Annotated in this window: 88 protein-coding genes, 11 tRNA genes, 6 rRNA genes, 1 other RNA gene and 1 riboswitch (2 of these 107 running past the window's edge); of the genes, 83 read left to right on the top strand and 23 right to left on the bottom strand. The window is 55.3% G+C overall.

Translation table 11 applies throughout. The features are described 5' to 3' along the window. The 12 genes from rfbA to AC6I8B_RS00790 all read left to right on the top strand — a co-directional run. Positions 1 to 705, top strand: partial view of a glucose-1-phosphate thymidylyltransferase RfbA gene (rfbA, locus tag AC6I8B_RS00735; RefSeq protein ID WP_010257356.1) — the 3' portion only. Its footprint begins 177 nt before the window's first position; the window shows 705 of its 882 coding nt (coding positions 178-882); its start codon lies off the left edge, out of view; the stop codon is at positions 703 to 705. Further along, entirely contained in the window at positions 683 to 1,390 is a 708-nt protein-coding gene (gene rffC, locus AC6I8B_RS00740; protein WP_157354043.1) for a dTDP-4-amino-4,6-dideoxy-D-galactose acyltransferase, read from the top strand. The genes rfbA and rffC overlap by 23 nt, the downstream gene beginning before the upstream one ends. Beyond that, entirely contained in the window at positions 1,377 to 2,507 is a 1,131-nt protein-coding gene (rffA, locus tag AC6I8B_RS00745) for a dTDP-4-amino-4,6-dideoxygalactose transaminase (protein ID WP_010671668.1), read from the top strand. The genes rffC and rffA overlap by 14 nt, the downstream gene beginning before the upstream one ends. Continuing rightward, positions 2,507 to 3,757 (top strand): lipid III flippase WzxE, encoded by a 1,251-nt coding sequence (gene wzxE / locus AC6I8B_RS00750; protein ID WP_050680434.1) that lies wholly within the window; start codon positions 2,507 to 2,509, stop codon positions 3,755 to 3,757. The genes rffA and wzxE overlap by 1 nt, the downstream gene beginning before the upstream one ends. Next, the gene (gene wecF / locus AC6I8B_RS00755; RefSeq protein ID WP_157354040.1) at positions 3,754 to 4,821 is read left to right on the top strand and encodes a TDP-N-acetylfucosamine:lipid II N-acetylfucosaminyltransferase; all 1,068 of its coding nucleotides are present in this window, start codon (positions 3,754 to 3,756) and stop codon (positions 4,819 to 4,821) included. The genes wzxE and wecF overlap by 4 nt, the downstream gene beginning before the upstream one ends. Then, positions 4,818 to 6,161: an ECA oligosaccharide polymerase gene (gene wzyE / locus AC6I8B_RS00760; RefSeq protein ID WP_010671670.1), complete on the top strand. Its 1,344-nt coding sequence runs from the start codon at positions 4,818 to 4,820 to the stop codon at positions 6,159 to 6,161. Before wecF ends, wzyE begins: the two co-directional genes overlap by 4 nt. Before the next feature lie 25 nt (positions 6,162 to 6,186). Then, positions 6,187 to 6,927: a lipopolysaccharide N-acetylmannosaminouronosyltransferase gene (wecG, locus tag AC6I8B_RS00765; protein WP_031292610.1), complete on the top strand. Its 741-nt coding sequence runs from the start codon at positions 6,187 to 6,189 to the stop codon at positions 6,925 to 6,927. Positions 6,928 to 7,085: 158 nt separating this feature from the next. Further along, positions 7,086 to 7,162 (top strand) — tRNA-Arg (locus AC6I8B_RS00770). 98 nt (positions 7,163 to 7,260) lie between these two features. Beyond that, positions 7,261 to 7,336 (top strand) — tRNA-His (locus AC6I8B_RS00775). A 16-nt stretch (positions 7,337 to 7,352) separates the two neighbouring features. Beyond that, positions 7,353 to 7,439: transfer RNA gene (locus AC6I8B_RS00780), tRNA-Leu, on the top strand. A 20-nt stretch (positions 7,440 to 7,459) separates the two neighbouring features. Then, positions 7,460 to 7,536: transfer RNA gene (locus tag AC6I8B_RS00785), tRNA-Pro, on the top strand. Positions 7,537 to 7,566: 30 nt separating this feature from the next. Further along, a non-coding RNA gene (locus tag AC6I8B_RS00790) (RtT sRNA) lies at positions 7,567 to 7,696 on the top strand. A gap of 1,118 nt (positions 7,697 to 8,814) precedes the next feature. Here the strand turns inward: AC6I8B_RS00790 and hemY are convergent. From hemY to hemC, 4 genes are read right to left on the bottom strand one after another with little or no spacing between them, the layout of a single operon-like run. Then, positions 8,815 to 10,011 carry a protoheme IX biogenesis protein HemY gene (gene hemY, locus AC6I8B_RS00795; protein ID WP_157354038.1) on the bottom strand — a complete coding sequence of 399 codons (1,197 nt, stop codon included), beginning with the start codon at positions 10,009 to 10,011 and terminating at the stop codon, positions 8,815 to 8,817. Positions 10,012 to 10,013: 2 nt separating this feature from the next. Continuing rightward, entirely contained in the window at positions 10,014 to 11,147 is a 1,134-nt protein-coding gene (gene hemX, locus AC6I8B_RS00800) for a uroporphyrinogen-III C-methyltransferase (RefSeq protein ID WP_010257336.1), read from the bottom strand. Positions 11,148 to 11,172: 25 nt separating this feature from the next. Beyond that, the gene (hemD, locus tag AC6I8B_RS00805) at positions 11,173 to 11,901 is read right to left on the bottom strand and encodes a uroporphyrinogen-III synthase (RefSeq protein WP_033767572.1); all 729 of its coding nucleotides are present in this window, start codon (positions 11,899 to 11,901) and stop codon (positions 11,173 to 11,175) included. Next, positions 11,898 to 12,839, bottom strand: coding sequence for a hydroxymethylbilane synthase (hemC, locus tag AC6I8B_RS00810; RefSeq protein ID WP_031292611.1), 942 nt, complete (start codon positions 12,837 to 12,839; stop codon positions 11,898 to 11,900). Before hemC ends, hemD begins: the two co-directional genes overlap by 4 nt. A gap of 315 nt (positions 12,840 to 13,154) precedes the next feature. Between hemC and AC6I8B_RS00815 the strand changes: the two genes are divergently transcribed. The 10 genes from AC6I8B_RS00815 to AC6I8B_RS00860 all read left to right on the top strand — a co-directional run bounded on the left by AC6I8B_RS00815 (position 13,155) and on the right by AC6I8B_RS00860 (position 23,951). Next, positions 13,155 to 15,713, top strand: a complete 2,559-nt coding sequence (locus AC6I8B_RS00815) for a class I adenylate cyclase (RefSeq protein WP_010257330.1) — start codon at positions 13,155 to 13,157, stop codon at positions 15,711 to 15,713. A 147-nt stretch (positions 15,714 to 15,860) separates the two neighbouring features. After that, complete coding sequence (gene lptM / locus AC6I8B_RS00820; protein ID WP_010257328.1) at positions 15,861 to 16,061, top strand: LPS translocon maturation chaperone LptM; 201 nt, start codon at positions 15,861 to 15,863, stop codon at positions 16,059 to 16,061. 28 nt (positions 16,062 to 16,089) lie between these two features. Beyond that, positions 16,090 to 16,914, top strand: coding sequence for a diaminopimelate epimerase (gene dapF, locus AC6I8B_RS00825; protein WP_010257326.1), 825 nt, complete (start codon positions 16,090 to 16,092; stop codon positions 16,912 to 16,914). Continuing rightward, positions 16,911 to 17,615, top strand: a complete 705-nt coding sequence (locus AC6I8B_RS00830) for a DUF484 domain-containing protein (protein ID WP_010257324.1) — start codon at positions 16,911 to 16,913, stop codon at positions 17,613 to 17,615. Before dapF ends, AC6I8B_RS00830 begins: the two co-directional genes overlap by 4 nt. Further along, positions 17,612 to 18,517 (top strand): tyrosine recombinase XerC, encoded by a 906-nt coding sequence (gene xerC, locus AC6I8B_RS00835; protein WP_157354035.1) that lies wholly within the window; start codon positions 17,612 to 17,614, stop codon positions 18,515 to 18,517. Before AC6I8B_RS00830 ends, xerC begins: the two co-directional genes overlap by 4 nt. Beyond that, entirely contained in the window at positions 18,514 to 19,230 is a 717-nt protein-coding gene (yigB, locus tag AC6I8B_RS00840; RefSeq protein ID WP_157354033.1) for a 5-amino-6-(5-phospho-D-ribitylamino)uracil phosphatase YigB, read from the top strand. Before xerC ends, yigB begins: the two co-directional genes overlap by 4 nt. 154 nt (positions 19,231 to 19,384) lie before the next feature. Beyond that, on the top strand, positions 19,385 to 21,547 hold the full coding sequence (gene uvrD / locus AC6I8B_RS00845; protein WP_010257313.1) for a DNA helicase II: 2,163 nt from the start codon (positions 19,385 to 19,387) through the stop codon (positions 21,545 to 21,547). Between the two features lie 67 nt (positions 21,548 to 21,614). Next, positions 21,615 to 21,671, top strand: a complete 57-nt coding sequence (gene ysgD / locus AC6I8B_RS00850) for a YsgD/CorL family protein (RefSeq protein ID WP_353748370.1) — start codon at positions 21,615 to 21,617, stop codon at positions 21,669 to 21,671. Positions 21,672 to 21,847: 176 nt separating this feature from the next. Next, positions 21,848 to 22,801, top strand: coding sequence for a magnesium/cobalt transporter CorA (corA, locus tag AC6I8B_RS00855; RefSeq protein ID WP_003854370.1), 954 nt, complete (start codon positions 21,848 to 21,850; stop codon positions 22,799 to 22,801). A 97-nt stretch (positions 22,802 to 22,898) separates the two neighbouring features. Then, complete coding sequence (locus tag AC6I8B_RS00860) at positions 22,899 to 23,951, top strand: AbrB family transcriptional regulator (protein WP_157354029.1); 1,053 nt, start codon at positions 22,899 to 22,901, stop codon at positions 23,949 to 23,951. Here the strand turns inward: AC6I8B_RS00860 and rarD are convergent. Then, positions 23,922 to 24,821 (bottom strand): EamA family transporter RarD, encoded by a 900-nt coding sequence (gene rarD / locus AC6I8B_RS00865; protein WP_010257306.1) that lies wholly within the window; start codon positions 24,819 to 24,821, stop codon positions 23,922 to 23,924. The two genes, AC6I8B_RS00860 and rarD, sit on opposite strands and share 30 nt — an antisense overlap. A gap of 23 nt (positions 24,822 to 24,844) precedes the next feature. After that, positions 24,845 to 25,315, bottom strand: coding sequence for a thioesterase family protein (locus tag AC6I8B_RS00870; RefSeq protein WP_010257304.1), 471 nt, complete (start codon positions 25,313 to 25,315; stop codon positions 24,845 to 24,847). Positions 25,316 to 25,509: 194 nt separating this feature from the next. On the opposite strand from AC6I8B_RS00870, the gene pldA reads away from it, so the two are divergent. The 4 genes from pldA (at position 25,510) to AC6I8B_RS00890 (ending at position 29,911) form a co-directional block, all read left to right on the top strand. Further along, on the top strand, positions 25,510 to 26,388 hold the full coding sequence (gene pldA, locus AC6I8B_RS00875; RefSeq protein WP_010257301.1) for a phospholipase A: 879 nt from the start codon (positions 25,510 to 25,512) through the stop codon (positions 26,386 to 26,388). Positions 26,389 to 26,412: 24 nt separating this feature from the next. Then, positions 26,413 to 28,242 carry an ATP-dependent DNA helicase RecQ gene (recQ, locus tag AC6I8B_RS00880; RefSeq protein ID WP_010257299.1) on the top strand — a complete coding sequence of 610 codons (1,830 nt, stop codon included), beginning with the start codon at positions 26,413 to 26,415 and terminating at the stop codon, positions 28,240 to 28,242. Between the two features lie 12 nt (positions 28,243 to 28,254). Next, positions 28,255 to 28,878 (top strand): threonine export protein RhtC, encoded by a 624-nt coding sequence (gene rhtC, locus AC6I8B_RS00885; protein WP_010257296.1) that lies wholly within the window; start codon positions 28,255 to 28,257, stop codon positions 28,876 to 28,878. Positions 28,879 to 29,101: 223 nt separating this feature from the next. After that, complete coding sequence (locus AC6I8B_RS00890; RefSeq protein ID WP_157354147.1) at positions 29,102 to 29,911, top strand: DUF1460 domain-containing protein; 810 nt, start codon at positions 29,102 to 29,104, stop codon at positions 29,909 to 29,911. Positions 29,912 to 29,964: 53 nt separating this feature from the next. Here AC6I8B_RS00890 and rhtB read toward each other — a convergent pair whose 3' ends face one another. Next, positions 29,965 to 30,588, bottom strand: coding sequence for a homoserine/homoserine lactone efflux protein (rhtB, locus tag AC6I8B_RS00895; protein ID WP_010257290.1), 624 nt, complete (start codon positions 30,586 to 30,588; stop codon positions 29,965 to 29,967). A 112-nt stretch (positions 30,589 to 30,700) separates the two neighbouring features. Here rhtB and pldB point away from each other — a divergent pair, with 112 nt between their 5' ends. Together pldB and yigL are read left to right on the top strand one after the other, a co-directional pair. Beyond that, positions 30,701 to 31,693 (top strand): lysophospholipase L2, encoded by a 993-nt coding sequence (gene pldB, locus AC6I8B_RS00900; RefSeq protein ID WP_497817556.1) that lies wholly within the window; start codon positions 30,701 to 30,703, stop codon positions 31,691 to 31,693. Between the two features lie 52 nt (positions 31,694 to 31,745). Then, positions 31,746 to 32,546 carry a sugar/pyridoxal phosphate phosphatase YigL gene (gene yigL, locus AC6I8B_RS00905; RefSeq protein WP_497817557.1) on the top strand — a complete coding sequence of 267 codons (801 nt, stop codon included), beginning with the start codon at positions 31,746 to 31,748 and terminating at the stop codon, positions 32,544 to 32,546. 50 nt (positions 32,547 to 32,596) lie between these two features. Here the strand turns inward: yigL and glpT are convergent, their stop codons facing one another. After that, positions 32,597 to 33,937, bottom strand: a complete 1,341-nt coding sequence (gene glpT / locus AC6I8B_RS00910; protein WP_010257284.1) for a glycerol-3-phosphate transporter — start codon at positions 33,935 to 33,937, stop codon at positions 32,597 to 32,599. Between the two features lie 374 nt (positions 33,938 to 34,311). Here glpT and AC6I8B_RS00915 point away from each other — a divergent pair, with 374 nt between their 5' ends. Then, a complete protein-coding gene (locus AC6I8B_RS00915; protein ID WP_010257282.1) occupies positions 34,312 to 35,175 on the top strand; it encodes a carboxylate/amino acid/amine transporter in 864 nt (287 codons plus the stop codon). 301 nt (positions 35,176 to 35,476) lie between these two features. On the opposite strand, the gene AC6I8B_RS00920 is transcribed toward AC6I8B_RS00915, so the two are convergent. Then, complete coding sequence (locus tag AC6I8B_RS00920) at positions 35,477 to 35,956, bottom strand: YehS family protein (RefSeq protein ID WP_010257278.1); 480 nt, start codon at positions 35,954 to 35,956, stop codon at positions 35,477 to 35,479. An 83-nt stretch (positions 35,957 to 36,039) separates the two neighbouring features. Then, on the bottom strand, positions 36,040 to 36,966 hold the full coding sequence (metR, locus tag AC6I8B_RS00925; RefSeq protein WP_003854400.1) for an HTH-type transcriptional regulator MetR: 927 nt from the start codon (positions 36,964 to 36,966) through the stop codon (positions 36,040 to 36,042). A gap of 144 nt (positions 36,967 to 37,110) precedes the next feature. Between metR and metE the strand changes: the two genes are divergently transcribed. After that, on the top strand, positions 37,111 to 39,381 hold the full coding sequence (gene metE / locus AC6I8B_RS00930) for a 5-methyltetrahydropteroyltriglutamate--homocysteine S-methyltransferase (RefSeq protein ID WP_157354028.1): 2,271 nt from the start codon (positions 37,111 to 37,113) through the stop codon (positions 39,379 to 39,381). A gap of 55 nt (positions 39,382 to 39,436) precedes the next feature. On the opposite strand, the gene AC6I8B_RS00935 is transcribed toward metE, so the two are convergent. Further along, positions 39,437 to 40,270: a dienelactone hydrolase family protein gene (locus AC6I8B_RS00935; protein ID WP_010671680.1), complete on the bottom strand. Its 834-nt coding sequence runs from the start codon at positions 40,268 to 40,270 to the stop codon at positions 39,437 to 39,439. Positions 40,271 to 40,573: 303 nt separating this feature from the next. On the opposite strand from AC6I8B_RS00935, the gene udp reads away from it, so the two are divergent. The 10 genes from udp (at position 40,574) to tatD (ending at position 50,028) form a co-directional block, all read left to right on the top strand. Then, a complete protein-coding gene (gene udp / locus AC6I8B_RS00940; protein ID WP_010257266.1) occupies positions 40,574 to 41,335 on the top strand; it encodes a uridine phosphorylase in 762 nt (253 codons plus the stop codon). 92 nt (positions 41,336 to 41,427) lie between these two features. Next, a complete protein-coding gene (locus AC6I8B_RS00945) occupies positions 41,428 to 42,696 on the top strand; it encodes a tetratricopeptide repeat protein (RefSeq protein ID WP_157354025.1) in 1,269 nt (422 codons plus the stop codon). An 85-nt stretch (positions 42,697 to 42,781) separates the two neighbouring features. After that, positions 42,782 to 44,281, top strand: coding sequence for a DNA recombination protein RmuC (rmuC, locus tag AC6I8B_RS00950; RefSeq protein WP_010257260.1), 1,500 nt, complete (start codon positions 42,782 to 42,784; stop codon positions 44,279 to 44,281). A 75-nt stretch (positions 44,282 to 44,356) separates the two neighbouring features. Next, on the top strand, positions 44,357 to 45,115 hold the full coding sequence (ubiE, locus tag AC6I8B_RS00955) for a bifunctional demethylmenaquinone methyltransferase/2-methoxy-6-polyprenyl-1,4-benzoquinol methylase UbiE (RefSeq protein ID WP_008926452.1): 759 nt from the start codon (positions 44,357 to 44,359) through the stop codon (positions 45,113 to 45,115). Between the two features lie 11 nt (positions 45,116 to 45,126). Beyond that, positions 45,127 to 45,732 (top strand): ubiquinone biosynthesis protein UbiJ, encoded by a 606-nt coding sequence (gene ubiJ / locus AC6I8B_RS00960; protein ID WP_010257253.1) that lies wholly within the window; start codon positions 45,127 to 45,129, stop codon positions 45,730 to 45,732. Then, entirely contained in the window at positions 45,729 to 47,366 is a 1,638-nt protein-coding gene (gene ubiB, locus AC6I8B_RS00965) for a ubiquinone biosynthesis regulatory protein kinase UbiB (RefSeq protein ID WP_010257248.1), read from the top strand. The genes ubiJ and ubiB overlap by 4 nt, the downstream gene beginning before the upstream one ends. A 109-nt stretch (positions 47,367 to 47,475) precedes the next feature. Continuing rightward, positions 47,476 to 47,730: a Sec-independent protein translocase subunit TatA gene (gene tatA / locus AC6I8B_RS00970; protein WP_010257244.1), complete on the top strand. Its 255-nt coding sequence runs from the start codon at positions 47,476 to 47,478 to the stop codon at positions 47,728 to 47,730. A 3-nt stretch (positions 47,731 to 47,733) separates the two neighbouring features. Continuing rightward, the gene (gene tatB / locus AC6I8B_RS00975; protein ID WP_033759483.1) at positions 47,734 to 48,399 is read left to right on the top strand and encodes a Sec-independent protein translocase protein TatB; all 666 of its coding nucleotides are present in this window, start codon (positions 47,734 to 47,736) and stop codon (positions 48,397 to 48,399) included. Then, the gene (tatC, locus tag AC6I8B_RS00980) at positions 48,399 to 49,157 is read left to right on the top strand and encodes a Sec-independent protein translocase subunit TatC (RefSeq protein WP_033785766.1); all 759 of its coding nucleotides are present in this window, start codon (positions 48,399 to 48,401) and stop codon (positions 49,155 to 49,157) included. Before tatB ends, tatC begins: the two co-directional genes overlap by 1 nt. Before the next feature lie 88 nt (positions 49,158 to 49,245). Continuing rightward, positions 49,246 to 50,028 (top strand): 3'-5' ssDNA/RNA exonuclease TatD, encoded by a 783-nt coding sequence (gene tatD / locus AC6I8B_RS00985; protein ID WP_157354022.1) that lies wholly within the window; start codon positions 49,246 to 49,248, stop codon positions 50,026 to 50,028. Here tatD and rfaH read toward each other — a convergent pair. Continuing rightward, positions 50,025 to 50,513: a transcription/translation regulatory transformer protein RfaH gene (rfaH, locus tag AC6I8B_RS00990; protein WP_010257230.1), complete on the bottom strand. Its 489-nt coding sequence runs from the start codon at positions 50,511 to 50,513 to the stop codon at positions 50,025 to 50,027. The two genes, tatD and rfaH, sit on opposite strands and share 4 nt — an antisense overlap. Before the next feature lie 206 nt (positions 50,514 to 50,719). On the opposite strand from rfaH, the gene pepE reads away from it, so the two are divergent. From pepE to fre, 3 genes are all read left to right on the top strand, one after another. Then, positions 50,720 to 51,445, top strand: coding sequence for a dipeptidase PepE (gene pepE, locus AC6I8B_RS00995; RefSeq protein ID WP_010257226.1), 726 nt, complete (start codon positions 50,720 to 50,722; stop codon positions 51,443 to 51,445). An 80-nt stretch (positions 51,446 to 51,525) separates the two neighbouring features. Beyond that, positions 51,526 to 53,010, top strand: coding sequence for a 4-hydroxy-3-polyprenylbenzoate decarboxylase (gene ubiD, locus AC6I8B_RS01000; RefSeq protein WP_010257222.1), 1,485 nt, complete (start codon positions 51,526 to 51,528; stop codon positions 53,008 to 53,010). A gap of 41 nt (positions 53,011 to 53,051) precedes the next feature. After that, the gene (gene fre, locus AC6I8B_RS01005) at positions 53,052 to 53,753 is read left to right on the top strand and encodes an NAD(P)H-flavin reductase (RefSeq protein WP_010257219.1); all 702 of its coding nucleotides are present in this window, start codon (positions 53,052 to 53,054) and stop codon (positions 53,751 to 53,753) included. An 80-nt stretch (positions 53,754 to 53,833) separates the two neighbouring features. Here the strand turns inward: fre and fadA are convergent, their stop codons facing one another. Next, positions 53,834 to 54,997 (bottom strand): acetyl-CoA C-acyltransferase FadA, encoded by a 1,164-nt coding sequence (fadA, locus tag AC6I8B_RS01010; RefSeq protein ID WP_010257216.1) that lies wholly within the window; start codon positions 54,995 to 54,997, stop codon positions 53,834 to 53,836. A gap of 10 nt (positions 54,998 to 55,007) precedes the next feature. Beyond that, the gene (gene fadB / locus AC6I8B_RS01015) at positions 55,008 to 57,191 is read right to left on the bottom strand and encodes a fatty acid oxidation complex subunit alpha FadB (RefSeq protein ID WP_033767553.1); all 2,184 of its coding nucleotides are present in this window, start codon (positions 57,189 to 57,191) and stop codon (positions 55,008 to 55,010) included. Between the two features lie 186 nt (positions 57,192 to 57,377). Here fadB and pepQ point away from each other — a divergent pair, with 186 nt between their 5' ends. The 11 genes from pepQ to birA all read left to right on the top strand — a co-directional run bounded on the left by pepQ (position 57,378) and on the right by birA (position 69,270). Next, positions 57,378 to 58,709, top strand: coding sequence for a Xaa-Pro dipeptidase (pepQ, locus tag AC6I8B_RS01020; RefSeq protein ID WP_157354020.1), 1,332 nt, complete (start codon positions 57,378 to 57,380; stop codon positions 58,707 to 58,709). Then, positions 58,709 to 59,326, top strand: a complete 618-nt coding sequence (locus AC6I8B_RS01025) for an IMPACT family protein (protein WP_010257205.1) — start codon at positions 58,709 to 58,711, stop codon at positions 59,324 to 59,326. Before pepQ ends, AC6I8B_RS01025 begins: the two co-directional genes overlap by 1 nt. Positions 59,327 to 59,358: 32 nt before the next feature. Beyond that, a complete protein-coding gene (gene trkH, locus AC6I8B_RS01030) occupies positions 59,359 to 60,810 on the top strand; it encodes a Trk system potassium transporter TrkH (protein ID WP_157354017.1) in 1,452 nt (483 codons plus the stop codon). 17 nt (positions 60,811 to 60,827) lie between these two features. Then, positions 60,828 to 61,361, top strand: coding sequence for a menaquinone-dependent protoporphyrinogen IX dehydrogenase (hemG, locus tag AC6I8B_RS01035; protein WP_033773286.1), 534 nt, complete (start codon positions 60,828 to 60,830; stop codon positions 61,359 to 61,361). Between the two features lie 408 nt (positions 61,362 to 61,769). After that, a 16S ribosomal RNA gene (locus tag AC6I8B_RS01040) occupies positions 61,770 to 63,309 on the top strand. 74 nt (positions 63,310 to 63,383) lie between these two features. Further along, a tRNA-Ile gene (locus AC6I8B_RS01045) sits at positions 63,384 to 63,460 on the top strand. 146 nt (positions 63,461 to 63,606) lie between these two features. Continuing rightward, positions 63,607 to 63,682: transfer RNA gene (locus tag AC6I8B_RS01050), tRNA-Ala, on the top strand. A gap of 209 nt (positions 63,683 to 63,891) precedes the next feature. Next, a 23S ribosomal RNA gene (locus tag AC6I8B_RS01055) occupies positions 63,892 to 66,799 on the top strand. Positions 66,800 to 67,010: 211 nt separating this feature from the next. Continuing rightward, positions 67,011 to 67,126 (top strand): 5S ribosomal RNA (gene rrf / locus AC6I8B_RS01060). The 16S, 23S and 5S rRNA genes sit together here with 2 tRNA genes alongside, the layout of an rRNA operon. Before the next feature lie 150 nt (positions 67,127 to 67,276). Next, the gene (murB, locus tag AC6I8B_RS01065) at positions 67,277 to 68,314 is read left to right on the top strand and encodes a UDP-N-acetylmuramate dehydrogenase (protein ID WP_157354364.1); all 1,038 of its coding nucleotides are present in this window, start codon (positions 67,277 to 67,279) and stop codon (positions 68,312 to 68,314) included. Beyond that, positions 68,311 to 69,270 carry a bifunctional biotin--[acetyl-CoA-carboxylase] ligase/biotin operon repressor BirA gene (birA, locus tag AC6I8B_RS01070; protein WP_022625149.1) on the top strand — a complete coding sequence of 320 codons (960 nt, stop codon included), beginning with the start codon at positions 68,311 to 68,313 and terminating at the stop codon, positions 69,268 to 69,270. Before murB ends, birA begins: the two co-directional genes overlap by 4 nt. 43 nt (positions 69,271 to 69,313) lie before the next feature. Here the strand turns inward: birA and coaA are convergent, their stop codons facing one another. Next, positions 69,314 to 70,261, bottom strand: coding sequence for a type I pantothenate kinase (coaA, locus tag AC6I8B_RS01075; RefSeq protein ID WP_010672227.1), 948 nt, complete (start codon positions 70,259 to 70,261; stop codon positions 69,314 to 69,316). A gap of 776 nt (positions 70,262 to 71,037) precedes the next feature. Here coaA and AC6I8B_RS01080 point away from each other — a divergent pair. The 13 genes from AC6I8B_RS01080 to rpoC all read left to right on the top strand — a co-directional run bounded on the left by AC6I8B_RS01080 (position 71,038) and on the right by rpoC (position 85,294). Then, positions 71,038 to 71,113 (top strand) — tRNA-Thr (locus AC6I8B_RS01080). A gap of 7 nt (positions 71,114 to 71,120) precedes the next feature. Further along, positions 71,121 to 71,205 (top strand) — tRNA-Tyr (locus AC6I8B_RS01085). A gap of 191 nt (positions 71,206 to 71,396) precedes the next feature. Next, positions 71,397 to 71,471, top strand: a tRNA-Gly gene (locus tag AC6I8B_RS01090). A gap of 5 nt (positions 71,472 to 71,476) precedes the next feature. Further along, positions 71,477 to 71,552, top strand: a tRNA-Thr gene (locus AC6I8B_RS01095). 108 nt (positions 71,553 to 71,660) lie between these two features. Beyond that, positions 71,661 to 72,845: an elongation factor Tu gene (gene tuf / locus AC6I8B_RS01100; RefSeq protein WP_010261012.1), complete on the top strand. Its 1,185-nt coding sequence runs from the start codon at positions 71,661 to 71,663 to the stop codon at positions 72,843 to 72,845. A 231-nt stretch (positions 72,846 to 73,076) separates the two neighbouring features. Continuing rightward, the gene (gene secE / locus AC6I8B_RS01105; RefSeq protein ID WP_008927141.1) at positions 73,077 to 73,460 is read left to right on the top strand and encodes a preprotein translocase subunit SecE; all 384 of its coding nucleotides are present in this window, start codon (positions 73,077 to 73,079) and stop codon (positions 73,458 to 73,460) included. 1 nt (position 73,461) lies between these two features. Continuing rightward, complete coding sequence (gene nusG / locus AC6I8B_RS01110) at positions 73,462 to 74,007, top strand: transcription termination/antitermination protein NusG (RefSeq protein WP_003848088.1); 546 nt, start codon at positions 73,462 to 73,464, stop codon at positions 74,005 to 74,007. Between the two features lie 147 nt (positions 74,008 to 74,154). Next, a complete protein-coding gene (rplK, locus tag AC6I8B_RS01115) occupies positions 74,155 to 74,583 on the top strand; it encodes a 50S ribosomal protein L11 (RefSeq protein ID WP_006121495.1) in 429 nt (142 codons plus the stop codon). Positions 74,584 to 74,586: 3 nt separating this feature from the next. After that, positions 74,587 to 75,291 (top strand): 50S ribosomal protein L1, encoded by a 705-nt coding sequence (gene rplA / locus AC6I8B_RS01120; RefSeq protein ID WP_010261038.1) that lies wholly within the window; start codon positions 74,587 to 74,589, stop codon positions 75,289 to 75,291. A gap of 365 nt (positions 75,292 to 75,656) precedes the next feature. After that, positions 75,657 to 76,154: a 50S ribosomal protein L10 gene (rplJ, locus tag AC6I8B_RS01125; protein ID WP_003848098.1), complete on the top strand. Its 498-nt coding sequence runs from the start codon at positions 75,657 to 75,659 to the stop codon at positions 76,152 to 76,154. Positions 76,155 to 76,219: 65 nt separating this feature from the next. Further along, positions 76,220 to 76,582, top strand: coding sequence for a 50S ribosomal protein L7/L12 (gene rplL, locus AC6I8B_RS01130; RefSeq protein WP_008927142.1), 363 nt, complete (start codon positions 76,220 to 76,222; stop codon positions 76,580 to 76,582). 330 nt (positions 76,583 to 76,912) lie between these two features. Continuing rightward, the gene (gene rpoB / locus AC6I8B_RS01135; RefSeq protein WP_010261046.1) at positions 76,913 to 80,941 is read left to right on the top strand and encodes a DNA-directed RNA polymerase subunit beta; all 4,029 of its coding nucleotides are present in this window, start codon (positions 76,913 to 76,915) and stop codon (positions 80,939 to 80,941) included. A gap of 129 nt (positions 80,942 to 81,070) precedes the next feature. Further along, entirely contained in the window at positions 81,071 to 85,294 is a 4,224-nt protein-coding gene (rpoC, locus tag AC6I8B_RS01140) for a DNA-directed RNA polymerase subunit beta' (RefSeq protein WP_010261049.1), read from the top strand. Between the two features lie 54 nt (positions 85,295 to 85,348). Here the strand turns inward: rpoC and AC6I8B_RS01145 are convergent, their stop codons facing one another. Beyond that, positions 85,349 to 85,531, bottom strand: a complete 183-nt coding sequence (locus AC6I8B_RS01145; RefSeq protein ID WP_010261051.1) for a DUF1127 domain-containing protein — start codon at positions 85,529 to 85,531, stop codon at positions 85,349 to 85,351. Positions 85,532 to 85,705: 174 nt separating this feature from the next. Between AC6I8B_RS01145 and AC6I8B_RS01150 the strand changes: the two genes are divergently transcribed. After that, entirely contained in the window at positions 85,706 to 87,160 is a 1,455-nt protein-coding gene (locus tag AC6I8B_RS01150; protein WP_157354363.1) for an aminotransferase-like domain-containing protein, read from the top strand. 194 nt (positions 87,161 to 87,354) lie between these two features. Here the strand turns inward: AC6I8B_RS01150 and thiE are convergent, their stop codons facing one another. The 3 genes from thiE to AC6I8B_RS01165 all read right to left on the bottom strand — a co-directional run bounded on the left by thiE (position 87,355) and on the right by AC6I8B_RS01165 (position 90,754). Continuing rightward, positions 87,355 to 87,981, bottom strand: coding sequence for a thiamine phosphate synthase (thiE, locus tag AC6I8B_RS01155; RefSeq protein ID WP_033780880.1), 627 nt, complete (start codon positions 87,979 to 87,981; stop codon positions 87,355 to 87,357). Positions 87,982 to 87,983: 2 nt separating this feature from the next. Further along, the gene (gene thiC, locus AC6I8B_RS01160) at positions 87,984 to 89,906 is read right to left on the bottom strand and encodes a phosphomethylpyrimidine synthase ThiC (protein ID WP_033780882.1); all 1,923 of its coding nucleotides are present in this window, start codon (positions 89,904 to 89,906) and stop codon (positions 87,984 to 87,986) included. A gap of 87 nt (positions 89,907 to 89,993) precedes the next feature. Then, a riboswitch (TPP riboswitch) is annotated at positions 89,994 to 90,095 on the bottom strand. A 152-nt stretch (positions 90,096 to 90,247) separates the two neighbouring features. Then, entirely contained in the window at positions 90,248 to 90,754 is a 507-nt protein-coding gene (locus AC6I8B_RS01165; protein ID WP_010261059.1) for an Rsd/AlgQ family anti-sigma factor, read from the bottom strand. 89 nt (positions 90,755 to 90,843) lie between these two features. Between AC6I8B_RS01165 and nudC the strand changes: the two genes are divergently transcribed. From nudC to AC6I8B_RS01195, 6 genes are all read left to right on the top strand, one after another. Continuing rightward, positions 90,844 to 91,614 carry an NAD(+) diphosphatase gene (nudC, locus tag AC6I8B_RS01170; protein WP_010672223.1) on the top strand — a complete coding sequence of 257 codons (771 nt, stop codon included), beginning with the start codon at positions 90,844 to 90,846 and terminating at the stop codon, positions 91,612 to 91,614. A gap of 40 nt (positions 91,615 to 91,654) precedes the next feature. Then, positions 91,655 to 92,722 (top strand): uroporphyrinogen decarboxylase, encoded by a 1,068-nt coding sequence (gene hemE / locus AC6I8B_RS01175; protein ID WP_010672222.1) that lies wholly within the window; start codon positions 91,655 to 91,657, stop codon positions 92,720 to 92,722. A gap of 2 nt (positions 92,723 to 92,724) precedes the next feature. After that, entirely contained in the window at positions 92,725 to 93,393 is a 669-nt protein-coding gene (gene nfi / locus AC6I8B_RS01180; protein WP_157354362.1) for a deoxyribonuclease V, read from the top strand. Between the two features lie 63 nt (positions 93,394 to 93,456). Then, positions 93,457 to 94,047, top strand: coding sequence for a YjaG family protein (locus AC6I8B_RS01185; protein WP_010261070.1), 591 nt, complete (start codon positions 93,457 to 93,459; stop codon positions 94,045 to 94,047). 188 nt (positions 94,048 to 94,235) lie between these two features. Continuing rightward, entirely contained in the window at positions 94,236 to 94,508 is a 273-nt protein-coding gene (gene hupA / locus AC6I8B_RS01190; protein WP_003850136.1) for a nucleoid-associated protein HU-alpha, read from the top strand. A gap of 69 nt (positions 94,509 to 94,577) precedes the next feature. After that, on the top strand, positions 94,578 to 95,240 hold the full coding sequence (locus tag AC6I8B_RS01195; RefSeq protein WP_010261073.1) for a DUF1481 domain-containing protein: 663 nt from the start codon (positions 94,578 to 94,580) through the stop codon (positions 95,238 to 95,240). A gap of 32 nt (positions 95,241 to 95,272) precedes the next feature. On the opposite strand, the gene purD is transcribed toward AC6I8B_RS01195, so the two are convergent. Together purD and purH are read right to left on the bottom strand one after the other, a co-directional pair. After that, complete coding sequence (purD, locus tag AC6I8B_RS01200) at positions 95,273 to 96,553, bottom strand: phosphoribosylamine--glycine ligase (RefSeq protein WP_033768366.1); 1,281 nt, start codon at positions 96,551 to 96,553, stop codon at positions 95,273 to 95,275. A gap of 19 nt (positions 96,554 to 96,572) precedes the next feature. After that, positions 96,573 to 98,162: a bifunctional phosphoribosylaminoimidazolecarboxamide formyltransferase/IMP cyclohydrolase gene (purH, locus tag AC6I8B_RS01205; RefSeq protein WP_050680585.1), complete on the bottom strand. Its 1,590-nt coding sequence runs from the start codon at positions 98,160 to 98,162 to the stop codon at positions 96,573 to 96,575. Positions 98,163 to 98,794: 632 nt separating this feature from the next. Between purH and AC6I8B_RS01210 the strand changes: the two genes are divergently transcribed. The 8 genes from AC6I8B_RS01210 (at position 98,795) to aceK (ending at position 109,924) form a co-directional block, all read left to right on the top strand. Continuing rightward, positions 98,795 to 100,334: ribosomal RNA gene (locus tag AC6I8B_RS01210) — 16S ribosomal RNA — on the top strand. 86 nt (positions 100,335 to 100,420) lie between these two features. Further along, positions 100,421 to 100,496 (top strand) — tRNA-Glu (locus tag AC6I8B_RS01215). Between the two features lie 212 nt (positions 100,497 to 100,708). Then, positions 100,709 to 103,616: ribosomal RNA gene (locus AC6I8B_RS01220) — 23S ribosomal RNA — on the top strand. A gap of 91 nt (positions 103,617 to 103,707) precedes the next feature. After that, positions 103,708 to 103,823, top strand: a 5S ribosomal RNA gene (gene rrf, locus AC6I8B_RS01225). A gap of 179 nt (positions 103,824 to 104,002) precedes the next feature. Continuing rightward, a complete protein-coding gene (metA, locus tag AC6I8B_RS01230; RefSeq protein ID WP_010252696.1) occupies positions 104,003 to 104,932 on the top strand; it encodes a homoserine O-acetyltransferase MetA in 930 nt (309 codons plus the stop codon). A gap of 263 nt (positions 104,933 to 105,195) precedes the next feature. Beyond that, positions 105,196 to 106,794: a malate synthase A gene (aceB, locus tag AC6I8B_RS01235; RefSeq protein WP_157353540.1), complete on the top strand. Its 1,599-nt coding sequence runs from the start codon at positions 105,196 to 105,198 to the stop codon at positions 106,792 to 106,794. A gap of 17 nt (positions 106,795 to 106,811) precedes the next feature. Further along, a complete protein-coding gene (aceA, locus tag AC6I8B_RS01240; protein ID WP_010672196.1) occupies positions 106,812 to 108,113 on the top strand; it encodes an isocitrate lyase in 1,302 nt (433 codons plus the stop codon). A 62-nt stretch (positions 108,114 to 108,175) separates the two neighbouring features. Continuing rightward, positions 108,176 to 109,924 carry a bifunctional isocitrate dehydrogenase kinase/phosphatase gene (gene aceK, locus AC6I8B_RS01245; protein ID WP_010252686.1) on the top strand — a complete coding sequence of 583 codons (1,749 nt, stop codon included), beginning with the start codon at positions 108,176 to 108,178 and terminating at the stop codon, positions 109,922 to 109,924. Here the strand turns inward: aceK and iclR are convergent. Then, positions 109,899 to 110,726, bottom strand: a complete 828-nt coding sequence (gene iclR, locus AC6I8B_RS01250) for a glyoxylate bypass operon transcriptional repressor IclR (RefSeq protein WP_157353598.1) — start codon at positions 110,724 to 110,726, stop codon at positions 109,899 to 109,901. The two genes, aceK and iclR, sit on opposite strands and share 26 nt — an antisense overlap. A gap of 242 nt (positions 110,727 to 110,968) precedes the next feature. On the opposite strand from iclR, the gene metH reads away from it, so the two are divergent. Then, on the top strand, positions 110,969 to 114,604 hold the full coding sequence (gene metH / locus AC6I8B_RS01255; protein ID WP_497817730.1) for a methionine synthase: 3,636 nt from the start codon (positions 110,969 to 110,971) through the stop codon (positions 114,602 to 114,604). A 286-nt stretch (positions 114,605 to 114,890) separates the two neighbouring features. On the opposite strand, the gene AC6I8B_RS01260 is transcribed toward metH, so the two are convergent. Beyond that, positions 114,891 to 115,343, bottom strand: the final stretch of a protein-coding gene (locus AC6I8B_RS01260; RefSeq protein ID WP_033770826.1) for a YjbH domain-containing protein. 1,638 nt of this gene lie beyond the right edge of the window; only the last 453 of its 2,091 coding nucleotides appear in the window; its start codon lies off the right edge, out of view; the stop codon is at positions 114,891 to 114,893.

Below are 115,343 nucleotides of genomic sequence, written 5' to 3' on the forward strand. Positions count from 1 at the left end.
CAGTTTGAACGGCTGCTGGGCGATGGCAGTGAATTTGGGATACGCCTCAGCTATGCGGTGCAGCCAAGTCCCGATGGGCTGGCGCAGGCCTTTATCATCGGCGAATCCTTTATCGGCGAGGATAATTGCTGCCTGGTTCTGGGTGATAACCTCTATTTTGGCCAGGGCTTCAGCCCCAAGCTCCGCAAAGTTGTTGAACAGAATCGTGGCGCAACGGTGTTCGGCTATCAGGTCATGGACCCGGAACGTTTCGGCGTGGTGGAGTTTGACGATAACTTCAAGGCGATCTCGATTGAAGAGAAACCACAGCAGCCGAAATCGCGCTGGGCAGTAACCGGGCTCTATTTTTATGACAATCAGGTTATTGAATTCGCGAAACAGGTGAAACCCTCAGCGCGGGGCGAGCTGGAAATCACGGCCATTAACCAGATGTATCTGGAGCGTGGTGAGCTGACGGTCGAACTGCTGGGACGAGGTTTTGCCTGGCTGGATACCGGCACGCACGACAGCCTGGTGGAAGCCAGCATGTTTGTGCAGACGGTGGAAAAACGTCAGGGCTTTAAAATTGCCTGCCTGGAAGAGATTGCCTGGCGTAACAGCTGGCTGAGTGATGACCAGCTGCGGGCCGCGGGTGAAGCGCTGACAAAAACCGGCTACGGCCAATACCTGCTGGATTTATTACATGCCCGTCCACGTCAATATTAATCCCCTTAGCTGGGAGAGCGCATTCTTCGGTGTTGATACCGTGCGGCTGGAGCCGCAAGGTGACATTCCGCTGGAACAGGCGCTGCGTCATCCCTGTGCGCTGATGCAGATAAAAGTCGCTGCCAGCGAGACGGCACTGATTGATACGCTGCAGCAGCATCAGTTCCGGCTGGCAGAAGGCGAAGCAGATCTGACGCTGGCGCTGAAACAGACTGAACGGCAGGCGGGAATTCGCATTGCGCGCGAAGCCCAGATCCCGCTACTGCGCGATGCTGCCTCACAGCTCTTCAGCCTGAGTCGTTTTCGCGCGCCCTGGTATGCGCCGGACGCCAGCGGACGCTTCTATGCGCAGTGGATTGAAAATGCGGTACGCGGGGCGTTTGACGATCAGTGTCTGGTGGCAAGCGATGCCGCGGGTCAGCTGCAGGGATTTGTTTCGCTGCGCGCGGTGGATGGCGATGCCCGCATTGGCCTGCTGGGCGTACTGCCCGACGCGCAGGGCCAGGGGCTGGGTCAGCGACTGATGCTGGCGGCGGCAGACTGGGCGCGGGTACGACAGCTGGCTCAGCTTCGGGTTGCTACCCAGCTCAGCAATCTCACGGCGATGCGCCTCTATTTACGCAGCGGTGCCCGGCTCGACAGCACCGCGTACTGGTTTTACAGGAAAGGTCATGATTCCATTTAATGCGCCCCCGATTGTGGGCACAGAAATTGAGTATATGCAGTCGGCGATGAACAGCGGCAAGCTGTGCGGCGACGGTGGATTTACCCGTCGCTGTCAGCAGTGGATGGAGCAGCGGTTTGGCAGCAAAAAAGTGCTGCTGACCCCCTCCTGTACCGCTTCGCTGGAGATGGCGGCGCTGTTAATCGATCTGCAGCCCGGCGATGAAGTGATTATGCCGAGCTACACCTTTGTCTCTACCGCCAACGCCTTTGTGCTGCGCGGCGCCCGCATTGTGTTTGTCGATGTGCGCCCGGACACCATGAACATTGATGAAACGCTGATCGAAGCGGCCATCACTGAAAAAACCCGCGCCATTGTGCCGGTGCATTACGCAGGCGTGGCCTGTGAAATGGACACCATTATGGCGCTGGCGGCAAAGCATAAGCTGTTTGTGATTGAAGATGCGGCGCAGGGCGTGATGTCACGCTACAAAGGTCGTGCGCTCGGCACCATCGGTCATATTGGCTGCTTCAGTTTCCACGAAACCAAGAACTACACCGCCGGCGGCGAAGGTGGCGCGACGCTCATTAACGACGCCAGCCTGGTCGAGCGCGCCGAGATCGTGCGGGAAAAAGGCACCAACCGCAGCCAGTTCTTCCGGGGTCAGGTCGATAAATACACCTGGCGCGATATGGGATCGAGCTATCTGATGGCCGATCTGCAGGCAGCCTATCTCTGGGCGCAGCTGGAAGCCGCTGAACGTATTAATCAGCAGCGGTTACGCATCTGGCAGCGTTACTACGATGCGCTGCAGCCGCTGGCGGCTCAGGGACGCATCAGCCTGCCGGTGATCCCCGCCAGCTGTGAACACAATGCGCACATGTTCTACATCAAACTGCGCGATCAGGACGATCGTCAGGCGCTGATAAACTGGATGAAAGAAGCCGAGATACTGACGGTGTTTCACTATATTCCGCTGCACAGTTCGCCCGCCGGTGAGCGGTTCTCGCAGTTTGTCGGCGACGATCGCTTTACCACCCGGGAAAGTGAACGCCTGCTGCGTCTGCCGCTGTTTTATAACCTGTCGGATAACAATCAGAGCACGGTTATCAGCTCACTGCTGAGCTTCTTTTCCTGATGTCATTAGCCAGAGCCTCAGTGTGGACCGCATCGTCCACGCTGGTAAAAATTGTGGCCGGCCTGCTGGTCGTCAAACTGCTGGCGGTCAGCTTCGGACCCGAGGGTGTCGGCCAGGCGGGGAACTTCCGTCAGTTGATCACCGTGCTGGGCGTGCTGGCGGGCGCAGGCATCTTTAATGGCGTCACCACCTATGTGGCGCAGTATCAGCAGCAGCCCGAGCAATTGCGGGCGATGGTGGGCACGGCATCAACCATGGTACTGGGCTTTTCCGGTGTGCTGGCGCTGCTGTTTCTGCTGGCGGCGGCACCCATCAGTATCGCGCTGTTTGGTCACGAACGCTATCAGGCCGTCATCCGCGTGGTGGCCTTTCTTCAGCTCGGCATCGCCTGGGCCAACTTTACCCTGGCGCTGCTGAAGGGCTATCGCGACGCGCGCGGTAATGCGCTGGCGCTGATTCTCGGCAGCCTGATTGGTGTGGCAGGCTATCTGCTCTGCTGGTGGCTGGGTGGCTATCAGGGTGCGCTGACCGGGCTGGCGCTGGTACCGGCTTTGCTGCTGCTGCCTGCACTCCTGATGCTGAAACGCCGTGCGCCGCTGCCGCTTAGCTGGCTGCGACCGCAATGGCATCCTGAGCTGGCCCGTAATCTGGCAAAATATACGCTGATGGCGCTGATCACGGCCGTGACCCTGCCGGTCGCCTGGGTGCTGATGCGTAATCTGCTGGCGGAGCAGCAGGGCTGGGCACAGGTCGGATTGTGGCAGGGCGTTACCAGCATTTCCGATGCCTATCTGCAATTTATTACCGCGACGTTTAGCGTCTGGCTGCTGCCGACGCTGGCGCGGCTGGATAACAAACGCGACATCGCGCGCGAGATTGGCCGTGCACTGCGCTTTGTCCTGCCCGCCGTGGCGGTTGCCAGCCTGGGTGTCTGGGTACTGCGCGATTTCGCCATCAGCCTGCTGTTCTCTGAAGCGTTTCGCGGGATGCGCGATCTCTTTGTCTGGCAGCTGTGCGGCGATGTTTTTAAGGTCGGCGCCTATGTTTTCGGATATCTGGTTATCGCCAAAGCCTCGCTGCGCTTTTATGTTCTGACTGAGATCAGCCAGTTCCTGTTGCTGACCTTGTTTTCACGCTGGTTGATCCCGTTACATGGCGCGACGGGTGCGGCGCAGGCCTATATGTTTACCTATATGGCTTACTTTGCCCTGTGTTGTGGCGCTTTTATTGTTTACTGCCGGAAAAAATGACTTTAATTCACGTTTTGGGATCGGACATTCCCCACCACAATCTTACGGTGCTGCGCTTTTTCAACGACGTACTCAGCGTTGAGCAGCCTGCGGCTGCGCCACGCCATTTTATGGTGGTGACGCAGCAGCCCGAGAGCCTGGCGCCGTTCAGTGCGTTGCAGATCGAGTGCTTTACCAGCAAGAAAGCGCTGGCGCAGGGGGTACTGCAGCGGGCCAGAAATCGTCAGCAGCGTTTTTTCTGCCACGGACAGTTTAACCCGTGGATCTGGCTGGCGTTACTCAGCGGTAAGCTGCGTCGTTCACAGCTCTTCTGGCACGTCTGGGGCGCCGATCTTTATGAAGATTCGCGCAGCCTGAAGTTCCGTCTGTTCTATCTGGTCCGCCGGATAGCGCAGGGGCGGGTTGCACAGGTTTTTGCGACCCGGGGCGACCTGCATCACTATCAGCAGCGCCATCGGCGCGTACCCGGTTCACTGCTCTATTTTCCCACCAGAATGCCCGCCGCAGCCGTTGAATCTGTCCCGTCGGAGCCTTTTACGCTGTTGCTGGGCAACTCGGGCGATCCGAGTAACCGGCATATCGAAGGTTTAAAAGCGATTCACGCGCAGTTTGGCGAGCAGGTGCGTATCGAGGTCCCTTTGGGCTATCCGCCAGGTAATGAGGCTTATATCAGCCAGATTCAGGCCGCTGCCGATGCGCTGTTCCCAAACGGTCAGGTGAATCTGATGCGTGAAAACCTGGCGTTTGATGATTACTTAGCCCTGCTGGCGCGCTGCCATGTCGGCTATTTTATGTTTGAACGTCAGCAAGGGGTGGGAACACTCTGCCTGCTGATTCAGGCCAATGTGCCGTTTGTCCTGACCCGCAAAAATCCATTCTGGCGTGATGTGGCAGAGCAGCAGCTTCCGGTATTGTTCAGTGAAGATACGCTGTCGCCTGCGGTGATCGCCGAGGCACGTCGTCAGCTGATGAGCTGTGATAAACAGGCTATCGCCTTTTTTGCGCCGGGTTATCTGGCGGGCTGGCGGGCCGCGTTACAGCTCAGCGAAGGGGAGTTGTCATGAGTCTTATGCAGTTTGGCGGCCTGCTGGTGGTCTATCTGCTGTCGCTGGTTTTTATTCTGACCCTGACCTGGCGGGAGTTTAAGCGCGTCCGTTTTAACTTTCATCTGTTCTTCACGCTGCTGTTCTTACTGACCTTTTACTTCGGCTTCCCGCTGACCTCCGTGCTGGTGTTTCGCTTTAATGTTGAAGTGGTGCCGGTTGATAACCTGCTGGAGGCGCTGCTGTCGGCCACGGCGTTTTACGCCATTTATTACGTCAGCTATAAAGTGCGGCTGAAACCCGCCAGCGCGTCTCCGGCGAAGCCCTGGCTGCAGATGAATCGCGTCGAAACCCATCTGACCTGCGTGATCCTGGCGCTGGTGGCGCTGGGTACGGTGACGGTGTTCTTCATTCATAACGGTTTTCTGCTGTTCCGCCTGACCGCCTATAACCAGATTTTCTCCAGTGAAGTATCGGGTGTAGCGCTTAAGCGCTTCTTCTATTTCTTTATTCCGGCGATGCTGATCCCCTACTTTTTGAGCCCGACGCGCCGCAACTGGCTGCTGTTCCTGGTGGTGACCGTTGCCTTTGGTTTACTGACCTACGCACTGGTGGGCGGTACCCGCGCCAATATCATTATTGCGTTTGCCCTGTTCCTGTTTATCGGGATTACCCGTGGCTGGATCACTTTGTGGATGCTGGCAACGGCGGGCGTGCTGGCGATTGCAGGAATGTTCTGGCTGGCACTGCGCCGCTATAACCTCGACGTTATGGGCGATGAAGCGTTCTATACCTTTCTGTATCTGACGCGTGATACCTTCTCGCCGTGGGAGAATCTCGCCTTGCTGCTGGATAACTACGCCAGAATTGAGTTTCAGGGGCTGGCACCGCTGTGGCGTGATTTCTACGTTTTCATTCCGACCTGGCTCTGGCCGGATCGGCCGCTGGCAGTGTTAAACAGTGCTAACTACTTCACCTGGGAAGTGCTGAACAACCATTCTGGCCTGGCGATTTCACCCACGCTGATAGGGTCGCTGGTGGTGATGGGCGGCGTCTGGGCGATTCCGATCGGTGCGGTCGCGGTAGGGATGATTATAAAAGCCTTTGATGCAATCTATCAGCGTGGCTGTCTTGAGACCAACCGTTACACCGGCGCCATCCTGCAAAGCTTCTGTTTTGGCGCGGTCTTTAACATGATCGTGCTGGCACGCGAAGGCCTTGATGCGTTCGGTTCACGCGTGGTGTTTTTCTGCATCATTTTTGCTGCCTGTCTGGGCATGGCTAAATTACTTTTCTGGTTACTGGATCGCGCAGGTTTGATTCGCGACCGCAGCAGGCGGGTGTTGCACAGCCCGCTCTGAGTAGCCTCTGGGATTGACGGAAGATATGACAAAGTTAACTGAGACGCCGCAGTATCGGATTCGCGGCGTTGAGTTGTATGGCTTCGAAAACATGCCGTCGGCGGTGAATTTTCTGATGCCGCCGCAGAGCGTACGCAGCGGTATTTTAGTGGCGATTAATGCGGAGAAGATCCTGACCGCTGAGCGGGATGAGGGATTACGTACGCTGTTAGCGCAGGCGGAATATGCATACGCCGATGGCATCAGCATTGTGCGCTCGATTCGTAAAAAGTATCCACACGCGTCGGTGCAGCGCATTGCGGGTGCTGATTTATGGGAAGCGCTGATGGAACGCGCCGGGCGGGAAGGGACGCCTGTATTTCTTATCGGTGGTCGTCAGCAGGTGCTGGATGAAACCTGCGATAAGCTACGTCGTCAGTGGAATGTGAATATTGTCGGGGCGCAGGACGGCTATTTTGCGCCAGCCGATCAGGATGCGCTGTTTGCCCGGATTGCGGCCAGCGGCGCGAAGCTGGTGACTGTAGCGCTGGGGTCGCCCCGTCAGGAGCTATTGATGCTGGCGTGCCGTGCGCACTGGCCTGATGCGCTCTATATGGGCGTGGGTGGAACGTACGATGTTTTCACCGGCCATGTGAAGCGAGCGCCTGAGATCTGGCAGCGGCTGGGTCTGGAGTGGCTCTATCGTCTGATTCGGCAGCCTGGCCGCCTGCGCCGGCAATTAAAACTGCTTAAATATTTGCGCTATCACTGGCGTGGCGATCTCTGATATTGCTGATAAATGCCGCATTTTTACGCGTTGTGAGAGTGGAAATGCACTATTTGTCGACAAAATGCACAAAGCGTAATCAAACGCGTCTTTTTATTTAAAAAGCACTAGACACGATGGGCGCTTATCTCTAGTATGCACATCCGCAACGGCGCTACGCGCCCGTAGCTCAGCTGGATAGAGCGCTGCCCTCCGGAGGCAGAGGTCTCAGGTTCGAATCCTGTCGGGCGCGCCATATCGTTTGTGCGCATGAGCTTCGGTGGTTGATTTACCGCGGTTGGCAGTAGAGATTTAAATGCTGCAGGTTTTTAACTTGTGACATTAAGTATTGTGGTGGCTATAGCTCAGTTGGTAGAGCCCTGGATTGTGATTCCAGTTGTCGTGGGTTCGAGTCCCATTAGCCACCCCAGATTTTGCTGGGAAACGCGAAGGTGGCGGAATTGGTAGACGCGCTAGCTTCAGGTGTTAGTGTCTTAACGGACGTGAGGGTTCAAGTCCCTCTCTTCGCACCAGGCAAAACAGTTAAAAAAATCGGCGAGTAGCGCAGCTTGGTAGCGCAACTGGTTTGGGACCAGTGGGTCGGAGGTTCGAATCCTCTCTCGCCGACCATTTTAGAAACCTGTCTGAAAAGACAGGTTTTTTTTCGTCTGCAGAAAGAGGATGAGGACCTCCGGAGGAGGTTTGAGCCGAGCGTAGCGAGACAACGTTGCTTCAGCAACGGCCCGAAGGGCGCTGCTCGCAGAGCAGAGTAATCCTCTCTCGCCGACCATTTTAGAAACCTGTCTGAAAAGACAGGTTTTTTTTCGTCTGCAGAAAAGAGGATGAGGACCTCCGAAGGAGGTTTAGGTGGGTACAGCTAAATAAGTTTGCTGTAAATCCGAGCCTGCGAAGGGAACATGGTCAGATCGGAAAGTCGCTTAAGCCATCCATGGCCGCTCGGCCCACGCCGTCCCTGGCGTGGGACGCTTTCCTCTTCTGACCATGCTCCCTGCGCGTTGAGCTTATGCGCTGTGGTCAGATGCATCCGGGTTTAGATCTGTCATTTGTCTGAAGCGTCCTTGTAAGTATCAGATGCGTCTGCCATACGTGAAGCGAAGGGAGCATACGCCTGTAGCAAAGCATCGCGCCGCCCGGATAAAAACGCCGGGAGCGTTTTTGAACAACGCAAAGCGTTGGCCCGGCTACGGGCGTACCTCAGGGATGAGGTGCGTAATCGCCCGCGCTGAGCCCGCCAGGGATGGCGTCTTTTGCGTCTTTGCGAAAGGCGTATGCTCCCTGAAGCCCGCACAGCAGTGAGAGCGGGCTGCTTGTTAGCTAATCCTTTGATGCCAGCTCACCCTTGATTTCGCCAGTTGTCAGATAAAGTTGCTTAAACAGGAGCAGCTGCGTCGTGAATTGCCGACAAATAAGTCATTGTTATTGTTGAGTTCACAGAGAGATTGACCTTGCTGTCTCCATTCAGAGACAGAGAAAATGCCAGCTGTCGCTGGATACCGACATTTCCCGACAGGCCTGTTGAATGAAGCTTTGAGCTAATTCTTTAACCTGCTGATTTATAGTGATTTTAAAAATAATCATAAACCTGGCACGGCTTGTGCAATACTTCTGCTGTAGATGCTCATTCCACCTCTTATGTCTGCTGATGCTACATAAACCTGGGAATGATGCAGAGCCAATTTTAGGTACCTGTTGTCTGCCTGCCTGTATCGCGAAAGCCTTACAGGGTTAACAGACACCACGTTGAGTCAGGTACCTCCCGGTTGTCTTACCGACCTGATCTTACACCTGCCACTGGCAGGTGTTTTTTTTTGCCTGCGAAAGCGTGCTGGCAGATTGCGGGCACAAAAAAGCCGGGCAAGCCCGGCTTTATCAGGTATGAAAAGAGGATCAGGCGTTGGGATTGTTCTTCAAGGTGAGCAACAACCCTTCACGACGCATCTTCGCCGCTTCTTCCGGGCGACGCAGACGATCATAAACATCCGCCAGCCATGCATAATCAAACGCGTCAGGACGCTGTGCCAGCGCCTGCTGCAGTGCCTCAGCAGCCTGCTGCCATTCACCATGACGCATCAGCAACTGCCCCAGCGTACTGTGCAGCAGCGGTGTTGCGCCGTGTTGTTTGATTTGCTGGCGCAATACTTTCTCCAGCGCTTCCGGATTACCGCTTTTGATGCGAGGCATCAGCAGTACCAGACGATCGTCATAATGACGCTTGAGGCTCTCCAGCACGATCGATTGCGCGGTGTCGTGATCGTTGCATTCAATCAAATGATCCGCCATGGCCACCTGCAGCGTCGTTTCCTGACGGGTTTTGCGGCTCAGATCGTTCCACCAGCGCTTCAGCCCATCGCTGCCCTGGTCGGCCATCGCCTGATTCATCAGACCCAGCCAGGCCTGCTGCTGTAATGCATCACGATGCAGCTCATCGCCGACCTGCGCCTTCTGCATGGCGGGCAGAATATCCAGCAATGCACTCCAGGCACCAGTACGGACATACGCCTGTTCGGCCAGGCGCAGCACTTCAGGATGACGCGGTGCCACTTCCAGCAGACGGTCAATGCTATGACGCGCAGCATGATCTTCGTTACGTGCCAGCTGAATACGTGCGCGGGCAATTTCTACCGGAATGGTGTTGCTCTCCGACAGCTCTGCAGCACGTTCAAGATGCTGATTGGCACGGATTTCATCACCACGCTGTTGCGCAGCTTCTGCTGCCAGCAGGTAGTTCGCCACTGGCACATCAGCGTGATCGGCATCTTTAGAAAGCAGTTTTTCCACCTGACGGTGATCGCCTTCTGCCAGCTTCATCAGCGCCGACTGAGTATGACGCTGGGCGCGACGGCGTTTACGTCCGGTAAACCAGCCACGGGTACGCGCGCCGGTGTGCAGCACGCGGCGCAGCAGCCATTCCACGGCCAGAATCACCAGCAGGCTGAGGATGAGGATAATGACCAGGCCGGTGACGCTGGTTTCGATGTTCCAGTTATCGGTCTGAATCAGCACGTAACCCTGATGACCGGCAATCATCGGTCCCAGCACCACGCCAGCAATCAGCAGGATAAAGAGGATAAATACCTTAAGCATGCTTAGCCTCCCTGCTGATTAGCAGCGGCAGAAGGTTGCGCTAACAGGTTCCGGACGCGGGTCTGCATCAGCTGTTCCAGCAACGGCTGACTTTCCAGGTTATCCGGCAGGTCCATATTGATGTTCTGCTGGCTCAGCTCATCCAGCTGGGCAAGGAAGGCTTTAGTAGCGGCATCATTGGTGTCGTACCAGGCGCGAACCCACGCGGACACGGTGTCGATAGATTGTTTATAAATCTCATCCTGATGACGCGGTACCGCCTGAGCAGCAATCAGCAGACGCGAGCGGATATTCTCACGCAGGTAAACATCCTGATTAGGTGCCAGCAGCGGCTGGGCGGTGTTATCGCGGCGGCGGATGGTAATAAAATCATCCATAAAGTTATGCCAGCTTTTCACCAGATTCTGACGCCATTCGCGCACGGAACCTGACAGTTCACCGCCATCGCTGTCCATCGGCGCATCATCGCTGTCATTATCGGCCAGACGCAGATTATCAACGTTGTTCGACAGCTGGTTCAGTTTGAGGATCACGCCGTCATAATCGACCTGCGTAACCGAAGAGAGGTTACTGATATCCTGGGTCAGCGCACGACGCACATTCATGACGCTGGGATCGTTCATGTCGGCCAGGCTGGCATCGGCGCTTTTCAGCAGTGCAGCGGCGGTGGTGACATCCTGGTCGCTCCAGAGTTTGCGGCCAGCCAGTTTCACCAGATAGTCCGCCTGTGCCAGCAACCAGCTGCGCACGTCGTTGCCAGAAATCACGGCCACTTTTTCACGCAGGGTTTCCAGCTCTTTTGCTGACGCGTTCTGCTGTGTCTGGGCTGTCTGCAACGCGGTTTCGGCGCCGCTCAGTTGCTGAGTCAGCTGCTGTTTGTCGCTGCTGGCCTGCTGTTGCAACGCGCTTAATTGTTCGCTCAGCTTCTGATTGGTTTGTGCCTGTAAATCAGCCTGATGTTTCCCGTTAAGGTATAAACCCGCACCAATCGCCAGCGCAATGACAATCGCAACTGCACCCAGCACCATGCCACCATTTTTCGCATTACGCGGTGGTGTGCTGTTGCTGGAAGGAGAGCGGTCGACCGCTGGGGTGGTTTCTTCAACCATGGCGGAGGAGTCTTTTTGTTCCGTCATATGTGGCACATCCCATTGTTAAAGTTCAGCGTAACGCGCGCAGCAGCGCATCGTTATCGGCACCATCGGCTACCTGAATATCCTGCCAACCCAATCCTGCGGCCAGGGTAGCCAAACGTTCACTGACGACAACCAGTCGGCAGTTGAGCAGCCATTCCTCGCGATCAACTGCGGGGAACAGCGAAAAAAGCTGTTGTAACATTTCACCGCTGGTCACCACCAGCACGGAGACACCGCGATCGCGCCAGCGGCGTCCTTCAACGGGTCCATCATAATACTTCTGGCAGCGCTGATAACAGGCTGCAAACGACACCTCAGCACCTCGCCGGGTTAACGTCTGAGCCAGCAACTCGCGTCCGGGATCGCCACGCAGGATCAGCGCACGTTTACCCGCAACCTGCTGAAGGGTATTCAGCCGGATCAATTCTTCACTGGTTTCATGTGCATGAGGCCAGGTTACCTGCTGTCCGCTGGCGGTATGAAACGCCAGGGCGGTGCTGCGACCAATTGCATAATAGTCCAGCTCAGCGGGCCATGCTGTGACGGTGTGTTGTGCGTAATGTATAACCTGCTGAGAAAGGATAAAAACCAGGTCGCCAGGGCGAAGTGCGGCGAGCTTTTGTGGCAGAGAGGTGAGATCAGCGCCCGGCGCAAATTCGATCAGCGGCAGGCTCCACGCCTGTTTGCCAAGGGCATGCAGGCGTGACACCAGCTCTGCCGCTGCGGGTTCCGGGCGCGTCACCAGAATGGTCATGCCGGCGGCTGCCCCTGGTAAACTTCCTGCAGGATTTCACGCGCGCCGCCATTCAGCAGTTCATCGGCCAGTGAAATACCCATCTGTTCAGCCTGAGCGCGGGGACCACGGCGTTCGCCGCTGACCATGACCCGGCCATCCGGTGCGCCGACCATGCCGCGCAGCCAGAGGTCATCGCCTTCCAGCACCGCGAAACTGCCGATTGGCACCTGGCAGCCACCCTCTAAACGGGTATTCATGGCGCGCTCCGCTCTGACACAGACTTCGGTGTCATCGTGATTCAGCGCCTGCAACAGGCCAATTAAGGTGGTGTCGTCCAGACGGCATTCAATGCCGACCGCACCCTGACCCACGGCGGGCAGGGAAACTTCGGCAGGCATCGCCTGACGAATGCGATCTTCCAGTCCCAGGCGTTTCAGCCCGGCGACAGCAAGAATAATCGCGTCATACTCTCCGGCATCAAGCTTGCCGAGGCGGGTGCCGACATTGCCTCGCAGCGAGCGGATCACCAGGTCCGGACGGCGCGCACTAATCTGGCACTGACGGCGCAGGCTGGACGTGCCGACAATGGCACCCTGTGGCAGCGCGTCGATGGAGTCATAATGATGAGAAACGAACGCATCGCGCGGATCGTCGCGCTCGCAGATGGTTACCAGGCCCAGACCTTCCGGGAAATTGACCGGCACATCCTTCATCGAGTGCACCGCCATATCGGCACGGCCATCCTGCATCGCCAGCTCAAGCTCTTTGACAAACAGCCCTTTGCCACCCACTTTTGCCAGCGGCGTATCAAGGATGATGTCACCTTTCGTGACCATAGGCACCAGCTCAACGCGCAGTCCCGGATGGGCACTCATGAGTCGTTGCTGTACATAATGTGCCTGCCATAATGCGAGCGGGCTTTGTCTTGTAGCAATTCTGAAAATTTTGTCTAACATGCTGTTAACCATTTTTATCGTTCACTGAATATCCTATCATCTCTGGGTGAAGACTGTCAGTTTCAACGGATTGAAAACGGCCTGCGTGCGGTTTCAGGCCGGTTTATTAAGCCATAACGTGGGAACCAGAGCTGAAAAGGCGGGAAGCTGGTAAGAACGTGCTAAACTGTCAGGTAGCGCAACTTTCTTTACGGTCAATCTGCAGGGTGTTAGATTGATCACGTTTCCAGCAATTATCTGCCCACTTTTTTACTTTATAAGCGGCAGAGTGTGGAAACAGGGTGCTTAAACACTGGGACAATCAGGCGAAACGTCTTGTACCTCTACATTGAGACACTGAAACAGAGACTGGATGCAATCAACCAGCTGCGCGTTGATCGTGCGCTGGCTGCTATGGGACCCGCTTTTCAGCGCGTCTACAGTCTGCTGCCAACCTTATTACATTATCAACATCCGCAGATGCCGGGTTACCTTGAAGGTAGCGTTCCACATGGCATCAGCTTCTTCACGCCTGATGAAAATCAGCGTCAGCTGCTGGCCGATCTCACCGGCGACAGCGATCTGCGTCATGCCGATGCGCCGAAAGGCGAAATGCCGATTACGGCTATCTATTCTATGGGCAGCACCTCGTCTGTCGGCCAGAACAGCGTCTCGGATCTCGATATCTGGGTCTGCCATCAATCCTGGCTTGATAATGAAGAGCGTCTGAATCTGCAGCGCAAATGTACGCTGCTGCAGAAGTGGTGCGTTTCAATGGGCGTAGAGGTGAGTTTCTTTCTGATTGATGAGAACCGCTTCCGCCACAACGAAAGCGGCAGTCTGGGCGGTGAAGATTGCGGTTCAACACAACACATTTTACTGCTGGATGAGTTCTACCGTACGGCAGTTCGTATGGCGGGTAAACGCATCCTGTGGAATATGGTGCCGGGCGAAGAAGAGCACAATTACGACGACTACGTAATGTCGCTCTACGCCAAAGGCGTGCTGACCCCTAATGAGTGGCTCGATCTTGGCGGCCTCGGCACGCTGTCGGCGGAAGAGTATTTCGGCGCCAGCCTGTGGCAGCTTTATAAAAGCATCGACTCCCCGTATAAAGCCGTACTGAAAACGCTGCTGCTGGAAGCGTACAGCTGGGAATACCCGAATACGCAACTGCTGGCGATGGATATTAAACAGCGCCTGCATGACGGTGAAATCATCTGCTTCGGGCTTGATCCTTACTGCATGATGCTGGAGCGCGTTACGCACTATCTGACCAGCGTTGACGATCAGCCGCGTCTTGACCTGGTGCGTCGCTGCTTCTACCTCAAAGTGTGTGAAAAGCTCAGCACCGAAGATCATCAGCACCGCACCGGCTGGCGTCGCGAAATTTTATCGCAGCTGGTCAAAGAGTGGGGCTGGAACGAAGAGAAGATTGCCATTCTGGACAACCGCGCTGAGTGGAAAATCGAGCGGGTGCGCGAAGCCCACAATGAATTGCTGGATGCGATGATGCAGAGTTATCGCAACCTGATCCGCTTTGCCCGCCGCAATAACTTAAGCGTCAGCGCCAGCCCGCAGGATATCGGTGTGTTGACCCGTAAACTGTATGCCGCGTTTGAAGCGCTGCCGGGCAAAGTGACGCTGGTGAATCCGCAAATTTCGCCCGATCTCTCTGAGCCCAATCTGACCTTTATTCATGTGCCGCCTGGACGCGCCAACCGTTCCGGCTGGTATCTCTATAACCAGGCGCCGGACATGGATTCGATTATCAGCCATCAGCCGCTGGAATATAACCGCTACCTGAACAAGCTGGTGGCGTGGGCGTGGTTCAACGGACTGCTGACCCGTAAAACCCGGCTGCATATTAAAGGCAATGAGGTTTGCGATCTGGCGCGTCTGCAGGAGCTGGTTAACGATGTTTCCAGCCACTTCCCGCTGCGTCTGCCTTCGCCGACGCCAAAAGCGCTCTACAGTCCGTGCGAAATCCGGCACCTTGCGATTATTGTTAACCTTGAACACGATCCGACGGCGGCCTTCCGCAATCAGGTGGTGCACTTCGACTTCCGTAAGCTGGATGTCTTTAGTTTTGGTCAGCAGCAGCAGTGCCTGATTGGCAGCATCGATCTGCTCTATCGCAACTCCTGGAATGAGGTGCGTACGCTGCACTTCAGCGGCGAACAGGCGATGATCGAAGGGCTGAAAACCATTCTCGGCAAGATGCATCAGGATGCTGCACCGCCCGATACGGTGGAAGTGTTCTGCTACAGCCAGCATCTGCGCGGTCTGATTCGGACGCGGGTACAGCAACTGGTCTCAGAATGCATTGAGTTGCGCCTCTCCAGCACACGTCAGGAGCCGGGTCGCTTTAAAGCGCTGCGTATGGCGGGCGAGACCTGGGGCCTGTTCTTTGAACGCATGAGCGTTTCGGTGCAGAAGCTGGAAAACGCGGTTGAGTTTTATGGCGCGATCTCCAACAACAAGCTGCACGGACTGTCGATCAAAGTCGAAACGAATCAGACGCCGCTGCCACCCGTGGTCAACGGTTATGCCAGCGAAGGCATTATTCAGTTCTTCTTTGAAAACACCACCGATGAGCGCGGCTTCAATATCTACATCCTCGATGAGACCAATCGGGTTGAGGTTTATCATCACTGTGAAGGCAGTAAAGAGGAGCTGGTGCGCGATGTCAGCCGGTTCTACTCCTCATCGCACGATCGCTTTACCTATGGTTCAAGCTTTATCAACTTCAACCTGCCGCAGTTCTACCAGATTGTGAACACCGGTGAGCGATTCCAGGTGATTCCGTTCCGTAGCCAGACGCTGACGCAGCTGTGTACCTCGCAGCCTGACAACGACAACAGCGACTATCAGCCACGCTATCAGGTGCACTGATGCTGACGGGCTGCCTGCGCTCTGCAGGTGGCCGCTATCTTCCCGGCTTGTCACCCGCTTCACGCTATTTGCGGGCATTTCCTGTTGCTTTTCCACCTTCAACTGCGATGATAAGCATCCAGGTAAAGGACATGAAGAGCATAAAGAATGAAGAAAGTAATAAGCCTGTTGGCCATGACACTGGCAGTAATCAGCCTTGCAGGTTGTGGTCTGAAAGGACCGCTCTACTTCCCGCCGAAGGATCAGCCGAAGAAACAACAAGCCCCAACCGACCGCCAGAAAGCGGATGCCTCTAAAGCCGATGTCGGCGGGCTGGTTACCGGCAATTCAGGCGTAAAAGCGAACTAATCTGATGGCTTATCCGGCGGAGCAAAAAATGCAGTTCTCCAAAATGCACGGTCTCGGCAACGATTTTATGGTTGTGGATGCGGTGACACAAAACGTCTTCTTTTCGCCGGAATTGATCCGCCGGCTGGCCGATCGTCATCTGGGGATCGGTTTTGATCAACTGCTGATTGTTGAACCGCCTTACGATCCCGATCTTGATTTCCACTATCGCATTTTCAACGCCGACGGCAGTGAAGTCGCACAGTGCGGCAACGGTGCGCGCTGCTTTGCCCGCTTTGTTCAGCTGAAAGGACTGACCAACAAAAGTGACATCCGGGTCAGTACGCAGAATGGCCGCATGGTGTTGACCGTCACGCCTGACGACCAGGTGCGCGTGAACATGGGCGAGCCAAACTTTGAGCCTCAGCAGGTGCCGTTCCGCGCCAACAAGGCCGAAAATCTCTATCTGCTGCGCGTGGCCGAACAGACGGTGATGCTGGGTGCGGTGTCGATGGGCAACCCGCACTGCGTTATCCAGGTCGAAAGTGTCAAAACCGCGCAGGTTGAACTGCTGGGTCCGATTCTGGAGAGTCATGAACGCTTCCCGGATCGTGTTAATGTCGGTTTTATGGAGATCATCAATCCCGAACATATCCGCCTGCGCGTCTACGAACGCGGAGCGGGTGAAACGCAGGCGTGCGGCAGCGGCGCCTGTGCTGCCGTTGCATGTGGCATTCAGCAGGGCATTCTGGCACCCAAAGTGCGTGTCGACCTGCCTGGCGGAACGCTGCACATCACCTGGAAAGGCGCCGGTCAGCCGCTCTATATGACCGGGCCTGCGACACACGTCTACGATGGGTTTATTCATCTATGAAAAATATCGAAGAGCAGGCTGACAGTTCGGTTCTGCTGGACGATCAGGCCGTCAGTGATTATCTGCGGCAGAATCCCGATTTCTTTATCCGCAATGCCCGTGCAGTTGAACAGATGGCCGTGCCGCATCCGGTGCGTGGCAGCGTCTCTCTGGTCGAATGGCATATGGCACGGCAACGCAACCATATTCAGCGGCTGGAAGAAGAGATCACGCTGCTGATGGAGCAGGCCAGCGCTAACCACGAACTGTTTGATCGTCTGCTGTCGCTGGAGAGCCATCTGGCCGCGGCTGACTCGCTACAGGATATGCTCAACCGTCTGCATCGCTGGGCGCGTGAGCTGGGCCTGGCGGGTGCCAATGTGCGGCTGTTCAGTGATAAATGGCTGCTGGGCGCGCCCTCCGATTTCTTTCAGCTGAGCCTCTCGCGTCAGGCGTTTGAACCGCTGCGTATTCAGCGCTTCGGTAACCAGCATCACTATCTTGGCAACATTAACGGGCCGGAACTGCTGCTGCTGTTGCCGCAGGCCAAAGCGATCGGGTCGGTTGCCATGTCGCTAATGGGTGAGGAGGGCGATCTCGGCGTGCTGGTGTTCAGCAGTCGTGACAGCCAGCACTATCAATCGGGCATGGGGACACTGCTGTTGCAGCATCTGTCGCAGATGATGCCTGATCTGCTCTCCCGCTGGGTTGAACGCGCATGAGCAGCGCGCTGCAGGAGGCCGTCGACGGATTTCTGCGCTACCTGAAAGTGGAGCGCCAGCTCAGTCCGTTAACCCAGAGCAGCTATGCGCGACAGCTTGCCGCGCTGGTGGCGATTGCTGATGAGATGAAGCTCAGCAGCTGGGCACAGCTGGAACCGGCACAGGTGCGCAGCATGGCGGCGCGCAGCCGTCGCGCCGGACTGGCCGCCAGCAGCCTCGCGCTGCGGCTCTCCGCCCTGCGCAGTTTTCTCGACTGGCAGGTGAGCCAGGGTTTGCTTTCTGCCAACCCGGCCAAAGGGGTGATGACGCCGCGTAAAGCGCGCCATCTGCCTAAAAACATTGATGTTGATGAAGTAAATCAGCTGCTGGAGATCGACCTTAGCGATTCGCTGGCGGTGCGCGACCGGGCGATGCTGGAAGTGATGTATGGCGGCGGTTTGCGTCTCTCTGAACTGGTGAATATGGATTGTCGCCACGTCGATCTCGATTCAGGCGAAGTGTGGGTAGTCGGTAAGGGCAGCAAAGAGCGCCGGATACCGATTGGTCGCACGGCGGTCGCCTGGATCCAGCACTGGCTGCCGCTGCGTGAAACCTTTGGCGGCCAGGATGATGCGCTGTTTCTTTCGACGCGCGGCAACCGCATCTCGCCACGCAACGTGCAGAAACGCTTTGCCGAATGGGGCATCAGACAGGGCGTGGCCAGCCATATCCATCCGCATAAGCTACGACACTCATTTGCCACGCATCTGCTGGAATCCAGCGGTGACCTGCGCGCCGTGCAGGAGTTGCTGGGTCATGCAAACCTGTCGACGACCCAGATCTACACCCATCTCGATTTCCAGCATCTGGCTTCGGTGTATGACGCTGCGCATCCCCGCGCCAAACGAGGAAAGAACGAATGAAGTTTTATCGTCCGCTGTCGGCCATAAAAGCCATGACCTTCGACCTTGATGACACACTCTACGATAACTACCCGGTCATCCGTCGTACCACCCTGGAGTCCCATGCCGCGTTGCAGGCTTTTCATCCGGCGCTGCGTGACTTCACGCCGCAGGATTATCAGCCGTTGCGCGATGAGCTGCTGCAGCGCGAACCTGATATCTATCATGATGTTTCGGAGTGGCGACGCCGTTCGGTTGAGCTGGCGATGCTGAATATCGGCCTCTCTGCCGCTGAAGCTACCGCGGGTGCGGCAGAAGTGATGGCGGTCTTCCATCAGTGGCGGAGTCAGGTCGAGATGCCGGATGAGACGCACCAGACGCTGAAAGCCCTGGCGGAGAAAATCCCGCTGGTGGCGGTCACCAACGGCAACGCCTGCCCGGAGAAAATGGGCATTGCAGAATACTTCCGCTTCACGCTGCGGGCCGGGCCAGACGGGCGCGCCAAGCCGTGGCAGGATATGTATCAGCTTGCCGCGCAACGCCTTGATATCGCGCCACACCATATTCTGCACGTGGGTGATGACCTGACCACCGACGTGGCGGGCTCACTGCGCTGCGGGCTGCAGGCCTGCTGGATTAACCTGCGGCAGGGCAACCTGATGCATATCCCGGATGCGCGCCTGTTGCCGCATGTCGAAATTTCGCGGTTGGCATCACTCACCTCACTGCTATAATGGCTGTAAATTTATCCAGTCGTCTCCACTTTTTGTTTTGCCGCCGTCCCTTATCCGGCACCTGTATCGCCGCCTGACTGGCAGCGATAATGCCTTGCGGCAGGCGGAATAATCAGTGTGACGATGGCGTTTTTTTCTTTGGTAATCGGTGCTTATGGACGTTTCTGAACTGCTCGATGGTTTGAATGACAATCAGCGCGCTGCCGTTGCGGCACCGCGCAGTAACCTGCTGGTGCTGGCAGGCGCGGGCAGTGGTAAAACGCGGGTGCTGGTGCATCGCATTGCCTGGCTGATGTCGGTGGAGAACTGCTCGCCCTATTCGATTATGGCGGTGACCTTTACCAACAAAGCGGCAGCGGAGATGCGTCACCGTATCGAGCATCTGATCGGCACCAGTCAGGGCGGAATGTGGATCGGAACCTTCCACGGTCTGGCGCACCGCTTACTGCGCGCCCACCATCTTGACGCCGGTCTGCCACAGGATTTTCAGATCCTCGACAGCGAAGATCAGCTACGTCTGCTCAAGCGCCTGATCAAATCAATGAACCTTGATGACAAACAGTGGCCTGCGCGTCAGGGCATGTGGTACATCAATGGTAAAAAAGATGAAGGCCTGCGACCAAAGCATATCGAAAGCTACGGCAATCCGATTGAGCAGACCTGGCTGCGCATCTATCAGGCCTATCAGGAAGCCTGTGATCGCGCCGGTTTAGTCGACTTTGCCGAGCTGTTGCTGCGTGCCCATGAGTTATGGCTCAACAAGCCACACATTCTTAATCACTACCGCGAACGCTTTACCAACGTGCTGGTGGATGAGTTCCAGGATACCAACAACATTCAGTATGCCTGGATTCGGATGCTGGCGGGCGACAGTGGCCGGGTGATCATCGTGGGCGATGATGACCAGTCGATCTACGGCTGGCGCGGCGCACAGGTCGAGAATATTCAGCGCTTTCTGCAGGATTTCCCCGGCGCGGAAACGATCCGTCTGGAGCAGAACTACCGCTCAACCAATAACATCCTGAAAGCCGCCAACGCCCTGATCGCTAACAACAATGGTCGCCTGGGTAAAGAGCTGTGGACCGAAGGCAGCGATGGCGAACCGATCTCGATCTACTGCGCCTTTAATGAGCTGGATGAAGCACGCTTCGTGGTCAACCGCATCAAAGTCTGGATGGAGAACGGCGGCGCGCTCAACGACTGCGCCATTCTCTATCGCAGCAACGCCCAGTCGCGTGTGCTGGAAGAGGCGCTGCTGCAAAGCAGCATGCCGTACCGTATTTATGGCGGCATGCGCTTCTTCGAACGTCAGGAGATCAAAGATGCGCTCTCCTATCTGCGTCTGATGGCGAACCGCAATGACGACGCGGCATTTGAACGCGTGGTGAATACCCCGACGCGCGGCGTGGGCGATCGCACGCTCGACGTGGTGCGTCAGACGGCCCGTGAACGTCAGATGACGCTGTGGCAGGCAACGCGTGAACTGCTGCAAAGCCGTGCGCTGGCTGGCCGGGCCGCGTCTGCGCTGCAACGCTTCTGTGAACTGGTTGATTCACTGGCAACCGAAACCGCCGAGTTACCGCTGCATGTTCAGACCGACCGGGTCATCAAAGACTCTGGCCTGTGGCTGATGTATGAGCAGGAAAAAGGTGAGAAGGGCCAGGCGCGTATCGAAAACCTTGAGGAGCTGGTGACCGCTACGCGGCAGTTCAGCTATCAGGATGAAGATGAAGATCTGATGCCACTGCAGGCCTTTTTATCCCACGCCGCGCTGGAAGCGGGCGAAGGCCAGGCAGACAAATGGCAGGATGCGGTTCAGCTGATGACGCTCCACTCGGCAAAAGGGCTGGAGTTCAGCCAGGTGTTTATCGTCGGCATGGAAGAGGGCATGTTCCCGAGCCAGATGTCACTGGATGAAGGTGGCCGGCTGGAGGAGGAACGTCGTCTGGCTTATGTCGGCGTGACCCGTGCGATGCTCAAGCTGACGCTGACCTACGCCGAAACCCGCCGACTCTATGGTAAGGAAGTGTATCACCGGCCGTCCCGTTTTATCGGCGAACTGCCCGAAGCGTGCATAGAAGAAGTGCGTCTGCGCGCCAGCGTCAGCCGTCCGGTAAACCATCAGCGGATGGGTGCCCCGGTGACCAAAAATGACAGTGGATTCGCGCTGGGTCAGCGTGTTCATCACGCAAAATTTGGCGAAGGCACCATCATTAATCTGGAAGGCAGCGGCGAGCATAGCCGTCTTCAGGTGGCGTTTCAGGGGCAGGGAATCAAGTGGCTGGTGGCGGCTTACGCGAAGCTTGAAACGCTTTAGCGTGCGGTTGACGGCTTTTTCGTCTCAGCGTAACATGCGCCCACTATTATCATGAGAGGACAATGCCTTGGACACGCCCAGTCGATGCTGGCTCAATGACCTGGATTCCAGGAATAACATCTAAGGCTACCTCTTTACGCGGGTAGCCTTAGCGGTTATCAGCGACCTCCCTTTTTGATTCCGTCGCGAGTCAGCACTGATTTATCTCTGAAACTCTGTTTCCGTGTTCAGGCTGCCCGTTCCATGTTGAGGAACGGCGGACTGCCTTGTCCCATTTAGTCTGCAATGGGGAGTATTGCTATGCTGAGCGCATTTAAACTGGATCACAGCCGCCTGACGCGACTGGAGCTGGAAGACGAAAACGACAAACTGACGACCTCTGTCTGGGTCGATCTGATCGAGCCGGAAGAGGGCGAACGTGATCGCGTGCAATCTGAGCTAGGCCAGAGTCTGGCAACACGGCCTGAGCTGGAGGATATCGAGGCCTCGGCACGCTTCTTCGAAGATGAAGATGGTCTGCATATCCACTCCTTCTTCTTCTATGAAGATGCTGACGATCACGCCGGTAACTCCACCGTGGCGTTCACCATCCGTGAAGGCCGTCTCTACACGCTGCGCGAACGTGAGCTGCCTGCGTTCCGTCTCTATCGCATGCGCGCCCGTAATCAGACCCTGATCGACGGCAATGCCTTTGAGCTGCTGCTCGACCTGTTTGAAACCAAAATCGAGCAGCTGGCGGACGAAATCGAGAACATCTACAGCGCACTGGAGAAACTCAGCCGGGTGATCATGGAAGGTCAGCAGGGCGAAGAGTACGATCAGGCGCTGTCGCGATTAGCGGAACTGGAAGATATCGGCTGGAAGGTGCGTCTCTGTCTGATGGATACCCAGCGCGCCCTGAACTTCCTGGTACGCAAAGCACGTTTGCCGGGCAATCAGCTGGAGCAGGCGCGTGAAATTCTGCGCGATATCGAATCGCTGCTGCCACATAACGAATCACTGTTCCAGAAGGTCAACTTCCTGATGCAGGCGGCGATGGGTTTCATCAACATCGAGCAGAACCGCATCATCAAGATCTTCTCGGTGGTCTCCGTGGTGTTTCTGCCGCCGACGCTGGTGGCCTCCAGCTATGGGATGAACTTTGAGTTTATGCCGGAACTGAAGTGGAGCTTTGGTTATCCGGCCGCGATCGGCCTGATGATTCTGGCCGGACTGGCGCCTTATCTCTATTTCAAGCGTAAAAACTGGCTTTAAAATAAGAACGGGCCATCGGAGATGGCCCGTTCTGCTGGCTCCTGTCCCCATTTCTGCGTAATCTTACCCTCCTGTTTTTACAAATTATTAACTTCTTATGGACGCTTTTTCGTTGCGCGCGCAGTGGACGCTGCTGCTGCTGATCTCGGTATTGCTGGGCGCGGTGCTGCACTATTTTCATGTGCCCGCTGCGCTGTTACTGGGACCGATGATTGTGGGTGTAGTGATGGGGCTGTCGGGTGCCACGCTGCGAATTGATAAGCGGCTGTTCCTGCTCGCTCAGGCCGTACTGGGCTGCATGATTGCGCAGAGTCTGTCGCCTTCGATTCTGGCCCCGCTGATTCAGGACTGGCCGATCGTGCTGGCGGTGCTGCTGCTGACGCTGGCGGCCAGCGGCCTGTCAGGTTTTCTGCTGGTGCGCTTCAGTCATCTGCCTGGCCCGACCGGCGCATGGGGATCGTCGCCGGGCGGTGCAACGGCCATGGTGGCGATGGCGGGTGACTTTGGCGCTGACGTACGGCTGGTCGCATTCATGCAGTATCTGCGGGTGCTGTTTGTCGCCTCGGCGGCCGCGCTGGTGGCGCGCATCGGACTGGGCGATGAGGCGCACAGCGTCTCGCTGCTCTGGTTTCCACCGCTGAATCAGGGCTTTGTTATCACCCTGGTGGTGATGCTGACGGGCGCGTGGCTGGGCACCCGACTGCGTATTCCTTCTGGCGCGCTACTGCTGCCTGCGCTGGCGGGTGCGGCACTGCACAGTAGCGACATCGTGGTGTTACAGGTGCCGGAATGGCTGCTGGCCGTGGCCTATGCAGTGATTGGCTGGAGCGTGGGATTACGTTTCACCCGCCCGATTTTTCTGCTGGCCCTGCGCACGCTGCCGCAGATGCTGGCCTCCATCTTCGGGCTGATGCTGTTGTGTGGCGGCCTGGCGTGGATGCTGACGCGAATGCTGGATATCGATCTGATGACGGCCTATCTCGCCACCAGTCCAGGCGGGCTGGACACGGTGGCGATCATTGCGGCGGGAACCCAGGTCAACATGGCGTTTGTGATGGCGTTGCAGACGTTGCGTCTGTTTACCATCCTGCTGACCGGCCCGGCTTTAGCGCGCTTTATTTCACGCTATGCGCGAACGGGAACGGAATGAAAACGCCACCGCATCGCAGACAAATACCAGCAGCGCCAGCCAGATGAAGCCAAAGGTCACCATCTTGTCTGGCGTGATGGTCTCACCGTAAAACGCGACCGCCAGCACAAACATCAGCGTCGGGCCGAGATACTGAAAGAAGCCTACGGTGGAAAGTCGCAGACGGCTGCAGGCTGCCGCAAACAGCATCAGCGGAATGGTGGTTACAATGCCCGCCGCTATCAGCTTCAGGTTGAGACTCAGTGGGTTGGCGGATAAGTGGCTGGTGGCGCTGTCGGCAAAACCAAACAGGTAAATCGCCGCCAGTGGAAACAGCCACAGGGTTTCAATCAGCATGCCGCTCTGCGCATCGACCTGAATCTTTTTGCGCACCAGGCCATACAGGGCGAAGCTCAGCGCCAGGCCCAGCGCGATAATCGGTAACGACCCAAACTGCCACAGCTGCACCAGCACACCGACGGTGGCCAGCAGCACGGCGAGCCACTGCAGACGGCGAAACCGTTCGCGCAAAAACAGCATGCCGAACACCACGTTGATCAGCGGGTTAATAAAGTAGCCCAGGCTGGCTTCCAGCATATGCTGATTGTTGACTGCCCAGATAAACAGCAGCCAGTTGCCGCCGATAGTCACGGCCGTCAGCGCCAGCAGCAGCACTTTTTTAGGCTGGCGCAACACGCTGCGAACGCCGGGCCAGCTGCGGCTCAGGGTAATCAGTAACAGCATAAACAGTGCAGACCAGATCACCCGGTGCGTCATGATTTCCGTGGCGGGAACCTGCTTTACCAGTTTGAAATAAGCGGGCGCAATGCCCCAGATAAAGTAAGCGCCCAGTGCAAAGCCAACGCCCTGTCGGGTTTGTTGCGTATCCATATGCGTTCCATTCAATGGCGTGGTTAGCCGATAAGATAGGTGGCGGTAGCCGTGGCGATATAATCGCCCTGTTGATTGTGCAGTTCCACGCGCGCCACGGCGACTTTGTTACCGGCGCGCAGCAGGCTGCTGGTGGCGGTGAAGCGTTCGCCGCGTCCGGGACGCAGATAGTCGACGCGCATATCAATGGTACCCATGCGTGACAGACGCTGGCGCAGATCCGCTTCGCTGATGCTTTCCTGACGGGTTAACGCATTACTGACGCAGACCATGCCCGCCGCCACATCCAGTACCGACGCGATAACGCCGCCGTGCAGAATCTGCTGCGCCTGGTTGCCCACCAGCATGGTTTTGTTATTGAAGCTGATCTCTGCGTAGTCTGCGTCAAGGCGCATCAGTTCCAGGCCCAGCGCCTGATTAAACGGCATGTGATAAACGAAAATTTCGCCGACCAGCTGGCGAGCGTCCTGCTGTGTCAGCACAGGTGATGACATGATGATGTGTCCTGAAAAAATCGGGCCAGAGGGGCGCGGAACATGAATGAGTTGTGTATTCTATGCCGCCTGCGAGGGTGTTTCCAGTTTAAGAAATCAGCACTCATGCTCACTGCCATTTGCGTGTAGAATGGCCTGCTTTTTACGACACCCTTTCAGTTACTTTGATACGCAGCTGCTCACCGGAGAATTTTATGCGTAAGCATCGCGCCTTGCTGGCGGCAATGTTGATATTTCCTGCGCTGGCGCAGGCGGATGAAGCCCATATTAAAGAGGTTCATGACGCGCCACAGGTTCAGGGCAGCATTATTGCTAACCTGCTGGAGAAGCATGATAACCCGTTTGTTCTCTATCCTTACGAGAACAACTATCTGCTTTATACCTATACCAGCGACCTCAATAAAGAGGCGATCTCCTCCTATAACTGGGGAGAGAATGCCCGCAAAGATGAAGTGAAATTCCAGCTCAGCCTGGCGTTTCCGCTGTGGCGCGGTATTCTGGGCGACAACTCGGTGCTGGCAGCCTCTTACACCCAGCGTTCCTGGTGGCAGCTGTCGAATAGCGCTGAGTCATCGCCATTCCGTGAGACCAACTATGAGCCGCAGATTTTCCTGGGCTGGGCAACCGACTATTCGCTGGCGGGCTGGACACTGCGTGATGTCGAAGTGGGTCTGAATCACCAATCCAACGGACGAAGCGATCCCACCTCGCGCAGCTGGAACCGCGTCTATGCGCGTCTGATGGCAGAGAATGGTAACTTCCTGGCGGAAATCAAACCCTGGTATCGTATCCCTGAAGGGGCGAACAGCGATGATAATCCTGATATCACCAAATACATGGGTTACTACCGCACCCGTCTGGGCTATAAGCTCGGCGACAATATCTTCAGCGTAGAGGGCAACTATAACTGGAACAGCGGTTATGGCGGCGCGACCCTGGGCTGGAGCTACCCTATCACTGAGCACGTTCGCTTCTATACTCAGGTGTTTAGCGGTTACGGTGAATCACTGATCGATTACAACCATCGCCAGACGCGTCTGGGTGTGGGTGTAACACTTAACGACTTGTTCTAATCCATAACGAAAGACAGGAATCGCGTGGCAACCTCGGCAGTTCTTAATCAGGAAGCGCTGGCGCAGCAGGTATTGCAGGATACCTTCGGCTACCAGCATTTTCGTCCCGGTCAGCAGACGATCATCAATGAGGCGCTGAGCGGGCGCGATTGTCTGGTGGTGATGCCCACCGGCGGTGGTAAATCGCTCTGTTATCAGATCCCTGCGCTGGTGCGCGAGGGGCTGACGCTGGTGGTGTCGCCGCTGATCTCGCTGATGAAAGATCAGGTCGATCAGCTGCTGGCGAACGGCGTGGCGGCGGCGTATCTCAACTCCACCATGACGCGCGATCAGCAGCAGACGGTGATGGCCGACTGCCGAACCGGTCGGGTTAAGCTGCTCTACATCGCCCCGGAACGCCTGATGATGGATAACTTCCTGGACAGTCTGGCGCACTGGCAACCGGCGATGCTGGCGGTGGATGAAGCGCACTGTATTTCCCAGTGGGGCCACGATTTCCGTCCGGAATATGGCGCACTCGGCAAGATGCGTCAGCGCTTCCCGGAATTACCGGTAATGGCGCTGACCGCGACCGCGGATGAAACCACCCGCAACGACATCGTTAACCTGCTGCATATGCAGGATCCGCTGATCCAGATCAGCAGTTTTGACCGCCCCAATATTCGCTACACGCTGGTGGAGAAATTTAAACCCACCGATCAGCTGCTGCGTTACGTTCAGGATCAGCGCGGCAAGTGCGGCATTATCTACTGCAACAGCCGGGCGAAGGTGGAAGACACCGCCGCGCGGCTGCAAAGCCGGGGGTTCAGCGTCGGGGCATACCATGCCGGGATCGACAGCGAACAGCGTGGTCGGGTGCAGGAAGCGTTTCAGCGTGACGATCTGCAAATCGTGGTAGCGACGGTGGCCTTTGGCATGGGCATCAACAAGCCCAACGTCCGTTTTGTGGTCCACTTCGATATCCCGCGCAACATTGAGTCCTATTATCAGGAAACCGGGCGGGCCGGACGTGATGGTCTGCCTGCCGAAGCGATGATGCTTTACGACCCGGCCGATATGGCCTGGCTGCGTAAATGTCTGGAAGAGAAAGTGCCCGGGCCGCTGCAGGATATTGAGCGTCACAAACTCAACGCCATGGGCGCGTTTGCTGAAGCGCAGACCTGCCGCCGTCTGGTGCTGCTGAACTATTTTGGCGAGGGCCGCCAGCAGCCGTGCGATAACTGCGATATCTGTCTTGACCCACCTAAACGTTATGACGGCCTGGTTGAAGCGCAAAAAGCCCTCTCCGGCATCTACCGCGTGGGTCAGCGTTTTGGTATGGGCTATATCGTTGAGGTGCTGCGCGGGTCCAACAATCAGCGTATCCGTGAGCAGGGTCATGACAAACTGCCGGTCTATGGACTGGGCAAAGATCAGAGCCACGAACATTGGGTGAGCGTGTTACGTCAGCTAATCCATCTGGGGCTGGTGACGCAGAACATCGCTATGCATTCGGCTCTGCAGCTCACCGAAGCGGCGCGGCCGGTGCTGCGTGGTGAAGTGCCACTGATGCTGGCGGTGCCGCGTTTAATCACCGCAAAAACAAAAAGCAGCAGTCCGGCGAAGTTTCACGGTGGCAACTACGATCGCAAACTGTTCGCCAAGCTGCGTAAGCTGCGAAAAGCGATCGCCGATGAAGAGAATATTCCGCCTTACGTGGTGTTCAATGACGCCACACTGATAGAGATGGCAGAACAGATGCCGGTCAGCGCGTCCGAGATGCTCAGCGTCAACGGCGTGGGTCACCGCAAACTGGAGCGCTTTGGCAAACCTTTCCTGGTGATGATCAAAGAGCATCTTGATGATGAAGAGTAAAGGACACTGATTATGTTGATGTTATTCGCCACTGTGGCGCTGGTGCATCTGGTGGCGCTGATGAGCCCCGGCCCCGATTTCTTTTTCGTGTCACAGACTGCCGCCAGCCGCTCGCGCAAAGAGGCGATGATGGGTGTACTGGGCATTACGCTGGGCATTGTGGTCTGGGCGGGTGTGGCGCTGATGGGGCTGCATCTGATTCTGGAAAAAATGGCCTGGCTGCATCAGATCATCATGGTCGGCGGTGGACTTTATCTGTTGTGGATGGGCTGGCAGCTGATGTGCTCGGCACGTCAGCGTCATAAACAGCCGCAGCAGGATGAGCCGGTGGTTGCGTTGCCGAAACGCGGCATGAGCTTTCTCAAAGGCCTGCTGACGAACCTGTCGAATCCTAAAGCCATTATCTACTTCGGCAGCGTCTTCTCGCTGTTTGTTGGCGACGATGTCGGTTCGGCGGAGCGCTGGGGTCTGTTCCTGCTGATTGTCGGTGAAACCTTTGCCTGGTTTACCCTGGTGGCGGCGATTTTTGCGCTGCCGTGGATCCGCGCTAAGTATCAGCGACTGGCGAAATGGGTCGATGGCATGGCCGGCGTACTGTTTGCCGGTTTTGGTATCCACCTGATTCTTTCGCGTTAAACAACGTTTCAGTCCTTATGCCGGCGTGCGCGTTGCGCCTCCGGCAGAAACCTCCCTTGCTGTCGCTTCCTCCAGAGAGTTCGCTTGTGTGACGGATGTCACATTCCAGGGCTCAGGGAGTTTTGCTGTTGCAACCGCAGATAAATCGTCACTCTTTATTAATCATTCATATCCATATCTCCATTAAAGTCGGGAAGCAGGCGCAACGTTTATGGAGAGGATGATGAGAGTGAAGTTCATATTACTGGTGTTGATGACGGCCTGTATCAGCGCCTGCGCCTCGCCTGATGCCGCCCGCAACCCTGCGCCAGAGCCGGGCCAGACCGATGAGGTCACCTCGATCCTGATGCGGACGCTGTCCGATGTCGATCAGACGCAGGGCGAAAGGATTAGCCGGATCTCTGCGACGTTTCTCGGAACACCCTATGAAGCGGATACGCTGATCGGTTCTCCCACGCGTCCGGAAGCGCTGGTGATCAATTTCAACGGTGTGGATTGTTACACGCTGCTTGATTACGTGCAGGCGCTGAGCCGCAGCCACGATCGTGCCAGCTTTGAGGCTAACCTGATTCGGACCCGCTACGCTGGCGGTGAGGTCAGCTACCGGAATCGTCGCCACTTTTTTTCCGACTGGTTTGCCGATAGCCCGCGCAATGCCGATGACGTGACCCGCACTCTTAGCCCGGATACGGTGACGGTGGTGAAGCACCTGAATCGTCAGGCCAGCGGAGCAGAACAGGTGCCCGGTCTGGGTGTGATTGCACGTCCTGTCACTTACATTCCGGCCCGGGCGATCACACCGCAGGTGCTGAACCAGATTCAGACCGGCGATTACGTGGGGGTTTACGCCACCAGTCAGAGCCTGGATGTTACGCATGTGGGGATTGCTGTCCGGCATGATGGCCGCTTGTGGTTCAGGAACGCCTCTTCGCTGGCCGTTAATCGAAAAGTTGTCGATGCCCCGTTCAGGGAATATATGCGCTCGAAGCCGGGCATCATTGTGTTGCGTGCGGTTCCACTGACAGCGCCGTAGCGGGGCCAGGGAAGAAGGGATAATCTTTCGCGCCGAATTCGGCGCGTCAGACGTTAAGCGATTTTTCTGGCGCTGGCCAGCAGCGCGCCTACTGCCATAAACAGCCCGCCAAAAATGCGGTTCATTAACTTCATCTGTTTAGGTCCCTTAATCCAGCCCGCAATCCGCGTTGCCAGCGTGGCGTAGCCAATCATCACGATGATATCGACCACAACGGTGGTGACGCCCAGCACCAGATACTGCATAAATAGCGGCTGATGCGGCTGAATAAATTGCGGGAACAGGGCGGCGAGAAAGACGATACTTTTCGGGTTGGTCAGGTTAACCAGCACGGCGCGTTTGAACAGGCGACGACGCGGCATCGCTCTGGCGACTGCATCCAGATCAATGCCACCCGCTGAGCGCCACTGCTGAATACCCAGCCAGACCAGATAGGCCGCACCGGCCCATTTCAGAATCTCAAACGCCAGCAGCGACTGAGAAAACAGCGCGCCCAGACCGATGCCGACCAGCACGATATGCAGCGCCAGGCCGACCTGCAAACCGGAGATAGAGGCCACCGTGCCGCGATAGCCGTGGCTGATACCGGTACTCATGGTGTTGATTGCGCCGGAACCGGGCGACAGGCTGAGAATTGTAGTGGTAAGCAGATAGGTCAGCCACCATTCGATGGTCATGGGTCAGGCTCTCTTTAGTAGCGGAATTGTGACACAATACGCCAGAAATAAGCGCGGCGCTACGGCCTGCGCATGGCATTCAGGACTCTGTATCCGGTCATCAGGAGGGCGAATGAATCAACACAAAGCCAGCTGGCTGCGACGAGAAAAAGCCTTTGCTGCCTTCGCTACCGGGCCACTGCTCGATTTCTGGCACAGCCGCGAAGAGCTTGAGTTTACCGGCGTGGGTAATCTGACGCTGCGCTACGTCCGCTTCACATCACCGCAACACAAGCGTGTGATCCTGATTGTGCCGGGACGCATCGAGAGTTACATAAAATATCCTGAGCTGGCGTACGATCTGTTTCACTGCGGATTTGATGTGGTGATCCTTGACCATCGCGGCCAGGGGCGTTCCGATCGCCTGCTGGAAGATTCACACCGCGGTCACGTGGCGGAATTTACCCATTATGTCTACGACCTTGAAACGCTCTATCTGAAAGAGATTATCAGCGGTCACTACCAGCAGCGCTATGCGCTGGCTCACTCCATGGGCGGCGCAATCTTAACGCTGTTTCTGGCGCGTCAGCCGCAGGCGTTTCATGCGGTCGCGCTGGTGGCGCCGATGTTTGGCATTGCTTTACCGTTGCCCTCTTTTCTGGCCCATCGGATCCTGGACTGGGCGGAGAAGCGTCCGGCCATGCGCGATGGCTATGCGCTCGGCACCGGCCGCTGGCGTGCGCATCCGTTTGGCATTAACCGGCTGACGCACAGCACCGAGCGTTACCGGCGAAATCTGCGCTTTTATGCGGACGATCCGGCGATTCGCGTTGGCGGGCCAACCTACCATTGGGTACGTGAAGGCATCCATGCAGGTCGCAACATCATCAGTCAGGTCGATAAGATCACCACGCCACTGTTACTGTTACAGGCCAGCGATGATCGGGTGGTCGACAATCGTTCGCAGGACCTTTTTTGTGCCGCGATGGCGGCGGCGGGTCATCCGTGTGAGGGCAATAAGCCACGGGTGATCGACGGTGCGCGTCATGAGATCCTGTTTGAAAAGGATGAGATGCGCGCCGAAGCACTCAATGCAGTGGTCGACTTCTTTTCCTCGCACCACTGACGTTATTTATCCGACCGGTTAAGGCCGGCAGAACCAGATACCCGAGGTTTTCATGTATCACATCGTTGCATCCGATCTGGATGGCACGCTGCTTTCTCCCGAACATCGTCTGACCCCTTTTGCGCGTGAAACGCTGCAGCAGCTGGTCGCGAAAGATATTCACTTTATATTCGCCACCGGCCGTCATCATATCGATGTCGGACAGATGCGCGACAGCCTGGCGATTCCGGCCTATATGATCACCTCAAACGGCGCGCGCGTGCACAACGCAGAGGGCGAACTGGTGTTCAGTCATAATCTGGATGAGGATATCGCCAGCGATCTGTTTGGCCTGCAATATCATCACAGCGATATCCTGACCCACGTTTACCGCGACGATGAGTGGTTTGTCAGCCGCTCAAGCCCGGCTGAGCAGGACTATTTCCGCGAGTCGGTGTTCAACTATCAGGTCTATGAGCCGGGTCTGCTGCCAACCGATAATATCAGCAAGGTCTTTTTCACCTGCGAAAATCCCGAGCATCTGATCCCGTTGGAACAGGCGATTGAAGCGCGCTGGGGCGATCGGGTTAACGTCAGTTTCTCACTGCCTACCTGTCTGGAAGTGATGGCGGGCGGCGTGTCGAAAGGGCATGCGCTGGAAGCGGTCGCGAAAACGCTGGGCCATTCACTGGAAAGCTGTATCGCCTTTGGCGACGGCATGAACGATGTGGAGATGCTGAGCATGGCGGGTAAGGGCTTTATCATGCAGAACGCCCATCAGCGGTTGAAAGATACGCTGCCGGAGCTGGATGTGATCGGTTCAAATGCCGATGATGCCGTGCCGCAGACGCTGCGCACGCTCTATCTTGCTTAAGCCGTCAGCGCAAAAAAAGGGCCGGATATCCGGCCCTTTTTTTATTGCCGTCAGGCAGGGGTCTTTTTGTGTTTGTGTTCGCTGACCATGGTCAGTAACAGCAGGATAACCGCCAGCACACAGCCAGCAATCATCACCATGAAGCCGCCGTCCCAGCCGAAGTAATCGACGGTGTAACCGACAATGGCGCTGGCCGCCACCGATCCACCCAGATAGCCGAACAGGCCGGTGAAGCCCGCCGCTGTCCCCGCCGCTTTTTTCGGGGCCAGCTCCAGCGCGTGCAGACCAATCAGCATCACCGGACCGTAGATCAGGAAGCCAATCACAATCATACAGGCCATATCGACGCCAGGATTGCCCGCCGGGTTAAGCCAGTAGATCACGGTCGCGATGGTTACCAGCGTCATAAAGAACACCCCGGTCGCACCGCGATTACCGCGGAACACTTTGTCCGACATCCAGCCGCACAGCAGCGTTCCGGGGATCCCCGCATACTCATACAGGAAGTAAGCCCACGACGATTTATCCAGCGTGAAGTGTTTTACTTCTCTGAGATAGGTCGGCGACCAGTCGAGAATGCCGTAGCGCAGCAGATAAACAAACACGTTGGCCAGCGCGATGTACCACAGCAGCTTGTTCGGCAGCACATATTTCATGAAGATCTGTTTAGCCGTCAGCTCCTCTTCGTGGCTGGCATCATAGTCGGGCGGATAGTCGTTTTTGTACTCTTCAATCGGTGGCAGACCACAGGATTGCGGCGTATCACGCATCAGCGCAAAGGCCAGAATCGCAATGGCGATGGCGCCAAACGCCGGCATATAGAGTGCCGCTTTCCAGTCGTTGAACCACGCCATACCGAGCAGGAACAGCAGAGGCGGAATACCGCCGCCGACATTATGGGCGCAGTTCCAGACCGAAACGATCCTGCCGCGCTCTTTCTGCGACCACCAGTGAACCATGGTACGTCCACAAGGTGGCCAGCCCATGCCCTGGAACCAGCCGCAGATAAACAGCAGCACGAACATCACCATAATGCTGGAGGTGGCCCAGGGAACGAATCCCATGATCAGCATCACTGTCGCAGCCAGAATCAGGCCTGCCGGTAAGAAGACGCGCGGGTTTGAGCGGTCAGAGACCGATCCCATGATGAATTTTGAAAAGCCGTAGGCGATGGATATGCCGGATAAGGCAAAACCGAGATCGCCACGTGAAAAACCCTGCTCTACCAGGTAGGGCATGGCGAGTGCGAAGTTTTTTCTGACCAGATAGTAGGCGGCGTAACCAAAGAAGATCCCGATGAAAATTTGCCAGCGCAGACGACGGTAGAGCGGATCAACGTGATCCTCCGCCACCTGCGGCTGACGTGGTGCAGGTTTAAAAATGCTCAGCATCAGTGAGGCCCTCCAGGGCACATTATGGTTTTTAATTCCCAGCAGGTTGGGGCAGGAAAAGAGCAGAAGAAAATGGACGCAGAATGTTCCATTTCGCGCAAAGAATAGTGTTAGTTGCGCAACGTTACTGTGATGAATGACACATTTGTTACACTTTTATTACATTCTGGAGCGGAAGTGATCATGCGATGGATCATTTCGCGCATTTTATCTGGCTGAAAGATCTTTCTGCAGACAGTTATGTCAGGAAGCTAAAGCCCTTTTCCGATGGCTATTCTGATCGCCTGGTTTGTAATCAGATGTCAACCAGATTTCACAGCCTGATGGCAGCACATTGTTTACACTGACGGCCTGTTAATTTCGGGGTCGTCACCGTGTTTTTATTGATTATTACCACCATTCTGTGGGCCTTTTCGTTCAGTCTGATTGGCGAATACCTTGCCGGGCAGGTGGACAGTTGGTTCTCTGTACTGATGCGACTGGCGCTGGCTGCGCTGGTATTTTTACCTTTCCTGCGCTGGCGTGGTCATCGCCCTTCAACGCTGTTGCTTTACATGCTGGTCGGGATGCTGCAGCTGGGCGTGATGTATCTGCTGAGTTTCGAAGCCTATCTCTACCTTAGCGTGTCGGAATTCCTGCTGTTCACGGTGATGACGCCGCTTTATGTGACGCTGATTTACGATCTGATCAGCCGTCGTCCACTGCGCATGGGTTATATCTTCAGTGCACTGCTGGCTGTGGCAGGTGCGGCCATTATTCGCTATGACAAAGTCAGCGATCATTTCTGGTTTGGTCTGCTGTTAGTGCAACTGGCAAATATCTGCTTTGCGGCGGGAATGGTGGGCTATAAGCGTCTGCAGGAGACCCGCCCGATGCCGCAGCACACCGCCTTCTCCTGGTTCTATCTGGGTGCGGTGTTGATTGCGGTGATCGCCTGGTGCGCCTGGGGCAATCCGCAGAAGTTGCCGACCACCTCATTGCAGTGGGGCATTCTGGTCTGGCTGGGCATTGCGGCTTCCGGTCTCGGCTATTTTATGTGGAATTATGGTGCGACCCAGGTCGATGCCGGCACGCTGGGCATTATGAATAACATGCACGTTCCTGCCGGGCTGCTGGTGAATCTGGCTATCTGGCAGGAGAAACCGCACTGGCCAAGCTTTATTGCGGGCGCGCTGGTGATCCTCGCCTCGCTGTGGGTGCATAAGCGCTGGGTGGTGGGGCGCAGTGACCGATCATAAACAGGGCTGTTGCATGGGAGCGGCCTCCCGGGCTGGCGCGTCCGATCGCGAAGGAATCTCACATCCCTGTGGATCGGCCGGGCCATCCCTGGCCCGGACGCTTCGCTCTTCAGACGCGCCAGCCCTGGAGACTTAACAGCATCATCGCAGTTGAACCAGGGGCTCAGAGCGAATATGAAGGAGGGGATGGCGGGTTGAGAAGTAAAGCGTCCGCCGCAAGGATGCGGCGGTCGAGGCTCCAGGGATGGATTTACGCCGTCTTTACGCAGCAACCCGCTATTTCCGACTGGATGGCACGATATCAGGCAGGCTTCTCACTCTTAGGACGCTGAATCATCGCCAGCCCTTTCAGGAAGTTACGCAGAATCTGATCGCCGCATTCGCGGTAGTTCTTATGATCAGGTTTGCGGAAAATCGCACCAATCTCAGCCTGTGAAACGGTAAAATTCACGCGTTTCAGTACATCAGGGATGTCGGTGGTTTTCAGATCAAAAGCGATACGCAGCTTTCTCATGAAGATGTTATTGGTCATCTTGCGCTCAATCGACGGCGCGGGCGCATCTTCACTTTTGCCGCGACGGTAGAAGATCAGGCCATTCAGGAAATAACCCATCAGCACATCGGGGCAGGGACGGAACGCAGCATCGTCATCTTTTTTCAGCCACGCCTGAATATCCGCCAGCGGCACGTCACATTGCGCCAGCGCAAAAATCTCCACCATTTTGGCATCGCTCAGGTTGAGCATATAGCGCACGCTGCGCAGAATATCATTGTTAGTCATGGTGAAATCTTCTCGTGGTCAGTCGACAGGCTGCGCATTATAGGGGATTTTGCCCGCCTTCGCGCAGGTTTGTGCCCGCCAGATTATCGCTGCAACACCGCACCGGGCAGCGCGGCGTCGCGCACAAAAGGCAGATGCTCACAGGCGTGCTGACGGGCAAAGCGGATAAACGCTTCCAGCACCGGCTGACGTTGCTCCCCTTCGCGCACGGCCGCATAAAGACGGCTCCACAGGCCATCGCCCAGCGTGCGGGTGACCACCAGACCCTGCTTCTCAAAACTCTCCACCACCCAGTGCGGCAGCGCGGCAATCCCCATACGTGCCGAGACCATCTGAATCATCAGCAGGGTGTTATCCACACTTTTCAGTGCCGGACTGACGCCTGCAGGTTGCAGGAAGTGACGCCAGATATCCAGACGCTGACGCTGCACCGGATAGATCATCAACACCTCATCGGCGAGATCTTCCGGCGAAATCTGCTCAACCTGCGCCAGCGGGTGATCCGTTGCCAGCACCAGCCGCACTTCATAATCAAACATCGGGGAGTAGAACAGACCCGAGCGCGCCAGGATATCGGAGGTCAGCACCACATCCAGCTCACCCTGTTGCAGGGCGGGTTGAGGATCAAAGGTCACGCCCGATTTGAAATCCATCACCACCTGCGGCCAGCTCTGACGGAATTTATCCAGCGCGGGGGTCAGCCACTGGATGCAGCTATGACACTCTATCGCCACCCGCAGCGTGGTCTGATGTGGCTCATGGCAGGCCTGCAATGCCTGCTGAATCTGCGGCAGCACCTGCTCTGCCAGCTGCAGCAGAATATCGCCCTGCGGCGTAAAGCGCAGCGGCTGACTTTTACGCACAAACAGGCGGAATCCCAGCCGCTGCTCCAGATCGCTGAACTGATGAGACAACGCCGATTGCGTCTGATGAAGCTGGGCCGCCGCCGCCGCCAGCGATCCCGTATTGCGCAGAGCCTGAAGCGTCCGCAGGTGCTTGAGTTCGATCATGAGAGTCCTTCACATCGAAAATGAACATATTGCGCTTGAGCAATATACAGTACCCGCAGAGTATAGCAGTGTAAACATCTGGACGGCTAAACATCTTTGGCTGCCCATTTCAGCCAAAGTGAAAGATTATCTGGAGAACAGCACATGACTATCCTGAACCATACCCTCGGCTTTCCCCGTATTGGCCTGCGCCGTGAACTGAAAAAAGCGCTGGAGAGTTACTGGGCTGGCGACAGCACGCAGCAGGCGTTACTGGCGACGGGCCGTGAGCTGCGTGCGCGACACTGGCAACAACAGAAAGAGGCGGGCGTCGATCTGCTGCCGGTCGGCGATTTCGCCTGGTATGACCATGTGCTGACCACCAGCCTGATGCTGGGCAACGTGCCCGCGCGTCATCAGAACAAAGCAGGCACCGTGGACCTCGACACCCTGTTCCGCCTGGGACGCGGTCGTGCGCCGACCGGCGAGCCTGCGGCGGCGGCAGAAATGACCAAATGGTTTAACACCAACTATCACTACATGGTGCCGGAATTTACCCAGGGTCAGACGTTTAAACTGACCTGGACCCAGCTGCTGGATGAGGTGGATGAGGCACTGCCGCTGGGACACAACATCAAGCCAGTGCTGCTGGGGCCGGTGACGTATCTGTGGCTGGGTAAAGTGAAGGGTGAGCCGTTTGAACGTCTGTCACTGCTGGAGGGGATTCTTCCGGTCTATCAGCAGGTGCTGGCGGAACTGGCTAAGCGCGGCATCGAATGGGTACAGATTGATGAACCCATTCTGGCACTGGAGCTGCCGCAGACGTGGCGCGAAGCCTTCCAGCCGGCGTATGACGCACTGCAGGGTCACAGCAAACTGCTGCTGACCACCTATTTTGACAGCATCGGCCAGAACATTGATGTGATTCGTGCGCTGCCGGTGCAGGGGCTGCATGTCGATCTGGTCCATGGTCGTGATGATATTCAGCAACTGAATCAGCAACTGCCCGCCAGCTGGCTGCTGTCGCTCGGCGTGATCAACGGACGCAACGTCTGGCGCGCCGATCTGAGCCGCTGGTTCAGCCGCTTGCAACCGCTGACCAGAGCGCGTGAACAGGTGTGGATCGGCTCCTCCTGCTCGCTGCTGCACAGCCCTATCGACCTGAGCGTCGAGACCCGTCTGGATGATGAAGTCAAAAGCTGGTTCGCCTTTGCGCTGCAAAAATGTGCCGAGCTATCACTGCTGAGTCAGGCACTCAACAACAACGATGCGACGGCGCTGGAAGCCTGGAGCGCACCGGTACACGCCCGCGCTCACTCCCGCCGCGTGCATAATGCGGCGGTGGGCCAGCGTATTAAGGCCATTACCCCACAGCACAGTGAACGCCAGAGCGCTTATCCGGTGCGGGCGGTCCTGCAGCGTCAGCGTTTCAATCTGCCAGCCTGGCCTACCACCACCATCGGCTCTTTTCCGCAGACCACTGAAATTCGCGGCCTGCGCCTCGACTTTAAACAGGGCCGGCTCGACAGCAACCATTACCGCACCGGCATCGCGGAGCACATTAAGCAGGCGATTCTCGAACAGGAGCGGCTGGGGCTGGATGTGCTGGTTCACGGTGAAGCGGAACGTAACGACATGGTTGAGTACTTCGGCGAACATCTGGAGGGGTTTGTCTTCACACAGAATGGCTGGGTTCAGAGCTACGGTTCACGCTGTGTGAAACCGCCTGTCATTATTGGCGATGTCAGTCGTCCGGAGGCGATCACCGTTGAGTGGGCCAGATATGCCCAGTCGCTGACCAACAAGCCGGTAAAAGGGATGCTGACCGGTCCGGTAACCATCCTCTGCTGGTCATTCCCGCGTGAAGATGTGTCACGCGAAACCATCGCGAAACAAATCGCGCTGGCGCTGCGTGATGAAGTCGAAGACCTGGAGAAGGCGGGCATCGGGATTATCCAGATTGATGAGCCTGCGCTGCGTGAAGGTCTGCCACTGCACCAGTCTGAATGGGCCGCCTACCTGAACTGGGCGGTGGAGGCCTTCCGACTGAATGCGGCGGTGGCGCGGGATGAAACCCAGATTCACACCCATATGTGTTACTGCGAATTTAACGACATTATGGACGCTATCGCGGCGCTGGATGCCGATGTGATCACCATCGAAACCTCGCGATCTGACATGGACCTGCTGGAGGCGTTTGAGAACTTCGACTACCCGAATGAAATCGGTCCCGGCGTCTACGACATCCATTCGCCTAATGTCCCCAGCGTGGAGTGGATAGAAGCACTGTTGCTAAAGGCGGCGAAACGCATTCCGGAAGCGCGTCTGTGGGTGAACCCGGACTGCGGTTTGAAAACACGGGGCTGGACGGAAACGCGTCAGGCGCTGGCGAACATGGTGACGGCAGCGAAGAAATTGCGTGGAGAAACGGCGTAGGGAATCGGGTCTGGTGGACGAAAAAATCAGGGGCGCAGACGCGCCCCTTTTTCATTTACTGCGATGCAACACCATACTGCCTGAACCAGGCCAGCATCCGCTGCCAGCCATCATTGGCAGATTCAGCATGGTAGCTTGCACGATAGTCAGCATTAAAGGCATGGCCCGCTTCGGGATAGACGATGATCTCTGCGGTTGCATTGGCGGCATGCAGTGCCTGACGCATCTGCTCGACGCTCTCCAGCGGGATACCCTCATCCTGGCCACCATACAAACCTAATACCGGCGCATTCAGGTCGACCGCAATATCAATAGGATGTTTCTGCTGCTTCAGCGTACGCTCACCGGTCAGTCGTCCATACCACGCCACGGCGGCGCGCAGTTGCGGGTTATGCGCGGCGTAGAGCCAGCTGATGCGACCACCCCAGCAAAAACCGGTGATGCCCATGCGACGAATATCGCCGCCGTTGCGTGCGGCCCAGTTGGCGGCATGATCGAGATCGGCCAGCACTTGGCTGTCAGGCACTTTGCTGACCAGCTCGCTGAACAGCGTCGGGATATCGTTATACTCAGCGGGATCGCCCTCGCGGAAATAGAGCTCAGGCGCAATCGCCAGATAGCCTTCCAGCGCCAGACGGCGGCAGATATCCCGGATGTGTTCATGCACACCAAAGATCTCCTGCACGACCAGCACGACAGGCCATGGGCCTTCCGCTGACTGGGGTTTTGCAAAGAATGCCGGCATGTTTTCGCCCTGGCTGGGCACTGAGGTCTCTCCCGCGTGAATCGCCGGACTGTCGGTAATGATGGTGGTGGAGGCGGTGGGCTGCACGGCAGGGGCAAAGCCGCCCGTCGCCGGTTTTTGTGCCATATTATCACTGGGTTTCATTATTCTCTCCGTGCAAGCATTTGCGCAATCACGTAACTATAGCCTGGCCGGAAAGCGTATGCGCCAGGTGTCGGGTCACAGAATCAGCAGCGAATAAAATCATCCTTCTCTTTAACATTGCGCAGACCCTGACACAGCCCCACCGAGAGCTATCCGCACCCGGAAGATGCTATTGTGTGATTGCTGTCACAATTTATCTTTCGGGAAATGTAACTTTCATTTTCTTAAGTGAATGTTGTCACATATTTTTTGGGCGTGCTGGCGTAGAGTGGCGCGCTACCTTCCCTTAACAGGAGTCTGAAAATGACACAGTCTGACGTTTTCCATCTTGGCCTGACCAAAGCCGATCTGCAGGGCGCCACCCTGGCGATTGTGCCGGGCGATCCAGAGCGCGTGAAGAAAATTGCCGGACTGATGGAAGATGCCACGCATCTCGCCTCACACCGTGAATTTACCTCCTGGCTGGCAAAAATTGATGGTAAGCCGGTCGTGGTCTGCTCAACCGGCATTGGCGGTCCGTCTACCTCGATTGCGGTCGAAGAGCTGGCGCAGCTTGGCGTGCGCACCTTCCTGCGTGTCGGTACCACGGGCGCTATCCAGCCGCATATCAATGTCGGCGATGTGCTGGTGACCACTGCGTCTGTTCGCCTGGACGGGGCCAGCCTGCATTTTGCGCCGATGGAGTTCCCGGCAGTGGCTGATTTCGCCTGCACCACCGCGCTGGTTGCCGCCGCAGAAGCTTGTGGCGCGAAAACGCATATCGGCATCACCGCCTCTTCTGACACCTTCTATCCGGGTCAGGAGCGCTACGACACCGTCTCGGGCCGCGTAGTCAGTCGCTTCAGGGGATCGATGAAAGAGTGGCAGGAGATGGGCGTTCTCAACTATGAGATGGAATCCGCTACACTGTTAACCATGTGCGCCAGCCAGGGTCTGCGAGCCGGCATGGTGGCGGGCGTGATTGTGAACCGCACTCAGAAAGAGATCCCGGATGCGGTCACCATGAAACAGACAGAAAGTGACGCAGTGAAGATTGTGGTCGAAGCGGCGCGTCGCTTACTATAACGACCGCGTCTGGCAGCAGGTTTTTTGTCCAGACTCAAAACCTGCTGCCGGTAGTTAACGGCGCGTAACATCAGTGAAACCTGAGAGTTTTTATGCGCAATACGATTCCCGTCCGACGTCCTGCCCCTGGTGCTAATCCGGCCGCACTCAAAGCCATGCTGGAACGCAGTGCCGAACGTTTCCGTGCCGCCATGCAACAGGGCGACTATGCGCTGGCCGCTCAATGCTGTGAAGAGGTATTGCGCACGATGCCCAATCAGATGCAGGTGCTGAGCGACTACGCGCTCTGCCTGCTGCGTCTGGGTCAGTACAATAAATCGTACAAAATCTACCAGAAGATTTATCAGTCGCCGCCCGCTGTGCAGGCTACCGCCTCTGAAACCTGGCTGGATGGCTTAACCGAAGTGTGTGGCTGGCTGGATAAAAAGGACGAGGTAGCGCGTCATGGGCTGGCCTCGCTGATGCGCTCTGATGCGCGTTTCAGTCAGGGGCAGCGCGCCACGTTTCCCGCTCCGCAACCGGAGCCTGTCGATCTCACTCATCCGCACCAGAATGTCATCGCTTTCTGCCTCTATGGCGATCAGCCGCGCTACTGTGAAACCTTAATCAAAAACGTTGAAGTGGCGCCTGAACTCTATCCCGGCTGGGTCTGCCGCATCTACCTCGATGACAGCGTGCCGCAGCATGTCTGGCAGCGCCTTGACCAGCCGCACGTCCAGCTGATCGATATGTCTCACGAGAAAACGCTGTTTCCGACCCTGTGGCGTTTCCTGGTAATGGACGATCCGGGCGTGAAGCGTTTTATCGTGCGTGATGCCGACTCGCTGCTCTCGGAGCGCGAAGCGGCAGCGGTTAACGCCTGGCTGGCGTCGCCTTACTGGTTCCACCATATGCGTGACTACTTCTCCCATACTGAGCTGCTGCTGGCAGGGATGTGGGGCGGCTGTCACGGCGTCTTCCGGGATGTGGAACAGGCGATGCGCGATTTCATTGCGCAGTATCAGGGCAGCCAGCGCTTCACCGATCAATATTTCCTCAAGGTGGCGTTGTGGCCGACGGTGCGTGAAAGCCTCCTGAGCCACGATGATTTGTTTCATTTTCATCAGGCCAAGCCGTGGCCTGACCATGCCCCCGTGCGCTGGCAGACGCCGCATTTCCATGTGGGCAGCAATGCCGGTTTTGCCAGTATGACCGGCAAATCCAGCGCCGCTGAGGGAAGCAGACAGCGCGTCGCGATCACCTCGGGCGGGACAACCTGGCACTATCTGGCGCAGGTTAAAAAGGGTGAATGGCTATTGCCCATGCCGTTTTTCCTGATTGATGAGTGGCAGGCTGGCAAGCTCACGGTAGCGGCGCTGTAAGGCGCTGAATCCTGCTAAAATTATCTGGACATTCATACAGTGCGACTCTACCTTTCCCTCAGCAGCCTGAGTCGCGGGGGAAATCATGGATCAGCACATCATTATCAGCGCCTGTCTGGCGCTTGCCGGGTTAGGGATTGGCTGGATGCTGGCACAGTTACGTGCCGGCCATCAGGTCGCCAGTTTCCAGACCGAGCGCCGTCTGCAGGAAGAGGCGCAACAGCGTCAGCAGCAGCAAATCGAACAGCTTCAGCAGCAGACGCAGCAGCGTGAGCAGGAGCTTCGTCAGCTGCACGGTGCTCTGAGCGGCGCCAATGAGCGGCTGCAACAGCTTGATTACTGGCGTAATGAAAGTGAGCAGCTTAATCGTGAACTGCGCAATCAGCTGGAGGTCAACAGCGCGCAGGAAGCGGAGCTGCGTGAGGTGACCATTCGCCTTGAAGAGACCCGTTTCGCCGCAGAAGAGAAACAGCGCCTGCTGACCAACAGCGAACAACGCCTTAGCGCCCAGTTTGAAAACCTCGCCAACCGTATTTTCGAAAACAGCGGCCGTCGCGTCGATGAACAGAACCGGCAAAGTCTGGACGGGCTGATAGGCCCGTTGCGTGAACAGCTTGATGGCTTCCGTCGTCAGGTTCATGAAAGCTTTGGCGCAGAAGCGCGTGAGCGACATACCCTGACCCATGAAATCCGGCAGTTACAGCAGCTGAATGCGCAGATGGCGCAGGAGGCGCTTAACCTGACCAAAGCGCTGAAGGGCGATAATAAGATCCAGGGTAACTGGGGTGAAGTGGTGCTGAGCCGGGTACTGGAAGCCTCCGGACTGCGTGAAGGCTACGAATATGAAACCCAGGTGAGCATTCAGTCAGAACAGCAGGGCAGGATGCAGCCGGATGTGATTGTGCGCCTGCCGCAGGGCAAAGATGTGGTGGTGGACGCCAAAATGACGCTGGTGGCCTATGAGCGCTACTTCAATGCGGATGATGAGATCGAACGAGAGCAGGCTATTCAGGAACATGTCGCTGCCATGCGGGCGCACATCCGCCTGCTGGGACGAAAAGATTATCAACAATTGCCCGGGTTACGATCGCTGGATTATGTGCTGATGTTTATCCCGGTGGAGCCCGCCTTTTTGCTGGCCATTGACCGCCAGCCTGAGCTGATTGGTGAGGCGCTGCAGCAGAACATCATGCTGGTCAGCCCTACCACGCTGCTGGTGGCGTTGCGTACCATTAATAATCTGTGGCGCTATGAGCATCAGAGCCGCAATGCGCAGCGTATTGCCGATCGGGCAACGCGGCTCTATGACAAGATGCGGCTGTTTGTCGATGACATGAGCGGCATTGGTCACAGCCTGGATAAAGCACAGAACAGCTATCGCGAGGCGATGAAAAAGCTGTCGGAAGGGCGCGGCAATCTGATTGCGCAGACTGAAGGATTTCGAGCGCTGGGCGTGGAGATCAAACGACCAATCAATCCTCAGCTGGCCGAACGTGCCATGCCGGAAAACCGGGCGGCTGATGATGCAGATGATGACAGTGATGCGGATGAGAGTGAGATGCATGTGAGGCGCCTCCACGAATAGTATGGGCGCAGCGTGCCTGACTTCCGTGACTCTGATACACTTCGGGAAGTATTGTTTGTGGAGCAGGTAAAACCGATGGCAGATGAATCACAGCAGGAAACTACCCATTTTGGCTTTCAGACGGTCGCCAAAAGCGAAAAAGCTGACAAAGTCGCGGACGTGTTTCACTCCGTAGCGGCAAAATATGACCTGATGAACGATTTGATGTCGTTTGGCGTCCATCGTATCTGGAAGCGTTTTACCATTGACAGCAGCGGCGTACGTCGCGGTCAGCGCGTGTTGGATCTGGCGGGGGGTACCGGCGATCTGACGGCTAAATTTTCTCGCCTGGTGGGCGAAACGGGTCAGGTTGTACTGGCCGATATCAACAGTTCCATGCTGAAGATGGGCCGCGAAAAGCTGCGCAATCAGGGCGTGGTCGGCAACGTGAGTTACGTACAGGCCAATGCCGAAGCCCTGCCTTTCCCTGATAACTATTTCGACTGCATTACCATCTCTTTTGGCCTGCGTAACGTTACGGAAAAAGAGAAGGCGCTGGCCTCTATGTTCCGGGTACTCAAGCCGGGCGGACGCCTGCTGGTGCTGGAGTTCTCTAAACCCGTTCTGGATCCGCTGAGCAAAGCGTATGACGCCTACTCGTTCCACATTCTGCCGCGTATCGGACAGCTGGTGGCGCAGGATGCAGAGAGCTATCGCTATCTGGCCGAATCGATCCGCATGCATCCCGATCAGGAGACCCTGAAAGCGATGATGAACGATGTCGGTTTTGAAAATACCACTTACTCCAATATGACCGGCGGCATTGTGGCGCTGCATCGTGGATTTAAGTTCTGAGTGAGATGGTAATGAACCTGACGCCCTTGATTACCGCGGGCCTGGAAACGGCGCTGAACCGTATTCTCTATCGCGATCGTGGCCTGAAACCGGCGCGGCAACGCCTGAATGGCAAAGTGCTGACGCTGCGCCTGAATGAGTTCTCTCATCCGCTGGTGCTGGTCTTCAGTGAACAGCAGGTCGATGTGTTAGCTGACTGGCAGGATCGCAGTGACTGCACGGTGATCACCTCGCTGAAAACCCTGCCGAAGCTGCGCGATCGCCAGCAGCTGACGCCGCTGATCCGCAGCGGTGAATTGCAGGTTGAAGGCGACCTGCAGGTGGTGCAGCAGTTCTCTGCGCTGATGGATCTGGCTGAGCTGGATCCGGCAGAATATCTGGCTCCCTGGGTCGGCGATATCGCCGCACAGGGGATCAGCCAGCGCTCACAACAGGCATTACGCTTTTTCAAAGGTGAAGTGCAGCGTCGCCAGGATTATCTCGGACAGGCCATAACCGAAGAGTGGCGTGTTGCGCCTGGCTCGCTGGAATTAGCCTGGTTTTCTGAGGAGGTCGACGCGATGGAACGTTCGCTTGAGGCGCTTGATGCGCGTCTGGCGCAGCTGGAGGCAAAATGAGTTTTGGAGAGATCCGCCGCTTATATCTGATCATGAAGGTGTTTCTGACCTATGGCCTTGATGAACTGATTCCTCAGACACGCCTCACTTTCCTGTTTCGCCTGTGGCGTCGCTCTGTTTTCTGGATCCCTAATCTGCATCAGCATGAACCGATCGGCGCACGTATGCGCATGGCGATGGAGCAGCTGGGTCCGGTCTGGATCAAGTTTGGCCAGATGCTGTCGACCCGTCGTGATCTCTTCCCGCCGCTGATTGCCGATCAACTGGCGATCCTGCAGGACCGTGTTGCGCCGTTCGATGGCGTCAAAGCCAAAGCGCAGATTGAAGCTTCAATGGGCGCGCCGATTGAAACCTGGTTTGATGATTTTGATATCAAGCCACTGGCTTCGGCATCCATTGCGCAGGTGCACACCGCCACGCTGAAATCAACTGGCAAGAAAGTGGTGATCAAAGTGATTCGCCCCGATATTTTGCCGGTGATTCGGGCGGACATGAAGCTGATCTATCGCCTGGCCCGCTGGGTCCCGCGCCTGTTGCCGGATGGCCGTCGTCTGCGTCCGGTCGAAGTGGTGCGCGATTATGAGAAAACCCTGCTTGATGAGCTGAATCTGTTACGTGAAGCGGCCAACGCCATTCAGTTGCGCCGGAATTTTGAAGATAGCCGCATGCTCTATGTGCCGGAAGTCTATTCCGACTACTGCAGCGAAACCATGATGGTGATGGAGCGCATCTACGGCATTCCGATTTCAGATGTTGCCACGCTGGAGCGTCATGGCGTTAATATGAAGCTGCTGGCAGAACGTGGCGTGCAGGTCTTCTTCACCCAGGTCTTCCGCGACAGCTTCTTCCATGCGGATATGCATCCTGGCAATATTTTTGTCAGCTATGAACATCCGGAAGATCCACAATATATCGGCATCGATTGCGGTATCGTGGGTTCACTGAACAAAGAAGATAAGCGCTATCTGGCTGAAAACTTTATCGCCTTCTTCAACCGTGACTACCGTAAGGTCGCGGAGTTGCACGTTGACTCAGGCTGGGTGCCGCCCGATACCAACGTAGAAGATTTCGAGTTTGCGATTCGTACGGTCTGCGAGCCGATTTTTGAAAAACCGCTGGCTGAAATCTCCTTCGGGCATGTGCTGCTGAACCTGTTCAACACCGCACGCCGCTTTAATATGGAAGTGCAGCCGCAGCTGGTCCTGCTGCAAAAAACGCTGCTCTATGTTGAAGGCATCGGCCGTCAGCTCTATCCGCAGCTCGACCTGTGGAAGACAGCCAAGCCCTTCTTGGAAGAGTGGATCAAAGATCAGGTGGGATTACCGGCTATTATCCGTGCGGTAAAAGAGAAAGCGCCATTCTGGGCTGAGAAGCTCCCTGAGCTGCCGGAGCTGTTTTACGACAGCATGCGCCAGCACAAACTTTTGCGGCACAGCGTCGATAAATTAGTGGGCGATATGAATGCGCAGCGCGTCCGGCACCATCAGGCGCGTTACCTGTTCGGCGTCGGTGCAACGTTGCTGTTAAGCGGAACGGCTGTGCTGCTCACCCGACCGGATTGGGACTTTTTCCCGGCGGTGTTGATGGCAGCAGGAATTGTCTCCTGGTTAATCGGCTGGCGTAAGACAAACTGATTGTCACGTCCGTCTAAAAAAAGGTAATGTCGCTGGCTCAGGCCCGGTTGAAAAGGGCACTCTGTGGTGCATTACCTCATCGTTTTCACAGAATATTAGAGGCTATCTCATGGGCGGTATCAGTATCTGGCAATTGTTAATCATTGCCGTGATTGTTGTACTTCTGTTCGGTACCAACAAATTACGTAATCTGGGTTCAGATTTGGGTTCTTCGATTCGTGGCTTCAAAAAAGCCATGGGTGACGAGGACGACAAAAAGGATCAACCGAAAGAGCAGGACGCTGACTTCGCTGCCAAAACGCTGGCGGACAAACAGCAAACTTCGGCTAACAAAGAAGAAGCCAAGAACGACAAGCAGGTGTAAACCGTGTTTGATATTGGTTTTAGTGAACTGGTATTGGTGTTCGTGATCGGGCTGATTGTACTCGGCCCGCAACGTTTACCGGTTGCGGTGAAAACCGTGGTCGGCTGGATCAGGGCGATTCGTTCGCTGGCAGCCAATGTACAACATGAACTGGCGCAGGAGCTCAAGCTGCAGGAGTTGCAGGAGAGCCTGAAAAAGGTGGAAGAAGCGGGCCGTGGCACGCTCTCACCCGAGCTGAAAGAGTCGATGGAAGAGCTGCGTAAAACTGCGGATTCAATGAAACGCTCGGTCAGTCAGAGCATCGACATTGAAAAAGAGGAAGACGAGGCAAACACCATCCATTCGGCACAGCACAGGCCCGCGCCTGCTCCGGCTGAGCCTTCGGCGACACCGGCTACAGCAGAACATCAGGCCAGTGCCCCGGCACAGACACCGTCTGCGGTTTCAGACTCAGGCCCGGCGGTGCAGCCCTCTGCCGCACCTTCTGCCGTCGCCAATGCTCCTGCACCGGCTTCTTCAGCGGTTTCATCAGGTCCGGCGGTGCAGTCCTCTGCCGCACCAACCGCTGTGGCCAGCGCACCGGCACAGGCGCCCGCTGGCGACGTTGCCAGGCCGGCAGATCCTGCGCGTCATTCCGCTACCCCCTCTTCTGCAAGTGATGAACGATAATGGCCGTTGAAGATACCCAACCGCTCATCAGTCATCTGATTGAGCTGCGTAAGCGACTACTGAACTGCATCGTCGCCGTATTAGCGATTTTCCTGGTGCTGGTTTATTTCGCCAACGACATCTACCAGCTGGTCGCGGCACCGCTAATCAGCCAGATGCCGGTGGGCTCCAGCATGATCGCGACCGATGTGGCCTCACCGTTTTTCACCCCGATTAAGCTGACCATTATAGTGTCGGTGTTTCTTGCGGTGCCGGTGATCCTCTATCAGGTCTGGGCATTTGTCGCCCCGGCGCTTTACCGTCATGAGCGCAGGCTGGTTATGCCGCTGCTGTTTTCCAGCACCTTCCTTTTCTACTTCGGCGTGGCCTTTGCCTATTTCGTGGTCTTCCCGCTAGCATTTGGTTTTTTCACCAAGACAGCGCCGATCGGCGTGACTGTAGCAACGGATATCTCCAAATACCTCGACTTTGTCATGACGCTGTTTATGGCATTTGGCGTGGCGTTTGAGGTGCCGGTGGCGATTGTGTTGCTGTGCTGGACCGGTATCACCAGCCCGGAAGAGTTGAAGAAGAAACGTCCCTATATTCTGGTGGGCGCCTTCGTGGTCGGGATGTTGCTCACACCGCCGGATGTTTTTTCCCAAACTTTGCTCGCTATTCCGATGTACTGCCTGTTTGAAGTCGGCGTATTCTTTTCCCGTTACTATGTGGGTAAAGGCCGCCGGTTACAGGATGAAGAAGAGAATACCGACTCCTGATGCGGACAGCTTTACCCGCACTGGCGGGAAGCGATCAATCCAAACCGCCCTGATGGGCGGTTTTTGTTTATAAACTGTGGGAAAAATTATGTTTGATATCGGTGTAAACCTGACCAGCACGCAATTCGCCTCCGACCGGCAAAAGGTGGTTAAACGCGCGCGTGATGCGGGCGTCACCGGCATGCTTATTACCGGCACTAACGCGCTGGAGAGCCAGCAGGCTCAGCGATTGGCTGAGGATCAACCGGGCTTCTGTTGGTCTACCGCGGGCGTCCATCCTCATCATGCCAGCGAATGGTCAACGGAAATTGCCAGCACCCTGCGTCGCCTGGCTGAAAAACCGGAAGTGGTTGCCATCGGTGAATGCGGACTCGATTTCAATCGCAACCTGTCGGCTCATGAGCAGCAGGAGTATGCGTTTGATGCGCAGCTGGCTCTGGCGGCAGAACTCAATATGCCGGTCTTTCTGCACTGCCGCGAAGCCCATACGCGTTTCGCCGCAGTGCTGGCGCCCTGGCTGCCAAAACTGTCTGGCGCGGTGATCCACTGCTTTACCGGCACGCGTGACGAACTGGAAGCCTGTCTGGGCATGGGATTATCGGTAGGGATTACGGGCTGGGTATGCGATGAGCGCCGTGGTCTGGAGTTGCGCGAGCTGCTGCCACTGATTCCGGCCGATCGCCTGCTGCTGGAAACGGATGCCCCATATCTGCTGCCGCGCGACATGCGTCCACGCCCGACTTCGCGCCGTAATGAACCCTGCTTTTTACCGCATATTGTGCACCAGGTGGCGACATGGCGTGGTGAGAGTGCTGAGGAACTGGCGACCCGCATCGACCATAATGCGCGGACGTTATTCAGACTGGCTTAAATCTTGCGGAACTGCTTGTTGTCGACGCTGCGCATTACCTGCTTGTTCAGCAAATTAAGCAACAGAATTGAGCGCGTTTCACCATCCGGCTCGGCAAAGATGGCGCGCAGCCCTTCAAACGTCCCGTCGGTGATGACCACTTCATCACCGCTTTGCGGCGTTTCAGGGTCAAGCAGGATTTGCGGGACGTCTGTTTCCAGCGCTTCAATCACGGCTGAAGGCACGGTCGCGGGCGTCGTGCCAAAGCGCACGAAGTGGCTGACGCCACGGGTGCTGCTGATCGTCGTGGTGTGAATGGCTTCCGGATCAAACTCGATAAACAGATAATTCGGGAACAGTGGCTCACTCACGGTGGTGCGTTTACCGCGCACGATCTTTTCCAGAGCGATCATCGGGCTGAGGCAATGCACTTCCTGCCGCTCCAGATGCTCCTTCGCGCGCAGTAGCTGTCCACGTTTGCAATAGAGTAAGTACCAGGATTCCATAACTGCTCCCATTGAATGGACGCTAAGAATAGCAAACCTGTTGCCAGAGTTATAGCGCAGGGGCAGGGTAAAGCGTCCCGCAAAGAAAATAAACTGAGACTTTTCTTAAGATGCCCGATGGCAGCAGAAAAGGTGACTGAAAATTGACGTCTGCTATTGCTCTGTATCAGACTCAATGACCATCACATCTGCAAAAGGATCCTCTGATGGAACTCTTTCTGTTGAGCAACGGCAAGCTGGCGGATGATGCGCCGCTGCTGGGCTATGCGCAGCCGCAGCTGCACGCCATGATCGCCCGACGCGCTATCCGCTCGGCGGTACTCATCCCCTATGCGATTATTCGTGGCGATCAGCAGCAACGCGCCGCCGAACTCAGTGCCTCTCTGGGCATTCAGGTTGAGCGGGTTCAGGCATTCGCCTCACCGGCTGAAGCGATTGCGCAGGCAGAGCTGATTTTAGTCAGCGGCGGCAACACCTGGTTCCTGAATCAGATGCTGCATGAGCAGGGTCTGATCGGAGCGATTCAGCGCGCGGTGCGGGAGCGACAGGTACCTTATGTCGGCTGGAGCGCAGGCTGCAACGTGGCGACGCCCTCAATCCGTACCACGAACGATATGCCGGTGCGCAGCAGCGTGGTGCTGCCTGCGCTGGGACTCTTTCCGGTGCAGATTAATCCCCACTATCTGGATGCCAGCGTCAGCGGTCATATGGGCGAAACCCGTGACGAACGGCTGGCAGAGTTCTGTGCAGTTAATCCGACCGAGTCGGTGATTGCACTGCGTGAAGGCAGTTTTCTGCACGTTCACGACAATCAGCTGCGCTATCACAGCGTGCGAAACGAAGATTTTAAACTGTTTCGCCACGGCGAGCCGATTCAGGGGTATCACGATGCCCGCGCGTTACAACCGCTGGTTCCCTTTCAGTGCGTATGACGCTGCTATATAAACCTCAGCATAACCGCTTAATCAGACCTATAATGGCCGATTCACTCTGGCCGGAAAGCTAAAGCCGCATGAAATATCACGATTTAAGAGACTTTCTCGCGCTGCTCGAACAGCGCGGTGAGCTAAAGCGCATTACCCAGTCGATCGATCCTGAACTGGAAATGACTGAAATCGCCGACCGCACCCTGCGTGCCGGTGGCCCGGCTCTGCTGTTTGAAAACCCGAAAGGGTACGACATGCCGGTACTGTGCAATCTGTTCGGCACACCAAAGCGTGTGGCAATGGGCATGGGCCAGGAAGAGGTCAGCGCACTGCGTGAAGTGGGTAAACTGCTGGCCTTCCTGAAAGAGCCGGAGCCGCCAAAAGGCTTCCGCGATCTGTTCGACAAGATGCCGCAGTTTAAGCAGGTCCTGAACATGCCGACCAAACGCCTGCGCAATGCACCCTGTCAGGAAGAGGTGTTCAGCGGCGATGAAGTCGATCTGACGCGGATTCCGGTGATGAAGTGCTGGCCGGGCGATGCGGCACCGCTGATTACCTGGGGGCTGACCGTGACGCGCGGCCCGCACAAAGAGCGGCAGAATCTCGGTATCTACCGGCAGCAGGTGATCGGCAAAAATCGGCTGATCATGCGCTGGCTGTCGCACCGTGGCGGCGCGCTCGACTATCTGGAGTGGACGAAAGCGCATCCGGGTGAGCGTTTTCCGGTCTCGGTGGCGCTGGGTGCCGATCCTGCCACTATCCTTGGGGCCGTAACGCCGGTGCCCGATACGCTGTCAGAATATGCGTTTGCCGGTTTACTGCGCGGCAATAAAACCGAAGTAGTGAAATGCCTCTCGAACGATCTCGAAGTTCCCGCCAGCGCGGAAATCGTGCTGGAAGGGTATATCGAAGCAGGCGATATGGCGCCGGAAGGACCTTACGGCGACCACACCGGCTACTACAATGAAGTAGATAGCTTCCCGGTGTTTACCGTTACGCATATTACGCAGCGCCATAAGCCTATCTATCACTCCACCTATACCGGCCGTCCGCCAGATGAACCTGCGGTGCTGGGGGTGGCGCTGAATGAAGTGCTGGTGCCGATTCTGGTGAAGCAGTTCCCGGAGATCGTGGACTTCTATCTGCCGCCAGAAGGATGTTCATACCGGCTGGCGGTCGTGACGATTAAAAAGCAGTACGCGGGGCATGCCAAACGTGTCATGTTTGGCGTCTGGTCGTTTCTGCGGCAGTTCATGTACACCAAATTTGTTATTGTGTGTGACGATGACGTTAATGCGCGTGACTGGAACGACGTGATCTGGGCGATCACTACGCGTATGGATCCGGCCCGCGATACGGTATTAGTGGAAAATACCCCAATCGATTATCTCGATTTCGCTTCGCCCGTTTCCGGGCTGGGATCGAAGATGGGGATGGATGCGACCAATAAGTGGCCAGGTGAAACGCAGCGCGAATGGGGTACACCTATCGTTAAAGATCCTGCGGTCACCGCGCGCATTGATGCTATCTGGGATGAGCTAGGTATTTTTGATCAGCCGCCACAGCGTTGATGGCGAGCACAACCATAAAGACGACCCGACAGAGGGAACGCATGACAACGTTAAGCTGTAAAGTAACTTCGGTTGAGGCGATTACCGACACGGTCTATCGCGTTCGCCTGATCCCTGAAGCGGAATTCAGTTTTCGCGCGGGACAGTATCTGATGGTGGTGATGGACGAGCGTGACAAGCGTCCGTTCTCACTGGCCTCAACGCCGATGGAAAAAGATATCATTGAGCTGCATATCGGCGCGTCCGATCTGAACCTCTATGCCATGGCTGTCATGGATCGCATCCGTAACGATCGCCAGATCACGGTTGATATGCCGCACGGCGATGCCTGGCTGCGTGAAGAGAGCAGCAAGCCGCTGATCCTGATTGCAGGCGGCACCGGTTTCTCCTATGCCCGTTCGATTCTGCTCACTGCACTGGCGGAACAGCCAGAGCGCGATATCGCCATTTACTGGGGCGGACGTGAGCTCAAGCATCTGTACGATCTGGAAGAGCTGGATGCGCTGGCGGTGAAGCACCCGAACCTGAAGGTGATCCCGGTTGTCGAGCAACCTGAAGCGGGCTGGCAGGGCCGTTCAGGCACGGTACTGACGGCAGTAATGCAGGATTTCAGTACGCTGAGCGAGCATGAGATCTACATCGCCGGACGTTTTGAGATGGCGAAGATTGCCCGCGATCGTTTCTGTGCCGAGCGTGGCGCGGTGGAGTCACAGATGTACGGCGATGCGTTTGCCTTTATCTGATTCCCTGTAGCAGCCTGTAGCAGACAGAAAAAACCCGCCGGTTTACGGCGGGTAAATCTGACAAAGTAAGACTCAACGTATTACAGACGCTCGAATACGGTCGCAATGCCCTGACCCAGTCCGATACACATGGTGGCGAGGCCAAAACGGGCATCGCGTCGCTCCATAATATTCAGCAATGTCGTGCTGATGCGTGCGCCGGAGCAGCCCAGCGGATGGCCTAACGCAATCGCGCCGCCATTCAGATTGACCTTATCATCCATCCGTTCCAGCAAACCTAGGTCCTTGATGCAGGGCAGCGTCTGCGCGGCAAAGGCTTCGTTCAGCTCAAACACATCGATATCACTGACGCTCAGTCCCGCCCGTTTCAATGCCAGTTTGCTGGCCGGTACCGGTCCATAACCCATAATCGAAGGATCACAGCCCACCACCGCCATGCTGCGGATGCGCGCACGCGGTGTCAGCCCCAGTTCACGGGCGCGTGATTCACTCATGACCAGCATGGCGGCCGCGCCATCTGACAACGCCGACGACGTACCCGCCGTGACGGTGCCGTTAACCGGATCGAAGGCGGGTTTGAGTGCCGCCAGTCCTTCGGCGCTGGTCTCCTCGCGAATCACCTCATCGAAGTCATAGCGTTTAAGAATGCCGTCGCTGTCGTGACCATAGGTGGCGACAATCTCTGTTGCAAAGTCCCCACGCTGGGTGGCCTGCCAGGCCCGCTGGTGTGAACGCAGGGCAAATGCATCCTGCTGCTCACGGCTGATATGATGCATTCGCGCCAGCATTTCAGCCGTTAAGCCCATCATGCCTGCTGCTTTTGCCACGGTACGGCCCAGACCGGGATGAAAGTCGACGCCGTGATTCATCGGCACATGTCCCATATGCTCCACGCCACCGATCAGACAGCACTGCGCATCGCCGACCATAATGGCGCGGGCCGCATCATGCAGCGCCTGCATTGAAGAGCCACACAGTCGGTTGACGGTGGTGGCCGGCACTGAATGCGGGATTTCGGCCAGCAGCGCAGCGTTACGCGCGATATTAAATCCCTGTTCCAGCGTCTGCTGTACGCAGCCCCAGACGATATCGTCCAGTGATGTCGGGTTCACCGCCGGGTTGCGGCTCAGGAGTTCGCGCATCAGGTGCGCAGAGAGATCTTCAGCGCGCACGTGACGAAAGGCGCCGCCTTTTGAACGTCCCATTGGCGTGCGCACCGCATCAATAATCACCACATTTTCCATCTTTTTGCCCTCAGGCGCTTTTCAGCGCGGCTTCATCAATCGGTTTGGCGGCGGGATACCAGCTTTCATGCTGATGGGCTTTCTGCACCAGCAGCGCAGGCAGGGCATATAAGCCACCGAGCGCGCTATAACGCCGGGCCTGATCCACCACATTGCTGTTGCCCAGGGTATCGAGATAGCGGAAAGCGCCGCCACGGAAAGGCGGGAAGCCGAGACCATAGACCAGCGCCATATCCGCTTCAGCTGGCGAGGCAATAATCTTCTCTTCCAGGCAGCGCACTACTTCATTCAGCATTGGCAGCATCATGCGATTCAGGATCTCTTCATCGCTGAAGACCCGCTTAGGCTGGCAGACCTGCTCCAGCAGCGTATCCACTTCGGTATCAGCCACTTTTGTCAGCTTGCCCTTTTTATCTTCTTCCCAGCGCCAGAAGCCTTTGCCATTTTTCTGGCCAAAACGACCGGCATCAAACAGCAGATCGATCGCATCACGATAGTCATGCTTCATACGATCCGGGAAACCGTCAGCCATGACGCTTTGCGCGTGGTGCGCGGTATCGATGCCGACCACATCCAGCAGCCATGAGGGGCCCATCGGCCAGCCAAACTGTTTTTCCATCACTTTATCAATCTGACGGAAATCGGCGCCGTCGCGCAGCAGCAGGCTGAAAGCGGCGAAGTAAGGGAACAGCACCCGGTTAACAAAGAAGCCCGGACAGTCATTCACTACGATCGGGGTTTTGCCCATTTTGCTGGCCCAGGCCACCACTTTGCTCAGGGTCGCTTCACTGGTTTTCTCGCCACGAACCACCTCTACCAGCGGCATACGCGGTACCGGATTGAAGAAGTGCATGCCGCAGAAGTTTTCCGGACGCTGCAGCGCCTGCGCCAGCTGGCTGATGGGAATGGTCGAGGTATTGGAGGCCAGAATCGCATCTTCACGCAGATGCTGTTCGGTTTCCGCCAGCACTTTTGCCTTGATCAGCGGATTCTCTACCACAGCTTCAACCACCACATCAGCCTGTTCAAAACCGGCGTAATCCAGCGTGGGCTGGATAGTGGCGATCACACTGGCGAGTTTGTTGCCGTCGATTTTGCCGCGTTCCAGCAGCTTATTGAGCAGCTTGCTGGCTTCGTTCATCCCCAGCGTTAACGCCTGTGGATTAATATCTTTCATTCTGACCGGCACGCCTTTCCACGCAGACTGGTAGCTGATGCCGCCACCCATGATGCCTGCGCCCAGTACCGCTGCCTGAGCGGGTGCGCCGCTTTCGCTGCCGCGCTTTTTCGCCAGACCTTTCACATACTGGTCGTTGAGGAAGATGCCGACCAGCGCGCGTGCTTCATCAGACTGGGCCAGCGGCACAAACGCTGCGGTTTCAAGCTTCAGCGCGTCATCGCGGCCAAGGCTGGCTGCAGCTTCAATGGTTTTTACCGCCATCAGCGGAGCGGGATAATGCTTGCCTGCGGTTTGCAGCACCATGGCTTTCGCGATAGTGAAGCTCATGGCCGCTTCAATCGGGCTGAGTTTCAGCGGAGCCAGCTTAGGGGCCCGGCGGGCGCGCCAGCTGCCATCAGTGGCAGCGGCTTTGAGCATGGTGATTCCCGCCTCACGCAGTTTCTCGCGAGACACCACCGCATCGACCAGACCGAGTTTAAGAGCGGCATTGCCATCGACATCTTTTCCCGCCGCAATAATTTCCAGCGCACTGTCGGCGCCCAGCAGGCGCGGCAATCGCACGCTGCCGCCAAATCCCGGCATGATGCCGAGTTTGGTTTCCGGCAGGCCAATACGGGCGTCCGCAGTAGCGATACGCAGATCGGTTGCCAGTACACATTCACATCCGCCGCCCAGTGCATAGCCGTCAATGGCGGCCAGAGTCGGTACCGGCAAATCTTCCAGACGATTGAAGATGCTGTTGGCGTAACTCAGCCACTGGCTCAGCTTTTCGGTGGGTGCATCAAACAGTGAAAGGAACTCGGTGATATCTGCCCCTACAATAAAGGCAGGTTTAGCGGAGCTCAGCAGCAGGCCGCGCAGTTCTGGCTGCTGCTCCAGCACAGCTATTGCCTCGCCCAGGCTGGCGACAGTTTGCGTATCGAGCTTGTTGACCGAGCCCGTAGCGTCAAAAACCAGCTCGGCGATGCCATCGTCCAGCCAGTGAAGAGTAAGGTTAGCGCCTTGGTAGAGCATGTGCGTCTCCTGAAACCGCGAAAGGTGATCTGGTCATACCAGATGATCGTGAGTGTGGGAGCGATGTTAATTTTTTGCAAACTGGTCTTTGCTTATTTGCTAACAAGATCACAGCTGCGCCGACTTCGGCATCTGCGCAAGGGGTATGCTAAACTGCGGCCATTTCGCGACACTGGAGAGACGTCAATGGATTCACTGAAGACCTTGTATCACGCGCACATCGCCACGTTGCAACAACGGGCGCAGCAGGTGCTGGCACGCAATAAACTGGATGCGATGTTGATCCATTCCGGTGAGTTGTTGACGGTGTTTCTGGATGATCACACTTATCCGTTTAAGGTGAATCCGCAGTTCAAGGCCTGGGTGCCGGTGACGCAGGTGCCCAACTGCTGGCTCTGGATTGATGGGGTGAACAAACCGAAACTGTGGTTCTACTCTCCGGTGGATTACTGGCATAACGTTGAACCGTTGCCGGATAGCTTCTGGACCGGGGATGTCGACGTTATCGGCCTGAAAAATGCGGATGAGATAGCGCAGTTGCTGCCTGCACAGCGTGATAACGTCGCCTATATCGGCCCGGTTAACGCGCGTGCATCTCAGCTCGGCATCGCCTCTGGCAATATTAATCCCAAAGCGGTAATCGACTTCCTGCACTTCCATCGCAGCATCAAAACTGATTATGAACTCGCCTGTCTGCGCCAGGCGCAGAAGCTGGCGGTTGCCGGTCATCGCGCGGCGAAAGAGGCGTTCTCGGCGGGCTTAAGCGAGTTCGATATCAATCAGGCGTATCTGACCGCTACCGGTCATCGCGACACCGATGTACCTTACGGCAATATCATTGCGCTGAATGAGCACGCTGCGGTGCTGCACTACACCCGGCTGGATCATCAGCCACCAGCGAAACGCCATAGCTTTTTGATTGATGCGGGTGCCGAGTATCTTGGCTATGCCGCTGATTTGACCCGCAGCTATGCGGCGCAGAGCAGTTCGCTCTATGCCAGAATGGTTGAGGCGATGAACACTCAAGAGCTGGCCCTGATAGCCACGCTGAAACCGGGCGTACGCTACACCGATTACCACCTTCAGATGCATCAGCGTATTGCGAAGATGTTGCTGAAGTTTGAGCTGGCTCAGGGAATCAGCGAAGAAGCGCTGGTGGCTGAAGATCTGACCGGTCCGTTTATGCCACATGGCCTGGGGCATCCGCTGGGTCTGCAGGTCCATGACGTTGCCGGTTTTATGCAGGATGAGCAGGGCACCCATCTCGCCGCGCCAGCGCAATATCCTTATCTTCGCTGCACCCGCGTGCTGCAACCGGGCATGGTATTAACCATTGAGCCGGGCTTCTATATTATTGATTCGTTACTGAAGACGCTGCGTGAAGGCCGTTTCAGTCAGCACTTTAACTGGCAGGCCATTGATGCGCTTCGGCCTTATGGCGGGATTCGTATCGAGGATAACGTGGTGATCCATGCGCATCGCGTTGAGAACATGACCCGCGATCTGCATCTGGCCTGATGGAGGCCTTTGATATTCCCGCTGTGCCAGTAAGCAGCAGTGAGGAGACAATCAAAAAGAGTCGCTTCATTACGCTACTGGCGCACACCGAGGGTGCAGAGGCGGCGCGCGCGTTTGTCCAGCAGGTTAAAAGCGAGCATCCCACTGCCCGGCATCACTGCTGGGCCTGGGTAGCGGGCGCGCCGAATGATTCTCAGCAACTCGGTTTCTCTGATGATGGTGAACCTTCGGGTACGGCAGGGAAACCGATGCTGGCGCAACTGATGGGCGCGGATATTGGCGAGATTACCGCTGTGGTGGTGCGTTACTACGGTGGCATCATGCTGGGAACCGGCGGCTTAGTGAAAGCGTATGGTGGTGGCGTCCAGCAGGGGCTTAAGCAGTTGCCACGGCAGCGCAAAGTGCCGATGAAGCTGTTCACTTTGCAATGTGACTATGCACAGCTCAGTGATATTGAACGGCTGGTACAGCGTTTTGAAGGTAAGGTGACCGACAGCCAGTTTCAGGATCGTATTGCGTTGACGCTGGCTGTACCTTACGGACAGATCGACGGGTTCAAAAAAAATCTGTCAGACTTTAGTCGGGGCGCGTTATCGCTGATCCCGCTCACACCATGATGTTCATCTCTTTTATTTAAAGGAACGGCTGAATGCACTTTCGCGCCATTACCCGCATAGTCGGTCTGCTGGTGATCCTCTTTTCAGTGACGATGATTTTGCCCGGCCTGGTCGCCTTAATTTATCGCGATGGCGCAGGGCGGGCGTTTAGCCAGACCTTTATGATGGCGCTGGTGATCGGCTCGCTGCTGTGGTGGCCGAATCGCAAAAAGAAAACCGAACTCAAACCGCGGGAAGGGTTTCTGATTGTGGTCCTGTTCTGGACGGTGCTGGGCAGCGTAGGGGCGATGCCCTTTATCTTTGCCGAACAGCCGCATCTTTCGGTGACGGATGCGTTCTTTGAATCTTTCTCTGGCCTGACAACCACCGGTGCCACCACGCTGGTGGGGCTGGACTCGTTGCCTAAGGCGATTCTCTTCTATCGGCAGATGCTGCAGTGGCTGGGCGGTATGGGGATCATCGTATTAGCCGTGGCGATACTGCCGATTCTGGGCGTCGGGGGCATGCAGCTCTATCGCGCTGAAATGCCGGGGCCGCTGAAAGATAATAAAATGCGACCGCGTATCGCCGAGACGGCTAAAACACTCTGGCTGATCTACGTCCTGCTGACGATAGCCTGTGCGCTGGCATTGTGGCTGGCGGGAATGCCAGCGTTTGATGCTATTGGCCACAGTTTCTCGACTATCGCCATTGGCGGCTTCTCAACCCATGATGCCAGTATCGGCTATTTTAACAGTGGCACCATCAATACCATCGTGGCGGTGTTTCTGCTGATCTCAGGCTGTAACTACGGCCTGCACTTTGCCATGTTAAGCGGACGCAATCTGCGTGTGTACTGGCGCGACCCTGAGTTCCGCATGTTTATTGGCGTTCAGCTGACGCTGGTGTTGATCTGTACCCTGGTGCTCTGGTTCCATAATGTCTATGTAAGTGGCTGGCAGACGCTGAACCAAGCCTTTTTCCAGGTGGTCTCCATGGCGACGACGGCGGGATTCACGACCGACAGCATCGCACGCTGGCCATTGTTCCTGCCGGTACTGCTGTTGTGCTCCGCCTTTATCGGCGGCTGTGCCGGTTCAACCGGCGGTGGTCTGAAGGTGATTCGCATACTGCTGTTATGCAAGCAGGGTAACCGTGAGCTTAAGCGTCTGGTTCACCCCAATGCGGTCTACACCATTAAGCTGGGCAACCGGGCGCTGCCGGAACGTATCCTTGAAGCCGTATGGGGATTCTTCTCGGCTTATGCGCTGGTGTTCCTGATCAGCATGCTGGCGATCATCGCTACCGGTGTTGATGACTTCTCGGCTTTTGCTGCCGTTGCCGCGACGCTCAATAACCTCGGCCCTGGCTTAGGGGTCGTAGCTGATAACTTCACTTCAATGAATGACGTGGCGAAATGGATTCTTATTTCCACCATGTTGTTCGGGCGTCTCGAGGTATTCACCTTGCTGGTGCTGTTCACGCCTACTTTCTGGCGTGAATAATTAATAAGGATGCTGACATGAAAGCGCTGATTCTCTATTCCACTCGCGACGGACAAACCAAGAAGATTGCCTCTTCTATTGCTGATGTAATCCGTCAGCAGCAGCAGTGTGATGTACTGAACATTCAGGATGCCACTCTGCCTGACTGGGCACAGTATGATCGCGTGTTAATTGGCGCATCTATCCGCTATGGCCATTTTCAGCCGGTCGTTGATAAGTTCGTTAAACAACACCTTCATGAGTTGCAGCAGCGTACCAGCGGTTTCTTTTCGGTGAACCTGACGGCGCGCAAACCTGAGAAGCGCTCTCCTGAAACCAATGCCTATACGCAGAAGTTCCTGGCACACTCGCCGTGGCAGCCTGATTGCTGTGCCGTGTTCGCAGGCGCGCTCTATTATCCGCGCTATCGCTGGTTCGATCGCGTCATGATTCAGTTGATTATGCGCATGACCGGTGGTGAGACAGATTCGACGAAAGAAGTGGAGTATACGGACTGGCAGCAGGTAAGCACTTTTGCCAATGATTTTGCACAGTTACCAGGCAAATCGTAGCGAAATAGCGCGATTTGATGAAAATTACTGCGAACGATAATCTTTTCGTAATAAACACTTGTCAGCCCGCGCGAACTCCCTATAATGCGCCTCCATCGACACGGAACACCGGCAACGGGAAGCGGGTTGAGAGGCACAGGAGACTGCGCCGCCGGAGAAAAACTTCTGAGAAAGAGGTTGACTCTGCAGGAGGAAAGCGTAATATACGCCACCTCGCGACAGGACGCTAACGCACTGTTCGCACTGCTCTTTAACAATTTATCAGACAATCTGTGTGGGCACTCGCAGGATTGATATCAGCGTCTCCGGACGTAAAAAATATCAAGCCTCACGAGTGAACACATAATGAAATTCATTATGACGTTTTACAGATGAGCACCGCTTAACTTGTTTAAGCAAATCAAACTTAAATTGAAGAGTTTGATCATGGCTCAGATTGAACGCTGGCGGCAGGCCTAACACATGCAAGTCGGACGGTAGCACAGAGAGCTTGCTCTTGGGTGACGAGTGGCGGACGGGTGAGTAATGTCTGGGGATCTGCCCGATAGAGGGGGATAACCACTGGAAACGGTGGCTAATACCGCATAACGTCGCAAGACCAAAGAGGGGGACCTTCGGGCCTCTCACTATCGGATGAACCCAGATGGGATTAGCTAGTAGGCGGGGTAATGGCCCACCTAGGCGACGATCCCTAGCTGGTCTGAGAGGATGACCAGCCACACTGGAACTGAGACACGGTCCAGACTCCTACGGGAGGCAGCAGTGGGGAATATTGCACAATGGGCGCAAGCCTGATGCAGCCATGCCGCGTGTATGAAGAAGGCCTTCGGGTTGTAAAGTACTTTCAGCGGGGAGGAAGGCGACGGGGTTAATAACCCTGTCGATTGACGTTACCCGCAGAAGAAGCACCGGCTAACTCCGTGCCAGCAGCCGCGGTAATACGGAGGGTGCAAGCGTTAATCGGAATTACTGGGCGTAAAGCGCACGCAGGCGGTCTGTTAAGTCAGATGTGAAATCCCCGGGCTTAACCTGGGAACTGCATTTGAAACTGGCAGGCTTGAGTCTTGTAGAGGGGGGTAGAATTCCAGGTGTAGCGGTGAAATGCGTAGAGATCTGGAGGAATACCGGTGGCGAAGGCGGCCCCCTGGACAAAGACTGACGCTCAGGTGCGAAAGCGTGGGGAGCAAACAGGATTAGATACCCTGGTAGTCCACGCCGTAAACGATGTCGACTTGGAGGTTGTTCCCTTGAGGAGTGGCTTCCGGAGCTAACGCGTTAAGTCGACCGCCTGGGGAGTACGGCCGCAAGGTTAAAACTCAAATGAATTGACGGGGGCCCGCACAAGCGGTGGAGCATGTGGTTTAATTCGATGCAACGCGAAGAACCTTACCTACTCTTGACATCCAGCGAACTTAGCAGAGATGCTTTGGTGCCTTCGGGAACGCTGAGACAGGTGCTGCATGGCTGTCGTCAGCTCGTGTTGTGAAATGTTGGGTTAAGTCCCGCAACGAGCGCAACCCTTATCCTTTGTTGCCAGCGATTCGGTCGGGAACTCAAAGGAGACTGCCGGTGATAAACCGGAGGAAGGTGGGGATGACGTCAAGTCATCATGGCCCTTACGAGTAGGGCTACACACGTGCTACAATGGCGCATACAAAGAGAAGCGACCTCGCGAGAGCAAGCGGACCTCACAAAGTGCGTCGTAGTCCGGATCGGAGTCTGCAACTCGACTCCGTGAAGTCGGAATCGCTAGTAATCGTGGATCAGAATGCCACGGTGAATACGTTCCCGGGCCTTGTACACACCGCCCGTCACACCATGGGAGTGGGTTGCAAAAGAAGTAGGTAGCTTAACCTTCGGGAGGGCGCTTACCACTTTGTGATTCATGACTGGGGTGAAGTCGTAACAAGGTAACCGTAGGGGAACCTGCGGTTGGATCACCTCCTTACCTGAAGATACCTTCCCGCGCAGTGTCCACACAGATTGTCTGATAAAAAAGTAACGAGCAGAAAAAACCTCTACAGGCTTGTAGCTCAGGTGGTTAGAGCGCACCCCTGATAAGGGTGAGGTCGGTGGTTCAAGTCCACTCAGGCCTACCAAATTTCTTCTCATGCTGCGTTATGCGCGCGGTCGTTTACCTGAGTAAACGTCCCTTCCGCATGCCTTGCCTGAAAAGAAATTGCATCCTTCTCCTGAAGAATGTAACTCGGTTGAGTGGTAGTAGTGGTCTCTGCAGTAACTGTATGGGGCTATAGCTCAGCTGGGAGAGCGCCTGCCTTGCACGCAGGAGGTCAGCGGTTCGATCCCGCTTAGCTCCACCATACCGTTTATCTGTTTTTTTCTGAAATACCTCAGAGCATACCGGCGACGGTGTGCTGCGACGTATTATGCTCTTTAACAATCCGGAACAAGCTGAAAATTGAAACGACGCAGCGCGTCATTCCTCCGTAATAAGGAATGACTTGGCGATGCGTTCGAGTCTCTCAAATGCTTGCAATTCGCAGCGTTGTAAAACGCCTGTGGGTTGTGAGGTTAAGCGACTAAGCGTACACGGTGGATGCCCAGGCAGTCAGAGGCGATGAAGGACGTGCTAATCTGCGTAAAGCGACGGTAAGGTGATATGAACCGCTACAGCCGTCGATGTCCGAATGGGGAAACCCGGTGCACTCTGTGCATCATTGCAGCATGAATACATAGTGCTGCAAGGCGAACCGGGGGAACTGAAACATCTAAGTACCCCGAGGAAAAGAAATCAACCGAGATTCCCCCAGTAGCGGCGAGCGAACGGGGAGCAGCCCAGAGCCTGAATCAGTTTGTGTGTTAGTGGAAGCGTCTGGAAAGTCGCAGGGTACAGGGTGATACTCCCGTACACAAAAGCACACAAGCTGTGAGCTCGATGAGTAAGGCGGGACACGTGGTATCCTGTCTGAATATGGGGGGACCATCCTCCAAGGCTAAATACTCCTGACTGACCGATAGTGAACCAGTACCGTGAGGGAAAGGCGAAAAGAACCCCGGCGAGGGGAGTGAAACAGAACCTGAAACCGTGTACGTACAAGCAGTGGGAGCCTTCTTTATGGGGGTGACTGCGTACCTTTTGTATAATGGGTCAGCGACTTATATTCTGTAGCAAGGTTAACCGTATAGGGGAGCCGCAGGGAAACCGAGTCTTAACTGGGCGTTAAGTTGCAGGGTATAGACCCGAAACCCGGTGATCTAGCCATGGGCAGGTTGAAGGTTGGGTAACACTAACTGGAGGACCGAACCGACTAATGTTGAAAAATTAGCGGATGACCTGTGGCTGGGGGTGAAAGGCCAATCAAACCGGGAGATAGCTGGTTCTCCCCGAAAGCTATTTAGGTAGCGCCTCGTGAACTCATCTTCGGGGGTAGAGCACTGTTTCGGCTAGGGGGCCATCCCGGCTTACCAACCCGATGCAAACTGCGAATACCGAAGAATGTTATCACGGGAGACACACGGCGGGTGCTAACGTCCGTCGTGAAGAGGGAAACAACCCAGACCGCCAGCTAAGGTCCCAAAGTCATGGTTAAGTGGGAAACGATGTGGGAAGGCACAGACAGCCAGGATGTTGGCTTAGAAGCAGCCATCATTTAAAGAAAGCGTAATAGCTCACTGGTCGAGTCGGCCTGCGCGGAAGATGTAACGGGGCTAAACCATGCACCGAAGCTGCGGCAGCGACACTATGTGTTGTTGGGTAGGGGAGCGTTCTGTAAGCCGTCGAAGGTGTGCTGTGAGGCATGCTGGAGGTATCAGAAGTGCGAATGCTGACATAAGTAACGATAAAGCGGGTGAAAAGCCCGCTCGCCGGAAGACCAAGGGTTCCTGTTCAACGTTAATCGGAGCAGGGTGAGTCGACCCCTAAGGCGAGGCCGAAAGGCGTAGTCGATGGGAAACAGGTTAATATTCCTGTACTCGGTGTTACTGCGAAGGGGGGACGGAGAAGGCTATATCAGCCGGGCGACGGTTGTCCCGGTTTAAGCGTGTAGGCGGAGGGTCCAGGTAAATCCGGTCCCTTATTAACGCTGAGGCGTGACGACGAGGCACTACGGTGCTGAAGTGATAAATGCCCAGCTTCCAGGAAAAGCCTCTAAGCATCAGGTAACACAGAATCGTACCCCAAACCGACACAGGTGGTCAGGTAGAGAATACCAAGGCGCTTGAGAGAACTCGGGTGAAGGAACTAGGCAAAATGGTGCCGTAACTTCGGGAGAAGGCACGCTGGCGCGTAGGTGGAGGGACTAGCTCCCCGAGCCGAAGCCAGTCGAAGATACCAGCTGGCTGCAACTGTTTATTAAAAACACAGCACTGTGCAAACACGAAAGTGGACGTATACGGTGTGACGCCTGCCCGGTGCCGGAAGGTTAATTGATGGGGTTATCCGTAAGGAGAAGCTCTTGATCGAAGCCCCGGTAAACGGCGGCCGTAACTATAACGGTCCTAAGGTAGCGAAATTCCTTGTCGGGTAAGTTCCGACCTGCACGAATGGCGTAATGATGGCCAGGCTGTCTCCACCCGAGACTCAGTGAAATTGAACTCGCTGTGAAGATGCAGTGTACCCGCGGCAAGACGGAAAGACCCCGTGAACCTTTACTACAGCTTGACACTGAACATTGAGCCTTGATGTGTAGGATAGGTGGGAGGCTTTGAAGCGCGGACGCCAGTCTGCGTGGAGCCAACCTTGAAATACCACCCTTTAATGTTTGATGTTCTAACGTAGGCCCGTGATCCGGGCTGCGGACAGTGTCTGGTGGGTAGTTTGACTGGGGCGGTCTCCTCCTAAAGAGTAACGGAGGAGCACGAAGGTCAGCTAATCACGGTCGGACATCGTGAGGTTAGTGCAATGGCATAAGCTGGCTTGACTGCGAGAGTGACGGCTCGAGCAGGTGCGAAAGCAGGTCATAGTGATCCGGTGGTTCTGAATGGAAGGGCCATCGCTCAACGGATAAAAGGTACTCCGGGGATAACAGGCTGATACCGCCCAAGAGTTCATATCGACGGCGGTGTTTGGCACCTCGATGTCGGCTCATCACATCCTGGGGCTGAAGTAGGTCCCAAGGGTACGGCTGTTCGCCGTTTAAAGTGGTACGCGAGCTGGGTTTAGAACGTCGTGAGACAGTTCGGTCCCTATCTGCCGTGGGCGCTGGAGAATTGAGGGGGGTTGCTCCTAGTACGAGAGGACCGGAGTGAACGCACCACTGGTGTTCGGGTTGTCATGCCAATGGCATTGCCCGGTAGCTAAGTGCGGAAAAGATAAGTGCTGAAAGCATCTAAGCACGAAACTTGCCCCGAGATGAGTTCTCCCTGACTCCTTGAGAGTCCTGAAGGGACGTTGAAGACTACGACGTTGATAGGCCGGGTGTGTAAGCGCAGCGATGCGTTGAGCTAACCGGTACTAATGACCCGTGAGGCTTAACCTTACAACGCCAGAGGCGTTTTTGAGAGACAGGTTTTCAGCTTGTTAACCGGATACAGTTGTGTCCTGCGGACTGAAGTCCGAAGGATTTTGCGCTGAGGCAAGGCGGCAACCGAGCGATACGAAGGAGCATACTGAAGTATGTGACGGAGTAGCGCGAGGGCGGCCAACGCAGCATCAGCACAAAAGACACAGGACAGAGCACAAAGAATTTGCCTGGCGGCTTTAGCGCGGTGGTCCCACCTGACCCCATGCCGAACTCAGAAGTGAAACGCCGTAGCGCCGATGGTAGTGTGGGGTCTCCCCATGCGAGAGTAGGGAACTGCCAGGCATTAAATAAGTGAAGAAGCCCCGCACGGAAGTGCGGGGCTTTTTTACGTCTGCAGATCGTGAAAAACCTCATCATAATCCCCGAAAACAGCCTGAGAACCCCTCTCTGATACGGTAAACTACGGCCAGATAACTCAGTAAAGGCCGTCAAATGTCCAGCCAGCATCCCTCCTTAAAAGCCGACAATACGCTTGGGCTTGAAGTACATACACAGAAACGCATCGTCGCCGAGACGCCAGCCGCCATTCTGGCAGCATGGCAGGCCAGCCAGAGTGATCAAACGCCTTTCCTTGTGCTCGGTGAAGGCAGCAACGTCCTCTTCCTGGAAGATTTTGCCGGTACAGTGGTGCTGAACCGCATCAAAGGCATCAAAATTCAGGATGAATATGAGTGCTGGAAATTGCACGTCGGGGCAGGTGAGAACTGGCATCAGCTGGTTAAAAGCACGCTGGAAAAAGGAATCACAGGCCTGGAAAATCTGGCGTTGATCCCTGGTATGACCGGTTCGGCACCGATTCAGAACATAGGTGCTTATGGCGTGGAATTAAAAGACGTCTGCGAATACGTGGATGTACTTAATCTGCACAGTGGTCAGACAGAACGTCTCGATCGTGAAGCCTGTGAGTTTGGCTATCGTGACAGCATTTTTAAACATCACTACCAGTCAGGCTATGTCATCGTCGCAGTCGGGATAATATTGCCTAAGCAATGGCAACCGGTATTAACCTACGGCGATCTGAAAACGCTCAATCCGGTGACGGCCAATGCCTGGGATGTCTATCACGCGGTATGCCAGATGCGACAGAGCAAACTACCCGATCCGAAAGTCACCGGTAATGTAGGCAGCTTTTTTAAAAATCCTGTCGTCACCGAGGCGCAGTGCAGCTCATTACTGACGCATTTTCCGGCTATGCCACACTATCTGATGCCAAATGGTGAAATCAAACTGGCAGCAGGATGGCTTATCGATCAGTGCCAGCTGAAAGGTTATCGCATCGGGGGCGCGGCAGTTCACCAGCAACAGGCTCTGGTGCTGATCAACGCTGAAAATGCCACTCCCGACGATATCGTTGCGCTGGCAAAAACCGTACGCGCTCAGGTTGGTGAAAAATTTGATGTCTGGCTTGAGCCCGAAGTGCGCTTTATTGAGGCGCAGGGTGAGTGTAATGCCGTCGGGGTGATCGCATGAAAGACCATAATGTTCCGCTAAAGCTGGTTGATATCTTATCGGATGGTGAGTTCCATTCCGGTGAGCAACTGGGTGAAACGCTGGGCATGAGTCGCGCAGCCATAAATAAGCATATCCAGACGTTAAAAAGCTGGGGTCTTGATGTCTATACCGTGACAGGTAAAGGTTACAGTCTCTCTGCCCCGATACAGCTGCTGGATGAGCAGGCGATACTCTCACAGGTTACGCAGGGTAACGTCTCGGTAATCCCGGTGATTGATTCCACAAATCAGTATCTGCTGGAACGTATGCATGAAATGGAGTCGGGTGCTGCCTGCATTGCGGAATATCAGCAGGCGGGTCGAGGCCGTCGTGGCCGTCAGTGGTTTTCGCCCTTTGGCGCGAACCTCTACATGTCTATGTACTGGCGTCTGGAGCAGGGGCCGGCAGCGGCGATGGGTCTGAGCCTGGTAATTGGCATTATCATGGCTGAGACATTACGTTCATTAGGGGCCGATAATGTCCGCGTAAAATGGCCCAATGATATTTACCTGAACGATCGTAAACTGGCGGGTATTCTGGTCGAACTGACAGGTAAAACCGGCGATGCTGCGCATATCGTGATTGGTGCGGGGATTAACCTGGCGATGCGAACAGCCGATGCATCACAGATTAATCAGGGCTGGATTAACCTGCAGGAGGCCGGGGTAACGGTAAACCGCAATGAGCTGGCGGCACGTCTGATCAACAGTCTGCGCGAAGCTCTGCCGCTCTTTGAGCAGGAGGGATTAACCCCGTTTGTCGCACGCTGGGCTGCGCTGGATAACTTTATTAACCGGCCGGTTAAGCTGCTTATCGGTGAACGTGAGGTCCATGGTATTGCGCGAGGCGTAGACAGCCAGGGTGGCCTGTTACTGGAACAGGATGGCGAAATAAAAGCCTGGGTGGGTGGAGAAATATCACTGCGTCCTGTCTGAGTAAAAAAAGCCTGCAGAAACGCAGGCTTTTTTATGACAGCAGTTATTTACGCAAGCGAACCTTATCGACTGCATGATCGCCACTTTTGGTCATAATCAGGCTGGCTCGTTCGCGCGTCGGCAGGATATTTTCCTGCAGGTTAAGCCAGTTAATCTCTTTCCATAAATTACCAGCAATTTCAACCGCTTCTGCCTCTGAAAGCTGGGCGTAATGATGGAAATAGGAGTCCGGATTGGTAAATGCGCCCTGGCGGAATTTCAGGAATCGATTGATATACCAGCTTTGCAGGAGATCTTCCTCTGCATCAACATAGATAGAAAAATCGACGAAATCTGAAACAAAGACATGATGGGGATCGTGGGGATAGTCCATTCCACTCTGTAATACATTCAGTCCTTCCAGAATCAGAATATCAGGCTGCTGTATCACTTTATCGCCATCAGGGATGACATCATAAATCAGATGTGAATAGACCGGAGCAGTCACCTGACTGGCTCCCGACTTTAAATCGGAGACGAAATTGACCAACCGGTGCATATCGTAGGATTGCGGGAATCCTTTTTTCTTCATTAACCCACGCTCTTTCAGCACGGCATTAGGATGAAGGAAGCCATCAGTGGTGATCAATTCGACTTTGCGATGTTCAGGCCAGCGGCTGAGCAAAGCCTGCAAGACACGCGCAGTCGTGCTTTTACCGACCGCTACGCTACCCGCAATACTGATGATATAGGGGATTTTCTGGCCATTGGTGCCCAGAAATTGCTCCAGTACAGCCTGCCGGCGAACGTTAGAACTTATATAAAAATTAAGCAGACGCGAAAGTGGCAGATAAATTTCCGCTACTTCCTCCAGCGAGAGATCCTCGTTGATGCCCTCCAGCTGCGCGATCTCTTCCTCTGACAGCGTCATAGGAACGGAATCACGTAATGCAGCCCATTGCTCACGAGTGAACTCTAAATAAGGCGTTGTCAGGGGGGTCGTTTTATCCATAAGCATGCATCTGACCGCAAATTCATGGCTATCAACCGCGTGTTATCCGATAAGCAGGACAGCACAGGTGAAGTGAATCACGAATCGCTGGTTTATCAGTGAGAACAATGGGCTGGAGGGTATCACCAGTATGGCTTTTAACAGAAGTAAAAAGATAAACGTGATCTCGCTTTCGTCGGCATACCCACAAAACATCATGGTGGCTTTAATTTTTACTGCTTTATCGTTGTTTATGATATTGCAGGTCATCACAGCGCATGTGCGGCTTTTATCTGCTTTTTACATCTGACACGTCTGAATGACAAAACGCCGCTATAAGGGCATAGAGAGAGGCTGAGGCGGTACAGATTCAATATGTCCCATAAGGACTTCAGCAAACGAACAACAGCATAGAGTCATTTTGAAAGGCTCCACGCCTGGTCATCGTCGTACCGACATAAGGGACACGCATATCAAAACAGGCCTGCTTTCTACAGAAAAGTGCCTGCACATGAAAAAAAAGCGCAGGCGAGGTCAAAAAAGCATCGTTCGGTACAGGCGTGTGAAATAAAAATACTCCCTGCAGATCATTTACCTGCTGAAAAGCGGTCCAGAGAGAGGCCTAAGGCATTAGCGCGAGCCGACTGATCCTATGAAAACAGGACCAGATTGCACAAATATTCTGCACAAAAACACTAAAATGCGATGATTTGCACAAATAGTAAGCGATAGAAAAAAATAAGCGATTTTTTAGTTGCATCCAGAGCCCGACCTTCCTAGAATGCGCTCCACTTGATGCCGGCTTAGCTCAGTTGGTAGAGCAACTGACTTGTAATCAGTAGGTCACCAGTTCGATTCCGGTAGCCGGCACCATCAAGTAGGTGGGATTCCCGAGCGGCCAAAGGGAGCAGACTGTAAATCTGCCGTCACAGACTTCGAAGGTTCGAATCCTTCTCCCACCACCATCTCAACCTCGCGGTTGGGTACGCAGATAAACAACCTGTTTATCTGTCAGGTGAGTCACTTATCACCCTGAATTCAGACTGAGCGTTAGCGAAGTCAAAGTCGGTCAGCTTCGCTGACAGGCAGTAGATAGTAGAGAAACATCTCTGTTATCTGCAAGCTACAGAAAGAACAGGTAGCCGAGTTCCAGGATGCGGGCATCGTATAATGGCTATTACCTCAGCCTTCCAAGCTGATGATGCGGGTTCGATTCCCGCTGCCCGCTCCAGATGTGCTGATATGGCTCAGTTGGTAGAGCGCACCCTTGGTAAGGGTGAGGTCCCCAGTTCGACTCTGGGTATCAGCACCACTTCCTTTAATCTCCCTCCTGATTTTCTCTGTAACTTCCTTGCAGTCAGGCATTGCCTGGTTAATGTGATGATATCATTGATATATCCGTGTCTTAGAGGGACTAGCGATGGCTAAAGAGCAATTTCAACGTAACAAACTGCACGTAAACGTGGGCACCATCGGTCACGTTGACCACGGTAAAACCACCCTGACTGCAGCTATCACTACCGTACTGGCTAAAACCAACGGCGGCCAGGCTCGTGCATTCGATCAGATCGACAGCACGCCTGAAGAAAAAGCCCGCGGTATCACCATCAACACCGCACACGTTGAGTATGAGACTGCTGCACGTCACTACGCTCACGTTGACTGCCCAGGCCACGCCGACTATGTGAAAAACATGATCACCGGTGCTGCGCAGATGGACGGCGCGATCCTGGTTGTTGCTGCGACTGATGGCCCAATGCCACAGACCCGTGAGCACATCCTGCTGGGTCGTCAGGTTGGCGTTCCTTACATCATCGTGTTCCTGAACAAGTGTGACATGGTTGATGATGAAGAGCTGCTGGAACTGGTAGAGATGGAAGTACGTGACCTGCTGTCACAGTACGACTTCCCAGGCGATGACACCCCGATCGTTCGTGGTTCTGCTCTGAAAGCGCTGGAAGGCGTTCCTGAGTGGGAAGCAAAAATCGTTGAGCTGGCTGAACACCTGGACAACTACATCCCGGATCCAGTCCGTGCGATCGACATGCCGTTCCTGCTGCCAATCGAAGACGTATTCTCAATCTCTGGCCGTGGTACCGTTGTTACCGGTCGTGTTGAGCGCGGCATCGTTAAAGTCGGCGACGAAGTTGAAATCGTGGGTATCAAAGATACTGCGAAATCAACCTGTACCGGTGTTGAGATGTTCCGTAAGCTGCTGGACCAGGGTCAGGCAGGCGAAAACTGTGGTGTTCTGCTGCGCGGTATCAAGCGTGAAGACATCCAGCGTGGCCAGGTTCTGGCTAAGCCAGGCTCAATCAAGCCGCACACCCAGTTCGAGTCAGAAGTTTACGTTCTGTCTAAAGACGAAGGTGGCCGCCATACTCCGTTCTTCAAAGGCTATCGTCCACAGTTCTACTTCCGTACAACTGACGTAACCGGTTCAGTAGAGCTGCCAGAAGGCGTTGAGATGGTCATGCCAGGCGACAACATCAAAATGGTTGTTACCCTGATTCACCCAATCGCAATGGACGAAGGTCTGCGCTTCGCAATCCGCGAAGGTGGCCGTACCGTTGGCGCGGGTGTTGTTGCTAAAGTTATCGCATAATTACCGATAACGTTTGACGCAATGCACACGGAAAGGGCATCATTTGATGCCCTTTTTGCACGCTGTTTCATAGAACCTGGCTCATCAGTGATTTTTTGAATCATAATCATTGCTGAGACAGGCTCTGTTATGCGGCGTTGGATACCGAGTTACGCCCCAAAAGCTCATTCGGTTTGGACGCCTCGCACTGCGGGGCAGAATAGTTTCTGAATTATTGTGGCAGGTTGGTTTATGAGTGCGAATACCGAAGCTCAAGGGAGCGGGCGTGGCCTGGAAGCGGTAAAGTGGGTAGTAGTCGTATTACTGCTGCTTGCAGCGATTGTAGGTAACTACCTCTATCGTGATGTGTCACTGCCACTGCGTGCTTTAGCCGTAGTTGTACTGATTGCAGCGGCTGGCGGCATTGCGCTTTTAACGACCAAAGGCAAAGCGACCGTGGCTTTTGCTCGTGAAGCAAGAACAGAAATGCGTAAGGTTATCTGGCCAACCCGCCAGGAAACGCTGCACACCACGTTAATCGTTGCCGCGGTTACTGCCGTGATGTCACTGATTTTGTGGGGGCTGGATGGTATTCTGGTCCGTCTGGTATCGTTTATCACTGGCCTGAGGTTCTGAGATGTCTGAAGCTCCAAAGAAACGCTGGTACGTCGTACAGGCGTTTTCCGGTTTTGAAGGCCGCGTAGCACAATCGCTGCGCGAGCATATCAAATTGCACAACATGGAAGAGCTGTTTGGCGACGTCATGGTTCCGACTGAAGAAGTCGTTGAAATTCGTGGTGGCCAGCGTCGTAAGAGCGAGCGCAAGTTTTTCCCGGGATACGTACTGGTTCAGATGGTGATGAATGACGCCAGCTGGCACCTGGTACGCAGCGTCCCACGCGTGATGGGTTTCATCGGCGGTACATCTGACCGTCCGGCACCTATCAGCGATAAAGAAGTTGATGCGATCATGAACCGTCTGCAGCAGGTCGGCGACAAGCCTCGTCCGAAAACGCTGTTTGAGCCAGGTGAAATGGTTCGCGTTAATGACGGTCCTTTTGCTGACTTTAACGGTGTGGTTGAAGATGTGGATTACGAGAAGAGCCGCCTGACGGTATCCGTTTCCATCTTTGGACGTGCCACGCCGGTTGAGCTCGACTTCGGTCAGGTGGAGAAAGGTTAACCTCTTTCCGCTCACAAATTAGCTGTTGCAGCAGGCGCGAAATTTAACTACAATTTCGCGCCTTTTGTTTTTATGCGCTGGCAACAGCGTGTAAATCGTTATCACGGGGAGCCTTTACAGGCGCTATAACCCAATTGAGGAAATATCATGGCTAAGAAAGTCCAAGCCTACGTCAAGCTGCAGGTTGCAGCTGGTATGGCGAACCCAAGTCCACCGGTTGGTCCAGCTCTGGGTCAGCAGGGTGTTAACATCATGGAATTCTGCAAAGCGTTCAACGCTAAGACCGAATCTCTGGAAAAAGGTCTGCCGACTCCTGTTGTTATCACCGTATACAGCGACCGTTCTTTTACCTTCATTACCAAAACGCCTCCGGCTGCCGTACTGCTGAAAAAAGCAGCGGGCATCAAGTCTGGTTCTGGTAAGCCGAACAAAGATAAAGTCGGTAAAGTGACTCGTGCTCAGGTACGTGAAATCGCAGAAACCAAAGCTGCGGACATGACTGGTTCTGACGTTGAAGCGATGACTCGCTCAATCGAAGGTACTGCTCGTTCCATGGGCCTGGTAGTAGAGGACTAAGAAATGGCTAAGCTGACCAAGCGCATGACCGTAATTCGCGACAAAGTTGACGCGACCAAGCAGTATGATATTGCTGAAGCTGTTGCTCTGCTGAAAGAACTGGCTACTGCCAAGTTCGTTGAAAGCGTTGACGTTGCTGTCAACCTCGGCATTGATGCACGTAAATCTGATCAGAACGTTCGCGGCGCGACCGTTCTGCCACACGGTACTGGTCGTTCAGTACGTGTTGCTGTCTTCGCCCAGGGCGCCAACGCTGAAGCTGCTAAAGCAGCAGGCGCTGAGCTGGTAGGCATGGAAGACCTGGCTGATCAGATCAAGAAAGGCGAAATGAATTTTGACGTTGTTATTGCTTCTCCGGATGCAATGCGCGTTGTTGGCCAGCTGGGCCAGATTCTGGGTCCACGTGGCCTGATGCCAAACCCGAAAGTCGGTACTGTAACGCCTAACGTTGCTGAAGCGGTTAAGAACGCTAAAGCGGGTCAGGTTCGTTATCGTAACGACAAAAACGGCATCATCCACACTACCATCGGTAAAGTGGACTTTGACGCTGACAAACTGAAAGAAAACCTGGAGTCTCTGCTGGTTGCGCTGAAAAAAGCAAAACCATCTCAGGCGAAAGGCGTGTACATCAAGAAAGTTAGCCTTTCAACCACCATGGGCGCCGGCGTTGCCGTTGACCAGGCTGGTCTGAACGCAACAGCAAACTAATTGCTGCTTGAAACGGGCGAAAAATTCACCTAGAATCTTACGCCCGTTGTTCTGTTATTAACGGAACAGGACACCAGAGAGCCAGAACTGATTGTTGCGTGTATCGCCTTTCCCTCTGACTCTGCTGCGTCGCACAGAATTTAGGTTGGAGCCAGGCCTTATCCTGGCCTCCGTCCAAGACCGCAGGAGCGGATTATCTCCGGATATTCCGCTTAATACCCTGCGTAGACGGTGACAGAACCAAAAGAATTTTTTCTTAGCTGGATTCTGCTCACCGTGTTCGAGCGCTTATTTCCCCTTGGGGTGAGTAAGTGAAGTGAGTTCCGGGGAAATCCTTTCCCGGTCAAATCCAGGAGCAAAAGCTAATGGCATTAAATCTTCAAGACAAACAAGCGATTGTTGCTGAAGTCAGCGAAGTAGCCAAAGGTGCGCTTTCAGCGGTTGTTGCGGATTCCCGTGGCGTTACCGTTGATAAAATGACCGAACTGCGTAAAGCAGGCCGTGAAGCTGGCGTTTACATGCGTGTTGTTCGTAACACCCTGCTGCGCCGCGTCGTTGAAGGAACTCAGTTTGAGTGCCTGAAAGACACGTTTGTTGGTCCGACCCTGATTGCATATTCTATGGAACACCCGGGCGCTGCTGCTCGTCTGTTCAAAGATTTCGCGAAAGCGAATGCAAAATTTGAGGTCAAAGCTGCAGCCTTTGAAGGTGAGCTGATCACGGCGGCCAATATTGACCGTCTGGCAACGCTGCCGACCTACGAAGAAGCACTGGCACGTCTGATGTCGACCATGAAAGAAGCCGCTGCCGGCAAACTGGTCCGCACTCTGGCTGCTGTACGCGATGCAAAAGAAGCGGCTTAAGGCCATCTTCTTTTCTTCGTACTTGCTTACGTATAAACTTTTTCTGATTCTTAGGAACAATTGTCATGTCTATTACTAAAGACCAAATTCTGGAAGCTGTTGCAGCGATGTCCGTAATGGAAGTAGTTGAGCTGGTTTCTGCTATGGAAGAAAAATTCGGCGTTTCTGCTGCTGCTGCTGTAGCTGTTGCTGCGGGCCCGGCTGAAGCTGTTGAAGAAAAAACTGAATTCGACGTAGTCCTGAAAGCTGTTGGCCCGAACAAGGTTGCAGTAATCAAAGCCGTACGTACTGCAACTGGTCTGGGCCTGAAAGAAGCCAAAGATCTGGTTGAAGCAACTGGCGTAATCAAAGAAGCGATCAGCAAAGATGACGCAGCTGCACTTGAAGCTGCTCTGAAAGAAGCTGGCGCTGAAGTTGAAGTTAAGTAAGACAGCCTTCGGGTTGCAGTCTGAGTAGTTTCAGGCTGATGGCTGGTGACTTTTTGGTCACCAGCCTTTTTGCGCTACAGGGTCTCAATGGGGTTTCACACTGTTTGTCCATTGTTACTCTTCAATATCTTTCTCTATCGACGACTTAATATACCGCTCTACCTGTGCGGGTTCCCTGCCCTCGCAACAGCGATGAAATGATTTAAGCGTGATAGAAAGAGGTATTGCACTGCTGCTGCGCAGCCAGTGAATCAAACAAAATCGTGTTGCATGAACTGTCCTGTCAGGACGGACAGCGTGGGTCGACTTGTCAGCTAGCTGAGGAACCCTATGGTTTACTCCTATACCGAGAAAAAACGTATTCGTAAGGATTTTGGTAAACGTCCGCAAGTACTGGACATACCTTATCTCCTTTCCATCCAGCTCGACTCGTTCCAGAAGTTTATCGAGCAAGATCCAGAAGGTCAGTACGGACTGGAAGCTGCATTCCGCTCTGTATTCCCTATTGCGAGCTACAGCGGCAACTCTGAGTTGCAGTATGTCAGCTATCGCCTGGGTGAACCTGTCTTTGACGTGAAAGAGTGTCAGATCCGTGGCGTGACCTATTCGGCACCGCTGCGCGTGAAACTGCGTCTGGTGGTCTATGAGCGCGAAGCGCCAGAAGGCACCGTAAAAGACATTAAAGAACAAGAAGTCTACATGGGCGAAATTCCGCTCATGACCGACAATGGTACCTTTGTTATCAATGGTACCGAGCGCGTTATCGTTTCTCAGCTGCACCGTAGTCCTGGCGTGTTCTTTGATAGCGATAAGGGTAAAACCCACTCATCGGGTAAAGTGCTCTACAACGCACGTATCATCCCTTACCGCGGTTCATGGCTCGACTTTGAGTTTGACCCGAAAGATAACCTGTTTGTCCGTATTGACCGTCGTCGTAAGCTGCCGGCCACTATCATCCTGCGTGCGTTGCAGTTCACTACACCTCAGATCCTCGATATCTTCTTCGAGAAAGTGGTGTTTGAAATTCGCGACAACAAGCTGCAGATGGAGCTGGTGCCTGAGCGCCTGCGCGGTGAAACTGCGACCTTCGATATCGAAGCGAACGGCACCGTCTACGTCGAAAAAGCACGCCGTATTACTGCGCGCCATATCCGTCAGCTGGAAAAAGATGGCATTCAGCACATCGAAGTTCCGGTTGAATATATCGCGGGTAAAGTGGTCGCTAAAGACTACATCGATGAGAGCACCGGTGAGCTGATCATTGCAGCGAACATGGAACTGTCACTGGATCTGCTGGCCAAACTGAGCCAGTCCGGTCACAAGCGCATCGAAACGCTGTTCACCAACGATCTGGACCACGGTCCATATATGTCCGAGACCCTGCGTGTCGACCCAACCAGCGATCGTCTGAGCGCACTGGTTGAGATCTACCGCATGATGCGCCCTGGTGAGCCGCCAACACGCGAAGCAGCAGAGAACCTGTTTGAGAACCTGTTCTTCTCTGAAGATCGTTACGATCTTTCTGCTGTGGGTCGTATGAAGTTCAACCGTTCATTGCTGCGTGATGAAATCGAAGGTTCAGGCATCCTGAGCAAAGATGACATCATCGAAGTGATGAAGAAGCTGATCGACATCCGTAACGGTAAAGGCGAAGTGGACGATATCGACCACCTCGGTAACCGTCGTATTCGTTCAGTCGGTGAAATGGCTGAGAACCAGTTCCGTGTCGGTCTGGTACGTGTTGAGCGTGCGGTGAAAGAGCGTCTGTCACTGGGCGACCTTGATACCCTGATGCCACAGGACATGATCAACGCGAAGCCAATTTCGGCCGCGGTGAAAGAGTTCTTTGGTTCCAGCCAGCTTTCTCAGTTTATGGATCAGAACAACCCGCTGTCAGAGATTACGCACAAACGTCGTATCTCTGCTCTCGGCCCGGGTGGTTTGACGCGTGAGCGTGCCGGCTTCGAAGTGCGTGACGTACACCCAACGCACTACGGTCGTGTCTGCCCAATCGAAACCCCTGAAGGCCCGAACATCGGTCTGATCAACTCCTTGTCTGTGTATGCACAGACCAACGAGTACGGTTTCCTTGAGACGCCTTACCGCCGTGTTATCGACGGTCTGGTTTCTGACGAGATTCACTACCTCTCTGCTATCGAAGAGGGTAACTACGTTATCGCTCAGGCGAACGCCCCTCTTGATGATAACGGCGCGTTTGTTGATGACCTGGTCACCTGCCGTAGCAAAGGCGAATCAAGTCTGTTCAGCCGCGATCAGGTTGACTACATGGACGTTTCGACTCAACAGATCGTTTCTGTCGGTGCGTCCCTGATCCCGTTCCTGGAACACGATGATGCTAACCGCGCCCTGATGGGTGCGAACATGCAACGTCAGGCCGTTCCGACTCTGCGTGCTGATAAGCCGCTGGTTGGTACGGGTATGGAACGTGCTGTTGCCGTTGACTCCGGTGTAACTGCCGTTGCCAAACGTGGCGGTACCGTACAGTACGTCGACGCATCACGTATCGTTATCAAAGTTAACGAAGACGAAATGCATGCTGGCGAAGCCGGTATCGACATCTACAACCTGACCAAATATACCCGTTCTAACCAGAACACCTGCATCAACCAGATGCCATGTGTTTCTCTGGGTGAGCCGGTTGAGCGCGGCGACGTGCTGGCAGATGGCCCGTCCACCGATCTGGGTGAACTGGCGCTGGGCCAGAACATGCGCGTAGCGTTCATGCCGTGGAACGGTTACAACTTCGAAGACTCCATCCTGGTCTCCGAGCGTGTGGTTCAGGAAGATCGCTTTACGACTATCCACATTCAGGAACTGGCTTGCGTGTCGCGTGACACCAAACTGGGGCCGGAAGAGATTACCGCTGATATCCCGAACGTGGGTGAAGCTGCACTCTCTAAACTGGATGAGTCAGGCATCGTCTACATCGGTGCTGAAGTGACCGGTGGCGACATTCTGGTTGGTAAGGTTACGCCGAAAGGTGAAACCCAGCTGACGCCAGAAGAGAAACTGCTGCGCGCTATCTTCGGTGAAAAAGCCTCTGACGTGAAAGATTCGTCACTGCGCGTACCGAATGGCGTGTCAGGCACCGTGATCGACGTTCAGGTCTTTACCCGCGATGGCGTGGAAAAAGACAAACGTGCGCTGGAAATTGAAGAGATGCAGCTGAAGCAGGCCAAGAAAGACCTGTCTGAAGAACTGCAGATTCTGGAAGCGGGCCTGTTCAGCCGTATCCAGAACGTATTGATTTCTGGTGGCGTTGAAGCAGACAAACTGGACAAGCTGCCGCGCGAGCGCTGGCTGGAACTGGGTCTGACTGACGAAGCCAAGCAAAACCAGCTGGAGCAGCTGGCAGAGCAGTACGACGAACTGAAGCACGAGTTTGAGAAAAAACTCGAAGGTAAGCGTCGTAAAATCACCCAGGGCGATGATCTGGCACCAGGCGTGCTGAAAATCGTTAAGGTTTATCTGGCTGTTAAGCGTCAGATTCAGCCGGGTGACAAAATGGCAGGCCGTCACGGTAACAAAGGTGTTATCTCTAAGATCAACCCGATCGAAGATATGCCTTACGATGAAAACGGCACGCCGGTTGACATCGTTCTGAACCCGCTGGGCGTACCATCGCGTATGAACATCGGTCAGATTCTGGAAACCCACCTGGGTATGGCAGCGAAAGGCATCGGCGAGAAGATCAACGCCATGCTCAAAAAGCAGGAAGACGTCGCGAAACTGCGCGAATTCATCCAGCGCGCCTATGACCTGGGTAGCGATCTGCGTCAGAAAGTTGACCTGAACACCTTCTCCGACGACGAAGTATTGCGTCTGGCTGAGAACCTGAAGAAAGGTATGCCAATCGCCACTCCGGTGTTTGATGGCGCGAAAGAGAGTGAAATCAAAGAGCTGCTGCAGCTCGGCGGCTTGCCTTCTTCCGGTCAGATTACCCTGTTTGACGGCCGTACCGGTGAGCAGTTCGAACGTCAGGTAACCGTTGGCTACATGTACATGCTGAAACTCAACCACCTGGTTGATGACAAGATGCATGCACGTTCAACCGGTTCCTACAGCCTGGTTACTCAGCAGCCGCTGGGTGGTAAGGCACAGTTCGGTGGTCAGCGCTTTGGTGAGATGGAAGTATGGGCACTGGAAGCATATGGTGCCGCGTATACCCTGCAGGAAATGCTTACCGTTAAGTCTGATGACGTCAACGGCCGTACCAAGATGTATAAAAACATCGTTGACGGTAACCATCAGATGGAACCGGGCATGCCGGAATCCTTCAACGTACTGTTGAAAGAGATTCGCTCGCTGGGTATCAACATCGAGCTGGAAGACGAGTAACCCCTTTTCAGGCTGCGGTTCGCCGCCGCCTGAAAGCGCAGGGTTTAAAGCGCTCGCAATTGTACTGGTTACGGGGCGTTCAATTTCGGTTGGACGCCCTCTGAGTCTCACTCCGACGGGAGCTAATCCGTGAAAGACTTACTTAAGTTTCTGAAAGCGCAAACTAAGACCGAAGAGTTTGATGCGATCAAAATTGCGCTGGCTTCGCCAGACATGATCCGTTCCTGGTCTTTTGGTGAAGTGAAAAAGCCAGAAACCATTAACTACCGTACTTTTAAGCCAGAGCGCGATGGTCTGTTCTGTGCCCGTATCTTCGGGCCGGTAAAAGACTATGAGTGCCTGTGCGGCAAATACAAGCGCCTGAAACACCGTGGTGTGATTTGTGAGAAGTGCGGCGTTGAAGTGACCCAGACTAAAGTACGCCGTGAGCGTATGGGCCACATCGAACTGGCGTCGCCGACTGCGCACATCTGGTTCCTGAAGTCACTGCCATCGCGTATCGGCTTACTGCTGGATATGCCACTGCGTGACATCGAGCGCGTGCTCTACTTTGAATCTTACGTGGTAATCGAAGGTGGCATGACCAACCTCGAGAAGCGTCAGATTCTGACTGAAGAGCAGTACCTTGACGCTCTGGAAGAGTTCGGTGACGAGTTCGACGCCAAAATGGGCGCCGAAGCGATCCAGGCCCTGTTGAAAAATATGGATCTGGAGCAGGAGTGCGAGCAGCTGCGTGAAGAGCTGAACGAAACTAACTCCGAAACCAAACGTAAAAAACTGACCAAGCGCATCAAGCTGCTGGAAGCGTTCGTACAGTCTGGCAACAAGCCAGAGTGGATGATCCTGACCGTGCTGCCTGTTCTGCCACCGGATCTGCGTCCGCTGGTACCGCTGGATGGTGGCCGTTTCGCAACGTCGGATCTGAACGATCTCTATCGTCGCGTGATCAACCGTAACAACCGCCTGAAACGCCTGCTGGATCTGGCTGCGCCAGATATCATCGTGCGCAACGAAAAGCGTATGTTGCAGGAAGCGGTCGATGCACTGCTGGACAACGGTCGTCGCGGTCGTGCGATCACCGGTTCCAACAAGCGTCCGCTGAAATCACTGGCTGACATGATCAAAGGTAAGCAGGGTCGTTTCCGTCAGAACCTGCTGGGTAAACGTGTCGACTATTCTGGTCGTTCGGTTATCACCGTAGGTCCATACCTGCGCCTGCATCAGTGCGGTCTGCCGAAGAAAATGGCACTCGAACTGTTCAAACCGTTCATTTACGGCAAGCTGGAACTGCGTGGCCTGGCCACCACCATCAAAGCCGCGAAGAAAATGGTTGAGCGCGAAGAAGCGGTTGTCTGGGATATCCTCGACGAAGTGATCCGTGAGCACCCGGTTCTGCTGAACCGTGCGCCTACGCTGCACCGTCTGGGTATTCAGGCCTTTGAACCGGTTCTGATCGAAGGTAAAGCGATCCAGCTGCACCCGCTGGTTTGTGCGGCATACAACGCCGACTTCGATGGTGACCAGATGGCTGTTCACGTACCGCTGACGCTGGAAGCCCAGCTGGAAGCGCGTGCGCTGATGATGTCGACCAACAACATCCTGTCACCTGCGAACGGCGAGCCAATCATCGTTCCTTCTCAGGACGTTGTACTGGGTCTGTACTACATGACCCGTGACTGTGTTAACGCCAAAGGCGAAGGCATGGTGCTGACTGGCCCGAAAGAAGCTGAGCGTATTTATCGCGCTGGCCTCGCATCGCTGCATGCTCGCGTTAAGGTGCGTATCACCGAACACGAGAAAAATGAGCAGGATGAGTGGGTTGCTAAAACCAGCATCATCGACACCACTGTTGGCCGTGCCATCCTGTGGATGATCGTGCCAAAAGGTCTGCCTTTCTCCATCGTTAACCAGGCGCTGGGCAAAAAAGCTATCTCCAAAATGCTGAACACCTGTTACCGCATTCTGGGCCTGAAGCCGACCGTTATCTTTGCTGACCAGACCATGTACACCGGTTTCGCTTACGCAGCCCGTTCAGGCGCGTCTGTCGGCATCGACGACATGGTTATTCCAGAGAAGAAAGTGGAAATCATCACCGAAGCGGAAGCAGAAGTGGCTGAGATCCAGGAGCAGTTCCAGTCTGGTCTGGTAACCGCAGGCGAACGTTACAACAAAGTCATCGATATCTGGGCAGCAGCCAACGAACGTGTTGCCAAGGCGATGATGGAAAACCTCTCAACTGAAACCGTTATTAACCGTGACGGCGTAGAAGAGCGACAGGTTTCCTTTAACAGCATCTTTATGATGGCTGACTCCGGTGCGCGTGGTTCTGCTGCACAGATTCGTCAGCTGGCCGGTATGCGTGGTCTGATGGCGAAGCCAGATGGCTCCATCATCGAAACACCAATCACGGCGAACTTCCGTGAAGGGTTGAACGTACTCCAGTACTTCATCTCAACCCACGGTGCACGTAAAGGCCTGGCGGATACCGCACTGAAAACGGCGAACTCCGGTTATCTGACGCGTCGTCTGGTTGACGTTGCACAGGATCTGGTTGTTACCGAAGATGACTGTGGTACACACGAAGGCATCATGATGACACCTGTCATCGAAGGTGGCGACGTTAAAGAGCCACTGCGTGAACGTGTTCTGGGTCGTGTGACCGCTGAAGACGTTCTGAAGCCGGGTACTGCTGATATTCTGGTTCCACGCAACACGCTGCTCGATGAGCACTGGTGTGACGTGCTGGAACTGAACTCAGTCGACAGCCTGAAAGTCCGCTCAGTAGTAGGTTGTGAAACCGACTTTGGTGTGTGTGCGCATTGCTATGGTCGCGACCTGGCACGTGGTCACATCATCAACAAAGGTGAAGCGATTGGTGTTATCGCGGCACAGTCCATCGGTGAGCCAGGTACACAGCTGACGATGCGTACGTTCCACATCGGTGGTGCGGCATCACGTGCGGCTGCTGAATCCAGCATTCAGGTGAAGAACAAAGGTACCATCAAGCTGACCAACGCTAAGTCGGTAACGAACTCGGCAGGCAAGCTGGTGATCACCTCGCGTAACGTTGAACTGAAAATGATCGACGAGTTTGGTCGTACCAAAGAGAGCTATAAAGTTCCTTATGGTTCTACCATGGCGAAAGGTGATGGTGAGCAGGTTGCAGCGGGCGAAACCGTCGCAAACTGGGATCCGCATACCATGCCAGTCATCACCGAAGTGGGCGGTTTCATTCGCTTCACGGACATGGTTGATGGCCAGACCATTACCCGTCAGACAGATGACTTAACCGGTCTTTCTTCGCTGGTGGTTCTGGACAGTGCTGAACGTACTGCGGGCGGTAAAGATCTGCGTCCTGCGCTGAAAATTGTTGATGCCAACGGCAACGACGTTCTGATTCCGGGCACCGACATGCCGGCTCAGTACTTCCTGCCTGGTAAAGCAATTGTTCAGCTGGAAGATGGCGTGAAGATCAGTGCTGGTGACACGCTGGCGCGTGTTCCGCAGGAATCTGGCGGTACCAAGGATATTACCGGTGGTCTGCCACGCGTTGCTGACCTGTTCGAAGCGCGTCGTCCGAAAGAGCCAGCTATTCTGGCGGAGATCAGCGGCATCATCTCCTTCGGTAAAGAGACCAAAGGTAAGCGTCGTCTGGTCATCACTCCGCTGGATGGCAGTGAGCCGTACGAAGAGATGATTCCGAAATGGCGTCAGCTGAACGTGTTCGAAGGTGAACGTGTTGAGCGCGGTGACGTGGTTTCCGATGGCCCAGAGTCTCCACATGACATCCTGCGCTTGCGCGGCGTGCATGCGGTGACCCGTTACATCACTAACGAAGTGCAGGAAGTTTACCGTCTGCAAGGCGTTAAGATTAACGATAAGCACATCGAAGTCATCGTTCGTCAGATGCTGCGTAAAGCAACCATCGTGAGCGCAGGAAGTGCAGACTTCCTGGAAGGTGAGCAGGCTGAATTCTCTCGCATCAAGATCTCTAACCGTGATCTGGAAGCGAACGGAAAAGTTGGCGCAACCTTCATGCGTGACCTGCTGGGTATTACCAAAGCGTCACTGGCTACCGAATCGTTCATCTCTGCAGCATCGTTCCAGGAAACCACGCGTGTCCTGACCGAAGCAGCAGTAGCAGGTAAGCGCGATGAACTGCGCGGCCTGAAAGAGAACGTAATCGTGGGTCGTCTGATCCCGGCCGGTACCGGTTATGCGTACCATCAGGATCGTATGCGCCGCAAAGCGGCAGGTGAAGTTCCGGTTGCACCGCAGGTTACTGCGGATGAAGCCTCAGCCAGCCTGGCTGAACTGTTGAACGCCGGTCTCGGCGGCAACAAAGACGATTAATCGTCCTTTGCCTGATAAAAACCCTGCCTCGGCAGGGTTTTTTTTGTCTCTGATTCAGACATTCCAGTCGTTGCGGCCAAGGCCAATGTCTTTCAGCTGACTGTCACTCAGCTTCGACAGGATGACGCGCGTCTCACGCCTCAGCTGCCAGCGTTTATAACTGCGCCAAAGATAGCGAACCAACTGGTAAGGCGTGCCTGTAAACGGTTTAGCTGCGCGATTCTCGTCGTATCCCATGATAGTGCCCTCAGTGAATTGTCTGAGGACTATTCTCAGCGGATCGCTCTGTATGATACAGACGCAAAAATCACCTTTCTTTAACATACAGATTGCGTTAATGACAATCTGAATGGTAAAAAAGAGACATAACTGTACCGGTTAATGCTCAGCTCCTAAGTCAGAGGAAATACAATGACGCGATATGAACATCTGGCCACGCTGCTGGCTCAGCGTATCGAACAAGGTTTATATCGCAGTGGTGAGCGCCTGCCCTCGGTACGCAGTCTGAGTGCCGAACATGGCGTCAGTATCAGCACCGTGCAGCAGGCTTATCATCTGCTGGAAGAGAAGCAGATGATTACGCCGCAGTCGCGCTCTGGCTATTTTGTGGCCTCGCGTAAGGCGACGCCCCCGATGCCTGCGCTGACCCGTCCCGCACAGCGGCCGGTTGAGGTAACGCAGTGGGATGCGGTGCTGGAGCTGATTAACAGTCGTCTGGAAGATGATGTGTTGCAGCTGGGAAGCGGCATGCCCGATCTGACGCAGCCGACGCTTAAGCCGCTGTGGAAAGCCTTCAGCCGTCAGGCACAGAAGCAGGACATCGCGCTGCTCAATTATGACAACCTCTATGGTGTTCTCGCACTGCGGCAACAGGTTGCACGACTGGCGATAGATAGCGGTTGCCAGCTCACCGCCGATGACATTGTTATTACCACCGGCTGCCATGAAGCATTATCGGTAGCCGTGCGCGCGGTCTGCGAGCCGGGCGATATCATTGCCGTTGAGTCACCTTCGTTTCACGGGATCATGCAAACCCTGCGCGGATTTGGCATTCGTGCCATTGAGATCCCGACCGATGCGGTAACCGGCATCAGCCTGGAGGCGCTGGAACTGGCGTTTGATCAATGGCCGATTAAAGCAGTCGTTGTTGTACCGAACTGTAATAATCCGCTGGGATTTATCATGCCTGAGCCGCGTAAGCGGGCATTGCTGGCCCTGGCGCAGCGGTTTGACGCGGCGGTCATTGAAGATGATGTTTATGGTGAGTTAGCCTGGGAATATCCGCGCCCAGCGACCATTAAAGCGCTGGATCTCGATGGCCGGGTTCTGCTGTGCAGCTCCTTTTCCAAAACGCTGGCGCCAGGTTTGCGTGTCGGCTGGGTTGCACCCGGCCGCTATCGCGACCGTGTACTGCACATGAAATATATCGTCACAGGTTCCACCGCCACACAGCCTCAGCATGCGGTCTCCGAGTTTATCCGCCAGGGCCATTATCAGCCCCATCTGCGCCGGATGCGGCAAATCTATCATCGTAACTATGAAACCTTTAGCTGCTGGGTGCGCCACTACTTTCCCTGCGGCATCTGCGTTTCCCGTCCTCAGGGCGGTTTTCTGATGTGGATAGAGCTCCCCGAAGCGTTTGATGCGGTCCGGCTCAATCGCGAATTGCGCGACTCAAAAATTCAGATAGCCGTAGGCTCACTCTTTTCGGCCTCGGGTAAATACCGTAACTGTCTGCGCTTAAACTACGGGCTGCCGATCAACGAGCAGACTGAGAAGGCGCTGGCGCTGGTGGGTGCAGCCGTCGAACGCGCCATGATCTCGTGCCAGCATGAGACGCAGATTTCAGCTTCAACTCTCGCATAGCGAAAAGAAGAAGCAGGGCCGGCAAGAGGAGGGAACCGGCCCTGGTCAGATAACCTTAACCTGACGGAGGCCACGTTAAGGTTTTGGATCAGAGCACGCCAGCGGCAACATACGCTTTTGCGCGTCGCTTTCCCGGCAGAAACGCTGGCGTTACTGGTTTTGCAGCCGCTATGCGGGATAGCTTCCACAAATCTTTATTGGTGAGGCTCTGCCAGCGCCAGCAAAGTACGTGTTGCTTCACGCCAGTCATCTGCCTGGGTAATCGCACTCACCACCGCAATACTCCCTACGCCGGTTGCCAGCACGTCAGGTGCGCGAGCAATTGAGATACCGCCAATTGCCACGGTGGGGATATGCGTCAGGCGCGTCAGATGCCGCTTCAGCTGCTCAATGCCCTGCGGCGCAGAAGGCATCTCTTTGGTCTGCGTCGGGAAAATATGTCCAAGCGCGATGTAAGAGGGATGGATTGCCAGTGCGCGGTCCAGTTCAGCATCGTCATGGGTGGAGAGCCCCAGACGCAATCCTGCCTGATGAATCCGGGCAAGATCGGCGACATCGAGATCCTCCTGACCCAGATGCACGCCATAAGCCTGATGCTTTATCGCCAGCTGCCAGTAGTCATTGATAAACAGGCGCGCGTCATAGCGTTTACCCAGTGCAATCGCCTGAGCGATGGCGGGCTCGGCGACCTCATCGGGCTGATCTTTGATGCGCAGCTGCAGCGTACGAACGCCCATCTTCAGCAGGCGCTCAATCCAGTCGGGGCTATCAACCACCGGATAAAGCCCCAGGCGCGGGGCGGTAGCGGGAAATGCGGGCATCGTTACTCCTCCTTAATGGCATCGGCGGGATGATAAAGCTCACCGCCGCGCCGACGAAAACGGTCTGACATTTGCGCCATGCCCACTTCAACGGGCTCGGCGTGCGTATCCTGACGTGCTGCGAACTCGCGCACCTCCTGGGAAATTTTCATCGAGCAGAACTTAGGGCCACACATCGAGCAGAAATGGGCCACTTTGCCCGACTCCTGCGGCAGGGTTTCATCATGCATAGCCCGCGCCGTATGGGGATCCAGCGCCAGATTAAACTGATCTTCCCAGCGGAACTCAAAGCGCGCTTTGGACATGGCGTTATCACGGATCTGCGCACCCGGATGGCCTTTCGCCAGATCGGCGGCATGCGCCGCGATTTTGTAGGTGATCAATCCCTGCTTCACATCCTCTTTGTTCGGCAGACCCAGATGCTCTTTGGGCGTGACGTAACACAACATGGCGCAACCAAACCAGCCAATCATGGCAGCACCGATACCGGAGGTGAAATGGTCATAGCCGGGCGCGATGTCGGTGGTCAGCGGGCCAAGGGTGTAGAAGGGGGCTTCATCGCACAGGTCGAGCTGTTCTGTCATGTTGCGGCGGATCATATGCATCGGGACGTGCCCCGGGCCTTCAATCATTACCTGAACGTCATATTCCCAGGCAATACGGGTCAGCTCGCCCAGGGTACGCAGTTCGGCAAACTGCGCCTCATCGTTGGCATCCTGAATGGAACCCGGACGAAGGCCATCGCCCAGCGACAGGGAGACATCATAGGCGGCGCAGATTTCACAAATCTCCCGGAAGTGCTGATACAGGAAGCTCTCCTGATGATGCGACAGGCACCATTTCGCCATGATAGATCCACCCCGCGATACAATTCCGGTCAGACGTTTCGCCGTCATCGGGACATAACGCAGCAGCACGCCAGCGTGGATAGTAAAGTAATCGACACCCTGTTCCGCCTGCTCAAGCAGCGTATCGCGGAATATTTCCCAGTTCAGCGCCTCGGCCACGCCATTCACTTTTTCCAGCGCCTGATAAATCGGCACTGTACCGATTGGCACCGGGCTGTTTCGCAAAATCCATTCGCGCGTTTCATGAATATAACGACCGGTAGAGAGATCCATCACCGTATCGGCACCCCAGCGAGTCGACCAGACCAGTTTTTCCACCTCTTCCTCAATAGAAGAGGTCACCGCCGAGTTACCGATGTTGGCGTTGACCTTAACCAGAAAGTTGCGGCCAATGATCATCGGCTCCGATTCAGGGTGATTGATATTGGCAGGGATGATGGCGCGTCCGGCAGCGACCTCCTGACGCACAAACTCGGGCGTGATACTGGCTGGCAGATGCGCGCCAAAACTGTGGCCGGGATGCTGTTGCAGCAATACCTCACTGCGGATTCGCTCACGGCCCATGTTTTCCCGCAGTGCGATAAATTCCATCTCCGGGGTGATGATCCCCTGACGGGCATAGTGCAATTGCGTGACGCAGCAGCCTGCGCGGGCACGGCGCGGTGTCGGGAGTTGATCGAAGCGCAGATGATCCAGTCCCTCGTCAGCCAGCCGCTGCTGGGTATAGCCTGAGCTGTTCTGTTCGAGAAATTCGCTGTCGTCGCGTTCAGCAATCCAGCGGGCGCGCAGCTTTTCCAGGCCACGATGAACATCGATCTGTGCCGCGGGATCGCCATAGGCACCCGCCGTGTCATAGACCGGTACTGCTTCGTTCTGCTCATAGAGAGGCTGTTCTTTGCTGCCGCCGATGTGGGTCGGGCTTAGCACGATTTCACGCATGGGAACGCGGATATCCTCGCGGCTGCCGGTAATCCAGATGCGGCGGGACTGGGGAAATGCACTGCCGCTTTGCAGGGAATCGATAAATTCCTGCGCCTGGGCACGCTGTTCACGACGGGTTGTTTTTTGGTCAGACATAGCAATCTTCCTGTTAAGGGGGAACGATGCTTGTCCGGAGTTCGGAAGGAGTAACCGTATATACAGCGTAAGCATGCTGGTATACAGAGAATATTTACTCTTGTTCCCTTCGCAGGTTCTAACCTGATCAGGTTCCGCGGATCCCGAATTAACGGTCTCAGCCCAACTTGGGCACTCCGACAAGAAGCGGTTTATACGCTGGCGTCTGATAACAGAGCCAGGCGTAAAAACCTTATATTTCAAAGCAAAAATAAAAAAGGTTCTTTGGAGCGCTCTCCTCAGAACCTGTTCAGCATAAAAGGGCTACGGGATAATCTCAACCCCTTTGCCGGAGATGATGATTAGGCCGGACGCGCGATATGGCTGTCATTCGCTACCGGCGGGGGGACAAGCTGGTTATCCCATGCCAGCTGGATAAGCTTATCTTCCAGCGTAAAGCGTGCTTCCAGCACTTCACCCACTTCGGAGAGTGCCTGCTGGAAGGTCATGCAGTTTTCGTCGTCGATCGCCTGCTGCAGGTGGCCGTCATACAGCTGCATCAGACGCTCAGTATTGGCTTCCAGCGGTGGATAGATCTGTGCGGCGGCAATCATCGGGCTGTCGCCACTCATTTCACTGATCACGCGTTCATAGATACTGAAGTGACCCGCAGAAAGATAATCGACCAGACCGTGACAGAAGTTGTCCAGAGCCTGCTCATCAAGACGCGTCAGCGCCTCTTTGTTTGGTTTAAGTCCGACCAGGTGATAATAGGTCACCAGTAGCTGACGACGGGCTTCAAGCCACGAATCGACCAGTTCATTACTGCCACCTACGCGTTCAGCCAGGACGTCTAACTGGTTAAGCATATCTAACTCCATGTGAGTTATAGTTGTTTATCTACACACTTAACATCAGGGCTTCAGCGTGCGAGTTGACGCTAAGGATGACGAAATAAATGCAATGCGAAATCTCAAGCGTAGACGCTGGATGGTGGATTGTCAGCCATGAACAGAAACTTTGGTTGCCACAAGGTGATTTACCACACGGAAACGCCGAAAAATTTGGTTTGACCGGCAGTAAAGCCCGGACCATCGGTGAGTGGCAGGGCGAAAAAGTCTGGCTGATTTGTGAGCCGCGTTCTGCCGATATGTTCTCAGTACGACAGCTGATCGATCAGGATGTGGCGCTGTTTCAGCTGGTGGGTCGCGGTGTGCAACTGGCGGAATTCTACCGTTCTCATCGCTGGTGCGGCTATTGCGGCCATGAAATGCACCAAAGCAAACATGAATTTGCCTGTCTCTGCAGCCATTGCCGCGAGCGTTACTATCCGCAGATCGCACCCTGCATCATTGTGGCTATCCGTCGCGGTGATGAAATCCTGCTGGCGAATCATGCCCGCCATCGCAACAAGGTCTACACCGTGCTGGCGGGTTTTGTGGAGGTGGGCGAGACGCTGGAGCAGGCCGTTGCCCGCGAAGTGATGGAAGAGAGCAATATCCGCGTCAAAAACGTCCGTTACGTTACCTCCCAGCCGTGGCCCTTCCCGCAATCGCTGATGACAGCCTTTATGGCGGAGTATGACAGCGGCGATCTGCAGCACGATGGTAAAGAGCTGCTGGATGCGGCCTGGTTCCGTTTTGATGAGCTGCCGTTGCTGCCACCGCCAGGCACCGTGGCGCGCCGCCTGATTGAAGATACCGTCGCTCTGTGCCGCGCCGAAGTGTGAAAGTGCTACACTACACGCCTGTTATTGAGAGAGTGTTGAGATGAGTGAACTGAAGAACGATCGTTATTTGCGTGCCCTGTTACGTCAGCCGGTTGATGTCACGCCGGTCTGGATGATGCGACAAGCCGGGCGCTATTTGCCGGAGTACAAAGCGACACGCGCCCAGGCGGGTGACTTTATGTCGCTGTGTAAAAACGCCGAGCTGGCCTGTGAAGTCACCCTGCAGCCGCTGCGCCGTTATCCGCTGGATGCCGCCATCCTCTTCAGTGACATCCTGACCATTCCGGATGCGATGGGACTGGGTCTCTACTTTGAAACCGGCGAAGGCCCGCGTTTCTCAAACCCTGTGACCTGTCGCGCTGACGTTGAGCGTTTACCGGTGCCCGATCCCGAAATGGAGCTGGGCTATGTGATGAATGCTGTCCGTACCATCCGTAAGAACCTGAACGGCGATCTGCCGCTGATTGGCTTCTCCGGCAGTCCGTGGACGCTGGCCACCTATATGGTGGAAGGCGGGAGCAGCAAGGCGTTTACCAAAATTAAGAAGATGATGTATGCCGATCCCGCTACGCTCCACGCGATGCTGGATAAGCTGGCCGACAGCGTCATCCTCTATCTCAATGCTCAGATCCGCGCCGGTGCGCAGTCCGTTATGGTGTTTGATACCTGGGGTGGCGTGCTGACCGGTCGTGATTACCGCGAATTCTCACTCCATTACATGCACAAAATTGTCGATGGCCTGCTGCGTGAAAACGACGGTCGCCGCGTGCCGGTGACGCTCTTCACCAAAGGCGGCGGACAGTGGCTGGAAGCGATGGCCGCCACCGGTTGTGACGCGCTGGGTCTCGACTGGACCACCGATATTGATGATGCACGCCGTCGCGTGGGCGACAAAGTCGCCCTGCAGGGCAACATGGATCCTTCTATGCTCTATGCGGCACCTGAGCGTATCGAACAGGAAGTGGCTGGGATCCTGGAGCGCTTTGGCTCGGGCACCGGGCATGTCTTTAATCTGGGTCATGGTATTCATCTGGATGTGCCACCGGAAAATGCGGGCGTCTTTGTTGAGGCGGTACACCGTTTATCACGTCCCTGGCATCAGGAGTAATCATGGATATTGCCGCACTTCGCGCTGAGCAGTTACAACGCGCCGCTGATGTGGTGCGAGAAGATGACTTTGATGTGCTGCCACCCCGCTTTATCGGCGGGGCGGACGTTGGATTTGAGCAGGAAGGCACTATCACCCGGGCGGCGATGGTGATACTGGAGTATCCCTCCTTAAAGCTGGTGGAGCATCGCATCGCACGCGTTGAGACCACCATGCCCTATATTCCGGGCTTTCTCTCATTCCGTGAATATCCAGCGCTGATGGCCGCCTGGCAGATGCTGGAGCAAAAGCCGGACCTGCTGTTTGTGGATGGACACGGTATTTCGCATCCACGACGACTTGGCGTCGCGTCACATTTTGGCCTGCTGGTCGATGTGCCCACCATTGGTGTCGCGAAAAGTCGCCTGTGTGGCCGTTTTGCCGATCTGGATGCGCAGCCTGGCAGTCGTCGGCCACTGATCGACAAAGGCGAGCAGATAGGCTGGGTATGGCGCAGCAAGCTGCGGTGTAATCCGCTGTTTGTCGCCACCGGCCATCGTGTCAGCCTGGATACCGCGCTGCAGTGGGTCGAAAACTGTACGCGTGGTTACCGGCTGCCGGAACCGACCCGCTGGGCCGACGCGGTTGCCTCGAACCGAACCGCTTTCCAGCGCTGGCAAAACGCGCTTTAACACTGTTTGTGCTGCGGTTTTGCAGTTACACTGCGGCCAGCGAAACGAATAAGAGCCACCTTTATGTTACAAAATCCCGTTCATCTGCGTCTGGCGAAGCTGGAAAGCTGGCAGCACCTTACTTTTATGGCCTGCCTGTGCGAGCGCATGTATCCCAACTATCGCGCGTTCTGCGAGCAGACTGAATTTGCCGATCCGGCACTCTATCGCCGTATTCTTGATCTGATCTGGGAAAACCTGACGGTCAAAGATGCGAAGATTAACTTCGACAGCCAGCTGGAAAAGCTCGAAGCCGCCATTCCGGATGGTGATGCGTTTGAGGTTTACGGCGTTTATCCGGCTATCGATGCCTGTGTGGCATTAAGCGAAGTCGTCCATGCGCAGCTGAGCGGTGAAACTCTTGAGCATGCAATTGAAGTCAGCGAGACCTCAATTACTACTATCGCCATGCTGGAAATGACCCAGGCTGGACGCGAAATGACCGACGAAGAGCTGCGTGAAAACCCGGCTATCATCGATGAGTGGGACCTTCAGTGGGAGATTTTCCGCCTGCTGGCGGAGTGTGAAGAGCGCGACCTTGAATTGATTAAAGGTCTGCGATCTGACCTGCGTGAAGCGGGAATTAGCAACATCGGTATAAATTTCCAGCAGTAAGGCGATAAAACGTGACTTCAGGCCCGAATTAGCGCGCCTGGAGGCTTCACATTGGCCCCCTGTCTGGTCTACATTTGGGGGGCTGAAAATTGTGGCTATCGGTGCGTGCAGGCAGAAGAGTGCCAGAATATGGCTTTTCCCTCGCACTCGTTGCTTAGCAAGCGATAAATACACTTTAAGGATAACTTATGAACAAGACTCAACTGATTGATGTGATCGCAGAAAAAGCTGACCTGTCTAAAACCCAGGCAAAGGCAGCGCTGGAATCTACTCTGGCTGCGATCACTGAGTCTCTGAAAGATGGTGATGCTGTACAACTGGTTGGTTTTGGTACTTTTAAAGTGAACCACCGCGCTGAGCGTACCGGTCGTAACCCGCAGACTGGCAAAGAGATCAAAATCGCTGCAGCAAATGTACCGGCATTCGTGTCTGGTAAAGCGCTGAAAGACGCCGTTAAGTAAGACGTCGCACTGCGGTTAAGCTTTAAAACAGGGGGCGTTTCGCCCCTTTTGTTTAAGAGGCCAGCCATCATGACCCCGCTGTTTCAGCGTTTATCTGTTCTGTTTCTCTCCCTGTTTCTTTTCGGTTGCAGCTCTACTCCGGATATTCCCCCCTTTTCTGCCAGTGGCTATCTTGCCGATCGTGGTGTTGTTCGTATCTGGCGTAAAAACAGCGACCACCAGTCTGTCCATATCCGCACCTTCTATACGCCGTTCAGTGGGGGTGAGGGTGAAGTGACGGATTATGTCTGGCTGGAAGAGTCGTTGATCAGCATTCAGCGTCAGGTGAAGGGCAACCAGCCTGATGATGTGACCCTGCGCTTTGACCAGGCTGGCGGTCTTAACTTTATGCAGCGCCAGCTTTCAGGCCGGCGTGAAGCGGTCAGCCCGGATGCGGTTGAGCTCTATAAGTTTGATGCCGAGCGGATGCGTAACCTCAGCGATGCGCTATTAAGCGGTCAGGTGTTCCTCAGACAGGGACACTGGCTGGGAAACAATGTGCTGGAGAGTTGCGAAGGCCAGCAGGTCAGACCCGCTTTTGACGCCGACGCTCTGCAGATGCTGACACAGCAGCAACGCCGCGCATCGGCACCGCTGATGGTGTCATGGCTGGAAGCGCCGGAAGGAATACAGCTATTGCGGGTCAGTCAGCAGGATGACTGCTCACAGCAGCCGACAGAAGAAGATATGTGAATTGAAAAGGGGGCACCTGGTGCCCCCTGAACTTATTTGCGATTAATGGCGCGGTAGCCGATATCGCGGCGACAGAAGCTGCCCTGCCATGAGATCGGTTTTGTCAGCTCATAAGCCCGCTTTTGTGCCGCGGCCACATCGTCGCCCAGCGCGGTTACACACAACACGCGGCCACCGTTTGTCAGCACCAGGTCCTCTTCCAGCCGTGTTCCGGCGTGGAATACCTTGCCGTCAGCAACTTCTTCCAGTGGCAGACCGTGAATCTGATCGCCCTGAGTGTAGTCACCCGGATAACCGCCCGCCGCCAGCACCACACCCAGCGCAGGGCGGGGATCCCATTGTGACGTTTTCTGATCCAGCTTACCGTCACAGGCGGCCAGGCAAAGATCGACCAGATCCGACTGCAGACGCAGCATGATCGGCTGAGTCTCCGGATCGCCGAAGCGGCAGTTGAATTCGATCACTTTCGGCTGCCCGGTGTGATCGATCATCAGGCCGGCATAGAGAAAACCGGTATAGACGTTGCCTTCAGCCGCCATGCCGCGCACGGTCGGCCAGATAACCTGATCCATAACGCGCTGGTGGATCTCATCGGTGACAACCGGAGCCGGAGAGTAGGCACCCATTCCGCCGGTGTTCGGACCGGTATCGCCATCGCCCACGCGTTTGTGATCCTGGCTGGTGGCCATGGGCAGCACATGCTCGCCGTCTACCATCACGATGAAGCTGGCTTCTTCGCCATCCAGAAACTCTTCAATCACAATGCGGTGTCCGGCATCGCCAAAGGCGTTACCGGCCAGCATATCCTGAACCGCATCCTCAGCTTCCTGCAGCGTCATCGCCACAATCACGCCTTTACCTGCGGCCAGGCCGTCGGCTTTGATGACGATAGGGGCGCCTTTCTCACGCAGATACGCGAGAGCGGGCTCAACCTCGGTGAAGTTCTGGTATTCCGCACTCGGGATCTGATGACGCGCCAGGAAATCCTTGGTGAAAGCTTTAGAGCCTTCCAGCTGCGCAGCGGCCTGAGTCGGACCAAAGATAGCCAGCCCGGCCTCACGGAAGGCATCCACGATGCCAATCACCAGCGGCGCTTCGGGGCCGACAATCGTCAGATCGATCTTTTCACGCCGGGCAAACTCAAGCAGGGCAGGGACATCAGTTGCACTAATCGCGACATTCTGCAGCGCAGGCTCTAATGCGGTGCCCGCGTTACCCGGTGCCACAAACACGGTTTCCGCCAGCGGCGACTGGACAGCTTTCCAGGCCAGAGCATGTTCACGTCCGCCATTGCCGATTACTAAAATTTTCATCTGTTTCTCTCCAGAACGATTAATGGCGGAAGTGACGCATGTCGGTGAAGATCATGGCAATGCCGTGCTCATCAGCCGCCGCAATCACCTCTTCATCGCGGATGGAGCCGCCAGGCTGGATGACGCAGCTCACGCCTGACGCGGCTGCCGCATCAATACCATCACGGAACGGGAAGAAGGCATCCGACGCCATGGCTGATCCTTTTACTTCCAGCCCTTCATCGGCTGCTTTAATGCCGGCAATCTTAGCGGAATAGACACGGCTCATCTGTCCGGCACCGATACCGATGGTCATGTTGTCGCGTGCATAAACAATGGCGTTAGACTTAACGAACTTCGCTACTTTCCAGCAGAACAGCGCATCACGCAGTTCCTGTTCGGTTGGCTGACGTTTACTGACGACGCGCAGCTGGCTGGCATCAACCATGCCGAGATCGCGATCCTGTACCAGCAGACCCCCGTTGACGCGTTTGAAATCCAGTGCAGCAGTACGGTTTTGCCATTGGCCGCAGATCAGGACACGGACATTCTGCTTCGCGGCGGTAATTTTCAGCGCGGCCTCGGAAACCGCTGGCGCGATAATCACCTCAACAAACTGGCGGCTGATAATGGCCTGCGCAGTTGCTTCATCCAGCTCGCGGTTAAAGGCGATGATGCCGCCAAATGCGGAGGTCGGATCGGTCTGGTAAGCGCGATCATAGGCTGCCAGCAGAGAGTCACCGGTCGCTACGCCACAAGGGTTTGCATGTTTGACGATGACGCAGGCGGGTTCACTGAACTCTTTTACGCACTCCAGTGCAGCATCCGTGTCAGCAATGTTGTTATAGGAGAGCGCTTTACCCTGAACCTGCCGGGCAGTCGCCACTGAAGCTTCAGTGATATTCTCTTCTATATAGAAGGCAGCATCCTGATGGCTGTTTTCACCGTAGCGCATATCCTGCTTCTTAATGAAGTTCAGATTCAGGGTACGCGGGAAACGGCCGGCGGGCTGATTACGATCACCGTGATAGGCGGGCACCAGGCTGCCAAAGTAGTTAGCGATCATGCTGTCATACGCGGCGGTGTGTTCGAACGCTTTGATTGCCAGATCGAAACGGGTCTCAAGCGTCAGGCCATTTTCATGGGCATCCATTTCGGCAATGATCGCTTCGTAGTCGCCGCTGCTGACCACGATTGCCACATCTTTATGGTTCTTGGCAGCAGAGCGCACCATGGTCGGGCCACCGATGTCGATATTTTCCACTGCATCTTCCAGTGAACATCCTTCACGGGCGACGGTCTGTGCAAAGGGATAGAGGTTAACGACCACCATGTCGATTGGGCTGATGTCGTGCTGCGCCATAATGGCATCATCCTGGCCGCGACGACCTAAAATGCCGCCATGCACTTTGGGATGCAGGGTTTTGACGCGTCCATCCATCATTTCCGGGAAACCGGTGTAGTCAGAGACTTCTGTGACAGCCAGACCCGCATCCGCCAGCAGGCGAGCTGTTCCGCCTGTGGAGAGCAGTTCGACACCGCGACTTGAGAGCGCCTGAGCAAATTCGAGGATACCGGCTTTGTCAGAGACACTGAGCAATGCGCGGCGTACAGGACGAGTTTGTTGCATGGTGGTTTATCCCTTGGCTTTGTTTCGCGTATATAAGAGCGTTACATCAGGCTTTACAGCGGTTTTCTCTTCTCTATACAGGAAGAAAAAATCAAAAACCTCAGGTAACGCCCCGAAAAGGGGTGTCCGGAACTTCGCCCGGCATTGTAGCGAAAACGTTTGCGTGATGCTCGCCTAAATTTATCTGGCCCGACTAATGTGGATAACATTGTGTGTAACTGCGTATAACAGCCGCTTTTGCTGTGGAATGCAGCGAACGCTCTTTTTTATGCAATTTATGGGTTGCGCCTCTCAGGCAACTCCCTATAATGCGCATCCATCAACACGGAACACCGGCAACGGGAAACGGGTTGAGAGGCACAGGAGACTGCGCCGCCGGAGAAAAACTTCTGAAATAGAGGTTGACTCTGCAGGAGGAAAGCGTAATATACGCCACCTCGCAACAGGACGCTAACGCACTGTTCGCACTGCTCTTTAACAATTTATCAGACAATCTGTGTGGGCACTCGCAGGATTGATATCAGCGTCTCCGGACGTAAAAAATATCAAGTCTCACGAGTGAACACATAATGAAATTCATTATGACGTTTTACAGATGAGCACCGCTTAACTTGTTTAAGCAAATCAAACTTAAATTGAAGAGTTTGATCATGGCTCAGATTGAACGCTGGCGGCAGGCCTAACACATGCAAGTCGGACGGTAGCACAGAGAGCTTGCTCTCGGGTGACGAGTGGCGGACGGGTGAGTAATGTCTGGGGATCTGCCCGATAGAGGGGGATAACCACTGGAAACGGTGGCTAATACCGCATAACGTCGCAAGACCAAAGAGGGGGACCTTCGGGCCTCTCACTATCGGATGAACCCAGATGGGATTAGCTAGTAGGCGGGGTAATGGCCCACCTAGGCGACGATCCCTAGCTGGTCTGAGAGGATGACCAGCCACACTGGAACTGAGACACGGTCCAGACTCCTACGGGAGGCAGCAGTGGGGAATATTGCACAATGGGCGCAAGCCTGATGCAGCCATGCCGCGTGTATGAAGAAGGCCTTCGGGTTGTAAAGTACTTTCAGCGGGGAGGAAGGCGATGCGGTTAATAACCGCGTCGATTGACGTTACCCGCAGAAGAAGCACCGGCTAACTCCGTGCCAGCAGCCGCGGTAATACGGAGGGTGCAAGCGTTAATCGGAATTACTGGGCGTAAAGCGCACGCAGGCGGTCTGTTAAGTCAGATGTGAAATCCCCGGGCTTAACCTGGGAACTGCATTTGAAACTGGCAGGCTTGAGTCTTGTAGAGGGGGGTAGAATTCCAGGTGTAGCGGTGAAATGCGTAGAGATCTGGAGGAATACCGGTGGCGAAGGCGGCCCCCTGGACAAAGACTGACGCTCAGGTGCGAAAGCGTGGGGAGCAAACAGGATTAGATACCCTGGTAGTCCACGCCGTAAACGATGTCGACTTGGAGGTTGTTCCCTTGAGGAGTGGCTTCCGGAGCTAACGCGTTAAGTCGACCGCCTGGGGAGTACGGCCGCAAGGTTAAAACTCAAATGAATTGACGGGGGCCCGCACAAGCGGTGGAGCATGTGGTTTAATTCGATGCAACGCGAAGAACCTTACCTACTCTTGACATCCAGCGAACTTAGCAGAGATGCTTTGGTGCCTTCGGGAACGCTGAGACAGGTGCTGCATGGCTGTCGTCAGCTCGTGTTGTGAAATGTTGGGTTAAGTCCCGCAACGAGCGCAACCCTTATCCTTTGTTGCCAGCGATTCGGTCGGGAACTCAAAGGAGACTGCCGGTGATAAACCGGAGGAAGGTGGGGATGACGTCAAGTCATCATGGCCCTTACGAGTAGGGCTACACACGTGCTACAATGGCGCATACAAAGAGAAGCGACCTCGCGAGAGCAAGCGGACCTCACAAAGTGCGTCGTAGTCCGGATCGGAGTCTGCAACTCGACTCCGTGAAGTCGGAATCGCTAGTAATCGTGGATCAGAATGCCACGGTGAATACGTTCCCGGGCCTTGTACACACCGCCCGTCACACCATGGGAGTGGGTTGCAAAAGAAGTAGGTAGCTTAACCTTCGGGAGGGCGCTTACCACTTTGTGATTCATGACTGGGGTGAAGTCGTAACAAGGTAACCGTAGGGGAACCTGCGGTTGGATCACCTCCTTACCTGAAGATACCTTCCCGCGCAGTGTCCACACAGATTGTCTGATAAAAAATAACGAGCAAAGTGTCTTTCGAAGACAGACTTAATTGTCCCCTTCGTCTAGAGGCCCAGGACACCGCCCTTTCACGGCGGTAACAGGGGTTCGAATCCCCTAGGGGACGCCAAAGCTTGGTGACAGGTGAAAGATGTTACCCACATATCTTAAAGATGACTTACGAGTCATGTTTAAGATATTGCTCTTTAACAATCCGGAACAAGCTGAAAATTGAAACGACGCAGCGCGTCATTCCTCCGTAATAAGGAATGACTTGGCGATGCGTTCGAGTCTCTCAAATGCTTGCAGCACGCAGCGTTGTAAAACGCCTGTGGGTTGTGAGGTTAAGCGACTAAGCGTACACGGTGGATGCCCAGGCAGTCAGAGGCGATGAAGGACGTGCTAATCTGCGTAAAGCGACGGTAAGGTGATATGAACCGCTACAGCCGTCGATGTCCGAATGGGGAAACCCGGTGCACTCTGTGCATCATTGCAGCATGAATACATAGTGCTGCAAGGCGAACCGGGGGAACTGAAACATCTAAGTACCCCGAGGAAAAGAAATCAACCGAGATTCCCCCAGTAGCGGCGAGCGAACGGGGAGCAGCCCAGAGCCTGAATCAGTTTGTGTGTTAGTGGAAGCGTCTGGAAAGTCGCAGGGTACAGGGTGATACTCCCGTACACAAAAGCACACATGCTGTGAGCTCGATGAGTAAGGCGGGACACGTGGTATCCTGTCTGAATATGGGGGGACCATCCTCCAAGGCTAAATACTCCTGACTGACCGATAGTGAACCAGTACCGTGAGGGAAAGGCGAAAAGAACCCCGGCGAGGGGAGTGAAACAGAACCTGAAACCGTGTACGTACAAGCAGTGGGAGCCTTCTTTATGGGGGTGACTGCGTACCTTTTGTATAATGGGTCAGCGACTTATATTCTGTAGCAAGGTTAACCGTATAGGGGAGCCGCAGGGAAACCGAGTCTTAACTGGGCGTTAAGTTGCAGGGTATAGACCCGAAACCCGGTGATCTAGCCATGGGCAGGTTGAAGGTTGGGTAACACTAACTGGAGGACCGAACCGACTAATGTTGAAAAATTAGCGGATGACCTGTGGCTGGGGGTGAAAGGCCAATCAAACCGGGAGATAGCTGGTTCTCCCCGAAAGCTATTTAGGTAGCGCCTCGTGAACTCATCTTCGGGGGTAGAGCACTGTTTCGGCTAGGGGGCCATCCCGGCTTACCAACCCGATGCAAACTGCGAATACCGAAGAATGTTATCACGGGAGACACACGGCGGGTGCTAACGTCCGTCGTGAAGAGGGAAACAACCCAGACCGCCAGCTAAGGTCCCAAAGTCATGGTTAAGTGGGAAACGATGTGGGAAGGCACAGACAGCCAGGATGTTGGCTTAGAAGCAGCCATCATTTAAAGAAAGCGTAATAGCTCACTGGTCGAGTCGGCCTGCGCGGAAGATGTAACGGGGCTAAACCATGCACCGAAGCTGCGGCAGCGACACTATGTGTTGTTGGGTAGGGGAGCGTTCTGTAAGCCGTCGAAGGTGTGCTGTGAGGCATGCTGGAGGTATCAGAAGTGCGAATGCTGACATAAGTAACGATAAAGCGGGTGAAAAGCCCGCTCGCCGGAAGACCAAGGGTTCCTGTTCAACGTTAATCGGAGCAGGGTGAGTCGACCCCTAAGGCGAGGCCGAAAGGCGTAGTCGATGGGAAACAGGTTAATATTCCTGTACTCGGTGTTACTGCGAAGGGGGGACGGAGAAGGCTATATCAGCCGGGCGACGGTTGTCCCGGTTTAAGCGTGTAGGCGGAGGGTCCAGGTAAATCCGGTCCCTTATTAACGCTGAGGCGTGACGACGAGGCACTACGGTGCTGAAGTGATAAATGCCCAGCTTCCAGGAAAAGCCTCTAAGCATCAGGTAACACAGAATCGTACCCCAAACCGACACAGGTGGTCAGGTAGAGAATACCAAGGCGCTTGAGAGAACTCGGGTGAAGGAACTAGGCAAAATGGTGCCGTAACTTCGGGAGAAGGCACGCTGGCGCGTAGGTGGAGGGACCTGCTCCCCGAGCCGAAGCCAGTCGAAGATACCAGCTGGCTGCAACTGTTTATTAAAAACACAGCACTGTGCAAACACGAAAGTGGACGTATACGGTGTGACGCCTGCCCGGTGCCGGAAGGTTAATTGATGGGGTTATCCGTAAGGAGAAGCTCTTGATCGAAGCCCCGGTAAACGGCGGCCGTAACTATAACGGTCCTAAGGTAGCGAAATTCCTTGTCGGGTAAGTTCCGACCTGCACGAATGGCGTAATGATGGCCAGGCTGTCTCCACCCGAGACTCAGTGAAATTGAACTCGCTGTGAAGATGCAGTGTACCCGCGGCAAGACGGAAAGACCCCGTGAACCTTTACTACAGCTTGACACTGAACATTGAGCCTTGATGTGTAGGATAGGTGGGAGGCTTTGAAGCGCGGACGCCAGTCTGCGTGGAGCCAACCTTGAAATACCACCCTTTAATGTTTGATGTTCTAACGTAGGCCCGTGATCCGGGCTGCGGACAGTGTCTGGTGGGTAGTTTGACTGGGGCGGTCTCCTCCTAAAGAGTAACGGAGGAGCACGAAGGTCAGCTAATCACGGTCGGACATCGTGAGGTTAGTGCAATGGCATAAGCTGGCTTGACTGCGAGAGTGACGGCTCGAGCAGGTGCGAAAGCAGGTCATAGTGATCCGGTGGTTCTGAATGGAAGGGCCATCGCTCAACGGATAAAAGGTACTCCGGGGATAACAGGCTGATACCGCCCAAGAGTTCATATCGACGGCGGTGTTTGGCACCTCGATGTCGGCTCATCACATCCTGGGGCTGAAGTAGGTCCCAAGGGTACGGCTGTTCGCCGTTTAAAGTGGTACGCGAGCTGGGTTTAGAACGTCGTGAGACAGTTCGGTCCCTATCTGCCGTGGGCGCTGGAGAATTGAGGGGGGTTGCTCCTAGTACGAGAGGACCGGAGTGAACGCACCACTGGTGTTCGGGTTGTCATGCCAATGGCATTGCCCGGTAGCTAAGTGCGGAAAAGATAAGTGCTGAAAGCATCTAAGCACGAAACTTGCCCCGAGATGAGTTCTCCCTGACTCCTTGAGAGTCCTGAAGGGACGTTGAAGACTACGACGTTGATAGGCCGGGTGTGTAAGCGCAGCGATGCGTTGAGCTAACCGGTACTAATGACCCGTGAGGCTTAACCTTACAACGCCAGAGGCGTTTTTGAGAGACACGATTTTCAGCCTGTACCGGATATATCTGCGCGGCCTTACGGGCGGCGCGGAGACAGAATTTGCCTGGCGGCTTTAGCGCGGTGGTCCCACCTGACCCCATGCCGAACTCAGAAGTGAAACGCCGTAGCGCCGATGGTAGTGTGGGGTCTCCCCATGCGAGAGTAGGGAACTGCCAGGCATTAAATAAGTGAAGAAGCCCCGCACGAAAGTGCGGGGCTTTTTTACGTCTGCACTTTGCCACGTTAAGCTGAAACATTTTCATTTTCTGCATCAAACCTCGACATCTTACAACGATCAGGCTAATGTTGGGCATCCAGATGTCTAAACGTTTATATGGTTGTAAGAGGTGAGCAGGTTATGCCAATCAGGGTTCCCGACGAATTACCGGCAGTGAATTTTTTGCGTGACGAAAATGTCTTTGTGATGACATCGTCGCGCGCCAGTGTTCAGGAGATCCGCCCGCTTAAAGTGCTCATACTGAATCTGATGCCGAAAAAGATCGAAACGGAGAATCAGTTTCTGCGTCTGCTTTCCAACTCGCCCTTACAGATCGATATTCAGCTGCTGCGCATCGACAGCCGCGAGTCACGCAATACGCCCACTGAGCACCTCAACAACTTCTACTGCAATTTTGAAGATATCCAGCATGATAACTACGATGGCTTAATCGTGACAGGTGCACCACTCGGGCTGGTTGATTTTAATGATGTCGCTTACTGGCCACAGATTCAGCGCGTTCTGCACTGGGCAAATGAGCATGTCACCTCAACCCTGTTTGTCTGTTGGGCGGTTCAGGCCGCGCTTAACATTCTGTATGGCATTCCCAAGCAAACCCGGCATAACAAACTGTCTGGCGTCTATGAGCATCAGATACTGCATCCCCATGCGTTACTGACCCGCGGTTTTGATGATAATTTCCTCGCACCGCACTCACGCTATGCTGATTTTCCCACTCATTTGATAACGGATTACACCGATCTTGAGCTGTTTGCTGAATCGGAACAAACCGGTGCCTATCTGATGGCGAGTAAAGACAAACGTCTGGTGTTTGTTACCGGTCACCCGGAATATGATGCCCTGACGTTGTCTGGTGAGTATCATCGCGATTATGAAGCGGGGGTGAATCCGGAAGTCCCTTATAACTATTTCCCGCAGGATAATCCGGTATTGCCACCCCGCGCCACCTGGCGCAGTCACGGCAATCTGTTGTTCTCGAACTGGCTCAACTACTACGTTTACCAGATCACGCCGTTCGATCTGCGTCACATGAACCCAACGCTGGAATAGTCCTGTCTGAAGATCAACTGAACCGTGTTAGCCGATGGCAACACGGTTTTTTTTCGCCTTTAAAACGTTAATTGAAAGCGATTCCTTTAATGGATTAAAGTTTTATTGCAGATAAAACACAGGGATAGGTTAATTTATATTTAAAAATGGAAATAGTTTTTGATTTAAAAAAATAAATGCTTATGCTCTGATCCTGTAGCTCACAAAATAAACACCGTGTGGATCCGCTGCTTTCGATCCTTTGAATACAGGAGAACGCCAGCATGACAGACTCAGTGATCAGCCATACCCTGATTTTCAGCCAGCCCTTTAGCCATGCAGAACAGCAGCTGTTAACGCCCGAGGCTGTTTCTTTTTTAGAGTCTCTGGTCGCACGCTTTGCACCGCAACGCGAAGAGCTGTTATCGGCTCGCCAGCAGCGTCAGCAGCAATATGACCAGGGCTATCTGCCAGACTTCGATATGGAAACGGCTTCCATAAGAGCCAGTGAATGGCGTATTCAATCTATTCCGGCAGATTTAGAAGATCGTCGGGTCGAGATCACCGGTCCACCCGATCGGAAAATGGTGATTAACGCCCTGAACTCAAACGTTAAAGTCTTTATGGCCGACTTTGAGGATTCGCTCTCTCCGGAGTGGTCGAAGTTGATTGAAGGGCAACTGACACTGCGCGAAGCAGTACAGGGCACCCTGAGTTATACCAGCGACAAGGGCAAAATTTATCAGCTCGGCGCTACCCCTGCGGTGCTGATGTGCCGGGTGCGTGGTCTGCATCTGTCAGAAAAACATGTCAGCTGGCAGGGGAAGGCAATTCCGGGCGGGCTGTTTGATTTCGCGCTCTATTTCTTCCACAACGTCCGGCCATTACTGGCCAAAGGCAGCGGGCCTTATTTCTATCTGCCGAAAACCGAGAGCTGGCAGGAGATCGCCTGGTGGCGTGAGATCTTCAGTTTCAGCGAGGATCAGTTCGATCTGCCGCGTGGCACGATCAAAGCCACTGTCCTGATCGAAACCTTACCCGCCGTGTTTCAAATGGATGAGATCCTGTGGAATCTGCGCGATCACATTGTTGGCCTCAACTGTGGCCGCTGGGATTACATCTTCAGCTATATCAAAACCCTTAAACAGCATGCGGATCGCGTGCTGCCGGATCGCCAGTCCGTCACCATGTCTCAGCCGTTCCTGGACGCTTATTCGCGACTGCTGATTAAAACCTGTCATCGGCGGGGGGCTTTTGCGATGGGCGGGATGTCAGCGCTGATCCCCGCTAAAGATCCCACGCGCAATGCCTGGGTACTGCAGCGCGTGACGGAAGATAAGCAGCGGGAGGCAGGTAACGGGCATGACGGCACCTGGATTGCTCATCCTGGTCTGGCAGAGACCGCGATGGCGGTCTTCAACGCCGCGCTGGGCGACCGGCCAAACCAGCTGCAGGTCATGCGGGAAGAGGATGCGCCGATCACTGCGGAGCAGCTGCTGGCGCCCTGTCAGGGTGAGCGCACCGAAGCCGGTATGCGCGCCAACATCCGTGTTGCGCTGCAATACCTTGAGGCGTGGATCAGCGGTAACGGCTGTGTCCCGATTGACGGACTGATGGAGGATGCCGCCACCGCTGAGATCGCACGCACCTCAATCTGGCAATGGATTCGTCATCAGCAAATGCTGAACAACGGCCAGCAGGTCACAGCTGAACTGTTTCTGCGCTGGCTTAACGAAGAGCTGCATCTGCTGCAAAACGCGCTGGGCGAAACCCACTTCAGCGCCGGTCGCTATGACGACGCGGCGCAGCTGATGGCTCAGATCACCACCGAGCGCGAGCTGGTTTCCTTTCTTACCCTGCCAGGCTATCGCCTGATCCCCTGAACAGAGGAGTTATTGCCATGACACGTACTCAACAGATCGATCAACTGGAACAACTCTGGCAGACCGCACGCTGGCAGGGCATTACCCGCCCTTACAGCGCAGCAGAGGTCGTCAATCTGCGCGGCTCGGTCCTGCCCGCCTGTACGCTGGCAGAGCGCGGTGCGGAAAAATTATGGGCGTTGCTGAATGGCGAGGCGAAGAAAGGGTATATCAATAGTCTGGGTGCGCTGAGCGGCGGGCAGGCACTGCAGCAGGCCAAAGCGGGCATCGAAGCGATCTACCTTTCTGGCTGGCAGGTAGCGGCGGATGCCAACGTGGCGGGGCAGATGTATCCCGATCAGTCCCTCTACCCGGTGAACTCGGTGCCGGAAGTGGTGACGCGCATTAATCAGACCTTTCAGCGCGCCGATCAGATTCAGTGGTCCAGCGGCATTGAAGCGGGGGACAGCCGGCACACCGATTTCTTCCTGCCAATTGTGGCCGATGCTGAAGCTGGTTTTGGCGGCGTGCTGAATGCGTATGAGCTGATGAAGGCGATGATTCAGGCGGGCGCGGCGGCGGTCCACTTCGAAGATCAGCTGGCGGCGGTAAAAAAATGCGGTCACATGGGCGGCAAAGTTCTGGTACCGACTCAGGAAGCCATTCAGAAACTGGTGGCGGCACGGCTGGCTGCCGATGTAATGGGCGTGCCAACCGTGCTGCTGGCACGAACTGATGCCGACGCCGCTGACCTGATTACCTCAGACTGCGATGAATACGATCGTCCCTTTATCCAGGGCGACCGGACGGCAGAAGGCTTCTTCCGCACCCACGCCGGCATTGAACAGGCGATCAGTCGCGGGCTGGCCTATGCACCTTATGCTGACATCCTGTGGTGTGAAACCTCAACGCCGGATCTGGCGATGGCGCAGCGCTTTGCCGACGCCATTCATGCGCGTTTCCCCGGCAAGCTGCTGGCCTACAACTGTTCACCGTCGTTCAACTGGAAGAAGAACCTCGACGATCGCACCATCGCGAAGTTTCAGCAGGCGCTCAGCGACATGGGCTATCGCTTCCAGTTCATCACGCTGGCGGGCATCCACAGCATGTGGTTCAACATGTTTGATCTGGCCCACGCCTACGCCCAGGGCGAAGGGATGCGTCACTATGTTGAAAAGGTTCAGCAGCCTGAGTTCGCTGCCCGCGATCGCGGTTACAGCTTCTCTTCGCATCAGCAAGAGGTGGGCACCGGCTATTTTGATCAGGTAACCAATATCATTCAGGGCGGTAAGTCCTCGGTCACCGCGCTCACCGGTTCGACCGAAGAGCATCAGTTCTGACCCTTTTCCTCTGACTGATTCCCCGTCCGCAAACCGCGGGCGGGCGTTTACCGGAGCTGATTATGCCGCCACGCGAATCATTGATCGCCCACACTATCCTGCAGGGTTTTGATGCACAGTATGGTCGCTTTCTCGACATCACTGCTGGCGCACAGCAGCGGTTTGAGCAGGCGGAATGGCAGGCGGTGCAACATGCCATGAAGGCCCGTATTCATCTCTATGACCATCACGTCAGCCTGGTTGCCGATCAACTGCGGGTGCTGAACGGTGCGGCCAGCTGGGATGAGATGTTCTGGCTGCGGGTTAAGGACCACTATCAAAGCCTGCTGCCCGGCTATCCACGGCATGAAATTGCCGAAAGCTTCTTTAATTCTGTCTACTGCCGGTTACATGGACATGCCGATCTGCAGCCTGACCGGCTGTTTATCTTCAGCTCTCAATCCCTGACCGCACCGGTCACACCTTTGCGCCCGTTATCGCGCCGTTATCAGCCGGAGCGGGGCTGGCTGGCACTGGTGGATCAGGTGTTGAGCGATTTACCGCTGACGTTGCCGTGGCAGCAGCGCGCTCGCGACGTCGGCTGGATTGTCCGCCACCTGCAGTCGCATTTTCCCCGGCTGAACCAGGGCTGGCTCGAGGTTAACAGTGAACTCTTCTATCGTAACAAAACCGCCTGGCTGGTGGCGCGGCTGCATCTGCCGGAAGGCATCTTGCCCTGTCTGCTGCCGATCCAGCGCAGTGAAACGGGCGAACTGTGGATCGACACCTGTCTGACCGATGTGAATGACGCCAGCATTGTCTTTGGTTTTGCCCGCGCCTATTTCATGGTTTATGCGCCGGTGCCTGCGGCGCTGGTCGCCTGGCTGCAACCGATTCTGCCTGGCAAAACCCTGGCGGAGCGCTATATGGCGATTGGCTGCCAGAAGCACGGTAAAACCGAGAGCTATCGCGAGTATCTTCAGGCGCTGGCAGAGAATGAGACGGCCTTTGAGATCGCACCCGGCGTGCGCGGCATGGTGATGCTGGTCTTCACGCTGCCGGGCTTTGACTGGGTGTTCAAGGTCATCAGGGATCGCTTCGCGCCGCAAAAAGAGGTGACGGAAGCGCAGGTCCGCGCCTGTTATCAGCAGGTCAAAGAGCACGATCGCGTGGGACGTATGGCGGATACGCAGGAGTTCGAGCAGTTTGCGCTGCCGCTGTCGCGCATCTCACCGGCGCTGCTGGCAGAACTCCACGCCTGCGTGGCTGAGAAGCTGCATATCGAAGGCGATCGCCTGATTATTCGTCACCTGTGGCTGGAGCGCCGTATGCAGCCGCTTAATCTCTACCTGGCCCAGGCGAATGCCGCAGAGCGACGTCACGCGATTGAAGAGTATGGCAATGCCATCCGACAGCTGGCGGCGGCCAATATCTTTCCCGGAGACATGCTGTTTAAAAACTTCGGCATCACGCGCCATGGCCGGGTGATTTTTTACGATTACGATGAGATTCGCCCGATGCAGGAGCTGCACTTCCGGGATGTGCCCGCGGCGCGCTATGAGGAGGATGAACTCAGCGCCGAGCCCTGGTACAGCGTCGGGCCGGACGATGTCTTCCCGGAAACCTTCCGCTATGCGTTATGCAGTGAAGCCGCTACCGGCGCATTGCTGTTGCAACTGCATCCGGAGATATTCGACGCCCGCTGGTGGCGCGCGCAGCAGCAGCGCATCGCCCAGGGTCATGTGGAAGAGGTGATCGCCTGGCGGCAGACGCAGCGTTTCAGCGTCTGCTACGGCGCAGATAAAGTTAACGACCGCTGTACGCCAGCGTAACCTGGCGCGCTTCGCGGATGACCAGTGCACCTAATTCAGTAATCCGATCGTCAGTCATGCGGGCGATGGGGCCGGAGATGGAGAGCGCGGCAAACGCCTCGCCATGTTCGTCATAGATTGGCGCGGCGACACAGCGTAGTCCAAGCGCATGCTCTTCATCATCAAATGAGAAGCCCGCTTTGCGCACCAGCGCCAGATTCTCTTTCAGACTCTGCGGTGACATCAGGGTTTTCGGCGTGTAGTAATGCAATCCTTTCTGATGCAGCAGGGCGGTGACCTGCTCATCGCCCTGGTGGGCCAGAAATGCTTTGCCTGCGCCAGACGCATGCATCGGCAGCTTGCCGCCAATCGGCGCAGACATTCGCATCAGCTGGGTACACTGCACCTGATCAATGATCACCGCCTGGTGATCGCTAAGATCCAGCACCGCCAGATTCACCGTTTCACCGGACTGCTCCATCAGGCTACGCAGCACCGGGTGTACCAGCGCCAGCAGGTTACGGCTCTGCAGGAAACTGCTGCCGACCACGAAGGCGTGTGCGCCGATCGTCCACAGCCCGAGATCGCCCACCTGCCGGACAAAACCCTGCTGCTGCATGGTGCTGAGCAGGCGATGCGTGGTGGAGTTAGGCAAACCCGCCTGCTGAGCCAGCTCGGTCAGCGCTACGCTGCCATGTGAGTCAGCAATCAGCTCCAGCAGCGTCAGGCCGCGGGTCAGCGATTGCACCTGACCGCCCGCGGGTGCGGCGACAGGGGTGCCACGGGGTTTCTTGCCGCGCTTAACAGGAACCGGCGTTGCCATCATTGTTTCTCCTTTTGCATTGTGGAAATCATTTTCGTTTTAATCACGCGCATTGCAAACGCTGGTTTTCTGGTCAGACCTGTACAGCCGTGACCTGAAAATCTCTCAGTCGAGGTTACTTTGTCGCCTGACCAGCTTGTGCCAGAATGAAAAACGGGCTTTTCCGCCAGCAGACTGACGTGAATGGGGCAACAGTGAGCAATAAAATCGACGCGTTAAAACAGCAGCTCGCACAACGCATTATGGTGCTGGATGGGGGTATGGGCACCATGATCCAGAGCTATAAGCTGGAAGAAGAGGATTATCGCGGCAGCCGTTTTGCTGACTGGCCTTGCGATCTCAAAGGCAATAACGATCTGCTGGTGCTGAGTAAACCGGCAGTGATCCGCGAGATCCACGACGCCTATCTGGCGGCGGGTGCGGATATCCTCGAAACCAACACCTTTAACGCCACGTCGATTGCGATGTCGGATTACCAGATGGAACGTTTATCGGCGGAGATCAATTTTGAAGCGGCCCGCCTGGCGCGAGCCTGCGCCGATGCGTGGACGGCGAAAACGCCGGATCGTCCGCGTTATGTCGCGGGTGTGCTCGGCCCGACCAACCGCACCTGCTCGATCTCACCCGACGTCAACGATCCTGCCTACCGTAACGTTACTTTTAATCAGCTGGTGGAGGCGTACCGCGAATCGACCCGCGCGCTGGTGGAGGGCGGGTCCGACATCATCATGATTGAAACGGTGTTCGATACGCTGAATGCCAAAGCAGCCGTCTATGCGGTGCAGACCGAGATGGAAGCGCTGGGCGTTGCGCTGCCGCTGATGATCTCCGGCACTATCACCGACGCCTCCGGCCGAACGCTCTCCGGCCAGACCACCGAAGCTTTTTACAACTCGCTGCGTCACGCCGAACCGCTCTCTTTTGGCCTGAACTGCGCGCTGGGACCCGACGAACTTCGTCAGTATGTGGCGGAACTGTCGCGCATCGCTGAAGGCTACGTGACCGCCCATCCCAACGCCGGTCTGCCCAATGCTTTTGGCGAATACGATCTGGATGCGGAACTGATGGCGCAGCAGATTGGTGAATGGGCCACCGCCGGATTCCTGAACATTATCGGCGGCTGCTGTGGCACCACACCGCAACATATCGCTGCCATGGTGGCGGCGGTTGAAGGCGTTGCACCGCGTCAGTTGCCGACGATCCCGGTGGCCTGCCGTCTCTCCGGTCTGGAGCCGCTTAACATCACCGCAGAGTCACTGTTTGTTAACGTCGGTGAGCGCACCAACGTCACCGGCTCGGCAAAATTTAAACGGCTGATCAAAGAAGAGAAGTATAACGAAGCGCTGGAAGTGGCGCTGCAGCAGGTGCAGAGCGGCGCGCAGATCATCGATATCAACATGGATGAAGGCATGCTCGACGCCGAGGCGGCGATGGTACGCTTTCTGAATCTGATTGCTGGCGAACCGGATATCGCCCGCGTGCCGATCATGATCGACTCCTCAAAATGGGAGGTGATTGAGAAAGGGTTGCAGTGCATTCAGGGCAAAGGGATCGTGAACTCAATTTCGATGAAAGAGGGTGAAGCGGCCTTTATTCATCATGCGCGTCAGGTCCGGCGTTACGGCGCGGCGATGGTGGTCATGGCGTTTGACGAAGTGGGTCAGGCGGATACCCGAGCCCGAAAAATTGAGATCTGCCGCCGTGCTTACCGGATCCTCACCGAACAGGTCGGCTTCCCGCCGGAAGATATTATCTTCGACCCCAACATCTTTGCGGTCGCCACCGGCATCGACGAACACAACAACTACGCCATGGATTTCATTGGTGCCTGCGAAGATATCAAGCGCGAGCTGCCCCATGCGATGATCTCCGGCGGCGTCTCCAACGTATCGTTTTCATTCCGTGGCAACGATCCGGTGCGTGAAGCGATACATGCCGTCTTTCTCTATTACGCCATCCGTAAAGGCATGGATATGGGCATCGTCAACGCAGGCCAGCTGGCGATTTATGATGATTTGCCGGCAGAACTGCGCGAGGCGGTAGAGGATGTGATTCTTAACCGGCGGGATGATGGCACCGAGCGGCTGCTGGCGCTGGCGGAGAAATACCGTGGCGGCAAAAGCGATGGCTCGCAGGAAAAACAGCTCGCGGAATGGCGCAGCTGGGACGTGGTGAAACGGCTGGAGTATTCGCTGGTCAAGGGGATCACCGAGTTTATCGAGCAGGATACCGAAGAGGCGCGCCAGCAGGTACCACGGCCGATAGAGGTGATTGAAGGCCCGCTGATGTCTGGCATGAACGTGGTCGGTGACCTGTTCGGTGAGGGCAAAATGTTCCTGCCGCAGGTGGTGAAATCGGCGCGCGTGATGAAGCAGGCGGTGGCGTATCTGGAACCCTTTATCGAAGCCAGCAAAGAGGCGGGGCGCAGCAACGGTAAAATCGTGCTGGCCACGGTCAAAGGCGACGTGCACGACATCGGCAAAAATATTGTCGGCGTGGTGCTGCAGTGTAATAACTACGAAATCATTGACCTTGGCGTGATGGTGCCGGGCGAAAAAATTCTTAAAACGGCGCGCGAAGTGAATGCGGACATCATCGGCTTATCAGGCCTGATTACGCCGTCGCTGGATGAGATGGTCAACATGGCGAAAGAGATGGAGCGTCAGGGCTTTACCTTACCGCTGCTGATTGGCGGCGCGACCACCTCGAAGGCGCATACCGCTGTCAAAATTGAGCAGCATTACAGTGGCCCGACGGTCTACGTGCAGAACGCCTCACGCACCGTTGGCGTGGTGTCGTCGCTGCTTTCCTCCACGTTAAAAGAGGATTTCGTCGCCCGAACCCGCAAAGAGTACGAGACCGTGCGCATTCAGCATGCACGCAAAAAGCCGCGCACGCCGCCGGTCTCGCTGCAGGCGGCGCGCGATAACGCCACCTCAATTGACTGGGAGAGTTACACGCCACCCGTGCCGCATCGTCCCGGGGTCAGTCAGGTGGAGGCCAGCATTGAAACGCTGCGCAACTACATCGACTGGACGCCATTCTTTATGACCTGGTCGCTGGCGGGCAAATATCCCCGCATCATGGAAGATGAGGTGGTGGGTGAAGAGGCGCAGCGTCTGTTTGCCGATGCCAATGCGATGCTCGACAAATTAAGCCAGCAGTCGCTGCTGAAGCCACGTGGCGTGGTCGGTATTTTTCCGGCTAACCGGGTCGGCGATGATATTCATCTCTACAGTGATGAGCGGCGTGATGAGATTTTGTGTGTGAGTCATCACTTACGCCAGCAGACCGAAAAAACCGACTTCGCCAACTACTGTCTGGCGGATTTTGTGGCCCCGAAATCGAGCGGCAAAGCGGACTATCTCGGTGCCTTCGCGGTGACCGGCGGGCTGGAAGAGGATGCGCTGGCGGAGGCGTACGATCGTCAGCATGACGACTACAACAAGATCATGGTGAAAGCGCTGGCTGACCGTCTGGCGGAAGCCTTTGCCGAATATCTGCACGAGCGGGTACGTAAGGTGATCTGGGGCTTCGCGCCTAACGAAAATCTCAGCAATGAAGAGCTGATTCGGGAAAATTATCAGGGGATACGTCCGGCGCCAGGCTATCCGGCCTGCCCGGAGCACACTGAGAAAGCCGCCATCTGGCGTCTGCTGGCGGTGGAAGAACAGACCGGCATGAAGCTCACCGAATCCTTTGCCATGTGGCCGGGCGCGTCAGTCTCTGGCTGGTACTTCAGCCATCCTGACAGCCGCTATTTCGCCGTAGCGCAGATCCAGCGTGACCAGGTGGAAGATTATGCGGTACGCAAAGGGATGTCGTTAACGGAAGTTGAGCGCTGGCTGGCGCCGAATCTCGGCTACGACGCGGACTAAATAAAAAAGCGGCCTGAGGGCCGCTTCAGACTGCTGACAAATCCAGCTCCGGTTAAATCTGGCAGCAATGAAGAAACTCAACGCGCAGGGAACCCGGTCAGAGGAGGAAAGCGTCCCGCGCCAGGGACGGCGCGGGCCGAGCGGCCAGGGATGGCATTAGCGCCTTTCCGATCTGACCGGGTTCCCTGAGCAGGCGCGATCTCATTGCTATGCTTTGCTTCAGGCGTATGCTCCCTGAGCCTGCTTTCTGTTAACCGCATGAAACGGCCCTGAGGCCGCCATCTGCTTAGTTAAAGCGCGCGTCGCGATCGGACGTCAGATCATAAAGCTGGTACTTGCGACCCAGCATCTGACCGCCATCACGCGTCAGCGGCACCCAGTTCACCTGCGCGCGACCGCGCGTTGGCGTCACGGTGAACAGATCCATTGGGATGGAGATATAGAAGCCTTTGGTGAAGTCGCCTTCGCCATACTCTTCAGACGAGACGTTGGTTTTGGTGGCATAGACACCCACCATCACGCCGCTGTCGAAGCGCTTCGACACATCGACCGTCACACCTTTATCTTTCGCCAGATACTGACCGACGCTGGTTTTCACCAATACATCCTGCATGAACCATGGACGCCAGTAACCCGTCAGGTTGCCGGTTGAGGCTTTATAGCGATTAAACTGCATCATGTTGTCCCAGTCACGCTGACGGACATAGTTGGCATCGACGCCCACCGCCCAGTTCGCATC

The organism is Pantoea sp. X-Soil-ISGK-285 (genome assembly GCF_059730815.1).

Bases quoted from the DNA above. Each gene is read 5' to 3' on its own strand.
- metR (WP_003854400.1), bottom strand. From the start codon at position 36,966: ATGATCGAACTCAAGCACCTGCGGACGCTTCAGGCTCTGCGCAATACG.
- metH (WP_497817730.1), top strand. From the start codon at position 110,969: ATGGTGCTGGATGGGGGTATGGGCACCATGATCCAGAGCTATAAGCTG.
- tatC (WP_033785766.1), top strand. From the start codon at position 48,399: ATGGCCGTTGAAGATACCCAACCGCTCATCAGTCATCTGATTGAGCTG.
- hupA (WP_003850136.1), top strand. From the start codon at position 94,236: ATGAACAAGACTCAACTGATTGATGTGATCGCAGAAAAAGCTGACCTG.
- fre (WP_010257219.1), top strand. From the start codon at position 53,052: ATGACAACGTTAAGCTGTAAAGTAACTTCGGTTGAGGCGATTACCGAC.
- ubiE (WP_008926452.1), top strand. From the start codon at position 44,357: ATGGCAGATGAATCACAGCAGGAAACTACCCATTTTGGCTTTCAGACG.
- wzyE (WP_010671670.1), top strand. From the start codon at position 4,818: ATGAGTCTTATGCAGTTTGGCGGCCTGCTGGTGGTCTATCTGCTGTCG.
- AC6I8B_RS00945 (WP_157354025.1), top strand. From the start codon at position 41,428: ATGCGCAATACGATTCCCGTCCGACGTCCTGCCCCTGGTGCTAATCCG.
- birA (WP_022625149.1), top strand. From the start codon at position 68,311: ATGAAAGACCATAATGTTCCGCTAAAGCTGGTTGATATCTTATCGGAT.
- rpoB (WP_010261046.1), top strand. From the start codon at position 76,913: ATGGTTTACTCCTATACCGAGAAAAAACGTATTCGTAAGGATTTTGGT.
- rfaH (WP_010257230.1), bottom strand. From the start codon at position 50,513: ATGGAATCCTGGTACTTACTCTATTGCAAACGTGGACAGCTACTGCGC.
- ubiB (WP_010257248.1), top strand. From the start codon at position 45,729: ATGAGTTTTGGAGAGATCCGCCGCTTATATCTGATCATGAAGGTGTTT.
- pepE (WP_010257226.1), top strand. From the start codon at position 50,720: ATGGAACTCTTTCTGTTGAGCAACGGCAAGCTGGCGGATGATGCGCCG.
- fadB (WP_033767553.1), bottom strand. From the start codon at position 57,191: ATGCTCTACCAAGGCGCTAACCTTACTCTTCACTGGCTGGACGATGGC.
- nudC (WP_010672223.1), top strand. From the start codon at position 90,844: ATGCAATGCGAAATCTCAAGCGTAGACGCTGGATGGTGGATTGTCAGC.
- pldA (WP_010257301.1), top strand. From the start codon at position 25,510: ATGCGTAAGCATCGCGCCTTGCTGGCGGCAATGTTGATATTTCCTGCG.
- pldB (WP_497817556.1), top strand. From the start codon at position 30,701: ATGAATCAACACAAAGCCAGCTGGCTGCGACGAGAAAAAGCCTTTGCT.
- pepQ (WP_157354020.1), top strand. From the start codon at position 57,378: ATGGATTCACTGAAGACCTTGTATCACGCGCACATCGCCACGTTGCAA.
- AC6I8B_RS01195 (WP_010261073.1), top strand. From the start codon at position 94,578: ATGACCCCGCTGTTTCAGCGTTTATCTGTTCTGTTTCTCTCCCTGTTT.
- xerC (WP_157354035.1), top strand. From the start codon at position 17,612: ATGAGCAGCGCGCTGCAGGAGGCCGTCGACGGATTTCTGCGCTACCTG.
- rhtB (WP_010257290.1), bottom strand. From the start codon at position 30,588: ATGACCATCGAATGGTGGCTGACCTATCTGCTTACCACTACAATTCTC.
- nfi (WP_157354362.1), top strand. From the start codon at position 92,725: ATGGATATTGCCGCACTTCGCGCTGAGCAGTTACAACGCGCCGCTGAT.
- uvrD (WP_010257313.1), top strand. From the start codon at position 19,385: ATGGACGTTTCTGAACTGCTCGATGGTTTGAATGACAATCAGCGCGCT.
- lptM (WP_010257328.1), top strand. From the start codon at position 15,861: ATGAAGAAAGTAATAAGCCTGTTGGCCATGACACTGGCAGTAATCAGC.
- rplK (WP_006121495.1), top strand. From the start codon at position 74,155: ATGGCTAAGAAAGTCCAAGCCTACGTCAAGCTGCAGGTTGCAGCTGGT.
- rmuC (WP_010257260.1), top strand. From the start codon at position 42,782: ATGGATCAGCACATCATTATCAGCGCCTGTCTGGCGCTTGCCGGGTTA.
- hemX (WP_010257336.1), bottom strand. From the start codon at position 11,147: ATGACGGAACAAAAAGACTCCTCCGCCATGGTTGAAGAAACCACCCCA.
- AC6I8B_RS00830 (WP_010257324.1), top strand. From the start codon at position 16,911: ATGAAAAATATCGAAGAGCAGGCTGACAGTTCGGTTCTGCTGGACGAT.
- rarD (WP_010257306.1), bottom strand. From the start codon at position 24,821: ATGGATACGCAACAAACCCGACAGGGCGTTGGCTTTGCACTGGGCGCT.
- yigB (WP_157354033.1), top strand. From the start codon at position 18,514: ATGAAGTTTTATCGTCCGCTGTCGGCCATAAAAGCCATGACCTTCGAC.
- rhtC (WP_010257296.1), top strand. From the start codon at position 28,255: ATGTTGATGTTATTCGCCACTGTGGCGCTGGTGCATCTGGTGGCGCTG.
- AC6I8B_RS01025 (WP_010257205.1), top strand. From the start codon at position 58,709: ATGGAGGCCTTTGATATTCCCGCTGTGCCAGTAAGCAGCAGTGAGGAG.
- thiE (WP_033780880.1), bottom strand. From the start codon at position 87,981: ATGCCCGCATTTCCCGCTACCGCCCCGCGCCTGGGGCTTTATCCGGTG.
- nusG (WP_003848088.1), top strand. From the start codon at position 73,462: ATGTCTGAAGCTCCAAAGAAACGCTGGTACGTCGTACAGGCGTTTTCC.
- AC6I8B_RS01165 (WP_010261059.1), bottom strand. From the start codon at position 90,754: ATGCTTAACCAGTTAGACGTCCTGGCTGAACGCGTAGGTGGCAGTAAT.
- rplJ (WP_003848098.1), top strand. From the start codon at position 75,657: ATGGCATTAAATCTTCAAGACAAACAAGCGATTGTTGCTGAAGTCAGC.
- hemY (WP_157354038.1), bottom strand. From the start codon at position 10,011: ATGCTTAAGGTATTTATCCTCTTTATCCTGCTGATTGCTGGCGTGGTG.
- ubiJ (WP_010257253.1), top strand. From the start codon at position 45,127: ATGAACCTGACGCCCTTGATTACCGCGGGCCTGGAAACGGCGCTGAAC.
- rffA (WP_010671668.1), top strand. From the start codon at position 1,377: ATGATTCCATTTAATGCGCCCCCGATTGTGGGCACAGAAATTGAGTAT.
- AC6I8B_RS00890 (WP_157354147.1), top strand. From the start codon at position 29,102: ATGAGAGTGAAGTTCATATTACTGGTGTTGATGACGGCCTGTATCAGC.
- AC6I8B_RS01145 (WP_010261051.1), bottom strand. From the start codon at position 85,531: ATGGGATACGACGAGAATCGCGCAGCTAAACCGTTTACAGGCACGCCT.
- AC6I8B_RS00920 (WP_010257278.1), bottom strand. From the start codon at position 35,956: ATGACTAACAATGATATTCTGCGCAGCGTGCGCTATATGCTCAACCTG.
- hemC (WP_031292611.1), bottom strand. From the start codon at position 12,839: ATGTTAGACAAAATTTTCAGAATTGCTACAAGACAAAGCCCGCTCGCA.
- aceK (WP_010252686.1), top strand. From the start codon at position 108,176: ATGCCGCCACGCGAATCATTGATCGCCCACACTATCCTGCAGGGTTTT.
- AC6I8B_RS00870 (WP_010257304.1), bottom strand. From the start codon at position 25,315: ATGTCATCACCTGTGCTGACACAGCAGGACGCTCGCCAGCTGGTCGGC.
- purH (WP_050680585.1), bottom strand. From the start codon at position 98,162: ATGCAACAAACTCGTCCTGTACGCCGCGCATTGCTCAGTGTCTCTGAC.
- iclR (WP_157353598.1), bottom strand. From the start codon at position 110,726: ATGGCAACGCCGGTTCCTGTTAAGCGCGGCAAGAAACCCCGTGGCACC.
- hemE (WP_010672222.1), top strand. From the start codon at position 91,655: ATGAGTGAACTGAAGAACGATCGTTATTTGCGTGCCCTGTTACGTCAG.
- corA (WP_003854370.1), top strand. From the start codon at position 21,848: ATGCTGAGCGCATTTAAACTGGATCACAGCCGCCTGACGCGACTGGAG.
- ubiD (WP_010257222.1), top strand. From the start codon at position 51,526: ATGAAATATCACGATTTAAGAGACTTTCTCGCGCTGCTCGAACAGCGC.
- metE (WP_157354028.1), top strand. From the start codon at position 37,111: ATGACTATCCTGAACCATACCCTCGGCTTTCCCCGTATTGGCCTGCGC.
- AC6I8B_RS01150 (WP_157354363.1), top strand. From the start codon at position 85,706: ATGACGCGATATGAACATCTGGCCACGCTGCTGGCTCAGCGTATCGAA.
- dapF (WP_010257326.1), top strand. From the start codon at position 16,090: ATGCAGTTCTCCAAAATGCACGGTCTCGGCAACGATTTTATGGTTGTG.
- murB (WP_157354364.1), top strand. From the start codon at position 67,277: ATGTCCAGCCAGCATCCCTCCTTAAAAGCCGACAATACGCTTGGGCTT.
- coaA (WP_010672227.1), bottom strand. From the start codon at position 70,261: ATGGATAAAACGACCCCCCTGACAACGCCTTATTTAGAGTTCACTCGT.
- aceA (WP_010672196.1), top strand. From the start codon at position 106,812: ATGACACGTACTCAACAGATCGATCAACTGGAACAACTCTGGCAGACC.
- wecF (WP_157354040.1), top strand. From the start codon at position 3,754: ATGACTTTAATTCACGTTTTGGGATCGGACATTCCCCACCACAATCTT.
- metA (WP_010252696.1), top strand. From the start codon at position 104,003: ATGCCAATCAGGGTTCCCGACGAATTACCGGCAGTGAATTTTTTGCGT.
- purD (WP_033768366.1), bottom strand. From the start codon at position 96,553: ATGAAAATTTTAGTAATCGGCAATGGCGGACGTGAACATGCTCTGGCC.
- secE (WP_008927141.1), top strand. From the start codon at position 73,077: ATGAGTGCGAATACCGAAGCTCAAGGGAGCGGGCGTGGCCTGGAAGCG.
- trkH (WP_157354017.1), top strand. From the start codon at position 59,359: ATGCACTTTCGCGCCATTACCCGCATAGTCGGTCTGCTGGTGATCCTC.
- fadA (WP_010257216.1), bottom strand. From the start codon at position 54,997: ATGGAAAATGTGGTGATTATTGATGCGGTGCGCACGCCAATGGGACGT.
- AC6I8B_RS01185 (WP_010261070.1), top strand. From the start codon at position 93,457: ATGTTACAAAATCCCGTTCATCTGCGTCTGGCGAAGCTGGAAAGCTGG.
- hemG (WP_033773286.1), top strand. From the start codon at position 60,828: ATGAAAGCGCTGATTCTCTATTCCACTCGCGACGGACAAACCAAGAAG.
- wecG (WP_031292610.1), top strand. From the start codon at position 6,187: ATGACAAAGTTAACTGAGACGCCGCAGTATCGGATTCGCGGCGTTGAG.
- aceB (WP_157353540.1), top strand. From the start codon at position 105,196: ATGACAGACTCAGTGATCAGCCATACCCTGATTTTCAGCCAGCCCTTT.
- udp (WP_010257266.1), top strand. From the start codon at position 40,574: ATGACACAGTCTGACGTTTTCCATCTTGGCCTGACCAAAGCCGATCTG.
- rffC (WP_157354043.1), top strand. From the start codon at position 683: ATGCCCGTCCACGTCAATATTAATCCCCTTAGCTGGGAGAGCGCATTC.
- rplA (WP_010261038.1), top strand. From the start codon at position 74,587: ATGGCTAAGCTGACCAAGCGCATGACCGTAATTCGCGACAAAGTTGAC.
- yigL (WP_497817557.1), top strand. From the start codon at position 31,746: ATGTATCACATCGTTGCATCCGATCTGGATGGCACGCTGCTTTCTCCC.
- wzxE (WP_050680434.1), top strand. From the start codon at position 2,507: ATGTCATTAGCCAGAGCCTCAGTGTGGACCGCATCGTCCACGCTGGTA.
- rplL (WP_008927142.1), top strand. From the start codon at position 76,220: ATGTCTATTACTAAAGACCAAATTCTGGAAGCTGTTGCAGCGATGTCC.
- AC6I8B_RS00935 (WP_010671680.1), bottom strand. From the start codon at position 40,270: ATGAAACCCAGTGATAATATGGCACAAAAACCGGCGACGGGCGGCTTT.
- tuf (WP_010261012.1), top strand. From the start codon at position 71,661: ATGGCTAAAGAGCAATTTCAACGTAACAAACTGCACGTAAACGTGGGC.
- thiC (WP_033780882.1), bottom strand. From the start codon at position 89,906: ATGTCTGACCAAAAAACAACCCGTCGTGAACAGCGTGCCCAGGCGCAG.
- glpT (WP_010257284.1), bottom strand. From the start codon at position 33,937: ATGCTGAGCATTTTTAAACCTGCACCACGTCAGCCGCAGGTGGCGGAG.
- tatD (WP_157354022.1), top strand. From the start codon at position 49,246: ATGTTTGATATCGGTGTAAACCTGACCAGCACGCAATTCGCCTCCGAC.
- AC6I8B_RS00860 (WP_157354029.1), top strand. From the start codon at position 22,899: ATGGACGCTTTTTCGTTGCGCGCGCAGTGGACGCTGCTGCTGCTGATC.
- tatA (WP_010257244.1), top strand. From the start codon at position 47,476: ATGGGCGGTATCAGTATCTGGCAATTGTTAATCATTGCCGTGATTGTT.
- hemD (WP_033767572.1), bottom strand. From the start codon at position 11,901: ATGACCATTCTGGTGACGCGCCCGGAACCCGCAGCGGCAGAGCTGGTG.